Source organism: Nocardioides marinquilinus (genome assembly GCF_039543705.1).
In the GTDB taxonomy this organism is placed as follows: Bacteria; Actinomycetota; Actinomycetes; order Propionibacteriales; family Nocardioidaceae; genus Nocardioides; species Nocardioides marinquilinus.
In genome coordinates this window covers 394,140-507,786 of record NZ_BAABKG010000004.1, presented here as the reverse complement: position 1 = coordinate 507,786, position 113,647 = coordinate 394,140, and the positions used below count along the sequence as shown (strand labels likewise).

Annotated in this window: 106 protein-coding genes and 1 riboswitch (2 of these 107 only partly in view); of the genes, 18 read left to right on the top strand and 88 right to left on the bottom strand. The window is 74.1% G+C overall.

The window, feature by feature from the left end; genetic code table 11:
- The 4 genes from ABEA04_RS17770 to ABEA04_RS17755 form a co-directional block, all read right to left on the bottom strand.
- Window positions 1-83, bottom strand: partial view of a large ribosomal subunit protein bL35 gene (locus ABEA04_RS17770; protein ID WP_345461705.1) — the 5' portion only. It extends 130 nt beyond the left edge of the window; the window shows 83 of its 213 coding nt (coding positions 1-83); its start codon is at window positions 81-83; the stop codon falls past the left edge of the window.
- Window positions 84-164: 81 nt separating this feature from the next.
- The gene (infC, locus tag ABEA04_RS17765) at window positions 165-848 is read right to left on the bottom strand and encodes a translation initiation factor IF-3 (RefSeq protein ID WP_345461815.1); all 684 of its coding nucleotides are present in this window, start codon (window positions 846-848) and stop codon (window positions 165-167) included.
- Window positions 849-1,144: 296 nt separating this feature from the next.
- Window positions 1,145-3,010, bottom strand: coding sequence for a hypothetical protein (locus ABEA04_RS17760; RefSeq protein WP_345461702.1), 1,866 nt, complete (start codon window positions 3,008-3,010; stop codon window positions 1,145-1,147).
- A gap of 12 nt (window positions 3,011-3,022) precedes the next feature.
- Window positions 3,023-3,559, bottom strand: a complete 537-nt coding sequence (locus ABEA04_RS17755) for an SseB family protein (protein WP_345461699.1) — start codon at window positions 3,557-3,559, stop codon at window positions 3,023-3,025.
- Between the two features lie 77 nt (window positions 3,560-3,636).
- On the opposite strand from ABEA04_RS17755, the gene ABEA04_RS17750 reads away from it, so the two are divergent.
- Genes ABEA04_RS17750 through ABEA04_RS17740 form a run of 3 tightly spaced genes read left to right on the top strand, consistent with a single transcriptional unit; the run spans window position 3,637 to window position 6,101 of the window.
- Window positions 3,637-4,110: a hypothetical protein gene (locus tag ABEA04_RS17750; RefSeq protein WP_345461696.1), complete on the top strand. Its 474-nt coding sequence runs from the start codon at window positions 3,637-3,639 to the stop codon at window positions 4,108-4,110.
- Between the two features lie 17 nt (window positions 4,111-4,127).
- Window positions 4,128-4,703 (top strand): uridine kinase family protein, encoded by a 576-nt coding sequence (locus ABEA04_RS17745; protein ID WP_345461693.1) that lies wholly within the window; start codon window positions 4,128-4,130, stop codon window positions 4,701-4,703.
- 39 nt (window positions 4,704-4,742) lie between these two features.
- Entirely contained in the window at window positions 4,743-6,101 is a 1,359-nt protein-coding gene (locus tag ABEA04_RS17740) for a peptidase C39 family protein (protein WP_345461690.1), read from the top strand.
- A gap of 616 nt (window positions 6,102-6,717) precedes the next feature.
- Here the strand turns inward: ABEA04_RS17740 and ABEA04_RS17735 are convergent.
- The 11 genes from ABEA04_RS17735 to ABEA04_RS17685 form a co-directional block, all read right to left on the bottom strand.
- Window positions 6,718-7,179, bottom strand: coding sequence for a PH domain-containing protein (locus ABEA04_RS17735; RefSeq protein ID WP_345461687.1), 462 nt, complete (start codon window positions 7,177-7,179; stop codon window positions 6,718-6,720).
- A complete protein-coding gene (hisG, locus tag ABEA04_RS17730; protein WP_345461684.1) occupies window positions 7,163-8,011 on the bottom strand; it encodes an ATP phosphoribosyltransferase in 849 nt (282 codons plus the stop codon). The genes ABEA04_RS17735 and hisG overlap by 17 nt, the downstream gene beginning before the upstream one ends.
- Before the next feature lie 19 nt (window positions 8,012-8,030).
- The gene (locus tag ABEA04_RS17725) at window positions 8,031-8,294 is read right to left on the bottom strand and encodes a phosphoribosyl-ATP diphosphatase (RefSeq protein ID WP_345461681.1); all 264 of its coding nucleotides are present in this window, start codon (window positions 8,292-8,294) and stop codon (window positions 8,031-8,033) included.
- A 163-nt stretch (window positions 8,295-8,457) separates the two neighbouring features.
- A complete protein-coding gene (gene ribH, locus ABEA04_RS17720) occupies window positions 8,458-8,940 on the bottom strand; it encodes a 6,7-dimethyl-8-ribityllumazine synthase (RefSeq protein ID WP_345461678.1) in 483 nt (160 codons plus the stop codon).
- Window positions 8,937-10,226 (bottom strand): bifunctional 3,4-dihydroxy-2-butanone-4-phosphate synthase/GTP cyclohydrolase II, encoded by a 1,290-nt coding sequence (locus tag ABEA04_RS17715; RefSeq protein WP_345461675.1) that lies wholly within the window; start codon window positions 10,224-10,226, stop codon window positions 8,937-8,939. Before ABEA04_RS17715 ends, ribH begins: the two co-directional genes overlap by 4 nt.
- A complete protein-coding gene (locus tag ABEA04_RS17710) occupies window positions 10,223-10,909 on the bottom strand; it encodes a riboflavin synthase (protein WP_345461672.1) in 687 nt (228 codons plus the stop codon). Before ABEA04_RS17710 ends, ABEA04_RS17715 begins: the two co-directional genes overlap by 4 nt.
- A complete protein-coding gene (gene ribD, locus ABEA04_RS17705) occupies window positions 10,909-12,006 on the bottom strand; it encodes a bifunctional diaminohydroxyphosphoribosylaminopyrimidine deaminase/5-amino-6-(5-phosphoribosylamino)uracil reductase RibD (protein ID WP_345461669.1) in 1,098 nt (365 codons plus the stop codon). Before ribD ends, ABEA04_RS17710 begins: the two co-directional genes overlap by 1 nt.
- A 94-nt stretch (window positions 12,007-12,100) precedes the next feature.
- Window positions 12,101-12,231, bottom strand: a riboswitch (FMN riboswitch).
- A gap of 7 nt (window positions 12,232-12,238) precedes the next feature.
- Complete coding sequence (locus ABEA04_RS17700; RefSeq protein WP_345461666.1) at window positions 12,239-12,460, bottom strand: hypothetical protein; 222 nt, start codon at window positions 12,458-12,460, stop codon at window positions 12,239-12,241.
- A 75-nt stretch (window positions 12,461-12,535) separates the two neighbouring features.
- Complete coding sequence (locus tag ABEA04_RS17695; protein ID WP_345461664.1) at window positions 12,536-13,285, bottom strand: DUF2510 domain-containing protein; 750 nt, start codon at window positions 13,283-13,285, stop codon at window positions 12,536-12,538.
- Between the two features lie 85 nt (window positions 13,286-13,370).
- Complete coding sequence (locus ABEA04_RS17690; protein ID WP_345461661.1) at window positions 13,371-15,905, bottom strand: polynucleotide kinase-phosphatase; 2,535 nt, start codon at window positions 15,903-15,905, stop codon at window positions 13,371-13,373.
- The gene (locus ABEA04_RS17685; RefSeq protein ID WP_345461658.1) at window positions 15,898-17,337 is read right to left on the bottom strand and encodes a 3' terminal RNA ribose 2'-O-methyltransferase Hen1; all 1,440 of its coding nucleotides are present in this window, start codon (window positions 17,335-17,337) and stop codon (window positions 15,898-15,900) included. Before ABEA04_RS17685 ends, ABEA04_RS17690 begins: the two co-directional genes overlap by 8 nt.
- 112 nt (window positions 17,338-17,449) lie before the next feature.
- On the opposite strand from ABEA04_RS17685, the gene ABEA04_RS17680 reads away from it, so the two are divergent.
- Window positions 17,450-19,003 (top strand): sulfatase-like hydrolase/transferase, encoded by a 1,554-nt coding sequence (locus tag ABEA04_RS17680; protein ID WP_345461655.1) that lies wholly within the window; start codon window positions 17,450-17,452, stop codon window positions 19,001-19,003.
- A 716-nt stretch (window positions 19,004-19,719) separates the two neighbouring features.
- Here the strand turns inward: ABEA04_RS17680 and rpe are convergent.
- Together rpe and ABEA04_RS17670 are read right to left on the bottom strand one after the other, a co-directional pair.
- The gene (gene rpe / locus ABEA04_RS17675; protein ID WP_345461652.1) at window positions 19,720-20,382 is read right to left on the bottom strand and encodes a ribulose-phosphate 3-epimerase; all 663 of its coding nucleotides are present in this window, start codon (window positions 20,380-20,382) and stop codon (window positions 19,720-19,722) included.
- 33 nt (window positions 20,383-20,415) lie between these two features.
- Window positions 20,416-21,405, bottom strand: a complete 990-nt coding sequence (locus ABEA04_RS17670; RefSeq protein ID WP_345461649.1) for an AAA family ATPase — start codon at window positions 21,403-21,405, stop codon at window positions 20,416-20,418.
- A gap of 66 nt (window positions 21,406-21,471) precedes the next feature.
- Between ABEA04_RS17670 and ABEA04_RS17665 the strand changes: the two genes are divergently transcribed.
- Window positions 21,472-22,866, top strand: coding sequence for an outer membrane protein assembly factor BamB family protein (locus ABEA04_RS17665; RefSeq protein WP_345461646.1), 1,395 nt, complete (start codon window positions 21,472-21,474; stop codon window positions 22,864-22,866).
- Between the two features lie 20 nt (window positions 22,867-22,886).
- On the opposite strand, the gene ligD is transcribed toward ABEA04_RS17665, so the two are convergent.
- The gene (ligD, locus tag ABEA04_RS17660; protein ID WP_345461643.1) at window positions 22,887-23,861 is read right to left on the bottom strand and encodes a non-homologous end-joining DNA ligase; all 975 of its coding nucleotides are present in this window, start codon (window positions 23,859-23,861) and stop codon (window positions 22,887-22,889) included.
- A gap of 40 nt (window positions 23,862-23,901) precedes the next feature.
- Here ligD and ABEA04_RS17655 point away from each other — a divergent pair, with 40 nt between their 5' ends.
- The 3 genes from ABEA04_RS17655 to ABEA04_RS17645 all read left to right on the top strand — a co-directional run bounded on the left by ABEA04_RS17655 (window position 23,902) and on the right by ABEA04_RS17645 (window position 26,302).
- Window positions 23,902-24,633 (top strand): AAA family ATPase, encoded by a 732-nt coding sequence (locus ABEA04_RS17655; RefSeq protein ID WP_345461640.1) that lies wholly within the window; start codon window positions 23,902-23,904, stop codon window positions 24,631-24,633.
- A 65-nt stretch (window positions 24,634-24,698) separates the two neighbouring features.
- A complete protein-coding gene (locus ABEA04_RS17650; RefSeq protein ID WP_345461637.1) occupies window positions 24,699-25,196 on the top strand; it encodes a SigE family RNA polymerase sigma factor in 498 nt (165 codons plus the stop codon).
- Window positions 25,193-26,302 carry a hypothetical protein gene (locus ABEA04_RS17645; protein ID WP_345461634.1) on the top strand — a complete coding sequence of 370 codons (1,110 nt, stop codon included), beginning with the start codon at window positions 25,193-25,195 and terminating at the stop codon, window positions 26,300-26,302. The genes ABEA04_RS17650 and ABEA04_RS17645 overlap by 4 nt, the downstream gene beginning before the upstream one ends.
- Window positions 26,303-26,309: 7 nt before the next feature.
- On the opposite strand, the gene ABEA04_RS17640 is transcribed toward ABEA04_RS17645, so the two are convergent.
- From ABEA04_RS17640 to pyrF, 12 genes are all read right to left on the bottom strand, one after another.
- Window positions 26,310-27,752 carry an RsmB/NOP family class I SAM-dependent RNA methyltransferase gene (locus ABEA04_RS17640; protein ID WP_345461631.1) on the bottom strand — a complete coding sequence of 481 codons (1,443 nt, stop codon included), beginning with the start codon at window positions 27,750-27,752 and terminating at the stop codon, window positions 26,310-26,312.
- Window positions 27,745-28,176, bottom strand: coding sequence for an MmcQ/YjbR family DNA-binding protein (locus tag ABEA04_RS17635; protein ID WP_345461628.1), 432 nt, complete (start codon window positions 28,174-28,176; stop codon window positions 27,745-27,747). The genes ABEA04_RS17640 and ABEA04_RS17635 overlap by 8 nt, the downstream gene beginning before the upstream one ends.
- A complete protein-coding gene (gene fmt, locus ABEA04_RS17630; protein WP_345461625.1) occupies window positions 28,173-29,120 on the bottom strand; it encodes a methionyl-tRNA formyltransferase in 948 nt (315 codons plus the stop codon). The genes ABEA04_RS17635 and fmt overlap by 4 nt, the downstream gene beginning before the upstream one ends.
- Before the next feature lie 95 nt (window positions 29,121-29,215).
- Window positions 29,216-30,115 carry a hypothetical protein gene (locus ABEA04_RS17625; RefSeq protein WP_345461622.1) on the bottom strand — a complete coding sequence of 300 codons (900 nt, stop codon included), beginning with the start codon at window positions 30,113-30,115 and terminating at the stop codon, window positions 29,216-29,218.
- Window positions 30,116-30,153: 38 nt separating this feature from the next.
- A complete protein-coding gene (locus tag ABEA04_RS17620; protein ID WP_345461619.1) occupies window positions 30,154-32,226 on the bottom strand; it encodes a primosomal protein N' in 2,073 nt (690 codons plus the stop codon).
- A 340-nt stretch (window positions 32,227-32,566) separates the two neighbouring features.
- On the bottom strand, window positions 32,567-33,754 hold the full coding sequence (gene metK, locus ABEA04_RS17615) for a methionine adenosyltransferase (protein WP_345461615.1): 1,188 nt from the start codon (window positions 33,752-33,754) through the stop codon (window positions 32,567-32,569).
- Between the two features lie 3 nt (window positions 33,755-33,757).
- Complete coding sequence (coaBC, locus tag ABEA04_RS17610) at window positions 33,758-35,038, bottom strand: bifunctional phosphopantothenoylcysteine decarboxylase/phosphopantothenate--cysteine ligase CoaBC (RefSeq protein WP_345461813.1); 1,281 nt, start codon at window positions 35,036-35,038, stop codon at window positions 33,758-33,760.
- 10 nt (window positions 35,039-35,048) lie between these two features.
- A complete protein-coding gene (gene rpoZ, locus ABEA04_RS17605; protein WP_345461612.1) occupies window positions 35,049-35,402 on the bottom strand; it encodes a DNA-directed RNA polymerase subunit omega in 354 nt (117 codons plus the stop codon).
- Window positions 35,403-35,475: 73 nt separating this feature from the next.
- Window positions 35,476-36,054: a guanylate kinase gene (gene gmk / locus ABEA04_RS17600; protein ID WP_345461609.1), complete on the bottom strand. Its 579-nt coding sequence runs from the start codon at window positions 36,052-36,054 to the stop codon at window positions 35,476-35,478.
- Window positions 36,051-36,368, bottom strand: a complete 318-nt coding sequence (gene mihF, locus ABEA04_RS17595) for an integration host factor, actinobacterial type (protein WP_345461606.1) — start codon at window positions 36,366-36,368, stop codon at window positions 36,051-36,053. The genes gmk and mihF overlap by 4 nt, the downstream gene beginning before the upstream one ends.
- Window positions 36,369-36,543: 175 nt before the next feature.
- Window positions 36,544-36,999 carry a hypothetical protein gene (locus ABEA04_RS17590; protein ID WP_345461603.1) on the bottom strand — a complete coding sequence of 152 codons (456 nt, stop codon included), beginning with the start codon at window positions 36,997-36,999 and terminating at the stop codon, window positions 36,544-36,546.
- A complete protein-coding gene (gene pyrF / locus ABEA04_RS17585; protein ID WP_345461600.1) occupies window positions 36,996-37,841 on the bottom strand; it encodes an orotidine-5'-phosphate decarboxylase in 846 nt (281 codons plus the stop codon). The genes ABEA04_RS17590 and pyrF overlap by 4 nt, the downstream gene beginning before the upstream one ends.
- A gap of 77 nt (window positions 37,842-37,918) precedes the next feature.
- Between pyrF and ABEA04_RS17580 the strand changes: the two genes are divergently transcribed.
- Entirely contained in the window at window positions 37,919-39,052 is a 1,134-nt protein-coding gene (locus tag ABEA04_RS17580) for a M48 family metallopeptidase (protein WP_345461597.1), read from the top strand.
- A 16-nt stretch (window positions 39,053-39,068) separates the two neighbouring features.
- On the opposite strand, the gene ABEA04_RS17575 is transcribed toward ABEA04_RS17580, so the two are convergent.
- The 7 genes from ABEA04_RS17575 to pyrR form a co-directional block, all read right to left on the bottom strand.
- Complete coding sequence (locus ABEA04_RS17575; RefSeq protein WP_345461594.1) at window positions 39,069-40,112, bottom strand: quinone-dependent dihydroorotate dehydrogenase; 1,044 nt, start codon at window positions 40,110-40,112, stop codon at window positions 39,069-39,071.
- The gene (gene carB, locus ABEA04_RS17570) at window positions 40,109-43,465 is read right to left on the bottom strand and encodes a carbamoyl-phosphate synthase large subunit (RefSeq protein WP_345461591.1); all 3,357 of its coding nucleotides are present in this window, start codon (window positions 43,463-43,465) and stop codon (window positions 40,109-40,111) included. Before carB ends, ABEA04_RS17575 begins: the two co-directional genes overlap by 4 nt.
- Window positions 43,465-44,625: a glutamine-hydrolyzing carbamoyl-phosphate synthase small subunit gene (gene carA / locus ABEA04_RS17565; RefSeq protein WP_345461587.1), complete on the bottom strand. Its 1,161-nt coding sequence runs from the start codon at window positions 44,623-44,625 to the stop codon at window positions 43,465-43,467. The genes carB and carA overlap by 1 nt, the downstream gene beginning before the upstream one ends.
- Window positions 44,626-45,014: 389 nt before the next feature.
- A complete protein-coding gene (gene hrpB, locus ABEA04_RS17560; protein WP_345461584.1) occupies window positions 45,015-47,483 on the bottom strand; it encodes an ATP-dependent helicase HrpB in 2,469 nt (822 codons plus the stop codon).
- Window positions 47,480-48,784, bottom strand: coding sequence for a dihydroorotase (locus ABEA04_RS17555; RefSeq protein ID WP_345461581.1), 1,305 nt, complete (start codon window positions 48,782-48,784; stop codon window positions 47,480-47,482). The genes hrpB and ABEA04_RS17555 overlap by 4 nt, the downstream gene beginning before the upstream one ends.
- Complete coding sequence (locus ABEA04_RS17550) at window positions 48,781-49,713, bottom strand: aspartate carbamoyltransferase catalytic subunit (RefSeq protein WP_345461578.1); 933 nt, start codon at window positions 49,711-49,713, stop codon at window positions 48,781-48,783. The genes ABEA04_RS17555 and ABEA04_RS17550 overlap by 4 nt, the downstream gene beginning before the upstream one ends.
- Window positions 49,710-50,294: a bifunctional pyr operon transcriptional regulator/uracil phosphoribosyltransferase PyrR gene (gene pyrR, locus ABEA04_RS17545; RefSeq protein WP_345461575.1), complete on the bottom strand. Its 585-nt coding sequence runs from the start codon at window positions 50,292-50,294 to the stop codon at window positions 49,710-49,712. Before pyrR ends, ABEA04_RS17550 begins: the two co-directional genes overlap by 4 nt.
- Before the next feature lie 1,357 nt (window positions 50,295-51,651).
- Between pyrR and ABEA04_RS17540 the strand changes: the two genes are divergently transcribed.
- Entirely contained in the window at window positions 51,652-52,218 is a 567-nt protein-coding gene (locus ABEA04_RS17540) for a manganese efflux pump MntP (protein WP_345461572.1), read from the top strand.
- A gap of 12 nt (window positions 52,219-52,230) precedes the next feature.
- A complete protein-coding gene (locus ABEA04_RS17535; RefSeq protein ID WP_345461569.1) occupies window positions 52,231-52,638 on the top strand; it encodes a PPOX class F420-dependent oxidoreductase in 408 nt (135 codons plus the stop codon).
- Between the two features lie 21 nt (window positions 52,639-52,659).
- Here the strand turns inward: ABEA04_RS17535 and ABEA04_RS17530 are convergent, their stop codons facing one another.
- From ABEA04_RS17530 to ABEA04_RS17515, 4 genes are all read right to left on the bottom strand, one after another.
- Window positions 52,660-53,682: an NADPH:quinone reductase gene (locus tag ABEA04_RS17530; RefSeq protein WP_345461566.1), complete on the bottom strand. Its 1,023-nt coding sequence runs from the start codon at window positions 53,680-53,682 to the stop codon at window positions 52,660-52,662.
- A gap of 637 nt (window positions 53,683-54,319) precedes the next feature.
- Window positions 54,320-55,816 carry a MinD/ParA family ATP-binding protein gene (locus ABEA04_RS17525; protein WP_345461563.1) on the bottom strand — a complete coding sequence of 499 codons (1,497 nt, stop codon included), beginning with the start codon at window positions 55,814-55,816 and terminating at the stop codon, window positions 54,320-54,322.
- A 175-nt stretch (window positions 55,817-55,991) separates the two neighbouring features.
- Window positions 55,992-56,858 (bottom strand): DUF1206 domain-containing protein, encoded by an 867-nt coding sequence (locus ABEA04_RS17520; protein ID WP_345461560.1) that lies wholly within the window; start codon window positions 56,856-56,858, stop codon window positions 55,992-55,994.
- A complete protein-coding gene (locus tag ABEA04_RS17515) occupies window positions 56,855-58,234 on the bottom strand; it encodes a dihydrolipoyl dehydrogenase family protein (RefSeq protein ID WP_345461557.1) in 1,380 nt (459 codons plus the stop codon). The genes ABEA04_RS17520 and ABEA04_RS17515 overlap by 4 nt, the downstream gene beginning before the upstream one ends.
- Before the next feature lie 111 nt (window positions 58,235-58,345).
- On the opposite strand from ABEA04_RS17515, the gene ABEA04_RS17510 reads away from it, so the two are divergent.
- Window positions 58,346-58,714: a glyoxalase superfamily protein gene (locus ABEA04_RS17510; RefSeq protein ID WP_345461554.1), complete on the top strand. Its 369-nt coding sequence runs from the start codon at window positions 58,346-58,348 to the stop codon at window positions 58,712-58,714.
- A 15-nt stretch (window positions 58,715-58,729) separates the two neighbouring features.
- On the opposite strand, the gene nusB is transcribed toward ABEA04_RS17510, so the two are convergent.
- From nusB to ABEA04_RS17435, 15 genes are all read right to left on the bottom strand, one after another.
- Window positions 58,730-59,137: a transcription antitermination factor NusB gene (gene nusB / locus ABEA04_RS17505; protein WP_345461551.1), complete on the bottom strand. Its 408-nt coding sequence runs from the start codon at window positions 59,135-59,137 to the stop codon at window positions 58,730-58,732.
- Window positions 59,138-59,168: 31 nt separating this feature from the next.
- Complete coding sequence (efp, locus tag ABEA04_RS17500) at window positions 59,169-59,732, bottom strand: elongation factor P (RefSeq protein WP_345461548.1); 564 nt, start codon at window positions 59,730-59,732, stop codon at window positions 59,169-59,171.
- Between the two features lie 88 nt (window positions 59,733-59,820).
- Complete coding sequence (locus tag ABEA04_RS17495) at window positions 59,821-60,642, bottom strand: hypothetical protein (RefSeq protein ID WP_345461545.1); 822 nt, start codon at window positions 60,640-60,642, stop codon at window positions 59,821-59,823.
- Window positions 60,643-60,681: 39 nt separating this feature from the next.
- The gene (locus tag ABEA04_RS17490; protein ID WP_345461542.1) at window positions 60,682-60,936 is read right to left on the bottom strand and encodes a hypothetical protein; all 255 of its coding nucleotides are present in this window, start codon (window positions 60,934-60,936) and stop codon (window positions 60,682-60,684) included.
- A gap of 180 nt (window positions 60,937-61,116) precedes the next feature.
- On the bottom strand, window positions 61,117-61,560 hold the full coding sequence (locus tag ABEA04_RS17485; RefSeq protein ID WP_345461539.1) for a type II 3-dehydroquinate dehydratase: 444 nt from the start codon (window positions 61,558-61,560) through the stop codon (window positions 61,117-61,119).
- The gene (aroB, locus tag ABEA04_RS17480; RefSeq protein ID WP_345461536.1) at window positions 61,557-62,702 is read right to left on the bottom strand and encodes a 3-dehydroquinate synthase; all 1,146 of its coding nucleotides are present in this window, start codon (window positions 62,700-62,702) and stop codon (window positions 61,557-61,559) included. Before aroB ends, ABEA04_RS17485 begins: the two co-directional genes overlap by 4 nt.
- Entirely contained in the window at window positions 62,699-63,199 is a 501-nt protein-coding gene (locus ABEA04_RS17475; RefSeq protein WP_345461533.1) for a shikimate kinase, read from the bottom strand. Before ABEA04_RS17475 ends, aroB begins: the two co-directional genes overlap by 4 nt.
- Complete coding sequence (gene aroC / locus ABEA04_RS17470; protein WP_345461530.1) at window positions 63,196-64,395, bottom strand: chorismate synthase; 1,200 nt, start codon at window positions 64,393-64,395, stop codon at window positions 63,196-63,198. Before aroC ends, ABEA04_RS17475 begins: the two co-directional genes overlap by 4 nt.
- A gap of 40 nt (window positions 64,396-64,435) precedes the next feature.
- The gene (locus ABEA04_RS17465; RefSeq protein WP_345461527.1) at window positions 64,436-65,221 is read right to left on the bottom strand and encodes a prepilin peptidase; all 786 of its coding nucleotides are present in this window, start codon (window positions 65,219-65,221) and stop codon (window positions 64,436-64,438) included.
- A complete protein-coding gene (locus ABEA04_RS17460; protein WP_345461524.1) occupies window positions 65,218-66,036 on the bottom strand; it encodes a shikimate dehydrogenase in 819 nt (272 codons plus the stop codon). The genes ABEA04_RS17465 and ABEA04_RS17460 overlap by 4 nt, the downstream gene beginning before the upstream one ends.
- Window positions 66,037-66,075: 39 nt before the next feature.
- Window positions 66,076-67,293: an endolytic transglycosylase MltG gene (gene mltG / locus ABEA04_RS17455; RefSeq protein ID WP_345461521.1), complete on the bottom strand. Its 1,218-nt coding sequence runs from the start codon at window positions 67,291-67,293 to the stop codon at window positions 66,076-66,078.
- Entirely contained in the window at window positions 67,286-67,780 is a 495-nt protein-coding gene (ruvX, locus tag ABEA04_RS17450) for a Holliday junction resolvase RuvX (protein WP_345461518.1), read from the bottom strand. The genes mltG and ruvX overlap by 8 nt, the downstream gene beginning before the upstream one ends.
- Window positions 67,781-67,808: 28 nt before the next feature.
- On the bottom strand, window positions 67,809-70,505 hold the full coding sequence (alaS, locus tag ABEA04_RS17445; RefSeq protein ID WP_345461515.1) for an alanine--tRNA ligase: 2,697 nt from the start codon (window positions 70,503-70,505) through the stop codon (window positions 67,809-67,811).
- Complete coding sequence (locus ABEA04_RS17440) at window positions 70,505-70,816, bottom strand: DUF6167 family protein (protein ID WP_345461512.1); 312 nt, start codon at window positions 70,814-70,816, stop codon at window positions 70,505-70,507. Before ABEA04_RS17440 ends, alaS begins: the two co-directional genes overlap by 1 nt.
- Before the next feature lie 22 nt (window positions 70,817-70,838).
- A complete protein-coding gene (locus ABEA04_RS17435; protein WP_345461508.1) occupies window positions 70,839-71,348 on the bottom strand; it encodes a hypothetical protein in 510 nt (169 codons plus the stop codon).
- A gap of 274 nt (window positions 71,349-71,622) precedes the next feature.
- On the opposite strand from ABEA04_RS17435, the gene ABEA04_RS17430 reads away from it, so the two are divergent.
- Window positions 71,623-72,393, top strand: coding sequence for a class I SAM-dependent methyltransferase (locus tag ABEA04_RS17430; RefSeq protein ID WP_345461505.1), 771 nt, complete (start codon window positions 71,623-71,625; stop codon window positions 72,391-72,393).
- Window positions 72,394-72,797: 404 nt separating this feature from the next.
- Here the strand turns inward: ABEA04_RS17430 and ABEA04_RS17425 are convergent, their stop codons facing one another.
- Both ABEA04_RS17425 and ABEA04_RS17420 read right to left on the bottom strand, forming a co-directional pair.
- Window positions 72,798-73,229: a hypothetical protein gene (locus tag ABEA04_RS17425; RefSeq protein WP_345461502.1), complete on the bottom strand. Its 432-nt coding sequence runs from the start codon at window positions 73,227-73,229 to the stop codon at window positions 72,798-72,800.
- Window positions 73,230-73,379: 150 nt separating this feature from the next.
- On the bottom strand, window positions 73,380-74,243 hold the full coding sequence (locus tag ABEA04_RS17420) for a histidine phosphatase family protein (protein WP_345461810.1): 864 nt from the start codon (window positions 74,241-74,243) through the stop codon (window positions 73,380-73,382).
- A gap of 41 nt (window positions 74,244-74,284) precedes the next feature.
- Between ABEA04_RS17420 and ABEA04_RS17415 the strand changes: the two genes are divergently transcribed.
- Both ABEA04_RS17415 and ABEA04_RS17410 read left to right on the top strand, forming a co-directional pair.
- Window positions 74,285-75,142, top strand: coding sequence for a hypothetical protein (locus ABEA04_RS17415; RefSeq protein ID WP_345461499.1), 858 nt, complete (start codon window positions 74,285-74,287; stop codon window positions 75,140-75,142).
- Between the two features lie 31 nt (window positions 75,143-75,173).
- A complete protein-coding gene (locus ABEA04_RS17410) occupies window positions 75,174-75,794 on the top strand; it encodes a hypothetical protein (protein ID WP_345461496.1) in 621 nt (206 codons plus the stop codon).
- Window positions 75,795-76,725: 931 nt separating this feature from the next.
- Here the strand turns inward: ABEA04_RS17410 and ABEA04_RS17405 are convergent.
- The 9 genes from ABEA04_RS17405 to ABEA04_RS17365 all read right to left on the bottom strand — a co-directional run bounded on the left by ABEA04_RS17405 (window position 76,726) and on the right by ABEA04_RS17365 (window position 88,758).
- Entirely contained in the window at window positions 76,726-78,123 is a 1,398-nt protein-coding gene (locus ABEA04_RS17405) for a replication-associated recombination protein A (RefSeq protein WP_425577046.1), read from the bottom strand.
- Entirely contained in the window at window positions 78,110-79,291 is a 1,182-nt protein-coding gene (locus ABEA04_RS17400) for an ABC transporter ATP-binding protein (protein ID WP_345461804.1), read from the bottom strand. The genes ABEA04_RS17405 and ABEA04_RS17400 overlap by 14 nt, the downstream gene beginning before the upstream one ends.
- Window positions 79,292-79,491: 200 nt before the next feature.
- Complete coding sequence (locus ABEA04_RS17395) at window positions 79,492-80,595, bottom strand: ABC transporter ATP-binding protein (protein ID WP_345461493.1); 1,104 nt, start codon at window positions 80,593-80,595, stop codon at window positions 79,492-79,494.
- Window positions 80,592-81,581 carry an ABC transporter permease gene (locus ABEA04_RS17390; RefSeq protein ID WP_345461490.1) on the bottom strand — a complete coding sequence of 330 codons (990 nt, stop codon included), beginning with the start codon at window positions 81,579-81,581 and terminating at the stop codon, window positions 80,592-80,594. The genes ABEA04_RS17395 and ABEA04_RS17390 overlap by 4 nt, the downstream gene beginning before the upstream one ends.
- A 229-nt stretch (window positions 81,582-81,810) precedes the next feature.
- Entirely contained in the window at window positions 81,811-83,622 is a 1,812-nt protein-coding gene (locus ABEA04_RS17385; protein WP_345461488.1) for an ABC transporter substrate-binding protein, read from the bottom strand.
- 52 nt (window positions 83,623-83,674) lie between these two features.
- Window positions 83,675-84,718 carry an ABC transporter permease gene (locus ABEA04_RS17380; protein ID WP_345461485.1) on the bottom strand — a complete coding sequence of 348 codons (1,044 nt, stop codon included), beginning with the start codon at window positions 84,716-84,718 and terminating at the stop codon, window positions 83,675-83,677.
- 173 nt (window positions 84,719-84,891) lie between these two features.
- Window positions 84,892-86,706 carry an aspartate--tRNA ligase gene (aspS, locus tag ABEA04_RS17375; protein WP_345461482.1) on the bottom strand — a complete coding sequence of 605 codons (1,815 nt, stop codon included), beginning with the start codon at window positions 86,704-86,706 and terminating at the stop codon, window positions 84,892-84,894.
- Window positions 86,703-88,049: a histidine--tRNA ligase gene (hisS, locus tag ABEA04_RS17370; RefSeq protein WP_345461479.1), complete on the bottom strand. Its 1,347-nt coding sequence runs from the start codon at window positions 88,047-88,049 to the stop codon at window positions 86,703-86,705. The genes aspS and hisS overlap by 4 nt, the downstream gene beginning before the upstream one ends.
- Window positions 88,050-88,077: 28 nt before the next feature.
- Window positions 88,078-88,758: an MBL fold metallo-hydrolase gene (locus tag ABEA04_RS17365; RefSeq protein WP_345461476.1), complete on the bottom strand. Its 681-nt coding sequence runs from the start codon at window positions 88,756-88,758 to the stop codon at window positions 88,078-88,080.
- 130 nt (window positions 88,759-88,888) lie between these two features.
- Here ABEA04_RS17365 and ABEA04_RS17360 point away from each other — a divergent pair, with 130 nt between their 5' ends.
- Entirely contained in the window at window positions 88,889-90,148 is a 1,260-nt protein-coding gene (locus ABEA04_RS17360) for a DUF349 domain-containing protein (RefSeq protein ID WP_345461473.1), read from the top strand.
- Window positions 90,149-90,495: 347 nt separating this feature from the next.
- On the opposite strand, the gene ABEA04_RS17355 is transcribed toward ABEA04_RS17360, so the two are convergent.
- From ABEA04_RS17355 to ABEA04_RS17260, 20 genes are all read right to left on the bottom strand, one after another.
- A complete protein-coding gene (locus tag ABEA04_RS17355; protein ID WP_345461801.1) occupies window positions 90,496-92,736 on the bottom strand; it encodes a RelA/SpoT family protein in 2,241 nt (746 codons plus the stop codon).
- 468 nt (window positions 92,737-93,204) lie between these two features.
- Window positions 93,205-93,741 carry an adenine phosphoribosyltransferase gene (locus tag ABEA04_RS17350; RefSeq protein ID WP_345461470.1) on the bottom strand — a complete coding sequence of 179 codons (537 nt, stop codon included), beginning with the start codon at window positions 93,739-93,741 and terminating at the stop codon, window positions 93,205-93,207.
- 10 nt (window positions 93,742-93,751) lie between these two features.
- Entirely contained in the window at window positions 93,752-94,990 is a 1,239-nt protein-coding gene (secF, locus tag ABEA04_RS17345; RefSeq protein ID WP_345461467.1) for a protein translocase subunit SecF, read from the bottom strand.
- The gene (gene secD, locus ABEA04_RS17340) at window positions 94,990-96,963 is read right to left on the bottom strand and encodes a protein translocase subunit SecD (RefSeq protein ID WP_345461464.1); all 1,974 of its coding nucleotides are present in this window, start codon (window positions 96,961-96,963) and stop codon (window positions 94,990-94,992) included. Before secD ends, secF begins: the two co-directional genes overlap by 1 nt.
- 1 nt (window position 96,964) lies before the next feature.
- Window positions 96,965-97,384, bottom strand: coding sequence for a preprotein translocase subunit YajC (gene yajC / locus ABEA04_RS17335; RefSeq protein WP_345461461.1), 420 nt, complete (start codon window positions 97,382-97,384; stop codon window positions 96,965-96,967).
- 146 nt (window positions 97,385-97,530) lie between these two features.
- Window positions 97,531-98,568: a Holliday junction branch migration DNA helicase RuvB gene (ruvB, locus tag ABEA04_RS17330; RefSeq protein ID WP_345461798.1), complete on the bottom strand. Its 1,038-nt coding sequence runs from the start codon at window positions 98,566-98,568 to the stop codon at window positions 97,531-97,533.
- A gap of 67 nt (window positions 98,569-98,635) precedes the next feature.
- Window positions 98,636-99,241: a Holliday junction branch migration protein RuvA gene (gene ruvA, locus ABEA04_RS17325; protein ID WP_345461458.1), complete on the bottom strand. Its 606-nt coding sequence runs from the start codon at window positions 99,239-99,241 to the stop codon at window positions 98,636-98,638.
- Window positions 99,238-99,756 (bottom strand): crossover junction endodeoxyribonuclease RuvC, encoded by a 519-nt coding sequence (gene ruvC, locus ABEA04_RS17320; protein WP_345461795.1) that lies wholly within the window; start codon window positions 99,754-99,756, stop codon window positions 99,238-99,240. The genes ruvA and ruvC overlap by 4 nt, the downstream gene beginning before the upstream one ends.
- A 244-nt stretch (window positions 99,757-100,000) precedes the next feature.
- The gene (locus ABEA04_RS17315) at window positions 100,001-100,774 is read right to left on the bottom strand and encodes a YebC/PmpR family DNA-binding transcriptional regulator (RefSeq protein WP_345461455.1); all 774 of its coding nucleotides are present in this window, start codon (window positions 100,772-100,774) and stop codon (window positions 100,001-100,003) included.
- A 41-nt stretch (window positions 100,775-100,815) separates the two neighbouring features.
- Window positions 100,816-101,430: a pyridoxal 5'-phosphate synthase glutaminase subunit PdxT gene (gene pdxT, locus ABEA04_RS17310; protein ID WP_345461452.1), complete on the bottom strand. Its 615-nt coding sequence runs from the start codon at window positions 101,428-101,430 to the stop codon at window positions 100,816-100,818.
- Between the two features lie 22 nt (window positions 101,431-101,452).
- Window positions 101,453-101,920 (bottom strand): hypothetical protein, encoded by a 468-nt coding sequence (locus ABEA04_RS17305; RefSeq protein WP_345461449.1) that lies wholly within the window; start codon window positions 101,918-101,920, stop codon window positions 101,453-101,455.
- Window positions 101,917-102,567, bottom strand: coding sequence for a hypothetical protein (locus tag ABEA04_RS17300; RefSeq protein WP_345461446.1), 651 nt, complete (start codon window positions 102,565-102,567; stop codon window positions 101,917-101,919). The genes ABEA04_RS17305 and ABEA04_RS17300 overlap by 4 nt, the downstream gene beginning before the upstream one ends.
- Entirely contained in the window at window positions 102,564-103,118 is a 555-nt protein-coding gene (locus tag ABEA04_RS17295; RefSeq protein WP_345461444.1) for a signal peptidase I, read from the bottom strand. The genes ABEA04_RS17300 and ABEA04_RS17295 overlap by 4 nt, the downstream gene beginning before the upstream one ends.
- A 53-nt stretch (window positions 103,119-103,171) precedes the next feature.
- Complete coding sequence (locus tag ABEA04_RS17290) at window positions 103,172-103,738, bottom strand: alternate-type signal peptide domain-containing protein (protein WP_345461441.1); 567 nt, start codon at window positions 103,736-103,738, stop codon at window positions 103,172-103,174.
- A gap of 212 nt (window positions 103,739-103,950) precedes the next feature.
- Window positions 103,951-104,877 carry a pyridoxal 5'-phosphate synthase lyase subunit PdxS gene (pdxS, locus tag ABEA04_RS17285; protein WP_345461438.1) on the bottom strand — a complete coding sequence of 309 codons (927 nt, stop codon included), beginning with the start codon at window positions 104,875-104,877 and terminating at the stop codon, window positions 103,951-103,953.
- Between the two features lie 10 nt (window positions 104,878-104,887).
- Window positions 104,888-105,535, bottom strand: coding sequence for a phosphatidylinositol phosphate synthase (gene pgsA / locus ABEA04_RS17280; protein WP_345461435.1), 648 nt, complete (start codon window positions 105,533-105,535; stop codon window positions 104,888-104,890).
- 73 nt (window positions 105,536-105,608) lie between these two features.
- Window positions 105,609-106,814, bottom strand: coding sequence for an ROK family protein (locus ABEA04_RS17275; RefSeq protein ID WP_345461431.1), 1,206 nt, complete (start codon window positions 106,812-106,814; stop codon window positions 105,609-105,611).
- A gap of 4 nt (window positions 106,815-106,818) precedes the next feature.
- Window positions 106,819-108,102 (bottom strand): sugar ABC transporter permease, encoded by a 1,284-nt coding sequence (locus tag ABEA04_RS17270; protein ID WP_345461428.1) that lies wholly within the window; start codon window positions 108,100-108,102, stop codon window positions 106,819-106,821.
- Entirely contained in the window at window positions 108,099-108,887 is a 789-nt protein-coding gene (locus ABEA04_RS17265) for an ATP-binding cassette domain-containing protein (RefSeq protein ID WP_345461425.1), read from the bottom strand. Before ABEA04_RS17265 ends, ABEA04_RS17270 begins: the two co-directional genes overlap by 4 nt.
- Window positions 108,888-109,079: 192 nt before the next feature.
- On the bottom strand, window positions 109,080-110,228 hold the full coding sequence (locus ABEA04_RS17260) for a sugar ABC transporter substrate-binding protein (RefSeq protein ID WP_345461422.1): 1,149 nt from the start codon (window positions 110,226-110,228) through the stop codon (window positions 109,080-109,082).
- Window positions 110,229-110,399: 171 nt separating this feature from the next.
- Here ABEA04_RS17260 and xylA point away from each other — a divergent pair, with 171 nt between their 5' ends.
- Both xylA and xylB read left to right on the top strand, forming a co-directional pair.
- Complete coding sequence (xylA, locus tag ABEA04_RS17255; protein WP_345461420.1) at window positions 110,400-111,557, top strand: xylose isomerase; 1,158 nt, start codon at window positions 110,400-110,402, stop codon at window positions 111,555-111,557.
- Window positions 111,558-111,559: 2 nt separating this feature from the next.
- Window positions 111,560-112,987 (top strand): xylulokinase, encoded by a 1,428-nt coding sequence (gene xylB, locus ABEA04_RS17250; RefSeq protein ID WP_345461418.1) that lies wholly within the window; start codon window positions 111,560-111,562, stop codon window positions 112,985-112,987.
- A 252-nt stretch (window positions 112,988-113,239) separates the two neighbouring features.
- Here xylB and ABEA04_RS17245 read toward each other — a convergent pair whose 3' ends face one another.
- Window positions 113,240-113,647 carry the 3' portion of an HIT family protein gene (locus tag ABEA04_RS17245; protein WP_345461416.1) on the bottom strand. Its footprint extends 138 nt past the window's final position, so 408 of the gene's 546 nt are visible here — the last part of the coding sequence; its start codon lies beyond the right edge, outside the window — the gene reads right to left on this strand; it ends in the stop codon at window positions 113,240-113,242.

The window sequence follows — 113,647 nt, the reverse complement described above, 5'->3', positions numbered from 1 at the left end:
CCGGCCTGGAGCCGGCGGATCTTGCCGGAGCCGGTCACCTTGAAGCGCTTGCTAGCGCCCGAGTGGGTCTTCATCTTGGGCATCGTGGTTCTCCTCCGTGTGGTGCTGCGGGCGGTGCGTGGCGGCCTGGTCCGGACGGACGCGGGGCCGGGGTGGAGCGGCGCTCAGGCCTCGATCTCGGGGTCGAGGTTCTCGGAGCGGCCGCGCTCCTTCTTCTTCGCGACGGGACCGGCCGCGTGGGCGGCGTCGCGCTCGGCGTCCCGCTCGGCCTTGGTGGCCGCGCGGGCGGCCTCCTTCTCGGCCTGGACGACGGCGTGGTCGGCCTTGGCCTCGGCCTTCTTCTTGTGCGGGCCGAGCACCATCACCATGTTGCGGCCGTCCTGCTTGGGGTTGGACTCGACGAAGCCGAGCTCGTCGACGTCACCGGCCAGGCGCTGCAGCAGCCGGAACCCGAGCTCGGGGCGGTGCTGCTCGCGGCCGCGGAACATGATGGTGATCTTGACCTTGTCGCCGGCCTTGAGGAACCGGACGACGTGGCCCTTCTTGGTCTCGTAGTCGTGGGCGTCGATCTTGGGACGAAGCTTCATCTCCTTGATGACGACGTTCGTCTGGTTGCGACGCGCCTCACGGGCCTTCTGGGCGTTCTCGTACTTGAACTTCCCGTAGTCCATGAGCTTGCAGACGGGCGGACGGGCGGTCGGGGCCACCTCGACGAGGTCGAGGTCTGCCTCCTGCGCCAGCTTGAGGGCCTGGTCGGTCGGCACGATGCCGACCGTCTCTCCGTTGGGTCCGACGAGGCGGACCTCGGGAACCCGGATCCGCTCGTTGATACGCAGCTCGGTGCTGATGTGTCCTCCAGTGGGATGGCTTGCGGTGGGCTCACCGGGTGGAGGACGAACAAAAGGCCCCCGCCTGGTGCAAGCGGAGGCCAGTCACGACCGCCTCCCGGAAAATGCGTGCGGGAGGGGCCTGTCGGACCGGACCCGACGACCTGGTGGTGCTGCGGTCGGTGCGGGTGGGAGACGGTGGTGCGTGGTCTCCGCTTGTGGATCGGCGACCACCCGGGAGTGGTCACTGATCGGTCAACGCGCAAGCCTACGGCAGGATTCCCCGCGCACCCAATCGCCTGCCGACGCTGCGCCCGTCAGTACAGCCGGGTGCCGTCGGCGGCGAAGCGGTCGAGGTAGTCGCGGATGCGGCTGCGGGCGGCGTCCACGTCGGTGACCCCGAGGTTGAGGTTGAGCAGGTCGATGTACCAGGGCGCCTTGACCGGCTCGAGCACGTAGGCCTCGACGATCTCGCGGGCCACGGGCAGCGTCGTGGCCTTGGAGTCGTCGTGCACGTCGTTGCCGTCGGCGTGCTGCAGCTTGTCGTACTCCTCGGCCAGCAGCCGCTCGAACAGCTCCCGGGTGAGGACGTCGCCCGCCGCGACGCCGGTCTCGGCGTCGTCCGCGGTGAAGGCGCCGCCCTTGTGCAGCCACTCCCACAGCACCGAGAGGCGGATCTCGCCGGTGGCGGCGTCCTCCATGAGGTAGAGCACCTCGTCGTCGGCGAAGAAGTCGGCGGGCTTGAGCGCGGCGGCGGAGAAGCCGCGGCCGAAGGCGTTGCCGTACTGCAGGCCGACGCTGATCAGGTCGCGGGCGCCCCGCACGGTGCGCTTGCCGCCGTCGAGCGCGACGAGGGCGGCGGCGTCGTCGGCGGTGTGGGTCAGCGGCGGGAGGTCCTTGCCGAGCTGGTTGTCGTCGCCGACGCGCTCCCAGACCGGTCGGACGACGTGGACCATCTTCCAGTGGGCGACCCACTTGCCCGAGGCGCCCTCGCGCTGCTCGCGCTCGCCGCCGGCGACGGCCTTGGCCATCGCCGCGTCGACGGCCGCGGGCGCACCGACGGGGATGTTGGGCTCCATGCCGCCCTGCCACAGCGCGTGGTTGCCGTCGGCGTCGGGCGTGTTCACCGCCCGGCGCACGCGGTCCTCGTAGGCGGCCATGTAGCCGTAGGTCATGGTGATGACGTCGATGTCGGGGTTGACGAACGACTCGTCCCACGCGAGCGCGTCGGACAGGGAGTTGATGTAGTCCCACCGGCCGGTGTTGAAGCCGACGAAGTGCCGGCCGAGCGCGGCGCGGATCTCCATGAGCTGGAAGGACGCCTCGAGCTGCTCGACGAGCACGTAGCCGACCACCGTGCCCCGGTCGAGGCCGAGGTGGTCCTCGAGCGCGTCGAGCACGGCGCCCCAGAAGGCGGCCTCGGCGGCGGTCTGGATCTTGGGCATGTAGACGACGACCGAGCGGCCCTGCTCGCGCAGCGCGGCGTGGTTGCCCACCACGTAGAGCGCGAGGTCGGCGATGGTGGCCGAGAGGGCGCGGCCGTCGTCGTGGCGCAGGTGCCGGTCGACGAGGTGCAGGCCGCGGGCGCGGAAGATGCGGGTGGTGCAGCCGAGCTGCTCGCGCCAGTCGGCGATCGACTCGCGGCCGTGGAACTCGCGGGCCCAGGCGTTGATCTCGCCGGCCACCTGCTCGGCGACCTCGAGGAACTGCGGGTCGCCGGCGATCATCAGCCGCAGGTTGCGCTGGTTGTCGAGCGACATGGTGTCGACCTGGCCGAGCGCGTCCTCACCGTCGAACATCCAGCCGTCGGCGCCCGAGAGCATGGCGTGGGCGACGTTGCGCAGCCCGGAGGCCACCGAGGCGCGCGGCTTGGTGCCCGGTCCGGTGCCCTGGATCCACTGCCGGCGCAGGTCGGGCGGCACGACGGCACCGACGAAGCGGCCGGCGCGGGCGTCGGCGACGGTGAGCTCGGTGCCGTCCGGGCCGGGGAGGACGGCGTCCTCGGGCAGGAAGCCGGGCGGACGGCGGTCGCGCGCCCGCTGCGCCCGGCGCTCGATCCGCTCGGCCATCAGCCGCTCGCGCTGCGCGTCGAGCGGGGCGAGCGCGTCGAGGGCGGCGACGACCTCGTCGGTCAGGACGTCGGGGTAGGCGGAGCGGACCTCATCGGCGATGACCACGGGCATGGCGCCAGCGTCTCACTCCCCCGGCCGCGACTGCTCCCCCTCCTGCGACTCCCCGGCGACCCAGGCCAGGCCCTCGGCGGTCGCGACCGGACGACGTCCGTCGGCGAGACCGAGCAGGTGCGGGCCGGTGACGACGAACCGGGCCGGGCCGGCGAGGTCGACGACGAGCGCGGCGGCGTCCTCCTGCACGGCGGCGAGCGCGGCCGTCGGGGCGGTGACGGGCACCGGCCGGGCCGCGGGGTCCCAGGCGGCGAGGCTCGCGGTCGAGGTGAAGGCGAGCAGGCCGCGCTGGCCGCCGGCGCTCTCGACGAGCACCGCCGCCATGTCGCTGGTCTTGTCGGCACCGGTGACCGCGTCGACCTCGCCCGCGACCGCGACGACCGGCACCAGCACCCGGGCGTCGCGCAGCGCGGCAAGCACGGCGGCCAGGGTGGCGGCGGTGGCACCGGCGGCGTGCGCGGCCAGCGCGGCGCCCAGCGCGGCGTCGGCGTCACCGGTGTCGTCGGGGAAGGCGGGCGCCATCAGCTCGCGGCGGGGCTCGTCGGGCACCTCCGCATCCTCGCAAGGGTCGACCCCTCCCCGCGCCGACGGGGTTGGGGTTCGGGCCCACGTGGGAGTCTGGAGGCATGGAGAGCACGACGTACGGCGTCCTGGCCATCGCGCTCACGGTGGCCTTCGGCATCGGCACCTGGGTGGCCTACACCAAGCGGGGCCTCGGAGCCGGCTTGATGGGGGCCGGCATCACGGTGCTGCCGGTCGCGGCCTGGCTGACCGGCACGCTGCGGATGTTCTCCGAGGTCGGCTCGGCCGTCGGGCGGTGGGGCAGCAACCTCGTCCTCAGCCCGCGGGTGTGGGTCGGCATCGTGCTCGCCGTCGTCGGCGTGCTGGTCTTCGTCGCCGGCCGCGCCGTGCACGCCCGCTCGGGCGGCGCGGCACCCGCGCCCCGCGAGCGTCGTCCCGCCGACCCCGCCGCGCCGCCGGCGTCGCTGCCGGCCTCCCAGCCCGAGCCGGCGGGCCGCCGAGGCAAGGCCGCCCCCGCTCCCGTCGACGACGACCTGGCCGACATCGAGGCCATCCTCAAGAGCCGGGGCATCACCTGAGCCCTGGGCCCGCCCCGGTGCCTGACCTGCCTGACCTGCCCGACGTGCCCGACCTGCTCGACCTGCTCGCCGCGCGCACCCCGACGCTCGGCCCCGCGCGGCTGCTCTGCGTCGACGGGCCGGCCGGGTCGGGCAAGACCACGCTCGCGGACGCCGTCGCGGCGGCCACGGGGGCGGTCGTCGTCCACCTCGACGACCTGTACGACGGCTGGGACGGGCTGGACGACGTCCACCTCCAGCTGACGACGCTGCTGCGGCCGCTGGCGACCAGTCTGCCGGGCCGCTTCCGGCGCTACGACTGGCACGCCGGGCGGTTCGCCGAGACCGTGACGGTGGCGCCGGCCGACCTGGCGGCGGCCGGGCTGCTGGTGGTGGAGGGCGTGGGCGCGGGCGCGCGGCAGACAGCCGACCTGGCCACCGTCCTGGTGTGGGTGGAGGCGCCGTCGGAGGAGCGGCTGCGCCGTGGGCTCGAGCGCGACGGCGAGGCGCTGCGCGGGCACTGGCTCGCCTGGCGCGAGGCCGAGGACGCCCACCACGCCGCCCACGGCACCCGGGCGCGCGCCGACCTGGTGGTCGACGGCACCCGCCGCTGAGGACTAGGTTGCCGAGCAGTCGACTTCTCGGGAGACCTCATGCGATCCACCCTGCGTCATGGCGCGCGCCGAGCCGCCGCCGTCCTCGCCACCCTCGCCACCGCCGCCCTGCTGGCCCCCGTGCTGCCCGGCTCGCCGGCCACGGCGTCGCCGCCCGGTGACGGTGGGGCGCCGCCGTCCACCGACGGCTTCGACGCCACGCTGACCCGCTGGGACGACGTGCGCGACTGGCGCCACGGCGACCTCGACGGGCTGCGGGCGACCGGCCGGGGGCTCACGCTCGCCCGCGGCGACCTCGACCGCGAGCGCTACACCGACCCGCACGCCGGCGAGGGTGCGACCGCCCGGCTCTACGACGTCGGCACCTGGACCTCGCCCGTCGTCGACCTCGGCTACGACCTCGACGAGGCCGTCACGTCGTGGAACGCCGACACCCCGACCGGCACCTGGGTCGAGACGCTCTTCCGCGGCCGGCACGACGACGGCAGCTGGACCAAGTGGTTCGTGCTGGGCCGCTGGACCTCGGGCATGGACTTCGCCGGCGGCGACATCCACCGCACCTCGCTCGACGGGCAGGGCGACACCGACGGCACCGTCTACACCGACACCTTCAGCGCCCGCACCGGCCGCGAGCCGGTGGCGTTCCAGACGCAGGTCAGGCTCTACCGGCCGGTCTCGCGGCGCGACGACCGCGGCCCGCGCGTGCGCCAGGTGACCACGATGAGCAGCGAGCTCGTGCCGGACGACGCGCAGCCGACGTCGGCGTTCACCCTCGGCCGGGCCGTCGAGCTCGACGTGCCCCGCTACTCCCAGAACATCCACAAGGGCGAGTACCCCGACTACGGCGGCGGCGGGCAGGTCTGGTGCTCCCCCACGTCGTCCTCGATGGTGCTGCGCTGGTGGGGACGCCGCTACGCCCCCTCGGCCCGCGAGACCGCCGACATCGACGTCCCGCAGGACCCGCAGGTGCCCTACGCGGCCATGCACACCTGGGACTTCACCTACGAGGGCGCCGGCAACTGGCCGTTCAACGCCGCCTACGCCGGCAGCCGCGGCCTCGATGCCTTCGTGACCCGCTTGCGCTCGCTGGCCGAGGTGGAGCGGTTCGTGGCCCTCGGCATCCCGGTGGTCGTCTCTCTATCGTGGGACCTCGAGGAGATGCCCGAGGCCGGCTACGACACCGACGGCCACCTGATGGTCGTCGTCGGGTTCACCGCCGACGGCGACCCCGTGCTCAACGACCCCGCCTCGAGCAGCAACGACGCCGTGCGCAACGTCTACACCCGCGAGAACTTCGAGAAGGTCTGGCAGGAGTCGACCGGCGGCATCTCCTACGTCTACACCCGCCCCGGTACCCGGCTCCCCGCCCACGTGCCCGGGACGACGCCCAACTGGTAATCGGACGCTGACCCGTCAGACATGTCTGACGGGTCAGCGTCGACCGGACCACCGACCCGTCACCACGCGGGATCCGGACCGAGCGCCAGCGAGACCGACCGCAGCGGAGCAGGGACTGACGGCGGAGCGTTCACGGGTCCGGTGCACACGGACCCTGAGCGCAGTCGTTGGGCCCTGACAGGTCAACGGTGCTGGCGCTCCGGGACATCTCGACCGCTGTGTCTGATTGCGCCTCCGCTCCTTCGTCGCTTCGGCGCGTGTTCGCGGCGCCATCGGCGACCGTGCGCCCTCCTGCGCGCGCAAGGGCTCGCTCCTTCGTCGCATCGCCCTTCCGTGCTCGTCGGTTACACGGTCGCGCGCCGCGAACGGGGTTCTTCGCTGCCTTGAACCCAGCACCGCCGCAGCGGCCTGCCATAACATTGCGCCGCTGTGCGACTGACCGCGCTCCGGCTGCGGTTGGGTCCGCTGGCGCTCGGTCCGGAGCCTGCGTGTTCGGGTCGGTGGTTGCGTTCAGGCCCTTCGACAAGCTCAGGGTCCGTTGGGGGCGTTCCCGTGGACCTTGCGAGGTCTCGAGGCTCGTCGCCAGGGCTCCTCGCACCTCGACCATCGTCGGGGCTCAGGCCGGCGGGTCGTCGACCAGGGCGCGCAGCTGGCGGACGGCCTGGCGGGCGCGGGCGCCGTCGGAGCCCTGGATGCCCATGGCGGGGGCCGACGTCCCGTCGGCGAGGTCGAGGGTGACCCAGGGGGCGCCGCGGCCGAGGTGGACGGCGACGACCTGGGCCCAGGCGTACTCGCGGCGGCGGTAGCCGTTGACCACGACGAGGCCCTCGCGGCGGGCGACGACGCGGGAGCGGGCGAGGGCGTAGAGCAGCGAGAAGCCGAGCAGGTACATCGCGATCACGGTGCCGCGCTGGAACGGCGTGACGGACGCGCGGGTCTCGTCGTCGAAGCCGATCCAGAGCATGGCGGTGATGACGAGCAGCGCCCCGCCGGCGACGGCGCCGGCGATGCGCGGCCCGAGCGGCCGCCAGGTGCGCGGCAGCGCGGGCTGCCCCGTGGCATCAGAGCCGGCAGGCATGGATGTCGGTGAGAAGGATGCCGCGGGCGCCGAGGTCGTAGAGCTCGTCCATCAGCCGCTGCGAGCCGTCGCGGGGCACCATCGCGCGGACGGCGACCCAGCCCTCGCGGTCGAGCGGCGCGATGGTCGGGCTCTCGATGCCGGGGGTGAGCCGGGTGGCGGTGGGCAGGTGCTCCTCGGCGATGTCGTAGTCCATCATCACGTAGCCGCGGGCGACCAGCACGCCCTGCAGCCGCCGCAGGAAGACGCCGAACGCGTCGGGCACGTCGGCGCCGGCGCGGGTGATGAGCACCGCCTCGGAGCGCAGCAACGGCTCGCCGAAGACCTCGAGCCCGGCCTGGCGCAGCGTCGTCCCGGTCTCGACGACGTCGGCGATGGCGTCGGCGACCCCGAGCTGGATGCTGGTCTCGACGGCGCCGTCGAGGCGGGTGACGCTCGCCTCGATGCCGCGCTCCTCGAGGAAGGACCGCACGATGCCGGTGTAGGACGTCGCGATGCGCGCGCCGGCGAGGTCGGCGACCTCGGTGTAGCGGCCGCGCGGGCCGGCGAAGCGGAACGTGCTGGCGCCGAAGCCGAGGGTGAGCACCTCGTCGGCCTTGGCGCCGGAGTCGCGCAGCAGGTCGCGGCCGGTGACGCCGGCGTCGAGGGTGCCCTCGCCGACGTAGAGCGCGATGTCACGCGGGCGCAGGTAGAAGAACTCGACGTCGTTCTCGACGTCGGCGACGGTGAGCTGCTTGGCGTCGTCGCGCTGGCGGTAGCCCGACTCGCGCAGCATCTCGGTGGCCGACTGCGACAGCGAGCCCTTGTTGGGCAGGGCGATCTTGAGGGTCATCGGTCGTCTCTCGGTGCGGTCACAGGTGCGCGTAGACGTCGTCGAGCTCGAGTCCGCTCGCCAGCATCAGCACCTGCGCGTGGTACAGCAGCTGGCTGATCTCCTCGGCGGTGCGGTCGCGGCCCTCGTGCTCGGCGGCCATCCACGACTCGGCGGCCTCCTCGAGCAGCTTCTTGCCGATCGCGTGGACGCCGGCGTCGAGGGCGGCCACGGTGCCCGAGCCCTCGGGGCGGGTGCGGGCCTTGTCGCTGAGCTCGGTCCACAGCTCCTCGAACGTCTTCACGGCCCTCAGCGTACGGTCCGCGTCCGGCCGGCTCGCCGGGTGATCGTGGCTGGTGCTCGGGAGGGGGGCGGAGTGGGGTCGTGTGCCCACACCGGGCCCTGGACCGGTCTCGGGCACACGACCCGGCGTCCGGCTCGTCGTCCGGGCGCGTGCCCGTGGGTGGTCAGCCGCGCTGGGCGATCTCGCGGAGGGTGCGGGCGGTGTGGAGGGCGGCGGTGGTGGCCTCGTGCCCCTTGTCCTCGCTCGAGCCGTCGAGGCCGGCGCGGTCGAGGGCCTGCTGCTCGGTGTCGCAGGTCAGGACGCCGAAGCCGACGGCGACGGTGTGGTCGAGGCCGACGCGGGTCAGGCCCGCGGTGGCGGCGTCGCACACGTAGTCGAAGTGCGGGGTGCCGCCGCGGATGACGACGCCGAGCGCGACGACGGCGTCGTAGCCCGCCGCGGCCAGGGCCGAGCAGACGACGGGCAGCTCGAAGGTGCCCGGCACCCGCACCACCTCGGCGTCCGCGACGCCGTACTCCTCCAGCGCGCGCCGGGCGCCGGCGACCAGCCCGTCCATGACGACGGTGTGCCAGCTGGCTGCCACGACCCCGACCCGCAGGCCGGAGGCGTCGAACGGCTCGACGACGGCGGCACCGTGCCCGCTCACGCCTGGCTCCTCTCGGGCTCGACCTCGTGGGGCGGGAGCGTCAGCCCCTCAAGTCCCGGCAGGTCGTGGCCCATGCGGTCGCGCTTGGTGAGCAGGTAGGCCAGGTTGTGGTCGTTGGGGCGCGGGGTCAGCGGCACCCGCTCGGCCACCGGGACGCCGTACCGCTCGAGGTTGGCGACCTTGTCGGGGTTGTTGGTCAGCAGCCGCACGCTTTCGACCTTCAGGTCCTTGAGCACCTGCGTGGCGGTGCCGTAGTGCCGCGCGTCGGCGGGCAGGCCGAGGTCGAGGTTGGCGTCGACGGTGTCGCGGCCGCCGTCCTGGAGCTGGTAGGCCTGCAGCTTCGCGACCAGGCCGATGCCGCGGCCCTCGTGCCCGCGCAGGTAGACCACGACGCCACGACCCTCGGCCACGATGCGCTCGAGGGCCTCGTCGAGCTGGGGTCCGCAGTCGCAGCGGTGGCTGCCGAAGACGTCGCCAGTGAGGCACTCGGAGTGCACGCGCGTGAGCACCGGCTCGGGGCCGGAGACGTCGCCGTGCACGAGCGCGACGTGCTCGGAGCCGTCGACGGTGATGCGGTAGCCGTAGGCGGTGAACTCGCCGGCGCGGGTGGGCAGCCGGGTCTCGGCGACCCGCTCGACCAGGTTCTCGGTGCGGCGGCGGTACTGCACGAGGTCCTCGATCGAGATCATCGCCAGGCCGTGCTCGTCGGCGAAGGCGCGCAGCTGCTCGGCGCGCTGCATGGTGCCGTCGTCGTTGACCAGCTCGACCAGCACGCCGGCGGGCGTCAGCCCGGCCAGCGTGGCGAGGTCGACCGCCGCCTCGGTGTGGCCGCGGCGGGCCAGCACGCCGCCGTCGCGGTAGCGCAGCGGGAAGACGTGTCCGGGCCGGGTGATCTCCCACGGCTCGGTGGCGCTGTCGGCCAGCACCCGCGCGGTGTGGGCGCGGTCGGCGGCGCTGATGCCGGTGGTGACGCCGTCGCGCGCGTCGACGGTGATCGTGTAGGCGGTGCGCATCTTGTCGCGGTTGTGCGGCGTCATCAGCGGGATCTCGAGCCGGTCGAGCATGTAGCCCGGCATCGGCACGCAGATCACGCCGCTGGAGTGCCGGATGGTGAACGCCATCAGCTCGGGCGTGGCCTTGCTGGCGGCGAAGATGAGGTCGCCCTCGTTCTCGCGGCCCTCGTCGTCGACCACCACGACGGCCCGGCCGGCGGCGATCTCCTCGATCGCGCGCTCGACGGGGTCGAGGCGGACGCCGCCGTGCTGCGGCTCTCGCTGGACGGTCATCGGGTCGCTCCGTTCTGCTGCTGGTCCTGCCGGGTCTGCGGGTCGTGCGGGGTCTGCTGGTCGTGCTGGGTCTGCTGGGGCTCGAGCCGGCCGAGCCGGGCCTCGAGCAGTCGCTCGACGTGCTTGGCGAGGACGTCGACCTCGAGGTTCACGCGCTCACCGGGCTGCCGGCGTCCGAGCGTGGTGCGGGCCAGCGTCTCGGGGATCAGGCTCACCGTGAACGAGGTCTGCCCGGCGTCGACGACGGTCAGGCTGACGCCGTCGACGGTGATGGAGCCCTTCTCGACCAGGTAGCGGGACAGGCCGTCGGGCAGCGAGACCTCGACGACCTCCCAGTGCTCGCTCGGCGCGCGGCGCACGACCTCGCCGACGCCGTCGACGTGGCCCTGCACGATGTGGCCGCCGAGGCGCTTGTCGGCGGTGACGGCGCGCTCGAGGTTGACGCTGTCGCCGGGCTCGACGCCGGCGAGGCTGGTGCGGTCGAGGGTCTCCTGCATGACGTCGGCGGTCCAGCGCTCGCCGTCGTGCTCGACGACGGTCAGGCAGCAGCCGTTGACGGCGATGGAGTCGCCCGGCGAGGCGTCGGCGAGCACCAGCGGCGAGGCCACGGTGAGCCGGACGGCGTCGCCAAGCGGCTCGACGGCGGCGACGGTGCCGAGCTCCTCCACGATCCCGGTGAACATCAGACGGCTCCTTCGGTCGGGCTGGGGGTGGGGCTGGGGGTGGGGCTGGCGGTGGGGCTGGCGGTGGGGGTCATCGTGAAGCGGACGTTGTGCTCGGGGTCGTCGGGCAGCACGGTGACGTCGGTGACCGTGGGCCGCAACGCCGCGGCGATCGTGCCGATTCCGAGGTCGGCGACGGCGGCGAGGCCCGCGCCCAGGAAGGCGGGCGCGACGTAGGCGACCAGCTCGTCGACCAGGCCGGCGCGCAGGAAGGCGGCGGCCAGCGTGGGACCGCCCTCGAGGAAGACGTGCTGGCGCTCGCGGCCGTAGAGCTCGGCGAGCGCGACGTGCGGGTCGCGGGTGCGCAGGCGCACGGTGGGGGCGGCGTCGTCGAAGACGCGCCGGTCGGCCGGCAGGTCGCGCTCGCCCATCACCGCGCGCAGCGGCTGGCGGCCCAGCGGCCGGCCGTCGGCGCCGCGCACGGTGAGCCACGGGTCGTCGACCGCCACGGTGCCGGTGCCCACCAGCATCGTGTCGGCCAGGGCGCGCAGCCGGTGGGTGTCGCGGCGGGCGGCCTCGCTGCTGACCCAGCGCGAGGTGCCGTCGGCGGCGGCGCTGCGGCCGTCGAGGGTGGCGGCCAGCTTCCAGGTGACGAACGGGCGCGCGTGCTCGACCGCGAAGGTCCAGACCCGGTTGAGGGCGCGGGCCTCGTCGGCGCGCAGGCCGACCTCGACCTCGACGCCGGCGGCGCGCAGGGTCTGGGCGCCGCCGGCCGCGATCGCGTGCGGGTCGGGCATGGCCACCACGACGCGACGGACGCCGGCGCCGACGAGCGCGGCCGCGCACGGCGGCGTGCGTCCGGTGTGGTTGCAGGGCTCGAGGGTGACGACCGCCGTGGTGCCACGGGCCCGCTCCCCCGCCCGCGCCAGCGCGTCGGCCTCGGCGTGCGGGGTGCCGGCGCCGCGGTGGTGGCCCTCGGCGACCACGCCGCCGTCGTCGGCCAGCAGCACGCAGCCCACCCGCGGGTTGGGCCCGAGCGGCACGCCGGGCGTGGCCGCCAGCTCGAGGGCGCGACGCATCGCGTCGTCCTCGGCCGCTCGTGCGTCAGCGGTGAGCATGTGCTGTCTGTGCCCCTCGTCCGGATCGGGCTCGACGGACTCCGGGGGCGACGGGACGGCGCACGCCACGGCAGCACCGTGGCGGTGTCGTCACCTGCGTGCACTTCCCATCCGGACTCTCACCGTCGGTCCAGGAATTGCACCTGGTCAACCGGTCACTGGTTCGTGACCGGGTCGCGGACTGTCACCGCCGGCTCGGAATTTCACCGACCCCAGAGCACGCGAGCGAGCTTCACTCGTCGTCTCGAGTCTGCCACAGGGGCTGGGACGCCGGGCTGTGGCGCTGCCCACCCCCGCCGCCCGGCACGTCGGCCGCGCAGACGAGGAGCAGGTAGGCCCAGCCCAGCCACAGCGCCCACGGCAGTGGCTCGAAGACCGACAGGGCGACCAGCAGCGCGCCGACCAGCAGGCACCAGCGCACCCACCCGTCGTCCGCGACCGCCGTCCACCGCATGACGCGCAGTCTGGCGACCAACGCACCAAAACACAATAATGTCAGTCGGCTTATGCTTCTTACCCAGCGCTTTGCTCAGGGGCACGACTCCGAGACCCGGACGACAAAGAACGTGATGTCGTCCTCGACCGAAACCATCGTTCCCGCCGCGGGTTGCTGGGAGCACACCTGCCAGCCGGAATCGAGGATCTGTGCTCGTCCCTCGCCCGAGGCATCTTCGGAGAAGGTCACGAAGAACGGAATGCCGCTTACCGCCTGAACGTCGTCTTGCGCCGCTTGCAAGTTCTTGCCCGTCTCATCGGGAAGTGCGAACGAGTCACCGCCGGCATTCGACTGCCCACCCACCTGACCGCGCCCGACAGGCCCGCCCGGCTTGGCCGACTTGGCCGGTTCGGCAGCCTCTACGTCAACCGGTGCCACCCCGTCCGACTCCGACGTCGTCGCCTTCAGCGTGTTGGGCGAGCCCTGGCGCTGCTCCGTCGCGGCGGCCTGCTCGGTTTTGCCTGGTTCCTTGGTGTCCTGCTCGTCAGAACCGTTTCCGATCGCAGCACCAATGCTGAGGAGGCCGACGACGACGGCAGCCGCGACGAAGGGCTTGCGCAGATACCACGGCGACGGCGTCTGCTGACCCGGACCGACGGGCACGGGTGACGTGCGGACGTCGGAGTAGCCAGCCTTGTCTGGACCCGGGAAGGGCGGGTAGGGCGCCGCGGATCCGGCCTCTTGGGCCGGCACCCGCGACAGAGTCCACGTCACGCCATCCCAGTAGCGCAGGAACCCGTGCGCCTCGGGGTCGGGGTACCAGCCGGGTTCGAGGGTCGCCATGGCAGCGGACCGTACGTCGAATCTCCCATCCACGAGGGGGAACGCGAAAGGTTCGTTCGATCGGCCCCGTACGAGCACACACCGATCACAGGCGGGGGTCGACCGGCTCCGACTCCAGCGCGAGCACCGCGAAGACCAGCTGGTGCGCCCGCCACAGCGGCTCACCTCGGCAGAACCCGTCGAGCGCGTCGAGGCCCAGGCCGTGCTCGCGCAGCGCGAGGTGCTGCTTGCGGCCGAGGTGGCGCTCGCGCAGGACGTCGAGCGAGCGGGTGTAGTCGGGGCCGTAGACGATGCGCAGGTAGTCGCGACCGCGCACCTTCAGGCCCGGCTGCACGCCGCGCCGTCCCGGCTCGGGCACGGCCGCGGGCTTGACCACCATGCCCTCGCCGCCCGCCTCGGTGAGGTCGAGCCACCACCGCGTGGCGGCCTCGCGGTCGGCCTCGGAGCCGAGGTCGACCGCCACGTGGCGCGTCGGGGTCAGGAAGGGGTCGTCGAGACCGCCGAGCACGTCGAGGTGCCACGGGTGCGGCTCGGTCTCGGCCAGCAGCCGGTCGCCCGCGGCCAGCACCTGGAACGGCGCGAGCCGGACGCCGTCGAGCGGGTCGCCGGGCGGGGTGGGCTCGCAGTAGCGGGCGTAGGCGTCGCGGAAGGCGGTGGCGTCGTCGAGCCGGTGCCGGGTGCGCGCGACCAGGTCGGCCACGTCGAGGCCGCGCGCGGCCGCGGCGTCCAGGACGTCGACCGCCACCGGCAGCGCCGCCCGCGCGGCGGCCCCGACCGAGGCGTACTGCTCGCGGATCAGCCCGCCCGCCTTCGCCGACCACGGCAGCAGCTCGGCGTCGACGGCCAGCCAGTCGGCATCGAGGCGGTCGAACAGCGGCGCCACCGCCCGGCGCACCCGGCCGACGAGCCGCTCGTGCTGGTCGCGGTCGGCGAAGAACGGCCGCCCGGTGCGGGTGTGGACGACGCCCGTGGTGCCGTCGTCGACCCCGAAGCGCCCGGCGGCGACGTCGGCGTCGCGGCACACGACCGCGACGGCGCGCGAGCCCATGTGCTTCTCCTCGCACACCACGCGCTCGACGCCGGCGGCCGCGTAGGCGTCGAAGGCCTCGGCGGGGTGCTCGAGGTAGCCCTCGCGGCGCGAGGTGGGCGCCGGCGCCATGGTGGGCGGCAGGTACACCAGCCAGCGCGGGTCGACCGCGAACCGGCTCATCACCTCGAGCGCGGCGGCGGCGTTCTCCTCCGGCACCTTGACCCGGCCCGCGCGGTCGGACTCGAGCCAGCGGGTGCCCAGCACGTCGTCGGCCCGCAGCGTCGTGGGCTCGCGGGCACCCGCCGGCGACCCGGCCAGCGGGCGCACCGGCTCGTAGTGCTGCCGCTCGGCCTCGACGTCCACGACCTCGCGCTCGGGGTAGCGCAGCGCGGTGAGCCGACCGCCGAAGACGACGCCGGTGTCGAGGCAGATCGTGCCGTTGACCCACTCGGCGCGCGGCACCGGCGTGTGGCCGTAGACCACCGTGGCGGCGCCGCGGTACTCCTGCGCCCACGGGTAGCGCACGGGCAGGCCGTACTCGTCGGTCTCGCCGGTGGTGTCGCCGTAGAGCGCGAAGCTGCGCACCCGGCTCGACGAGCGGCCGTGATAGGCCTCCTTGAGCCCGGCGTGGGCGACGACGAGGCGGCCGTCGTCGAGCACGTAGTGGCTGACGAGACGGTCCATGAACCCCAGGGCGGCGTCGCGGAACTCGTCGGGCTCGGCGGCCAGCTGCTCGAGCGACTCGGCCAGGCCGTGGCTGACCTGCACGTTCGCGCCCTTCAGCGCGCGCACCAGCTTGGCCTCGTGGTTGCCGCTGACGCACAGCGCGTCGCCGTCCGCGACCATGCCCATGACCAGGCGCAGCACGCCGGGGGTGTCGGGGCCGCGGTCGACGAGGTCGCCGACGAAGACCGCGGTGCGGCCGTCGGGGTGGTGGGCGCCGCCGCCGCGGACGTCGTAGCCGAGCCGGGTCAGCAGGGTGCGCAGCTCGGCGGCGCAGCCGTGCACGTCGCCGACGACGTCGAACGGCCCGGTGAGGTCGCGCCGGTCGTTCCAGGAGCGCTCACGCCCCACGACCACCGACTCGACCTGCTCGACCCCGTCGAGCACGTGCACCCGCCGGAACCCCTCCTTGCGCAGCCCGCGCAGCGAGCGGCGCAGGTCGCGGTGCTGGCGGGTGACCACCTGCGCGCCGAAGGTGCGGTCGGGCCGGGCGGCGTTGCGCTCGACCGCCGTCCGCTCGGGCACGTCGAGCACCACGGCGTCGACGAGGACGTCGTGGTCCTTGGCCAGCCGCACCAGCGAGGCGCGGGCGGCGCGCTGCACGTTGGTGGCGTCGACGACGGTCAGCAGGCCGCGGCGCAGCCGGGTGCCGACGATGTAGTGCAGCACGTCGAAGGCGTCGGGCGTGGCCGACTGGTCGTTCTCGTCGTCGGCGACCAGGCCGCGGCAGGTGTCGCTGGAGATGACCTGGGTGGGCAGGAAGTGGCGGGCCGCGAAGGTCGACTTGCCGCTGCCGGAGACGCCGACGAGCACCACCAGCCCCATCGCGGGCACGGCGATCTCGCGCGGGCGGGTGCGCTCAGCCACGGCGGAACACCGCCAGCTGCGTGGGAGCACCGAGCTCGTCGTCCGCCTCGCCGACGCCGCGCAGCTCGACGGCGTAGCCGTGCGCGGCGCCCACGCGCTCGCACCACGCGGCGAACTCGGCACGCGTCCACTCGAAGCGGTGGTCGTGGTGGCGGTGCGCGCCCGGCCGCTCGGCCAGGCCCTCGTAGAGCGCGTTGTACTCGACGTTCGGGGTCGTCACGATCACGGCGGCGGGCGCCGCGACGCCGAAGACGACCCGCTCGAGCGCGGGCAGGCGCGGCGGGTCGAGGTGCTCGACGACCTCCATCAGCACCGCGGCGTCGTAGCCGGCGAACCGCTCGTCGTCGTAGGTCAGGGCGCCCTGGAACAGGCTCAGCCGCTCGGCCTGCCGCTCCGACATCCGCTCGAGCCGGACGGCGCGCGCGGCCAGCTGCAGGGCCCGCGCCGAGACGTCGACGCCGGTCACCCGGCGGTAGCGGCCGTCGTCCAGCAGCGCCTTGAGCAGCTGCCCGCCGCCGCAGCCGAGGTCGATGACCGAGGCGGCCCCGAGCTCGGCCAGCGCGGCCAGCACGGCCTCGCGGCGCTGGGTGTTGAGGGGTGCGCGGCGCTCGGCCGGCAGCGCGGCGGTCTCGTCGGCGGCGGCGGCCGCGTCGTCGTCCAGGCTCTCGTCGGCCTCGCCGTCGAGCTCGGCCAGCCGGGCCAGCGCGAGCCGGATCAGGGCGCCGCGGCGGCCGAGGTAGCGCCGCACGACGAGCTCGCGCTCGGGGTGGCCGGTGAGCCAGTCGCCACCGGAGCGCAGCAGCTTGTCGACCTCGTCGGGGCCCTGCCAGTAGTGCTTCGACTCGTCGAGCACCGGCAGCAGCACGTGCAGCTGGTTGAGGGCGTCGGCGAGGCGCACGGTGCCGGTGAGCGTGAGGTCGAGGTAGCGGGACTCGCCCCACTCGGCGAAGTCGGGGTCGAGGGGCACGGGCGTCGCCGCGACGGTCCAGCCGAGCGGCTCGAAGAGGCGGCGGGCGACGTCGAGGCCGCCGCGGCAGGGCAGCGCGGGCAGCCGCAGCTCGAGCGGGATGGCGCTGTCGGCCAGCGCCTGCCGCGAGCGGCAGACCCCGGAGCGGGCGGTGCTGAGCACGTCGGCCACCGCCACCCCGAGCAGGGACGACGCCGCGTAGGCCCGGTCGTTGACGTAGTGGCCCAGCGTGACGTCGGGCCCGCCGCGCCGGCGCCGGGCCAGGCGGACGGCGTCCACCTCGAGCAGCAGGGCGGCCGTGCAGCGCTCCTCGCCGGCCTCGGGGTAGAGCACGGTGAGGGTGCCGAAGGACTGCGGGAAGGCCTGCACCCGGTCGGGGTGCTTGTGCAGCAGGTAGCCGAGGTCGGTGGCGGGCACGCGCTCGCCCGCGACCTCGGTCGCCGTGGTGGTGATGGTCAGCAGCACCGGCACAGTGTGCCGAGCGGCCGGTCGGGGCGCGACGGGATACCCGCGTTCGCCCTCGCGGGACGGCGCACGGCTGTTAGCGTCGCGCGTCGCCGCACCCGAGGACTCCCCCATGCCCGCCGCCCGTCGTCGCCTGCTGCCCACGCTGCTGGCCGCCGTCGTCGCGCTCGCGTGCTGCGCCGCCGCGCTCGGCGCGCCGCCGTCCGACCGGGCCACCGCGGGTGCCGTCGGCGCACCGGGTGCCGTCGGGGGTGTCGGGGGTGTCGAGCCCGTCGTCGGGGGTGTCGGGGACGTCGAGCCCGTCGAGCCCGGCGTCGACAACGTGGTGCTGCTGGTGGTCGACGACATGTCGGACGTGGCGTGCCGCGACACCGCGACGGTGCTGCCGCGCTCGGCGCTGTGGCTGCGCGACCTCGGCACCTGCTACGAGAACGCCACCACGGCGACGCCGGTGTGCTGCCCCGCGCGCTCGCAGATCCTCACCGGGCAGCTCTCGCACAACAACGGCGTGCGACGCCAGGTCGACGCGTGGTCGCTCGACCCCGGCGACACCGTGCCCGACGACCTCGACGCCGCCGGGTGGCGCACCTACGCCGCGGGCAAGTACCTCAACGGCGTCAAGGCGGCCGACTTCGCCGCCGGCCGGTGGAGCGGGTTCGACGAGTTCGACCTGTGGGACCGCTACACCTACGCTCCCGGCACCTACCGCACCTACGCCGAGGACGGCACCTCGGCGCGACCGGCGGTGCCCGCCACCCAGGCCGTGGGCGACGGGCTCGTCGGGAGCCTGGAGGACTACGCGGACGCCGGTGAGCCGTTCTTCCTCTACGGCGCCTTCTACGCGCCCCACGCGATCGTGGGCGCGAAGGGGTGGGAGGCGCTGCCGCAGCCGTCCGAGGCGCACGCGGACGCCGTCGTGCCCGGGTTCCGCTACGCCCCCGAGGTCGACGCGCGGGACAAGCTGCCGCTGTTCCAGCGGAGCAAGCCGTGGTGGAGCCGGGAGTACTTCCGGGCGCTCTACGAGCAGCGGCGCCGGGCGATGCTCGACGTCGACGACCAGGTGGCGCGGGTCTTCGAGTCGCTGCTGGAGCGGGACCTGCTCGACCGCACCGCCGTCGTCCTGGTGAGCGACAACGGCCTCGCCGACCGCAACCAGAGCAACTGGGAGGCCAAGGCGGTGCCCTACCCGGCCGCCACCGACGTGCCCCTGCTCGCGTGGTGGCCGGGCCGCGCGCCCGCGACCGACCGGCGTCCGGTGGGGCTGATCGACCTCGCCCCGACGGTCTACGAGCTGCTGGGTGTCACGCCGGAGCACGTGATGGACGGGCACTCGCTGCTCGGCCCCCACCGGCGGTCGGTGCAGTACCTCGAGTTCTTCACCGAGAGCAGCCGCCTGGTGGCCGAGGAGTCGGGTGAGGAGACCACCCACGTGCCGTCGTGGAAGATGCTGCGCCTGGCCGACGGCGACGCCTACGTCGAGTGGTACCGCGGCGACGGCCGCCTGCGTGCCCGCGAGTACTACGCCGACCCCGGCATGACCCGCAACCTGCTCCACTACGGCCAGGGCCCCCGCCGCGCCCGCCTCGACGCGCTGCGCGCCGAGCTGCGGCGCCTGGCGGGCTGCCGGGGCACCGTCGAGTCCGGCAGCCGCCGCCCCTGCACCTGAGCGGACGTCGTCCGCGCGGGTTCGCGCGCCCGGCCGGTGGTCTCGAGGCTCGTCGCCAGGGCTCCTCGCACCTCGACCGTCGTTGATGCGGCCCCGCACGGTGGTCGAGGTGCGAGGCCGGCCACGGCCGAGCCTCGAGACCCCGCACGGTCAACGTGATGTTCGACCCCACGGACCCTGAGCCTGTCGAAGGGACGCCGTCCGGGAACGTCCGCGTGCACGGCCGGTGGTCTCGAGGCTCGTCGCCAGGGCTCCTCGCACCTCGACCATCGTCACGGCAGGCGCTCCACGACGGCCGAGCGTCGAGACCCTGAGAGGTCGACGCAGAACCGACCCCACGGACCCTGAGCCTGTCGAAGGGACGCCGTCCGGGAACCTGCTCGCCGAGGGCTCGCTGCTCGACCACCGGTGGTCGAGGTGCGAGGCCGGCCACGGCCGAGCCTCGAGACCCCGCAGGGTCGACGCGGAACCGACCCCACGGACCCTGAGCCTGTCGAAGGGACGCCGTCCGGGAACCTTCGCGTGCACGGCCGGCGGTCTCGAGGCTCGTCGCCAGGGCTCCTCGCACCTCGACCATCGTCCTGGCGGGCCCTCCACGACGGCCGCTCGTCGACCCCGCACGGCCGACGCGGAACCGACCCCACGGACCCCGAGCCTGTCGAAGGGACGCCGTCCGGGAACCTGCTCGCCGAGGGCTCGCTGCTCGACCGGCAGCGCTAGGCCTGCGCGGCCTCGGCGGCGGCGCGGAGGTCGGCGACCATGCGGTCGGGGTCGTCGGCGGAGTAGACGGCGCTGCCGGCGACGAAGACGTCGGCGCCGGCCTCGGCGCACTGCGCGATGGTGTCGAGCGAGACGCCGCCGTCGACCTGCAGCCAGGTCTGCAGGCCGTGGCGCTCGACCATCGCCCGGGCCCGGCGCAGCTTGGGCAGCACCAGCTCGAGGAAGCCCTGGCCGCCGAAGCCGGGCTCGACGGTCATCAGCAGCAGCATGTCGAGCTCGCCGAGCAGGTCCTCGTAGGGCTCGACCGGGGTGGCCGGGCGCAGCGCCATGCTGGCCCGGGCGCCGGCCGACCGGATCTCGCGCGCCAGCCGCACCGGCGCCCGCGCCGCCTCGACGTGGAAGGTGACCGACCCGGCGCCGGCCTCGACGAACCCGGCGGCATGGCGGTCGACGTCCTCGATCATGAGGTGCACGTCGAGCGGCAGGTCGGTGCTGCGCGCCAGGGCCTCGACCATGGTGGCGCCGAAGGTCAGGTTGGGCACGAAGTGGTTGTCCATGACGTCGACGTGCACCCAGTCGGCGCCCGGGATGCGGGCCACCTCGGCGCCGAGCGCCGCGAAGTCGGCGTTGAGGATGCTCGGGGTGATCTGGACGCCCATGCGGGCGAGGCTACGGGCCTCGCTCGGGCGCGCTCAGGCGGGGACGTCGGGCTCGAGCAGCGCCAGCAGGTCGGCGTAGGTGGCGTCGAGGTCGTCGTGGTGGATCGCGAGGCGATGGGCGTCGGGTCGCCCGGCGACCACGTCGGCGAGCCCGGAGGCGTAGTCGACGAGGTGCTCGAGTGCCTCGTCGGGCACCCGCGCCTCGACGACGTGGCCGTGCAGCACCACCTCGACCAGCTCGGCGCCGACGTCGTGGGCGACGGCCTCGAAGCGCTCGACCTGGTCGAGTCGCGCGACCAGCTGCGGGACGACGACATCGTGGCCGTCGGCCAGGTGCGCGGCCGCCAGCGCGAGCGAGAGCCGGCGGGCCGCCTCGGCGTGGTCGGCGGGGTCGCCGCCGATCCAGCCGCGCAGCTGGTCGGCCTCGACGCACAGCACCCCGGGGTGGTCGGCCAGGTAGCGCCGCGCCAGCGTCGACTTGCCGGCGCCCGGCATGCCGTTGAGCAGGACCAGCCGGGCGCCGGTGGCCGGCACCCCCACCTCGCGCAGCGCGCCGGCCGCGGCCGCCTCGAGGACGGCGTGGGCGGCGTCCAGCTCGGCCTGGTCGACCAGGCCCTGCTCGCCCAGCCAGGCCAGCGCCCGCTGCTGCGACCGGGCGGTGGCGTAGGCGTTCCACGCCCGGCTCACGATGCCGTCGGCGTCGCGGTAGACCGTGTCGCGGAAGCGGCGGAAGGCGCCCTTGCCGTCGAGCGCCTGCTCGAGGCGCTCGGCCAGTCGCCGGTCGGCGAGCCGGGCGGTGAAGGTCTCCATGTCGACGTACGCCGGCCGGCTCGACCCGCCGCCGAGCTCGAGCCAGTCGTGGTCGTCCGGGTCGGTGGGCTCGCCGGCGTCGTCGAGCACCTCGCCGTCGAAGGCCGGGTAGACCTGGCCGTTGGTGGGGTCGAAGTAGGCCGCGCCCCACATCTGGTGGTCGACGAACTCGGCGAGCGTCTCGACGTCGACCTTCTCGAGCGACAGCGCCATGCGGCTGAGACTACGACCCACGCGCCGTCCCGGTTTGCCCCCGCCCGGGCCGGAGACACTTCGCCCATGCCGTCGCGACGCCGTCTCCCCGCCACGCCCATGGCCGTCGTGGCGGTCGTCGTCGGCGCCCTGCTGGCGAGTGGTTGCTCCGCGGTCGGGGACGACGCCGACGCCCGGTCCACCCCGTCGGCCGAGGCCGACGCGGCCGACGACTCCTACCTGCCCCCGACGCCGGTACCGGTGACGCCGTCGCCGACGACGCAGCCGGACCCCGGACCCGACCCGCTGCTGCGGGCCGCCTACCCCGAGCTCGGCTACCAGTCGTTCATCACCCGCTTCGGGCCGCGCACCGTGATCGCGAGCGACGCCGTCGTCGGGCTCGACCGGGACGGCGAGGAGGTCTGGCAGGTGCCCGTCCCGGCCGGCAAGCGCGACGATGCCGAGGTCGCCCGGGTCGGCCGCGTGGTGACCCTGACCTACGACATCGAGGGCCAGGCGTGGCCCGGGCTGGAGCGGCTGACGGTGATCGACGGCCGCTCGGGCGAGGTGCTGTGGCGCGACGAGACGGCCTCGTTCGTCTCCTCGACCGACGAGGCCCTCTTCACCTCGGTGTGCACCGGCGAGCAGGAGTCCACGCTGGGCGACTGCACGCTCTCCTCCCGGGACCCGCGCACCGGCGACGTGCTCTGGTCGCAGCCGACCTACGCGTCGTCCTCGGTCGAGGACGACGAGGACGGGTTGGTCCTGGTGCACTCGTACCCCGAGGGCAACCCCGGGGTGGTGCAGGTGCACGACCTCGCCACCGGCGAGCCGGTCAGCACCACGGTCGACGCCCGCGGCTACGTCGCGCTGGCGGGCCGCGCCCTCGTCTCGAGCGGCCCGGGCGACGACGTCGACCGCGACGGGTGCCGGCAGGCCGCCTTCGCCGTCGACTTCGCCGGCGACCGGCTGTGGCGGCGGGTGCTCCGGGTGGGCCGCGACACGCTCGACCCCGGCGAGTGCTTCGAGATGTACGTCGAGGCAGGAGACGACGGCCTGGTCACGCTGAGCTGGTACGAGGGCGTGCCGACGGTGGTCGACGCCGCGACGGGCGAGACCGTGTGGCGCGGCGAGCGGGGCGAGAGGACCCCGGTGGTCTCGCGCCGCACGATCGTCGCCGTCCAGGCCCAGGGCGGGTTCGCGCAGGGTGTGCGGGTCGTGACGCCGCGCGGCGGCGACGTCCGCTGGACCGCCCCCGAGGGCACCGGTGACCTCTGGCTCGTGGACGACGACCGGCTGATCGCCGCCGACGTCAACTGCTACGACCCCTGCAAGACGGTGGTCTTCGCCGCGGACGACGGCCGGCGCGTCGCCGTGTACGACGGCTACTACGCGGGTCACGGACCCGGGTGGCTGGCGACGGTCGCCGAACCGGGCTTCCAGGAGGTCGACTACGCGGTCTACCCGACCCGGAGCCGCTAGCGGCCCGTCCGGGCCGGCACTCAGCCGTCGTCGTCGGGCACCTCGGGCGTCTCGCGCCCCTCGGCCTCGTCGCGGTCGGCCCACTGCAGCAGCGGCGCGAGGTCGTAGGTGCTCGCGTCGTCGTCGATGGTGGCGTGCAGGTCGCCGAGGCGGGCGAACCGCTCCGGCATCGTGAAGATCGTGAAGTCCTCGGGCTCGCAGTCGTCGACCTCGTCCCACGCCACCGGCGCGCTGACCCGTGCGTCGGGCAGCCCGCGCACGGAGTAGGCGGCCGCGATGGTGTGGTCGCGGGCGTTCTGGTTGTAGTCGACGAACAGGTGGTGGGGGTCGCGGTCCTTGCGCCACCAGGTGGTCGTGACGTCGTCCGGCGCCCGCCGCTCGACCTCGCGGGCGAAGGCCAGCGCCGCGCGGCGCACCTCCTTGTGCCCGTGGTCGGGGCGGATGCGCACGTAGACGTGCAGCCCCGAGCCGCCGCTGGTCTTCGGGAACCCGACGACGCCGAGCTCGTCGAGCACCTCGTGGACGACGCCGGCCACCCGCCGCACCTGGGCGTAGTCCGACAGCGGGCCGGGGTCGAGGTCGATGCGCCACTCGTCGGGTTTCTCGGGGTCGGCGCGACGGCTGTTCCAGGGGTGGAACTCGACGGTCGACATCTGCACCGCCCAGATCACCGAGGCCAGCTCGGTGACGCACAGCTCGTCGGCGGTGCGGTTCCACCGCGGGAAGTGCAGCCGCACCGTCTCGACCCAGCCGGGGGCGCCCGGCGGCAGCCGCTTCTGGTGCACCTTCTCGCCGGCCAGGCCCTTGGGGAAGCGGTGCAGCATGCACGGCCGCTCGAACAGGGCGTTGACGATGCCGGGTCCGACGGCGCGGTAGTACTCGACGAGGTCGAGCTTGGTGGCGCCGCTCTGCGGGAAGTACACGCGGTCGGGGTTGGTGACCTTGACCGTGCGGTCGTCGACCTCGAGCTCGACGAACGGGGACTTCGACGCCATCGGGCCACCGTAGTCAGTGCCGCCGACTAGATTCCGCGCGGTGGACTTCGACCAGCCGCCCGTCGTCCGGGTGACCGTCGACCCCGACACGCCCGTCCAGCTGCACCCGTGGCCGATGTCGATCCCGGCCGTCGCGCAGCTGGCGGCCGAGGGCCTCGACCTCGACCCCGGTGTGACGTTCCTGGTCGGTGAGAACGGGTCGGGCAAGTCGACCATCGTCGAGGCGGTCGCCACGCGCTACGGCCTCTCGCCCGAGGGCGGGACGCCGTTCGGCCGGCACAGCACGCGTCCGACGGAGTCGCCACTCGGCGCCGCGCTACGGCTCCGGCGCGGCGTGGGCACCGGCCGGTGGGGCTTCTTCCTGCGGGCCGAGACGATGCACGGCTGGTACACCTTCACCGAGGAGCACGCCGGCCCGCGCGACCCGGCCTTCCACGAGATGAGCCACGGCGAGTCGTTCCTGGCGGTGCTGCGCACCCGCTTCGACTCCCCCGGGCTCTACTGCCTCGACGAGCCGGAGGCGGCGCTGTCGTTCAGCTCGACGCTCGGGCTGATCGCGACGCTCGACGACGTCGTCCGGGGCGGTGGGCAGGTGCTGTGCGCGACGCACTCGCCCGTGTTGGCCGCGATGCCTGGCGCCACGATCCTCGAGGTGGGCGAGTGGGGGCTGCGGCGCACGACGTGGAGCGAGCTCGAGCTGGTGCAGCACTGGCGCGCCTACCTCGACGCGCCCGAGCGCTACCTGCGGCACGTGCTCGACCAGGATTCCTGAGACCGGCTGTCGTCCGGACGCGGCCGCCACCGCGTCAGAGGGGTCGAGGAGGTGGGGAGGCACCGATGTCGGCGTTCACCGAGTTCGTGCAGACGCGTGGCGAGGCGCTGTGGCGCGCCGCCTGGCTGCTGACCGGTGACCGCGCCACCGCGGAGGACCTGCTGCAGACCGCGCTGGTCAAGGCGTGGCCGCACTTCGAGCGGGTCAGCCGCGACGGGTCGTTCGAGGCCTACGTGCGCACCGCGCTCGTCACGACCTACGTGGGGTGGCGGCGCCGGCGGTGGTGGGGCGAGGTGCCCACCGAGACGCTGCCCGACGGTCCGGCGCCGGCGCGGGCCGTGGACGCCGACGACGGGCTCGACGTCCGGCGGGCGATCGCGACGCTGTCGCCGCGGCAGCGGGCCGTGCTGGTGCTGCGCTACTACGGCGACCACACCGAGGCCGAGACCGCCCGCCTGCTCGGCTGCTCGGTGGCCTCGGTCAAGACCCACCACGCCCGCGCGCTCGAGCGCCTGCGGGCCGGCGACCTCCTCACCGCACCCGACACCGAGGAGACCCCGTGAACGACCCCGACAGCACCGACCACCTGCGCGACCGGCTCGACCGGGCCGCTCCCCCGCCGCCCGACCTCGCCGCGCTCGGCGCCGGCGCCGAGACGTCCGGACGACGCCGCCGTGCCCGCCGACGCGGCGCGGTCGTCGCCGCCGCGGCGCTCGCGGTGGCCGCGGCGGTCGTCGTCCCGGTGGTGGTCGGCGGGGACGACGCCCCCGGCCGCACCGCCGACGCCGACCCGACGCCGTCGGTGTCGGCCTCGCCGTCACCCACGGTCTCGGAGCCGACGGGCGGGGACACCGCTCCGCCCGCCTGCCTGCCGGCCGCCGAGGTCGGCCGCACCGAGCTGGGCGGTGACGCGGTGTGGGCGCGGTTCTGCCCCGGTCGGGAGGGGTTCACCATCCCGGCCGAGGTGCCTGCCGACGCGCTGACCAGCCACCTCGACGCGCTCGACGACCTCCTCCTCGTGGCCGACCGCAGCCAGCCTCGCGACTGCTACCCGCTCTCCAGCCGCACCTACCGGCTGCAGGTCGGCTACGCCGACGGCACCGTCGCGCAGATCAGCGGACCCACTGACCCCACCTGCCTCGGCAGGCTCGACGGAGCCGAAGGCCGGGTGTCCGGACGCCCCGGGCTCGGCGTCTTCGGCACCGTCATGGCCGCCTTCGGCGAGCAGGTCGCCGAGATGCTGCCCGCTCTGCCGGCCGTCGACCGGCCGGCACTCGCCTGCCCGGCCGACCCTCGCAATCCGGCGTCCGTCGACTCCGAGAACCCTGCCGTCCGGGTCCCCGCCTGGAACCTCGGCACCCGGGCCGTCATGAACGCGCCGGCCACGGCCGTGACCGGCATCCTGTGCCGCTGGCCGGTGGGCGAGGAGGCGGTGCAACCGACCGTCACCCGCCTCACCCCGGGCCAGGCCGAGCGGGTGCGTATCGGGCTGCACGCCGTCGCGGGGGGCATGGCCGATTGCGCAGGTTCACCCCGCCCGACCTATACCGCCGTCGTCGAGGACGCCTCCGGTACCCGGCGCGCAGTGACGATGATCGACTCCGAGTGCGGCACGGTGGTCGGCGGCAGCAACGGCTACGGCCTCGGCTTTCCCTGGCTCGACCGCTGAGGACTGGTCAGGCGGTGCGACGCAGCAGGGCCAGGAACATCGCGTCGGTGCCGTGGCGGTGCGGCCACAGCTGGGCGGTGCCGGGCAACGGTCCGGCGCAGTCGGTCACGCCGTAGCGCGAGGCGAGCAGGCCGGCGACGTCGAGCAGCTCGGTGTCGCGGCGGCTCTCGACGGCCGAGCCGACGACGCCCGAGGTCTCGGCCAGCACCGGCGAGCAGGTGGCGTAGAGGACGACGCCGCCGGGCCGCACCAGGTCGAGCGCGCGGCCGAGCAGGGCGCGCTGCAGCAGCACGAGGTCGAGCAGGTCGTCGGGACGGCGCCGCCACCGCGCCTCGGGACGGCGTCGCAGCGCCCCCAGCCCCGTGCACGGCGCGTCGACCAGCAGCCGGTCGACGGTGCCGGGCCGAAGCGGCGGACGGGTGCCGTCGGCGGTGACCACGCCCCACGAGCCGGCCGGGTCGGCGCCGAGCGCGGACCGCACCAGGCCGGCGCGGTGGTGCGCCCGCTCGACGGCGAGCACCCGGGCGTCGCGGCCGGCCGCCAGCGCGGCCAGCAGCGACGTCTTGCCGCCCGGACCGGCGCAGAGGTCGACCCACAGCCGGTCGTCGCCCTCGACGTCGGCGGCGGCCAGGGCGAGGGCGACCAGCTGGGAGCCCTCGTCCTGCACGGCGGCGCGGCCCTCGGCGACCGCGGGCACGGACGCCGGCCGGCCACCGTCGAGCACCACGCCGAAGGGCGAGTACGTCGTGGGCGTGCCGGGCAGCTCGTCGCGCTCGGCGCGGCCGGGGCGGGCCACGAGCGTGACGGCGGGCGGCACGTTGTCGGCGGCCAGCAGCGCCGCCAGCTCGTCGCCCGCGGCCGCCGTCCCGAGGGCCTTGGCCAGCTCGTCGACGACCCAGGCGGGATGGCTCCAGGCGACCTCGGCGTGCTTGAACAGGTCGCGCTCGGCGGGCGGGGCGACCTGCGCGACCCAGGCGTCGCGGTCACGGGCGGCGACCTTGCGCAGCACGGCGTTGGCGAACCCGGCGGCGGCGTCGGCGCGACCGCCACCCCGGCCACCGCCGACCGCGCGCACCAGGTCGACGGTCGTGCTGATCGCGGCGTGGGTGGGCACCCGCATGGCCAGCAGCTGGTGGGTGCCGAGCCGCAGCGCGTCGAGCACGGGCGCGTCGACCCGCGAGAGCGACCGGTCGACGCACGCGGCGAGCACGGCGTCGTACAGACCGCGCCAGCGCAGCGTGCCCGAGGCGAGCTCGGTGGTGAAGGCGGCGTCGCGCGCGGAGAGCGAGAAGTGAACGACGACCGCGGGCAGCACCAGGTTGGCGTAGGCGTCGTCGGCCCGCACCGACTTCAGCACCTCCCACGCGGCCCGGCGCGCGGGGTCGGCGGCCGTCGGGCGCGAGGTCCGGGAGCCGCGCGAGGGCCGGCCGCCGCCCCGGTGCTCAGGCATCGGGCGACCCGAGGTGCTCGCGCACCAGCCGCTTCGGCGCCCGGGTGGCCCAGGCGTCGGTGAGGATCTCGGCCAGCTCGTCACGACCGACCTCGCCGAGGCGCGAGAGCTGCACGAGGACGGCGTTCGACCGGCGGAAGTGGTCGGTGGTGAAGAACGGCAGGTCGGCGTCGGCGACCAGCGCCTGCTTCTCGACGTCGGTGGGCGTCGTGATCACGACGAGGTCGTCGAACGGCTCGCCGGTGGCGGGGTCGATCGCGTCGGGCCGCGGCGAGCGGTAGACCACGAACCCCTTGCCCTTCGGGCCGCGCGGCACCTTCCAGGTGGGCCGGTCGCCCCACGAGGTGCCGAGCTCGGTCTCGGGCAGCGCGGCGCAGATCGCGTCGACGTCGTCGGGGGTGGCGGGGCGGTCGGCGCCGCTCACCGGTCCCCCGACCGCTCGACCCGCTCGAAGCGCGCCCCCTCGCCGAGCCGGACGCCGCGGGCCCAGTCGGCGGCCGGCATCGGCCGCTTGCCGACGGCCTGCACGTCGCCGAGGCGCACGGCGGTGGTGGCGGTGCCGACCACCACCTCCCGCTTGCCGGCCATGATCTCGCCGGGCGCGACGGAGGTGAGGTCGGTGGGATCGACCGGGCCGAGTTTCACGCGCTCGCCGGCGAGCGTCGTCCACGCGCCGGGGGCGGGGGTGCAGGCGCGCACCCGCCGGTCGACGGCGAGGGCCGGCTCGTCCCAGTCGACCTCGGCGTCGGCGACGGTGAGCTTCGGGGCGAGGCTGACGCCGTCGGTGGGCTGCTCGCGGGCCTCGATGCTGCCGTCGGCCAAGCCGTCGAGCGTGGCGACGAGCAGGCCGGCGCCGCCCTCGGCCAGCCGCGCGAGCAGGTCGCCGGCGGTGTCGCGGGGGCGCACCCGCTCGGTCATGACGCCGAAGGTGGGGCCGGCGTCCATGGCCTCGACGAGCCGGAACGTGGTGGCGCCGGTGACCTGCTCACCGGCCCACAGCGCGTGCTGCACCGGGGCCGCGCCGCGCCACGCGGGCAGGCACGAGAAGTGCAGGTTGACCCAGCCGAGCGGCGGGATGTCGAGGGCCGAGCGCGGCACGAGCGCGCCGTAGGCCACCACGGGGCAGCAGTCGGGCGCGAGGTCGCGCAGCGCCGCCTGGAACTCCGGCTCGCGCGGGTGGCCGGGCTTCAGCACCGGCACGCCGAGCTCGACCGCCCGCTGCGCGACCGGGCTCTCGACGAGGCGGCGTCCACGACCGGCGGGAGCGTCGGGACGGGTGACGACGCCGACCAGCTCGTGGGCGGAGTCGGCGACGGCATCGAGCGAGGGGACGGCGACCTCGGGGGTGCCCGCGAAGACGACCCGCATCACGCCGTCCCGCGGGTGGGGCTCGGCCCCGGCCTGACCACCAACGTGACTCCTCCCCCGGGCACCCCTGTCGGACCCGGGTGCGCGAGGTCAGTCTAGAAGGAGGCCCACGGATCGCAGGGCCGACCGTCGCCGGGCAGCACGGTGGAGGCGGTGACCAGGTAGGAACGGTCGCCGTCGGTGAAGGTGGTGCCCGGCTCGGCCGACTCGAGGGCCTCGACGATCGCGGGCACCTCGGGTCCGTCGACCACGCGGCAACCGGGGTCGCCGGCCAGGCGAGGGGCGCCGGCGGGCCAGGTGGCGGCGTCGGTGAGCGTGGGCCGACCGCGGCCGGCGTCCTCGACGAGCAGGCGCAGGGTCTGCGGTGCGTAGGGCTCGTCGGCGGCGCGGGTGGCGAGTGCGACGGCGTCGTCCACGAACGCGCGCAGCTCGGCGCGGGCCGGGGTGTCGCCCTCGTCGTCGGCGAAGGACAGTCCGTAGGCGCCGTGGGTGTGGGGGGCATCGGCGACGAGCCGCACCACGGTGGTCGGCAGGTCGGAGACCATCACGCCACCGGCCATCTCGTAGTCGCGGTCGGGTCCGAGCAGGCCCGCCTCGTCGGCCGCGGCGAGCAGGCCCTGCAGGTCGTCCTCGCTCAGGGTGCCGGTCAGCTGGGGGACGAACGTCTCGTCGAGGTCGTCGGGGGCGGCCGGCACCACGACGGTGCCGTCGCCGTAGACGCGCACGTCGGGCTGGATCGTGAACTGGTACTGCGCGCTGGTGTAGCCGCCGGCGGTCGTGACGTCGAGGACGACGTCGTCGGCGCCGGTGGGGTGGTCGTAGGCGGCCGCGTCGTCGGGGTCCCCGCTCGGGTCGTCGGTCGTGGGCGCCGAGGTGGTCGACCCCGGATCGGTGGCGCCGTCGTCGTCCGGGCTCTCGGTGCCGCACGCCGTGAGCGCGAGCCCGGCGAGCACCGCGGCGGTGGGGGCGAGCAGGCGGACGGCGCGCGTGGTCATGCCGGTGGGACGAGGTGGCGACGGGACGGGTTCCACCGCTAGACCGTCGCCGGGTCGACCTGCACCCGGACGGCGTCCAGCTTGCGACTGGCGCGCAGCCGCTGCAGCTCGCCGAGCGCGTGCGAGAGGGCGGCGCCGCGGGCGCGCGGGGTGCGCAGGACGACGCGCTCCTCACCGTCGCCGAGCGCCACCGGGCCGAGCACGTCGACGTCGGCGGGCGGGGCGAGCAGCACGAGCGCGTCGTCGACGGCGCCCGGCTCGCCGGTGACGGTGGCGAGGCGGGTGGCGGGCGGCAGCCGGGCGGCGGCCCGCTCGTGGGCCTCGCGCTCGGCGTGGCCGGGCTGGTCCCAGCGCACGAGCGCCTGCAGGGCGGGGTGCGCGGGGTCGCCGACGGCGAGCGCCCGGCCCCCGGGCCGCACCAGCCCGACCGCGTTGCTCCAGCGGCGCAGCGCCTCCTCGGTGGCGCGCAGGTCGTCGCGGCCGAGCAGCAGGTGGGTGTCGAGCAGGACGACGGCGGCGTACCCGCCCTCGGCCACCGGCTCGGCACCCGGCGTCGCCACCACCACCTGTGGCGTCGCGTCGACGGTGGCGGCCACGTGGTCGCCGGCCGAGGTGCGCACCCGCACGCCGGGGAGCGCGCGGCCCAGCTCTTCCCCCGTGCGGGCCTCGCCGAGCACCGGCGCCCGCAGGCCGCGTCCGCCGCAGTGCGGGCAGGCCCACGGCGAGGCGGGCGTGCCGCACCACCGGCAGGCGGGCGGCGTGGTGGGCGAGGTGACCGCGAGCGGGCCGGCGCAGGTGCCGCAGCGGGCCGGCTCGCGGCAGCGGTCGCAGGCCAGGGCCAGCGCGTAGCCGGCGCGCGGCGTCTGCACCAGCACGGGACCGTCGGCTAGCGCCGCGCGCAGCAGCTCGTGCACCTGCCGCGGGACGCGGGCGGCGTGGGCGTGCGGGTCGCGCGCCAGGTCGTGCTCGGTGGCGCCGGCGACGGCGGTGGTGACGGCGGCGCGCAGCCGTTCGCGCGGGGCGGCGATCTCGCGCGCCCAGCCGGTGCGCAGCAGCCCGGCCGCCTCGACGGTGCGCGCGAACCCGCCGACCAGGGCCGCGCAGCCCTCGCGCTCGGCCCGCAGCAGCAGCACCTCGCGGGTGTGCGGGTAGGGCGCGCGCGGCTCGGCGAACAGGTCGTCGCCGTCGTCCCAGATCGCCACCAGGCCGAGGTCGGCGACCGGCGCGAAGGCGGCGGCGCGGGTGCCGACCACGACGCGGACGGCGCCGCGCGAGACGGCCAGGAAGTCGCGGTAGCGCGCGGCCGGGCCGGACTCGGCGGTGAGGGCGACGTGACGGCCGGGCCCGAGCGCGGCGGTGAGTGCGGCGTCGACGCGGACGACGTCCTTGCCGTCGGGCACGCACAGCACGGCCCCGCGCCCACCGGCCAGCGTGGCGGCGGCCGCGCCGGCGAGCAGCGCGGGCCAGTCGTCGCCCGGCGCGGCGGCCCAGACGGCGCGGGGACGGTGGCCCTCCCCGAGGTGGCGCAGGAACGCGGGGCCCTGGGGGTAGCCGTCCCAGCCGGCCGGGTCGGGCGGCGGCACCGGCTCGGACGGCGGCTCGGGGCTGGGCCGCTTCTCGGTGGCGGCGTGCCGGGGCGGCACGGCCAGGCGCAGCACGTCGGAGCGGACGCCGGCGTAGCGCTCGGCCACGTCACCGACCAGTGCCGCGACGGCCGGGGTGAGCACCGGCTCGGGGCTGACGACCCGGCGCAGCGGCGTCAGCCGACCGGTGTGGTCGGTCTCGGTGCCGCGCGCGAGCACGAACCCGTCGGCGTCGTGACCGGCGAAGCGCACCTTGACCCGGGCACCCGGCACCGCGTCGTCGGCCATCGCGGCCGGGACGGCGTAGTCGAAGGTGCGGTCGAGGTGGGCCAGCGCGACGTCGACGAGCACCCGCGCGACCGGGTCGACCTCGCTGATCGGGGCGTCGGCCGCCTTGCGGGCCCGCGTGGCGCGCGCCTTGGCCGCGGCCTCCTCGCGCGCCTGCCGCACCGTGGCGCGCACCATCCCCGGCACCAGCTCGGGCTGGGCCTCGGGGTGCGGGTCGGCCTCCGGCCGGCGCTGGGTCACGCCTCGTTGTCTAGCAGCCGCGGGTGACACCCGCCGCGACGACGGTCGAGGTGCGAGGCCCGGACACCGCCCACCCGGACCCACGAGACCCTTGAGGTCTCGAGGCTCGTCGCCAGGGCTCCTCGCACCTCGACCATCGTCAGACCACGCCCCGAACGATGGTCGAGGTGCCAGGCCGGCCACGGCCGAGCCTCGAGACCCCGCACCGTCCACGCCACCGTTCGCGCGGAGGCCGGTGGTTTCGACGACGCTCGCCCAAGGGCTCGCTGCTCAACCACCGCAGTCGGCCGTCGCCCGATGGTCGAGGCTCGTCAGCCCGGCCGGGGGACGGGAGCGTCGATCAGGAGACGGCGGCCTTGAGCGCCTCGGCGCGGTCGGTGCGCTCCCAGGTGAAGTCGGGCAGCTCGCGGCCGAAGTGGCCGTAGGCGGCGGTCTGCGCGTAGATCGGGCGCAGCAGGTCGAGGTCGCGGATGATCGCGGCGGGCCGCAGGTCGAAGACCTCGAGCACCGCCTGCTGGATCTGCTCGTCGGCGACGGTGCCGGTGCCGAAGGTCTCGACGAAGACGCCGACGGGCTGGGCCTTGCCGATGGCGTAGGCGACCTGCACCTCGCAGCGGCGGGCCAGGCCCGCGGCGACGACGTTCTTGGCTACCCAGCGCATGGCGTAGGCGGCCGAGCGGTCGACCTTGGAGGGGTCCTTGCCGGAGAAGGCGCCGCCGCCGTGGCGGGCCATGCCGCCGTAGGTGTCGACGATGATCTTGCGGCCGGTGAGGCCGGCGTCGCCCATGGGGCCGCCGACGACGAAGCGGCCGGTGGGGTTGACCAGCAGCCGGTAGCCCTCGGAGGGGATGTCGAAGGTCTCGAGCACCGGGTCGATGACGTGCTTGGCGATGTCGCCCTCGAGCGCGTCGAGCTCGACGTCCTCGGCGTGCTGGGTCGACAGCACGACGGTGTCGATGCGCACGGCGCGGTCGTCCTCGTCGTACTCGATGGTGACCTGGGTCTTGCCGTCGGGGCGCAGGTAGGCGAGCGTGCCGTCCTTGCGGACGGCGGTGAGCCGCTCGGCCAGGCGCTGGGCGATGACCACCGGCAGCGGCATGAGGACGTCGGTGTCGTCGCAGGCGTAGCCGAACATCAGGCCCTGGTCGCCGGCGCCCTGCTTCTCCATCGCGTCGACGGAGCCGGTGCGGCTCTCGTGGGCGGTGTCGACGCCCTGGGCGATGTCGCCCGACTGGCCGCCGATGGCGACCATGACGCCGCACGAGCTGCCGTCGAAGCCCTTGTCGGAGTGGTCGTAGCCGATGGCGAGCACGCGGTCGCGCACGACCTGCTTGACGTCGACGTAGCCCGTGGTGGTGACCTCGCCGGCGACGACGACGAGTCCGGTGGTCAGCAGCGTCTCGACCGCGACCCGGCTGTGGGGGTCCTGGGCGAGCATGGCGTCGAGGACCGAGTCGCTGATCTGGTCGGCGATCTTGTCGGGGTGACCCTCGGTCACCGACTCGGAGGTGAACAGACGTCCGGGCACGGGCTATGTCTCCTGCTTCGGCTGAGCAACTGGTGAACCGGCCCCATCATGGAGCCTCGGGACGACTTGGTCCCAAATGGCATGGGCGAGGCGGGTCTTCGACCCGTGGGGCACCTCGACGGCGCTGCCGTCGGCACCGAGGACGACGGCCTCGTTGTCGTCGCGCCCGAAGACCGCTCCCCCGCTGACGTCGTTGACGACGAGCAGGTCGCAGCCCTTGCGGGCCAGCTTGGCGCGGGCGTGCTCGAGCACGGTGCCGTCGGCGTCGCCGGTCTCGGCGGCGAACCCGACGACGACGGCACCGGGACGCGGCCGGGCGGCGGCCAGCTCGGCGAGGACGTCGGGGTTCTGGGCGAGCTCGATGGTCGGCGCCGAGCCGTCGTCCGCCTTCTTGATCTTGGCCTCGCTGACCGCGACCGGCCGGAAGTCGGCGGGCGCGGCGGCCATGACCACGGCGTCGGCGTCACCAGCGGCAGCGAGCACGGCCTCGCGCAGCTCGGCGGTGGTGCCCACCCGGACGACGTGCGCCCCGGCCGGGTCAGCCAGCTCGGTGTGGGCCGCGACGAGGGTCACCCGGGCGCCGCGGGCGACCGCGGCGCGGGCCAGCGCGTAGCCCTGGCGTCCCGAGGAGCGGTTGCCGAGGAAGCGCACCGGGTCGAGCGGCTCGCGGGTGCCGCCGGCCGAGACGACGACGTGGCGCCCGGCCAGGTCGAGCCCGGGGCCGGCGTCCGCGCCGCGGGCCAGCACGTCGGCGCAGACCTCGAACAGCGCGTCGGGCTCGGGCAGGCGGCCCGGGCCGGAGTCGGCGCCGGTGAGGCGGCCCTCGGCGGGCTCGACGACGAGCACGCCGCGCTCACGCAGCGTGGCGACGTTGGCACGGGTGGCGGGGTGCTCCCACATCTCGGTGTGCATGGCCGGGGCCATCACCACCGGGCAGCGGGCGGTGAGCAGGGTGTTGGTGAGCAGGTCGTCGGCCAGGCCGTGGGCGGCCTTGGCCAGCAGGTCGGCGGTGGCGGGGGCCACGACGACGAGGTCGGCGTGACGGCCGAGCCGCACGTGCGGCACCTCGTGCACCGCCGTCCAGACGTCGGCGGCCACGGGACGGCCCGACAGCGCGGCCCAGGTGGGCGCACCGACGAACTCGAGCGCGGCGGCAGTGGGCACGACGGTGACGTCGTGCCCCGACTCGGTGAGCCGACGCAGCAGCGTGGCGACCTTGTAGGCGGCGATGCCGCCGCCGACGCCGAGGACGACGGCGGGCCGCTCGCCGGGCGCGCTGCTCAGGGCGCGGGTCCTACTCGGCGGACTCGGTGCCGGACGTGCCGGACGAGGTGCCGGCGTCGGCGGCGGCCTGCGCGGCCGCGGCCTCCTCGGCGGCGAGCTCGGCGGGGTCGATGTCCTCGCAGGTGAGCTTGTCGTCGGCGATCTCACGCAGCGCGATCGAGAGCGGCTTCTCCTGCACGTGGGTGTCGACCAGCGGGCCGACGTACTCGAGCAGGCCCTCGCCGAGCTGGCTGTAGTAGGCGTTGATCTGGCGGGCGCGCTTGGCGCTGTAGAGCACCAGCTTGTACTTGCTGTCGGTCTTGGTCAGCAGGTCGTCGATCGAGGGGTTGGTGACGCCGACGGCATCGATGTTGGGCGCAGACACGCGTGAGCCTCTCGCAGGTGGATCGTGGCAGATGCATCGTGAACCGGGGGCGGACCCGATGACGGGGACGCACTCAGCCGGGCTGGGACTCCAGCCGTATCAAGGCTACCAACTCATCGGCTGCGGCCTGTACTTCCCGGTTGACGATGGTGACGTCGAACTCGGTCTCGGCGGCCAGCTCGTCCTCGGCGGTGGCCAGGCGGCGTTCGCGCTCGGCCTCGGTCTCGGTGCCGCGCCCGACGAGCCGGCGCACCAGCTCGTCCCACGAGGGCGGCTTGAGGAAGACGAAGACCGCCTGCGGCATGGTGGCGCGCACCTGCCGGGCGCCCTGCAGATCGATCTCGAGCAGCGAGGGGCGGCCGGCGGCCAGCGCCTCCTCGACCGGACGCCGCGGCGTGCCGTAGCGGGCCGCCTTGTGCACCACGGCCCACTCGAGCAGCGCCTCCTCGGCCACGAGCCGGTCGAAGGTGGCGTCGTCGACGAAGTGGTAGTGGACGCCGTCGACCTCGCCGGGCCGGGGCGCGCGGGTGGTGGCCGAGACCGAGAGCCAGACGTCGGGGTGGCGCTCGCGGACGGCGGCGGCCACCGTGCCCTTGCCGACCGCGGTGGGGCCGGCGAGCACGACGAGCCGGCTCCTGTGGGAGCCGGTCACTCGGCCGCGAACTCCTTCTGGAGGGCGGCGATCTGCTTGGAGCCGAGACCGCGCACGCGGCGCGACTCGGCGATGCCGAGACGCTCCATGACCTGCCGGGCGCGCACCTTGCCGAGGCCGGGGACCGACTGCAGCAGCTCGACGACGCGCATCTTGCCGATGACCTCGTTGGTCTGACCCTGCTCGACGATGTCGATCAGCGAGGCGCCCGAGTTCTTCAGCCGGTTCTTCACCTCGGCCCGCTCGCGTCGGGAGGCGGCGGCCTTGACGAGCGCCGCCTGGCGCTGTTCGGGGGTCAGCGGGGGCAAGGCCACGGGTGAGGGTCCTCCGAGAGGTCGGGCAGGAGCGGGTGGCCAGCGGCCATGAGAGAGCCAATCTAGTCAGAGGCCCGCGCGCGCGGCAACGCCGGGCTCCCCCGGCGTGCAGACCGGTCCGGACCGGTCCAGCCCGGTCCGTGGCCGGTGGGGTCGATGGGGTCTCGGCGGGCGGTCAGCCGAGCGTCAGCGACGTCCCGCAGACGTCGCGGGCCTGCTGCTGCACGCCGTCGAGCGCCTCGCGCACCTGCTCGGTGTTGACGCTGCTGGCACCGGCCGCGATCGCCTCCTGCTGCTCGTCCGTGACGCCCTCCGGCGGGTCGACGGGGTCGTAGGACGCCGGGTCGACGCCGGCGTCCTCGAGGGCGTCGCGCAGCACGTCGATGCGGGTGACCACGATGGTCCACTCGTCCTCGATGTCGCGGGGGGCGGCCTCGAGCAGCCGCTCGAAGCTGGGCAGGGCGGCCAGCAGGCCGGGCGCGCCGCCCAGCGACAGCGCGTCGGTGAGCGCCGACTGCTCGTCGGCGACGGCCTCGCAGTAGGCCCCGAAGCGGTCGGGGTCCTCGCCGCAGCCGGCGAGCGCCGTCCCGCACGTGACCGCGAGGGCCAGGCCCGCGGCGAGGCGTCTCACGCCGGCGTCCGCAGCTCGTCGTTGGCGCGGCGGACGGCGTCGCGCATCGCCTCGGGGTCGGGCCCGGCCCGCAGCACCTGGCGCGACGAGCTGGGCGTCACGTGGGCGGCCGCCGGTCCGAAGATGCGGCGGACGTCGGCGGCCGTGCCGCCCTGCGCGCCGTAGCCGGGCGCGAGGATCGGCCCGTTGAAGGCGTAGCGCTCGGGGCCGACGCCGGCGATCTCGGCGGCCACGGTGGCCCCGACGACGGCGCCGAACGAGCCGAGCGGCTCGGCGCCGTCGTTGAGGCGGCGCAGGTGGGCCAGCACCCGGTCGCCGACCGGCTCGCCGGTGTCGGTGACGGCGTGCTGCACCTCGGGACCCTCCTTGTTGGAGGTGTGGGCCAGCACGAACAGGCCGCCGCCGTGGCGGCGGGCGGCGTCGACGAACGGGTCGAGCGAGCCGACGCCGAGGTAGGGGCTGACGGTCACGGCGTCGGCGGCGAGGGGGCTGGCGGGGTCGAGGTAGGCCTCGGCGTAGGCCTGCGAGGTGGAGCCGATGTCGCCGCGCTTGACGTCGAGCAGCACCAGCGCGCCGGCCGCCCGCGACTGCTCGATCACCCGCTCGAGCACCGCCACGCCGCGTGAGCCGAACCGCTCGTAGAACGCCGACTGCGGCTTGACGACCGCGCACAGCGGCGCGACGGCGTCCACGACCGCGAGTGCGAACCGCTCGAGCCCGGCGACGTCGTCGTCGAGCCCCCAGTCGTGCAGCAGTGCGGCGTGGGGGTCGATGCCGACGCAGAACGGCCCGCGCTCGGCCAGCGCGGCGACGAAGCGGGCTCCGAACGGGGCGAGGGTCATGGGAGGGGCACGACTTCCTGGGCGGGGCTGGGGACGAGGGGCGACGCGAGGACGGCGCCGAGCCTAGGCTGCCGCGCGTGACTGTCCCGGGCGACGGCCGCAGCCGACGCGACGCCTTCCACGACTACGCCGGCGCGGCGCTCGACCGGCGCCTGGTCGACGAGGTGGTCGGCACGCGGCGCGAGCGACCGCGCCTGGGTGCGAGCACCGTCGTCCTGGTGCTCATGGCGACGGCGGTGCACCTGGTGCTGCTGGCGCTGGTGGTCACCGGCGTGGGCCTGCTCGCGGCCGGCTCGACCTGGGTGCTGCGGGTGCTGGGCGTGGTGGCGCTGCTCGCCGCGGTGGCGATGGTGGCGGCCCCCGGCGTGCGGGTGCCGCGCGGCAGCGGGCTGCTCGGCGAGAGCCCCGCCCTCGCCGGGCTCGTCGAGGAGGTGGCCGGCTGCGTGGGCGGCCCCACCCCGCACCGGGTCGAGCTGAGCCCCGAGTTCACCGCGTTCGTCACCAGCACCCGCACCGGACGACGTGTGCTCACCATCGGCGCGCCGCTCTGGGTGGCGCTCGGCCCCCAGGCGAGGGTCGCCCTGCTCGGCCACGAGCTGGGCCACTTCGCCCACCGCGACGTGCTCAGCGGGCGCTACGTCGGCGCCGCGATGGTCGAGGTGCGGGCCTGGCTCGACGTCCTCGCCGGCAACGGCGACCCCGACGACGCCGCCCAGCGCGCGATGGCCGCGGTGACGTGGCCGGTGCGGGCCGTGCTGACGGGCTACCTGCGGCTGATGACGCTGCTCGACGGACCCTCGCGCCGCCGTCAGGAGGTCTTCGCCGACCTCGCCAGCGTCAGGGTCGCGGGCACCGCCGGCGCGGTCGACCTGCTCGAGACCGTCCTCGCCGAGGACGGCGTCGTGGTCGCGTGCAACCGCACGGCCGTCACCGCGGGCCGGCCGCCCCTGCGACCGGCCATCGAGGCGGTGGCCGCCGGGCTGGACGACGCCCGCCGGGCCGGGCTGCGGCGCGCCGGGGCGTCGCGGCGCAGTCGCATCGACGACAGCCACCCGGCCACCGTCGAGCGGCTGCGGCTGGTCGAGGGCGTCGAGCGGCGCGAGCCCGCCGTCGTCCTCGACGCCGCGCGGGAGCGGGAGGTCGAGGCGCAGCTGGCTCCACACGTCGACGACGCGCTGCGGTGGCTGGCCGCGTCGTTCCTCTCGCGCTGAGGGGCGCGGGAGGGGCTCAGCCATGGGCGAGCTCCCTGACGAGCCGCCGCGGCCAGGCGGGGCCCTCGTAGATGAACGCGGTGTAGGCCTGCAGCAGGTCGGCGCCGGCCTCGAGGCGGGCGCGGGCGTCGTCGGCGGTGGCGATGCCGCCGACGCCGACGAGGGTGAGCCGGTCGCCGACGTGCTCGCGCAGCAGCCGCATCACGGCCAGGGCGCGGGGCGCGAGCGGGCGTCCGGACAGGCCACCGGCCCCCACCTCGTCGAGCTGGGCCGGGTGGCTGCGCACGTAGTCGCGGGCGATCGTGGTGTTGGTGGCCACGATGCCGGCGAGGCCGAGCTCGAGGGCGAGGTCGGCCACGGCGCGCACGTCGTCGTCGGCGAGGTCGGGGGCGATCTTGACCAGCAGCGGTACCTCACCGGCACGGCCGGCGTCGCGGGTGTGCTCCTGCACGCGGGTGAGGAGCGGCCCGAGGCGCTCGACGGCCTGCAGGCTGCGCAGGCCGGGGGTGTTGGGCGAGCTGACGTTGACCACGAGGTAGTCGGCGTGCGGCGCGAGCAGCCGGGCGCTGGTGCCGTAGTCGTCGAGCACGGCCGGCTCGTCGTCGTCCGGCACGACCTTGGTCTTGCCGATGTTGACGCCGAGCACCGGGCCCTCGCCGACCGGACGACGTCCGCGCGCCGCGAGCCGGGCGGCCACCGCCTCGGCGCCGTCGTTGTTGAAGCCCATGCGGTTGACCACGGCCCGGTCGGCGACCAGCCGGAACAGCCGTGGCCGGGGGTTGCCGGGCTGCGGGCGGGCCGTGACGGTGCCGACCTCGACGTGCCCGAACCCGAGCCCGCCGAGCGCGTCGATTCCCTCGGCGCTCTTGTCGAACCCGGCGGCCAGGCCGAGCGGGTGCGCGAACCGCAGCCCCATGGCCTCCACCGGCCGTCCCGTCGGGGCGGGCAGCCGGGCGAGCACCGGCGCCGCGGCCCGGATGCCGCGGAAGCCCAGGCGGTGGGCGTCCTCGGCGTCCAGGCGCCGGAAGCCGTGCTCGAAGAGCCGCTGGTAGGCCGTCACGAACCGTCCCGACGTGCCCGGGCCCAGTCCTGCAGGCTGCGCACCGTGATGTCGCCGCGCCGGCGCGCCTCGATGCCCTGCACGGCGGCGCCGAGGCCCGGCACGGTGGTGATGCACGGGACGTTGGCCATGACCGCCGCCGTGCGGATCTCGTAGCCGTCGAGACGCACGTTGCCGCCGGTGCCGGCGCCGTAGGGCGTGTTCACGATCAGCTGCACCTCGCCGTCCAGGATCAGCTGCACGGTGGTCTTCTCGCCGTTCGGGCCGGGCCCCTCGTGCTGCTTGCGGACGACGGTGCACGTCACCCCGTTGCGGCGCAGCACGTCGGCGGTGCCCTGGGTGGCGAGGATCTCGAAGCCGAGGTCGGCGAGCGCCTTGACCGGGAAGATCATCGAGCGCTTGTCGCGGTTGGCCATCGAGACGAAGACCCGCCCGCTGGTGGGCAGCGGGCCGAAGGCGGCGGCCTGCGACTTGCTGAACGCCGTCCCGAAGTCGCGGTCGAGGCCCATCACCTCGCCGGTCGACTTCATCTCGGGGCCGAGCACGGTGTCGACCTGCTGGCCGTCGGGGGTGCGGAACCGGTTGAACGGCATCACCGCCTCCTTGACCGCGATCGGCTGGTCGGCCGGCAGCGAGCCGCCGTCGCCGGTGGCCGGCAGCACGCCGGCGGCGCGCAGGTCGGCGACCGACTCGCCCAGCATCACCCGGGCCGCGGCCTTGGCCAGCGGCGTCGCGGTGGCCTTGCTGACGAACGGCACGGTGCGCGAGGCGCGCGGGTTGGCCTCGAGCACGTAGAGGATGTCGGAGCCCAGCGCGAACTGGATGTTGATCAGACCGCGGACGCCGACGCCGCGCGCGATGGCCTCGGTGGCCTCGCGGATGCGCCCGACCTCCCGCTCGCCCAGCGTGATCGGCGGCAGGGCGCAGCTGGAGTCGCCGGAGTGGATGCCGGCCTCCTCGATGTGCTCCATCACCCCGCCGAGGAACAGCTCGTCGCCGTCGAAGAGGGCGTCGACGTCGACCTCGACGGCGTCGTCGACGAACCGGTCGACCAGCACCGGCGCGGCCCGGCTGATGAGCCCGGCGGCGACGTACTTGTCGAGGTAGGTGCGCAGCGTGTCCTCGCCGTAGACGATGACCATGCCGCGCCCGCCGAGCACGTAGGAGGGCCGCACCAGCACCGGGTAGCCGATGTCGGTGGCGATGCGGCGGGCCTCCTCGAACGACGTCGCGCTGCCGTGCTGCGGGGCCACCAGGCCCGCCTCGGCGAGCACCCGGCCGAACGCGCCGCGGTCCTCGGCGAGGTCGATGGCGTCGGGGCTGGTGCCGACGATCGGGACGCCGGCGGCGGCCAGCCCCTGGGCGAGGCCGAGCGGGGTCTGCCCGCCGAGCTGGCAGATGACGCCGGCCACGGGGCCGGCCTGCCGCTCGGCGTGCACGACCTCGAGCACGTCCTCCAGCGTGAGCGGCTCGAAGTAGAGCCGGTCGGAGGTGTCGTAGTCGGTGCTGACGGTCTCGGGGTTGCAGTTGACCATCACGGTCTCGTAGGCGCCGCCGGGCAGGCCGGGGTCGGAGAGCGCGAGGGCGGCGTGCACGCACGAGTAGTCGAACTCGATGCCCTGACCGATGCGGTTGGGGCCCGAGCCGAGGATGATCACCGCCGGCCGCTCACGCGGCGCCACCTCGCTCTCCTCGTCGTACGAGGAGTAGTGGTACGGCGTCGCGGCGGCGAACTCGGCCGCGCACGTGTCGACGGTCTTGTAGACCGGCCGGATGCCGAGCGCGTGCCGGACGCCGCGCACGACGTCCGCCGTCATGCCGCGGATCTTGCCGACCTGGGCGTCGGAGAAGCCGTGCCGCTTGGCGCGGCGCAGCAGCCCGGGGGTCAGCTCGGGGGCGGCGGTGACCTCGGCGGCGACCTCGTTGATCAGCAGCAGCTGGTCGACGAACCACGGGTCGATGCCGGTGGCCTCGTGCACCTGCTCGGGCGTCGCGCCGGCCCGCAGGGCGTCCATGACCAGCTTGAGGCGGCCGTCGTGCGGGGTGCGGATCGCCTCGAGCAGCGCGTCGCGGTCGAGGTCGACCCACTCCTGGTGCCAGTCGAAGACGGCGTCCGCGCTCTCGAGACTGCGCAGCGCCTTCTGCAGCGCCTCGGTGAAGTTGCGGCCGATGGCCATGGCCTCGCCGACGCTCTTCATGTGGGTGGTGAGCGTCGGGTCGGCGCCGGGGAACTTCTCGAATGCGAACCGCGGCACCTTGACCACGACGTAGTCGAGCGTGGGCTCGAAGGCGGCCGGGGTGCTCTTGCCGTCGGGGCGCACGGTGATGTCGTTGGCGACCTCGTCGAGGGTGTAGCCCACCGCCACCTTGGCCGCGATCTTCGCGATCGGGAACCCGGTGGCCTTGCTGGCGAGCGCGCTGGAGCGGCTGACGCGCGGGTTCATCTCGATGACCACGATGCGGCCTGTGCGCGGGTCGACGGCGAACTGGATGTTGCAGCCGCCGGTGTCGACGCCGACCTCGCGGATGACGCCGACCGAGATGTCGCGCAGGCGCTGGTACTCGCGGTCGGTGAGCGTCATGGCCGGCGCGACGGTGATCGAGTCGCCGGTGTGCACGCCGACGGGGTCGACGTTCTCGATGGAGCAGACGATGACCACGTTGTCGGCGCGGTCGCGCATCACCTCGAGCTCGTACTCCTTCCAGCCGAGGATCGACTCCTCGAGGAGCACCTCGGTGGTCGGGGACGCCGCCAGCCCGGCCCCGGCGATGCGGTGCAGGTCGTGCTCGTCGTAGGCCAGGCCCGACCCGGCGCCGCCCATGGTGAACGACGGACGCACCACCATCGGGTAGCCGAGCTCGTCGGCGGCCGCGAGGCACTCCGCCATCGTGTGGCAGATCGCGCTGCGGGCGACCTCGGCGCCCCACTCGGGCGGCAGGCCCTCGACGATCCGCTTGAACGACTCGCGGTTCTCGCCCTTCTCGATGGCCTCGACCGAGGCGCCGATCAGCTCGACGTCGTACTTCTCGAGCGTCCCGTCGGCGGCCAGGGCCATCGCGGTGTTGAGCGCGGTCTGCCCGCCGAGGGTGGCCAGCAGCGCGTCGGGCCGCTCCTGGGCGATCACGCGCTCGACGTACTCGGGCGTGATCGGCTCGACGTAGGTGGCGTCGGCGAACTCGGGGTCGGTCATGATCGTGGCCGGGTTGGAGTTCACCAGCACCACGCGCAGGCCCTCCTCGCGCAGCACGCGGCACGCCTGGGTGCCGGAGTAGTCGAACTCGCAGGCCTGCCCGATGACGATCGGCCCCGAGCCGATGACCAGGACGGACGTGATGTCGGTGCGCTTGGGCATCAGGCCTCCCCTCCGGTCGTGCGGACCGAGAGCAGGTCCGCGAAGCGGTCGAACAGGTAGCCGGCGTCGTGCGGGCCGGCCGCGGCCTCGGGGTGGTACTGCACCGAGAAGGCCGTGAGGCGGCCGGCGTCGTCGCGCAGCTCGAGGCCCTCGACGACGTCGTCGTTGAGGCACACGTGGCTGACGGTGGCCTCGCCGTACGGCGTGGTGGTGGGCGCGTCGAGCGGCGCCCGGACGGCGAAGCCGTGGTTGTGCGCGGTGACCTCGACCTTGCCGGTGGTGCGGTCCATCACCGGCTGGTTGATGCCGCGGTGGCCGTAGGTGAGCTTGTAGGTCTCGAAGCCCAGCGCCCGGCCGAAGAGCTGGTTGCCGAAGCAGATGCCGAAGTAGGGCAGGCCCCGCTCGAGCGCGGCGGCCAGCAGCTCGACCTGGTGGGTCGTCGCGGCCGGGTCGCCGGGGCCGTTGGAGAAGAACAGCCCGTCGGGGCCGTGCTCGCCGACGCCCAGGACGTCGTCCAGGGTGGCGGTGGCGGGCAGCACGTGCGTCTCGACGCCGCGCTGGGCCAGCCGGTAGGGCGTCATCGACTTGATGCCGAGGTCGACGGCGGCGATGGTGTGCCGCCGCTCGCCGTGCGCCTCGACGACGTAGGCCTCGGCGGTCGAGACGGCGCTGGCGAGCTCGGAGCCGGCCATCGCGTCGCTGGCGCGCACCTTCTCGAGCAGGGCGGCGGGATCGGTGTCGACGCTGCTGATGCCGGCGCGCATGGCGCCGCGCTCGCGCAGGTGGCGGGTCAGCGCGCGGGTGTCGACGCCGCTGATGCCGACCACGCCCTGCGCGCGCAGCTCGTCGTCGAGGCTGCGGCGGCTGCGCCAGCTGGACGGCGTCCGCGCGGGGTCGCGCACGACGTAGCCCGCGACCCAGATGCGGGACGACTCGGGGTCGTCGTCGTTGACCCCGGTGTTGCCGATGTGCGGCGCGGTCATCACCACCACCTGGCGGTGGTAGCTGGGGTCGGTGAGCGTCTCCTGGTAACCGGTCATGCCGGTGTTGAAGACCGCCTCGCCGAAAGTCTCGCCCTCGGCGCCGTAGGCCTCACCACGGAACGTGCGACCGTCTTCGAGGACCAGGATGGCCGGGCTGGGCGGGGCATGCGGTGGCACGCCTACCTCCTTCTCCGCCTCACGGGACGGACCTTAAAGGACGTCGGGGACTCGCGGGGTCACGCTATCAGCGCCCGCCCGCCCCTCCCCCGCGCCGGGCCGGTGGGCGGACGCCTCGTCGACGCGAACGCCCCCACGGACCCTGAGCCTGTCGACGGGCACCCCCGCGCGAACGTCCGCACAGACGGCCGAGCCCTTCGACGAGCTCGGGGTCCGTGCAGACGCGTCGGCGGCGGCGGGCCGGTGGTCTCGAGGCTCGTCGCCAGGGCTCCTCGCACCTCGACCATCGTGGGACCGACCCTGCCGGCCCTGACGATGGTCGAGGTGCGAGGCCGGCCACGGCCGAGCCTCGAGACCTCGCACGCGTCACGCGGACCCGACCCCGCGGCTCAGCGGCCGGAGCGGGTGGTGCCGCGGCGGGGCGGGGCGGTGGTGGGGTCGTCGGGCCAGGGGTGCTTGGGGTAGCGGCCGCGCAGCTCGGCGCGGACGGCGGCGTAGCCCGACGCCCAGAACGAGGCGAGGTCGGCGGTGACGGCGGCGGGGCGGCCGGCGGGCGAGAGCAGGTGCAGCAGCAGCGGCACCCGGCCGCCGGCGAGGCGGGGCGTCCCGGTCCAGCCGAAGCACTCCTGCAGCTTGACCGCGAGCACGGGCTGGCCGCCGGCGTCGACGGCCTCGTAGTCGACCGCGACCGACCGCCCGCTCGGCACCGTGATCCGCTCGGGCGCCAGCTCGTCGAGGTGCGCCGCCTCGGGCCACGGCAGCAGCCCGCGCAGGCCGGCAAGGACGTCGTCCGGGCGCGGGCCGCGGGACCCGACGACCAGCCACCGCTCGACGTCGGCCAGCGCCACGTCCGAGACGTCGGGCCAGGGGTCGCCGATCGCCTCGTGCAGGAACGCGAGCCGGGTGCGCAGCGCCCGCGCGGCCGGCGGCCACGGCAGCACCCCGACGCCGTCGGCGGCCACGGCGTCGCGCACCGCCGCCGCCACGAGGGCCGGGGCGGGGTCGGAGACCGGCGTCGACGCCAGCTCGACGGCGCCGAGCCGCCGCACCCGGCGGGCCCGCACCCGGCCGTCGCGCCAGCGGACGTCGTCGGTCTCGATCAGGCGCGCGGACGCGGCGTCGAGGGCCAGCTCGGCGGTCAGCGGGGCGGCGACGCGCACCCGGGCCTCGGCGTCACCGGGACGGCGGTCGACGTCGGCCACCGCCAGCCACTCCACCTCGGCCAGCGGGTCGCCGGCGGGCAGCACCGCGCCGGTGCCGCCGACCATCACGAACCGGCCCCCGCCGCGCGACCGCGCCACCCGCTCGGGGTGGGCGAGCGCGACGACGGCCCCGGCGGCGAGGTCGTCGGGCAGGTCGTGCGCGCCGCCGCGCTCGACGAGCGCCTCGAGCCGCCGCACCTCCCGCCGCCACGCGCCGCCGTCCCGGCGCGCCGCCCGCAGTGCGGCGGTCAGGTCGGTCTCGCGCGGACGCCGGTCGTCGGCCAGCAGCGCCACCACCTCGGCGGCCCGCCGCGCGCCCACCAGTGGGGCGCCGTCGAGCAGCGCGCGCGCCAGCCGCGGGTCGGTGGGGACGGCGGCCAGCGCCCGGCCGCGCGTGGTGACGCGGCCGTCGTCGTCGACCGCGCCGAGGTCGTGCAGCACCCCGCGGGCAGCCGCGAACGCCGCGCCGGGCGGCGGGTCGGGCAGCGCGAGGCCCGACCCGTCGGGGTCGCCCCAGGCAGCGAGCTCGAGCGCGAGGCCGGTGAGGTCGGCGGCGGCGATCTCGGGGGTCGGGTGGGCCGGGCGGTGGGCGTGCTCGGCCTCGCCCCAGCAGCGGTAGGCGGCGCCCGGCGCCTCGCGGCCGGCACGCCCGGCGCGCTGGTCGGCCGCCGCCCGGCTCGCCGTCACGGTGACGAGGCCGCCGAGCCCGCGGCGGTGGTCGTGCCGCGGCTCGCGGCTCAGCCCGGCGTCGACGACGGCCCGCACGCCGGGCACCGTCAGCGAGGTCTCGGCGACCGCGGTGCTGACGACGACGCGCGGCGCGCCGTCGGCGGCCGGGCGCAGGGCGGCGTCCTGCTCGGCCGCGGGCAGCCGGCCGTGCAGCCGCACCGCCGCGACACCGGACCCACTGAGCCGCCGCGCGACCTCGTCGACCTCGCGCGCCCCGGGCACGAAGACCAGCACGTCGCCGTGCGCGGCGAGCGCCTGCCGCGCGGTCGCGGACACGTGATCGAGCAGCGCGCGGGTGACGCCCCGCTCGTCGAGCGCCCGCGCGCCGGGCGGCAGCGGCGCGTACCGCACCTTGACCAGGTGCAGCGCACCGGGCACGTCGACCACCGGGCCGCCCAGCAGCGCGCCGAACCGCTCCGCCTCGACGGTCGCCGACATCGCCACCACCCGCAGGTCGTCGCGCAGCGCACCGCGCACGTCGAGGGTCAGGGCCAGTGCGAGGTCGGCGTCGAGCGAGCGCTCGTGCACCTCGTCGAGGACGACGGCCGCGACGCCGGGCAGGTCGGGCGAGGACTGCAGCCGACGCACCAGCAGCCCGGCGGTCACGAACTCGACGCGCGTGCGGTCGGACACCCGCCGCTCCCCGCGGACGGCGTACCCCACCGTCGCGCCGACCGGCTCGCCGAGCAGGTGGGCCAGCCGGGCCGCGGCGGCCCGGGCGGCGATCCGTCGCGGCTGGGTGACGACCACCCGGCCGCCGTCGGCGACGCCGTCCGCCACCGCCGGCGGCACCAGCGTCGTCTTGCCGCTGCCGGGCGGCGCCTGCACCACGGCGGTGCCGCCGGCGTCCAGCGCGGCCGCGAGCCGGGCGAGCCCGCCGGCGACGGGGAGGTCGCCGGCGCGCCGGAGGCGGTCGAGCAGCGTCACCCGCCGTGCGTGCGGACGCCCCGCAGGTAGGTCGCCACGACGCGGCCGGTCAGCTCGCGGCCGTGCCACGGGTTGTTGCGCGAGAGCGAGGCGGACTCGTCGCGGTCGACGGTCCAGGTGGCGGCGGGGTCGACGAGCACGAGGTTGGCCGGCTCGCCCGCCGCGAGCGGGCGGCCCTGCTGCGCCAGGCCGGCGATGGCGGCCGGCGTCGTCGACATCGCGCGGGCGACGTCGGCCCACGTCATCCGGCCGGTCGCGACCATGACGGTGGCGACCACCGGCAGCGCCGTCTCGAGGCCGAGCATGCCGAACGCGGCGTCGGCGAAGGCGTGCTCCTTGTCGTGGCGGGCGTGGGGCGCGTGGTCGGTGGCGACGGCGTCGATGGTGCCGTCGGCGAGTGCCTCGCGCAGCGCCTCGACGTCGTCGGAGGGACGCAGCGGCGGGTTGACCTTGAACGTCGGGTCGTAGCCGGCGAGCAGGTCGGTGGTCAGCAGCAGGTGGTGGGGCGTCACCTCGGCGGTGACCGACCACGTGCCGTCGCGCTCGGCCTGCGCCTTGGCCCAGCGGAGCACCTCGACGGTGCCGCCGGTGGAGGCGTGGGCGACGTGCACGCGCGAGCGGGTGTGCCGCGCCAGCATCACGTCACGCGCCACGACGACCTCCTCGGCGACGCCGGGCCAGCCGGGCAGGCCGAGCCGGCCCGAGACCTCGCCCTCGTGGCAGCAGGCGCCGGGCCCGGCCAGCGCGGGGTCCTGCGCGTGCTGGCTGACGACGCCGCCGAACGCCCGCACGTACTCCAGCGCGCGGCGCATCACGCGGGCGTCGGCGACGCAGTGGCCGTCGTCGCTGAAGACCGTCACGCCGGCCCGCGAGCGGTGCATGAGGCCGAGCTCGGCGAGCTCCTCACCAGCCAGGCCGCGGGTGACGGCACCGACCGGCTGGACGTCGACCAGCCCGGCCGCGCGGCCGAGGTCGTGCACGTGCTCGGCGGCCTCGGCGGTGTCGGTGACGGGCGAGGTGTTGGCCATGGCGAGCACGGCGGTGAAGCCGCCGGCGGCCGCGGCCCGCGACCCGGTGAGCACCGTCTCGGCGTCCTCGCGGCCGGGCTGGCGCAGGTGGGTGTGCAGGTCGACCAGCCCGGGCAGCGCGACCAGGCCGTCGGCGTCCAAGACCTCGGCGCCGTCGGCGGACAGGCCGGTGCCGACCTCGGCCACCACGCCGTCGGCGAGCAGCAGGTCGACGGGGTCGCCGCCGAGCACGCGGGCGCCCCGGATCAGGGTCGGCACAGGACGGTCGCTCATCGGGTCTCCTCCCCGGCCAGCAGGTGGTAGAGCACGGCCATGCGCACCGCCACGCCGGCCGAGACCTGTTCGAGCACCAGCGACTGGGCGGCGTCGGCGGCGTCGGCGGCGATCTCGAGGCCGCGGTTCATCGGGCCCGGGTGGCAGATCGGGACGTCGGGCCCGAGCGTCGCGAGCCGGTCGCGCGTCAGCCCGTAGCCGACGGTGTACTCGCGCGCGCTCGGGAAGAACCCACCGCTCATCCGCTCGCGCTGGACGCGGAGCATCATCACGGCGTCCGCGGTGGGCAGCACCTCGTCGAGGTCGTGCGCGGTGGCGAACCCGGCCTCGGCGCTCCAGGCGACCACGCCGCTGGGCATGAGCGTCGGCGGGGCGACCACGGTGACCCGCGCCCCGAGCGTGGCGAGACAGATGACGTTGCTGCGGAAGACCCGGCTGTGGGTGAGGTCGCCGACGATGACGACGTGGCGGCCCTCGAGCGGGCCGAGCCGCCGCTGCAGGGTGTAGGCGTCGAGCAGCGCCTGGGTGGGGTGCTCGTGCGTGCCGTCGCCGGCGTTGAGCACCACGGCGTCGACCCACCGCGAGACCAGGTGGGCCGCGCCGCTGGCCGGGTGGCGCATCACGAGCGCGTCGACGCCCATCGCGTCGATGGTGCGCACGGTGTCGCGCAGGCTCTCGCCCTTGCTGGCCGAGCTGCCCTTCGCGGCGATGTTGATCGTGTCGGCCGAGAGCCACTTGCCGGCGATCTCGAAGCTGGAGCGGGTGCGGGTGGAGTCCTCGAAGAACAGGTTGATCACCGTGCGGCCGCGCAGCGCCGGCAGCTTCTTGACCTCGCGCCGCTGCACGTCGTGCATCTCGGCGGCGGTGGCGAACAGCGTGGCGATGTCGTCGGCGGTCAGGTCGGCCGCCGAGAGCAGGTGCCGCCTCACGCGATCCACACCCCCTCGACGCCGTCGGGCCCGTCGGGGCCGGCCAGCCGCACCATGACCCGCTCGACGGTGGCGCTGGGCAGGTTCTTGCCGACGTGGTCGGCCCGGATCGGCAGCTCGCGGTGGCCGCGGTCGACCAGCACCGCGAGCCGCACGACGGCGGGCCGGCCGAGGTCGTTGAGCGCGTCGAGCGCGGCGCGCACCGTGCGGCCGGAGTAGAGGACGTCGTCGACCAGCACCACCGTGCGGCCGTCGACGCCGCCGGGCGGCACCTCCGTCGGGTGCGGTGCGCGGGCCGGGTGACGGCGCAGGTCGTCGCGGTACATCGTGACGTCGAGCGCCCCGACCGGGACGGCGACGTCCTCGACGGCGCGGATGCGGTCGGCGATGCGGTGGGCCAGCGGCACGCCACGGCTCGGGATGCCCAGCAGCACGAGGTCGCCGGCCCCCTTGTTGCGCTCGAGGATCTCGTGCGCGATGCGGGTCAGCGCCCGGGCGACGTCGCCGGGGTCGAGGACCTCGCGGCCGTCGGGCGGCGGGGCCGAGAACGGGGATGCAGCGGGTGGGGCGGCGTCGGTCACGCCTGACCTCCTTCTCCGCCTCACGGGACGGCTCGTTAAAGGACGTCGATCGCGCCGACCCTATCGCGCAGACCGAGCGCCAGCGGGACCGACCGCAGCCGAGGGAGAGCCAGCCCGCGGACGGGTCTGACGTCCCAGCAGGCCGCGGTGGCGGTGCTGGGCATCGAGGCAGCGGAGAACCCGTTCGCGGCGCGCGACCTGGAGATCCCAGGTGCCGTGGCCGTTGACCGTCGGGGCCCAACGACCAGGCTCAGGGTCCGTGGGAGACGTTCCAATCGACCTTGCGAGGTCTCGAGGGTCGTCGCCAGGGCCTCACACCTCGACCACCGTCCGCGCGGGCCGACCACCAGCCCGTTCGCGGCGCGCGACCTGGTGAGTGACGAGCACGGAGGGCGCAGCGAGGAACGAGCGAGCCCTCCGCGCGCAGGAGCGAACCAGGTCGCGTGAAGGCGCCGCGAACACGCGCCGAAGCGACGAAGGAGCGGAGGCGCCAAACAACACAGGGGGCTGGTCGCCCCGCCCGCCGCGGCCGTTGACCGACCGAGCTCTCCGACAAGCTCAGGGTCCGTGATGCGACGTGGGCGCCGAGGGCCAGCGGTCTCGAGGCTCGTCGCCAGGGCTCCTCACACCTCGACCACCGTGGGGGCGGGTCGACCACGGACCCGTTCGCGGCGCGCGACCGTGTAACCGACGAGCACGCAAGGGCGCAGCGAGGTACGAGCGAGCCCTTGCGCGCGCAGGAGGGCACACGGTCGCCGATGGCGCCGCGAACACGCGCCGAAGCGAGGAACGAGCGGAGGCGCAATCAGACACAGGGGCTGGTCATGCCGCCCGCCGCGGCCGTTGACCAACCGTGCCCTTCGACAAGCTCAGGGTCCGTGGGAGACGTTCACATCGACCGTGCGAGGTCTCGAGGCTCGTCGCCAGGGCTCCTCACACCTCGACCATCGTTGGGCAGCGACCCACTCGCGGCCGCGGCCGTTGACCCAACGAGGGCCCGACGACCAAGGTCAGGGTCCGTGTGGTCCCGACTCCGGGGACGCTCCGTCGCCTGAGGGTGAGTGCAACCCGAACGGCTGAGCCGGCGGGCGCGTGACCTCGGCCTCGTCAGGTGGCCCCTCGCGGGTGGGGTCTGGCAGGATCGTCTCCGCGAAGGGGAGTAGCTCCCGTCGTCCGTGAGGACGACGGAGGTGCGTCGACACACCGGTGGCCGAACGATGAAGACCACCCGGCGTACCGCCCGGCCGATCACAGCACGGCCCGGTGAGCGAGACCTTCGGCACGTCCGTGCCGAGGCCTCCCCTCCCCCGGGGTCGCGCGGCAGCCGCACCAGAGAAGCCGTAGAGGTACCCCCGCCATGTCGACCTGGACGCTCCTGCTCATCGCGCTCGCCGTCTCCGCCGACGCCTTCGCCGTCGCGCTCGGCAAGGGCCTGGCCATGCGACGCCTGCGGATGGGCGACGCCGTCGCGCTCGCCCTGACCTTCGGGCTGTTCCAGGCGCTGATGCCGGTGCTGGGCTGGTGGCTGGGCAGCCGGCTGCGCGACGTCGTCACCGAGGTCGACCACTGGCTGGCCTTCGGCCTGCTGTCGGTGATCGGCGTCCGGATGATCTGGGAGGCCTACCACGCCGAGGCCGACCCCGAGCCCGGCGACGAGCGAATCCCGCTGCGCGAGCTGCTGCTGCTCGGTGTCGCCACCAGCATCGACGCGCTCGCCGTCGGCATCGGCTTCGCCTTCCTCGACGTCTCGATCGCGCTGGCGGCGCTGCTGATCGGCGCGATCACGTTCTCGCTGTCGCTGGGCGCGGTGGTCATCGGGCACAAGGTCGGCAACAAGCTGCGCGGGCCTGCCGAGATCATCGGCGGCGTCGTGCTGATCCTGGTCGGTCTGCGCATCCTGCTCGACCACCTGGGCGTGTGGTGAGAGGTTGGGCCCATGCCGAACCTGCCCTTCCGCGACGACGTCCGCGAGATGCTGCTCAAGCCCAACCCGGCCGTGGTGGCCACGCTGCGCTCGGACGGCGCACCGGTCTCCGTGGCCACCTGGTACCTGCTCGAGGACGACGACCGCGTGCTGCTGAACATGGACGACACGCGGGTGCGCCTCGGTCACCTGCAGCGTGACCCGCGGGTCTCGCTGACGGTGCTCGACAGCGACAGCTGGTACACCCACGTCTCGCTCGTCGGCCGGGTCGTGGAGATCAAGCCCGACGAGGGCCTCGTCGACATCGACCGCCTCAGCACCCACTACGGCGGCCAGCCCTACCCCGACCGCGAGAGCCCGCGCACCAGCGCCTGGTTCGAGGTCGAGCGCTGGCACGGCTGGGGCGAGATGAAGGACTGACGCCCGGACGGCGCCCGCCGCTCAGGCGTCGGTGACGTCGACCAGCACCTTGCCGACGGCGCCGCCCTCGACGGCGTCGTGGGCGGCCGCGAGCTCGTCGAGCGGGTAGTGGTGCAGCGGCAGGCCGGCGTCCTCGCCGACGCGGAGGGCTCCGGCGGCGACGGCGGCGGTGACGTCGTCCGCGGCGGCGCGCAGCAGGTCGGGCCGCACCGAGTAGAGCAGGACGCCGACGAGGGCGACGTTCTTGGCGAAGGCGCCCCGCACCGGCAGGGTCATCTCGTCGCCGCCGTTGTTGGCGTAGAAGCCGATGGTGGCGTGCTGGGCGACCACCTCGAGGTCCAGGGCGAGGTTCTGGGCGGGCGCCACCTCGACGACCTGGTGGACGCCGTCGGGGGCGATCGCGCGCACTCGGGCGACGACGTCCTCGCGGCGGTAGTCGACGACGTGGTGGGCGCCGGCCGCCTCGGCCAGCGCGGCCTTCTCGGGGCTGCTGACAGTGGTGATCACGGTGGCTCCGGCCCAGCGGGCCAGCTGCACGGCGGCGTTGCCGACCGCGCCCGCTCCCCCGGCCACCAGGACGACGCGACCGTCGAGGGCCCCGGGCGCGAGCCGCGGGACGTCGCCCACGGTGAGCGCGCGGTGGGCGGTGATCGCGGGGACGCCGAGGTTGGCGCCGAGGTCGAAGCCGGCTCCCTCGGGCAGCCGGGTCACGCGCTCGACGGGCTGCACGCTCAGCTCGGCCGCGGTGCCGACCGGCCGCCCGGACTGGGCCATGAACAGCCACACCGGGTCGCCGACAGCGAGGTCGCTCACGCCCTCGCCGACCGCCTCGACCCGCCCCGCGCCGTCCTGCCCGGGCGCGACCTGGTCGAACCCGCCCGGCATCCCACCCATCGCCCCGGCGCGGAACTTCCAGTCGGTGGGATTGATGCCCGACCGCACGACCCGCACCACCACCTCCCCCGCCCCCGGCGTCGGGTCGTCGAGCTCGACGGCCTGCAGGACGGACGACGGACCGGTCTCGCGGTACACCACAGCACGCATGCTCAATTCCTACTCCGCCGCCGCGAACGCCACCACGCCCCCCTGGCCTGGCGAGTTCGACCGCGGGGATGCGGGGTCAGCCCGCGCCGCGGTGCGATGTCCCATCCGCCCGCGGTGTCTATGCTGGGCTGAAGGCACCGCGCACACGCGCCGAAGCGAGGAACGAGCGGAGGCGCCAAACAACACCGTGGGCTGGTCAGCCCGCTCGCCGCGGCCGTTGACCGACCGTGCCCTTCGACAAGCTCAGGGTCCGTGTGGGGACCTGGGCGTGGAGGGCCAGAGGTCTCGAGGCTCGTCGCCAGGGCTCCTCACACCTCGACCACCGTCAGGTCGGGCCGACCACAGCCCCGTTCGCGGCGCGCGACCTGGTGAGTGACGAGCACGGCGGGCGCAGCGAGGAACGAGCGAGCCCTCCGCGCGCAGGAGCGAACCGGGTCGCATGAAGGCGCCGCGAACACGCGCCGAAGCGAGGAACGAGCGGAGGCGCCAAATAACACCGGCGGCCGGTCTGACCATTACGCCCCAAGCGTTGACCGACTGTGCCCTTCGACAAGCTCAGGGTCCGTGTGGGGACGTTCGCATCGACCGTGCGGGGTCTCGAGGCCCGTCGCCAGGGCTCCTCACACCTCGACCGCCGTCAAAGGGCGGCGGCCATCCCGGCGCACGCCTTGAGCCACGACATCCTGGTGGCCTCGGAGAGCTGGTTGTAGGGGACGACCGAGCCGGCGACGAGGGCCGGGTCGTAGGGGACGCGGTAGACCGCGCGGGTGCGCTGCTCGTAGACCTGGACGAGGTCGGCGGCGAGCTTGTCGTCGACCTTGGCGGAGGGGTCGGAGACGACGGTGACGCACTTGTACTTCAGGTTCGACATGCCGGCGTCCTGGAGGGCGTCGAGCATCCAGAGGCCGCTGTAGCCGGTGTCCTCGCGCACGGTGCTGGTGACCACGAGCAGGTCGGCGGCGTCGGCGGCGGCGAGCCAGTTCTCGGCGCGCATGTTGTTGCCGGTGTCGACCAGGATGATCTTGTAGAACCGCTCGAGCAGGGCGTGCACCTCGTTGAAGTCCGAGGCCTTGATGGTGCCGGTGACGTCGGGGCGCTCGTCGGAGGCGAGCACGTCGAAGTGGGCGTCGCCCTGCGAGCGCACGAACGAGCTGAGGTCGCCGATGCGCGACTGGTAGACGTCGTTGAAGCGGCCGAGGTCCTCGAGCAGTTCGCGGGTGGTGTTGCGGTGCGAGCTGCGGGCGCCGCGGATGCCGAGCGTGCCGCGGGTCTCGTTGTTGTCCCAGGCGACGACGCCACCGCCGCGCACGGTGCCGAAGGTGAACCCGGCGGCGAGGACGCCGGTGGTCTTGGCCGCGCCGCCCTTGGGGTTGATGAAGGCGATGGTGCGGGGACCGTCGAAGTCGCGCTGGATGGCGTGGCGGTCGTTCTCGTACTCCTGCTCGCGCGGGCCCATCTTCGGCGAGATCAGGCCACCCGACCAGCGCCGCATCTTGCCGCGCCAGCCCCAGGTGGCGGGGCCCATCGTCTTCTCGTTCTCGCGGCGGTCGAGGAAGTCGGTGGCGGTCATGAACCGGCGGGGCTCGCCGCGGGCGGGGTCCTGCGGGGGCAGCTGCAGGCCGGGCTCGGCGGGCGGGACCGCCTGCATGGGCGGGGCGGCCGGCGGAACCACCGGCGGGACGGCGGCGGGCGGGGCGGCGACCGGGGGTGCGGCCGGCGGGGCCGCCGGGGGCGGGCCCGACGGCATGGCGGCGGGCGGCGGGCTGGACGGCGGCGGGCAGGCGGGCGGCGCGGACGGCGGCGGGGTGGACGGCGGCGGGCCGGCCGGCGGCTGCACCTGCGGCCAGCAGGCGCTGGCGGCGTCCTCGGGCTCGGGGGCCTCGACGGGCGGCTGGTAGGTCTCGAACGCCGGGTCGTCGGAGGCAGCAGCCGCGTCGGCCGCGTCCGCGGGAGCGTCGGTCCGGGGCGCGGGTGTGCGCCGCGTCGGCGGGTCGACGTCGGGGAGCGGGTCGTTGAGCGGGTCGGGCGCGGCGGTCCCGCTGTGCTGGCTCTGGTAGGCCTCCAGCTCGTCGGGCGTGAAGAGCCGGTCGCTGGTGTCGGAGACCGGCTCGGGCGACTGCGGGGTCTCGGTCATGGCGCTCCTGTCGGATGGGGGGATCGCGCGAGACGCACGTGACTCGGAGGTGTTCGTGGTGCTGCAGTGTGCTGGTGGTGCGGTGGGACCCTAGCGTCATCTCGCGTGACGGCAACGCGTCCGTGGGGTTGTGCCCCGAACCGGACCCGTCTACCCGTCCTCGCGCGCGGGTGGGTCACCGAGCGTGGTGGCGGGCCCGAGCGAGGCAGAACACGCCGTAGCCGACGTAGCCGACGGCGATGACGCCGAGCAGCACCGGCCCGTAGGGCTGCTCGAGCACGGTGCGCAGGGCCTGGTCGAGGCCGCCCGACTTGTCGGCCTCGTGGGTGAACGCGGCGTAGAGGAACAGCCCGCCGACGATGCCCAGCGAGACCCCCTTGGCCACGTGGCCCAGCCGACCGAGCCACCGGATGACGGTGCCGGAGCGGCCGCTGCGGGCGGCGCCGTCCATCTTCTCCAGGTAGGACTCCTTGTAGGCGATCACGAGCAGGCCGATGCCGACCGCGACGATGCCGAGGCCGATCAGGCCGACGAGCACCTGGCCGCCGGGCATGTCCATGATCTTCGCGGTGGTCGAGTCGCTGCCGCCGCCCGAGCCGCCGCTGCTGGAGCCGGTGGCGACGCGCACCGCGCTGATCGCGATGACCAGGTACACGACTGCCTTGCCCGCCGAGAGGAGGCGGTGGCGCGTGCGCTCGCTGACCGGGCCGTCGCCGTCGTCGTCGTCGCCGCGGTGGCCGACGGCGGCCTCGAGCGCCTGCCAGCCGGCGAGCAGGACCATGCCGACGGCGAGCAGCCAGACCAACACCTTGCCGAACGGCTGCTCGGCCAGCTGCGCGAAGGCCCCGGTCGAGGACGCCGAGCCCTCGCGGTCACCGAGAGCGAGGCTGAGGGCGAGCCAGCCGATGATCAGGTGGACGACGCCGAACGCGACGAACCCGGCCGCAGCGGCGCGGTCGGTCCAGTCGCTGCTCTGGGCGCGGTCGGCGGCGGCCTTGCCGCGGCGTGCGGCCTGGCCGGCCTGTCCGGAGGTGGGGGTCACGACAGGTCTCCGATGGCGGTCTCGATGGCGCGGTGGAAGGTCGGGTAGGCGTAGATCATCGAGCGCAGCACCTCGACCGGGACGCCGGCGTGGACGGCGACGGCGAGGGCCCCGATGATCTCGCCGCCGGCGGGGCCGACGACGGTGGCGCCGACGAGCACGCCGCGGTCGGCGTCCTCGACGACCTTGACCAGGCCCCGGGCGCCGGGCCCGTGGGTGAAGCCCCGCGAGGACTGCTCGAGCGGGGTCGAGCCGACCCGCACGGCGAGCCCGGCGTCGCGGGCCTGCTGCTCGGTGAGGCCCACGGCGGCGACCTCGGGGTCGGTGAACGTGACGTGCGGCAGCGCGTGGTAGCTCGCCGGCGGGCCGTCGTCACCGAGCAGGTCGCGCTGCGCGATGCCCGACTGGTACATCGAGACGTGGGTGAAGGCGCCCTTGCCGGTGACGTCGCCGATGGCCCAGAGACCGTCCTGCACGCGCATGCGGTCGTCGACGTCGAGGGTGCGGGCGGTGGGGTCGAGGCCGACGGTCTCGAGGCCCAGGTCGTCGAGGTTGGGGGTGCGGCCGGCCGCGACGAGCAGCCGGTCGGCGGTGAGCGTCTCGCCGCTGCCGAGGCCGATCGTGAAGGTGCCGTCGGCGTAGGAGACCGACGTCGCCTCGGCGCCGGTCATGACGCGCAGCCCCTCGCCGACCAGCACGTCGGCCAGGAGCGCGGACGCCTCGGGCTCGTCGGCCGGCACGAGGCGGTCGCCGTGCTGCACGATCGTGACCCGCACGCCGAACCGGGCGAAGACCTGCGCCAATTCGCAGCCGATCGGTCCGCCGCCGAGGACGACGAGCGAGCCGGGCAGCTCGGTGGCCTGCAGCGCGTCGCGGTTGGTCCAGTACGGCGTGCCGGCGAGCCCGTCGACCGGCGGCGCGGCCGGCCGGGTGCCGGGGTTGAGCACGACTCCGCGCGCGGCGGCGGCGCGCAGGGTGCCGCCGTCCGGTCGCTCGACCTCGACGCGGCCCGGTCCGGCCAGGCGGCCGATGCCGTGCACCACGGTGGCGCCGGCGCTCTCGAGGCGCTCGACGGCGACGGTGTCGTCCCAGCCGGCGGTGGCCTGCTCGGAGACGCGGCGTGCGACCGGCGTCCAGCTCGGGACGACGCTGACCTCGCCCGCCAGCTCGGCCGCGCGGCCCGCCTCGGCGAGCGTGTCGGCGGCGCGCACCATCATCTTGGAGGGGATGCAGCCGTAGTAGGGGCACTCGCCGCCCACCAGGTGGCGGTCGACCGCGAGCACCCGCAGCCCCGCCTTCGCGGTCGCCGTCGCCAGCGCCTCGCCTCCGGGGCCGAGCCCCACCACCACGACGTCGTACTGCTCGTCCTCGGTCACGGCCTGCATCATCCTCGCTCGGGGCGGGCGGCGTCCTCCCCCGTGCGGACCGAACGGATCCGGCCCCATTGAGGACAGGAACTGACCGCTTGGAGCGGCAGAATGCTCGTCATGGACATCAGGATCGAGCTCGTCAGCATCCCCGTCACCGACATCGACCGCGCCATCGCGTTCTACACCGAGCAGGTCGGCTTCACCCTCGACCACGACCACCGCGTCAGCGACGAGGTGCGGTTCGTGCAGATCACCCCGCCCGGGTCGGCGTGCTCGATCCTGGTCGGTCACCTCAGCGGCATGGCACCGGGCTCGCAGCAGCAGCTGCAGTGCGTCGTCCCGGACGCCGACGCGGCGCTGGCCGAGCTGCGCGAGCGTGGCGTCGAGGCGCAGGGCGTCGACGAGCAGCCGTGGGGCCGGTTCGTCTACTTCGCCGACCCCGACGGCAACACCTGGAGCTACCAGCAGGTCGTGCCGCAGGGCTGAGGCCCCACGCCGGCGTCAGGCCGGCGCGGTCTTGTGACGCTGGATGGCGCCGAGCACGCCGTTGACGAAGACCGGCGACTCGTCGGTCGACAGCTCGCGCACCAGGGCCATGGCCTCGGTGACCGCGACGGTGTCGGGCACGTCGTCGGCGTGCAGCAGCTCCCACGCGCCGAGGCGCAGGACGTTGCGGTCGACGGCCGGCATCCGCTCGAGGGTCCAGCCCTCGGCGTAGCGGCGCAGCAGGTCGTCGAGCTCGTCGCGGTGCTCGCTCACCCCGCGCACCAGCGTCTCGGTGTAGGGGTTGGTCGGCCCGTCGCCGGCGGCCTTCGAGCGCTCCAGCGCCTCGACCGGCGACTCGCCACGCAGGTCGCTGGCGAACAGGACGTCGAGCGCGCGGCGTCGCGCCTTGGACCGGGCGCTCACCGGGCGCCCGTCGTCCGGGCGGCCCGGGGCGTCACGACTTGACGCGACCCAGGTAGGAGGAGTCGCGGGTGTCGACCTTGACCCGCTCGCCCTGGTTGATGAACAGCGGGACCTGGATCTCGTGCCCGGTCTCGAGGGTCGCGGGCTTGGTGCGACCGGTGGCGCTGTCGCCGGCCAGGCCCGGCTCGGTGAAGGTGATCTCGAGCTCGACCGAGGCGGGCATCTCGATGAACAGCACGCGGCCGTCGTTGGTGGCCACGACCGCCTCCTGGTTCTCGAGGAGGAAGTTGGCGGCGTTGCCGACGATCTCGGGAGCGATCTCGAGCTGGTCGTAGGTGCCGGTGTCCATGAAGACGTAGGACGTGCCGTCGTTGTAGAGGTACTGCATCGTGCGCTTGTCGACCGTCGCGGTCTCGACCTTGGTGCCGGCGTTGAAGGTCTTGTCGACGGTCTTGTTGGACTCGACGTTCTTCAGCTTGGTGCGCACGAAGGCGGGACCCTTGCCGGGCTTGACGTGCTGGAACTCGATGACAGCCCACAGCTGCCCGTCGATGTTGAGCACCATGCCGTTCTTCAGGTCGTTCGTCGAAGCCATGGCCGCGAGTCTAGGAGGGGCGTCGTGCGCGCCCGAATCGTCGGCGTGGGCAGCCCCTCACCCCCGGTACATGGATCCCAGGTCGACCTCACCGACCCTCAGGAGGTCGACCTGGGATCCATGTATCCGCGCCGGAGAGCGGGGCCCCCTCGCAGGCGCGGATGGCGGCCGCCTGGCCCGTCCGATCGAAGTAGTCGTCCAGCGTCTCGGGGGCCGGGTCCCAGGCGGGCCGGTCCAGGGTCCAGGCCCGACGCTCCGGCGACAGGAACGGTGCCCGCTTGCGAGCGCCGAGGAGGCGCCCCGCCGCCGCCGAGCGCGAGTCACCGGCCACGATCTCGGCGTACTCGAGGCCGTGGTCGCGGAACCGCTCCTCGCGGACGCGGTCGCGCCGGTGCCGGCTGCGCGAGCGGTGGATGGCCCCTGCGTACTCGCCGACCAGTCCTGCGGCTGGGTCGAAGAGGTCGGGGACGCCGATCAGCCGACCGCCGAGGTCGTAGACCGGGGCGTTGACCAGCGGGTCCGGGAGCCCGGCGACGAGCTGCCACACCAGCCTGAGCCAGCTCTCGCGGGGGGAGCGGCTCTCGTCGACCGCGAGCGAGGCCGCGTGGCGCGCCAGACCGACTCCCGTGCGCGCGTGACACCACCAGAGGAACTCGGCGAACAGCCACACCGACAGCAGTCGAGCAGCGGCCGTCATGTCGATCGCCTGGACGGCGGGCCACAACCGGCCGCGCGTACGGATCTCGTCGAGCAGCGCGCGCGCCGGTGTCGCGACCGGTACCCCCGCCACCGTAGTCCGTTCGCGCGGCCCCACCTCGGCCCGCCGGACCAGCGTGCCCGGCCACGGGCCGAGGCTCGTGTGCTGGTGGATGGCGAGCTCGACGGGCGCCGGGACGCCGTCGACTCCCATGCCGTCGAAGTAGGTCGCGCCGTGCCACCGCAGGGCCGCCTACCCGGTCACGAACCCCCGGGACCCGTCCACCGGCAGGCGACAGGCGGCGTCCACGACGCGCTGCTCGACGACGCCCGGGCGGTCGCGGGGCACGTAGAGGCCTTTGCCGACCCGCTCGTAGTGCGGACCGTTGGCGACGCGCCACGTGAGCCCGTCAAATGCCGAACGACCGGCGCGCACCGCGTGCACGAGCCCGGCCGGTCGGCGGCAGACCGGGTCGAAGGCACCGTCGTCCTCGCTCGCGATCGCCATGCCCCGTGATGTGCCGCGCGCGGTGCGGGTGCACTCGGGTGATCTCGCGAGCTGTGGACAACCCCCGCGCGAGCCGCCCCTGTGGACGGTTCGTGGTCATCTCGCCCGGATGCGTCAGCTGGGGTAGATGGACAGCTGGTCGACGTCCACCGGGGTCCCCGAGGTCGACCAACGATCCATCTATCCCGAGATCAGGCGGGCGACGGTCTCGAGGGCGACGCGGTAGCCGTCGACGCCGAGGCCGGCGACGACGTCGGCGGCGTGGGGGGTGACGACGGAGGTGTGGCGGAAGACCTCGGGGCGCTGGGAGGGGTCGGAGAGGTGCACCTCGACCAGCGGCGCGGTCAGCTGGGCGCAGGCGTCGTAGACCGCCCACGAGTAGTGCGTCCAGGCGGCGGCGTTGAGGACGACGGGGGTGGCGGCGTCGGCGGCGTCGTTGAGCCAGTCGAGCAGCACGCCCTCGTGGTTGGTCTGGCGCACCTCGACGTCGAGGCCGAGGTCGGCGCCCCACGCCCGGCACCGCTCGGCGAGCTCGTCGTGGGTGGTGGTGCCGTAGATCTCGGGCTGGCGTCGTCCGAGGCGGCCGAGGTTGGGCCCGTTCAGCACGAGCACCGGCACGCTCACACGAACCCGCCGATCGCCAGGTAGGCCTCGCGCAGGTGCTCCTCGCTCGGCCCGGCCAGCACCCGCGGCGCGCCGACGTCGTCGAGGACCACGAAGCGCAGCGTCGCGCCGCGCGCCTTCTTGTCGACCCGCATCGTGGCGAGCAGGACGTCGAACGGCGCGCCGTCGTAGGTGACCGGCAGGCCGACGCGCCGGAAGGCGGCGCGGTGCCGCTCGACGACCTCGGCCGACAGGCTGCCTGCCCGGTGGGCGAGCTCGGCGACGTAGACGCAGCCGATGGCCACCGCCTCGCCGTGGCGCACCTCGTACTCCTCGGCCCGCTCGATCGCGTGGGCCAGCGTGTGGCCGTAGTTCAGCGCCTCGCGGCCCGGGTGGCCGCCCTCGCCGCCGGTCTCCCTCAGGTCGGCCACCACCACGTCGATCTTCACGCGGATGGCCCGCTCGACCAGCTCGCGCAGCACGGGCGAGCCCGGCACCAGCTCGTCGGGGTGGGTCTCCTCGACCAGCCGCAGGATCTCGGGGTCGGCGATGAAGCCGCACTTGACGACCTCGCCGAGGCCCGCGACCAGCTCGGCGCGCGGCAGGGTCTTGAGCAGCGCGAGGTCGCAGAGCACGCCCGACGGCTCGTGGAACGCACCGACGAGGTTCTTGCCCGAGGAGGTGTTGATGCCGGTCTTGCCCCCCACCGCCGCGTCGACCATCGCCAGCAGCGTGGTGGGCACGTGCACCACCCGCACCCCGCGCAGCCACGACGCCGCGACGAACCCGCCGAGGTCGGTGGTGGCGCCGCCGCCGAGGGTGACCACGACGTCGGAGCGGGTGAACCCCTCCTCGCCCAGGCCCTCCCAGCAGGCCACGAGCACCTCGGCGGTCTTCGCCTCCTCGCCGTCGGGGACGGCGAGGACGGTGACGTCGCGCTCGTCCATGCCGTCGGGCAGCGGGTCGAGCAGCGGCCCGACGAGGTCGTCGACGAGGTGGGTGAGCGCCTCGGGGCAGATCACCGCGACGCGCAGCGCGTCGCCCACCAGGTCGGCCAGCCGGCCGGCGAGGTGGTGGCCGACGACGACGTCGTACGGCGAGGCGCCGCCGACGTGCAGCACGGTCGGCTCGGGGTGGGCGGGGTCGCCGGGGGCGGCGCTCATGCGAGGGCCGCCTCGACCCGGTCGGCCACCTCGGCCGGCGTCGCGTCGTCGGTGTCGACCACCGCGGTGGCCACCGACTCGTAGATCGGCGCCCGCTCGTCGAGCAGCGCCTTGACCCGCGCCCGCACGTTGCCGAGCAGCAGCGGCCGGCCGGCGCCGAGCCCGACCCGCTTCACCGCCTCGCTCAGCCCCACGCGCAGGAAGACGACGGGGTGGCCGGCGAGCAGCGAGCGGGTGCGCTCGTCGAGCACCGCGCCGCCGCCGAGGGCGAGGACGCCGTCGTGCGAGGCCAGCGCGGCGGCGACGGCGTCCCGCTCGAGCTCGCGGAACCGCGCCTCGCCGGAGTCGACGAAGATGTCGCTGACCGAGCGGCCCTCGGCCGCCTCGACGTCGGCGTCGGTGTCGCGGGCGGTGACGCCGAGGCGCTCGGCCAGCAGCGCCGCGACCGTCGACTTGCCCGCGCCCATGGGGCCGACCAGCACCACCCGCGGGCTCACCGGTACCTCAGCGACGCCAGGTAGGACTCGGCGTTGCGGCGGGTCTCGCCCACTGAGTCGCCGCCGAACTTCTCCAGCACGGCGTCGGCCAGCACCAGCGCCACCATGGCCTCGGCCACGATGCCGGCGGCGGGGACGGCGCACACGTCGGAGCGCTGGTGGTGGGCCACGGTGGCCTCGCCGCTGGCGACGTCGACGGTGCGCAGTGCACGGGGCACGGTGGCGATCGGCTTCATCGCCGCCCGCACGCGCAGCCACTCCCCCGTCGTCATGCCGCCCTCGGTGCCGCCCGACCGGCCGGTGGCCCGGCGCAGCCGCGACCCCTCGGGGCCCTCGGTGGTGACGATCTCGTCGTGGGCCTGCGAGCCCGGCGTGGCGGCCAGCTCGAAGCCGTCGCCGACCTCGACGCCCTTGATCGCCTGGATGCCCATGAGCGCGCCGGCCAGCCGCGAGTCGAGGCGGCGGTCCCAGTGCACGTGCGAGCCGAGGCCCGGCGGCAGACCGCTGACGACCACCTCGACGACGCCGCCGAGCGTGTCGCCCTCGCCGTGGGCCTGGTCGACGCGGGCCACCATCGCGGCCGAGGCGTCGGGGTCGAGGCAGCGCACGGGGTCGGCGTCCAGGCGCTCGACGATGCCGGGCTCGGCCGGGTCGGGGACGACGCCCGCGGGCGCCCGCACGCCGCCGAGCTCGACGACGTGCGAGACCAGGCGGGCGCCGACGCTCTGCTCGAGCAGCGCCGAGGCGACGCGGCCGAGCGCCACGCGGGCGGCGGTCTCGCGCGCGGAGGCCCGCTCGAGCACCGGGCGGGCCTCGTCGAAGTCGTACTTCTGCATGCCGGCGAGGTCGGCGTGGCCGGGCCGGGGCCGGGTGAGCGGCGCGTTGCGGGCCTGGGCGTCGAGCACCTCGGCGTCGACCGGGTCGGCCGACATCACGGTCTCCCACTTGGGCCACTCGGTGTTGCCGATGGTGATCGAGACCGGGCCGCCCTGGGTGCGGCCGTGGCGCACGCCGCCGGTGAGGGTGACGGCGTCCTGCTCGAACTTCATGCGGGCGCCGCGGCCGTAGCCGAGGCGGCGCCGAGCGAGCGCGTCGACGAGGTCGTCGGTGGTCAGCGCGACGTGCGCCGGCACGCCCTCGAGGATCGCGGTGAGGGAGGGACCGTGGGACTCACCTGCGGTCAGCCATCGGAGCATGCCCCGAGTCTCCCATCGGCCTGTGACGGCCGGACGCCGGTCACCCGCCGACGAGACGCGCCACCGGCTCGCCGACCAGCAGGCCGGCCAGCACGCCGAGCAGCAGGAACGGCCCGAACGGCTGGTGGCGGGCCAGCTCGCGCCGGTCGCGCCGCACCAGCGCGACGCCGACCGCCGGCAGCGCGAAGAGCACGAGCGCGGCGTAGACGCCGACGACCACCTCGGCCCAGCCCTGCTGGGCGAGCACGAGTCCGATTAGCGCCGCGAGCCGCACGTCGCCGTAGCCGAGCCCGCCGGGACGCACCCACCACAGCGCGTAGAAGATCGCGAAGACCACGGCGAGGCCGGCCAGCGGGCGCGCCAGCAGCCCGGCGTCGCCGTCGAGCAGCGCGACCACGGCCACGTAGCCCAGCGCCCAGACCACCCCGGCGCGCACGACGAGCCGCGGCAGCGTGCGGGTGTGCAGGTCGACGGCGGCGAGCAGGACGCCGAGCGGCACCAGCGGCACGAACAGCACGAGGTCGCGCTCGACCCCGAGCGCCGCCACCAGCACCACGGCGACGGCCGCGGCCACCAGCGAGCACACCGGACCCAGCGCGGGTGCCGAGGCGACGTCGGCGTAGAGCCGCTTCGGGCCCTCGTCGAGCCGCATCTGCTCGCTGGTGGTCAGTGCCCGCTCCTCGACGGCGGCGGCGAGGTCGGCCAGCTCGGGGTCGGCCGGCGGCTCGGGCAGCCGCGCCACGACGGCGGGCACCAGCAGCCCGGCGACGCCGCAGCCGACCGCCGCGAGCGCCCCGACCAGCACCGGGTCGACCGCGTCGGTCACGACGCCCGCGCCTCGAGCACCGCCGCTCCGGCGTCGCGCATCGCGTCCAGGGGTGCCGCGTGCCCGGTGAACAGCTCGAGCTGGCGGGCCGCCTGGTGCACGAGCAGGTCGAGCCCGCCGACGAGCACCTGCCCGCGCGCGGTGGCCGCGGCCGCAAGCGGGGTCGGCCATGGGTCGTAGAGCACCTCGAAGATCACCGGGACGTCGGCGCACCGGGCCACGAGGCCGTCGTCCTGCGCGGCGGCGGGGACGGTCGAGACGACGACGTCGCCGACCACCGCGGCGTCGAGCGGCGCGACGACGACCTCGGGCGACGACGGGTGGGCGCGCAGGGCCGCCAGGGTGGACGCCGCGCGCTCGGGCGAGCGGGCGAGCACCCGCAGCGAGCGGGCGCCGAGGTCGGCCAGGGCCAGACCGACCGAGGCCGCGGTGGCCCCGGCGCCGAGGATCGTGGCGGCCGCGACCGGGCCGTCGTGCCGCTCGCGCACCGCCGCCGCGGCGCCCGGCAGGTCGGTGTTGTCGAGGCGGCGCGCGCCGTCGTCGTCGACCACCAGCGTGTTGGCCGCCCCGGCCAGCGCCACCGCGTCGGTGCGCGGCCCGACGAGCGCCAGCACCTCGCGCTTGAGCGGCATGGTGAGCGACAGCCCGCGCCACTCCCCCGGCTCGAGCGTCGCGAGGAACGCCGCCAGCCCGCCCGAGGGCACCCGGACGGCGTCGTAGCGCCACCCGTCGAGCCCGAGCGCGGCGTAGGCGGCGCGGTGCAGGACCGGTGAGAGCGAGTGGGCGATGGGGTCCCCGAGGACGGCGCAGCGCACGGTCAGCCGCTCAGCCGGTCGGACGCCGGGTCGGGACGCTCAGTCGCACAGGTCCGACCGGTCGCAGAAGGCGTCGAGCTCGGCCCTGAGCTGCGCGAACTCGTCGGGGCTCTCGGCGAACTTGGTCTCGCCGGTGCGGAGGTTGACGGTGGCGTAGTAGTACCAATCGCCCTCGGCGGGCTGGGAGGCCGCGCGGAGGGCCTCGGCGCCCGGGGCGGCGATCGGGCCCGGCGGCAGACCCGTCTGCGTGTAGGTGTTGTAGGGGTCGTCGGCGACCGCCTGGATCTCGGGTTCCGTCCGCCGCGCCTTCTTGTCGCCGTAGATGAAGTCGACGGTGGCGTCGATCTGCAGCAGCCCCACCGTGCCCTGGGTGCCGGGGTTGTCGAGGCGGTTGTAGATCACCCGCGCGATGCGGGCCTTGCCCTCCTCGTCGAGGAGGCTGCCCTCGGCCTGCACCATGCTGGCGACGGTCATGACGTCGTGCACGCTGTAGCCGAGCTGCTTGGCCCGGCGGGCCAGGCCGACCTCGTCGGTCTCGGTGCGCCACCGGTCGACCATCTGCTTGAGGACGTCGGCCGCGCTGGTGTCGGAGAAGAACACGTACTGGCCGGGGTAGAGGTAGCCCTCCGCGTTGCCGCCGGCCGCCGGGGGCAGCCCGAGCGCCTTCGGCTGGTCGAGCGCCTCCTCGAACTCGCGGGCCGAGAGGTCGGTGTCCTCGACCAGCAGGTCGACGAGCTCGGCGACGGTCTTGCCGGGCAGGATGTTGAACTGCGAGCCGCGGGTCGTGCCGGCGACGAGCAGGTCGAGCGCCTCGGCGGCCGGCAGCCGCGTGGGCACGCGGTAGACGCCGGGCTGGATGGTGGGGTCGCCGTCGTCCTGGGAGGCCTCGACGAACGCCTCGGTTGAGGCGACGACGCCCTGGTCGAGCAGCGTCTTGGCGATGCCGGAGACCGAGGCGCCGTCGATGACCTCGACGGTGACGGGCGCCCCCTGGTCGTCGCGGGCGTAGTCGTCGGCGTCGCCGCCGAACTGGTCGGCGATGGCGTCGATGCCGCGTGTGACCACGAACCAGCCGCCGACGGCGACCACGACGAGCGCCACCAGGATCGGCAGGCACCCCGACAGGCGGCGCCGGGCGCGACGTCGTCCGCCCGGCACGATCGGCTGGCTCGAGGTGTCGTCGCCGTGGAAGGCCAGGCCGTCGTCCGAGTCGACCGGTCCCGCGTCGGCGTGCGGGGCGTCGTCGTGCTCAGGCATTCGGGTCCTCGTGGTCGGCGGCTTGGACGGCGACCAGCTCGCCGGGGGGTCGTCCGGCGGTGCGCTCGCTGTCGAGGGCGTGCTGCAGGATCAGCACCGCCGCCGCCTGGTCGACGACGGCGCGGCGCGCAGCGCCCTTCACACCCTGGTCGCGCAGCATAGCCTCCGCCGAGACGGTGGTGAGGCGTTCGTCGACCAACCGCACCGGCACCGGCGCCACGGCGCGGGCCAGCCGCTGGGCGAACCCGCGGGCGGTGCGGGCCGCCGGCCCCTCGCCGCCGGAGAGCGAGCGGGGCAGCCCGACGACCACCTCGACCACCGGCGAGAGCTCGCCGGCGTCGCGCACCAGCCGCTTGAGCCGGCGCAGGTCGCCCGCGCCGCGGCGCACCGTCTCGACCGGTGTCGCGAGCATCCCGGACGGGTCGCTGCGGGCGACCCCGATGCGGGCCTGCCCGGGGTCGACGCCGACGCGGACGCCCGGCCTCACGCGGCTCCCGGGCGCTCGCCGAGCCGGCTCACCGGCCGGTGACCGTCTCGGCGACCATGGTGCCCACCAGCGCCAGGGCCTCGTCGACGCGGGCGACGTCGCTGCCGCCGCCCTGCGCCACGTCGTCCTTGCCGCCGCCGCGACCGCCGAGCAGCGGACCGAGGGCGCGCACGAGGTCGTTGGCGCTCAGCCCGCGCGCGCGTGCGGGGTCGTTGACGGCCGCCACGACCGAGACCTTGCCGTCGGCCGCGCCGACCACCACGACGACGGCGGGCTCGTCACCGGGCAGCCGGCCGCGCACGTCGAGCGCCAGGGTGCGGACGTCGCCCGCCCCGGCGCCGTCGACGCGGTGGGCCACGACCTTGACGCCGTGGACGTCGTCCGCGCCGGCCGCCACCTGCGCACCGCCGGCCAGCAGCTGGCCGAGGCGCAGCCGCTCGAGCTCCTTCTCGCTCTGGCGCAGACGCTCGACGAGGTCGCCCACGCGGCCGACGAGGTCGTCGGGCTGGGTCTTGAGCAGACCGGTGAGCCGGTTGACGACGTCGCGCTCGCGGGCGAGGTAGGCGAAGCCCTCGACGCCGGTGAACGCCTCGATGCGGCGGTTGCCGGAGCCGACCGACGACTCGCCGGTGACCACGACCGTGCCGATCTGCGAGGCGTGGTCGACGTGGGTGCCGCCGCACAGCTCGCGCGACCACGGGCCGCCGATCTCGACGACGCGCACCTTGGTGTTGTCGTAGGTCTCGCCGAACAGCGCGAGCGCGCCCCAGTCGCGGGCCTCCTCGAGCGTCATGTACTGCCAGCCGACGGGCAGGTCGGCGCGCAGCGCCTCGTTCGAGACCTGCTCGATGTCGCGCACCTGCTCGGGCGCGAGCGCCGTCGTCCAGCCGAAGTCGAGACGCAGGTAGCCGGGCCGGTTGTAGGAGCCCGACTGCAGCGCGCTCGGGCCGAGCACCTGCCGCAGGGCGGCGTGGACGACGTGCGTGCCCGAGTGCGCCTGCCGCGCGCCGGTGCGCCACTCGGGGTCGACCCGCGCGTGGAGCACCGCCGCGTCGCCGCCGCTGCCCAGCTCGCCGTCGACGACCCGCACCTGGTGCACCACCAGGCCGCGCACCGGCCGCTGCACGTCGAGCACCTCGAGGCGGCCGCCGTCGAACTCGATGATGCCGGCGTCGGCGGCCTGGCCGCCCGACTCGGCGTAGAACGGGGTGCGGTCGAGCACGATCTCGCCGACCTCGCCGTGGCCGAGCGAGGCGGTGGGCGCGCCGCCCTGGAGCAGCGCGAGCGGACGCGACTCGGTCTCGAGGGTCTCGTAGGCCAGCCACGCGGTGGGGCCGTGCTCGTCGAGGATGCTGCGGTAGACGCCGGTGTCGGCGTGCTGCCCGCGCTTGGCGCGCGCGTCGGCCTTGGCCCGCTCGCGCTGCTCGGCCATGAGCGAGCGGAAGCCGTCCTCGTCGACGCCGAGACCCGCCTCGGACGCCATCTCGAGCGTGAGGTCGATCGGGAAGCCGTAGGTGTCGTGCAGTGCGAACGCGCTCTCGCCCGACAGGCGCGACTCACCGGCGTCGCGCACCCGGGTGGCGGCGAGGTCGAAGATCTGGGTGCCCGACTGCAGCGTCTTGCGGAACGCCTCCTCCTCGGCGAACGCGACGCGCGAGATGCGGTCCCAGCCGGTGTGGAGGTCGGCGTAGGTCTCGCCCATCCGGTCGCGGCTGACCGGCATCAGCTCGGGCAGCGCGGGGTCCTCGTAGCCCAGCAGCCGCATCGAGCGGACGGCGCGGCGCAGCAGCCGGCGCAGCACGTAGCCGCGCGCCTCGTTGCCCGGGGTGACGCCGTCGGCGATGAGCATCATCGAGCTGCGCACGTGGTCGGCGACCACGCGCAGCCGGACGTCGTCGACCGGGTCGGCGCCGTAGCGGCGTCCGGTGAGCTGCATCGCCTTCTCGATCACCGGGAACATCACGTCGATCTCGTACATGTTCTCGACGCCCTGGGTGAGGAACGCGACGCGCTCGAGGCCCATGCCGGTGTCGATGTTGCGCTTGGGCAGCGAGCCGGAGATGTCGAAGTCCTCCTTCGACCGCACCGCGCTCAGCTCGTCCTGCATGAAGACGAGGTTCCAGAACTCCAGGTAGCGGTCCTCGGCGGAGAAGTCGCCGTCGGGACCGTAGGCCGGGCCGCGGTCGTAGAGGATCTCCGAGCACGGGCCGCCGGGGCCGGGCACGCCCATCGACCAGTAGTTCTCCTTGGGGCCGAGCCGGATGATGCGGTCGTCGGGCAGCCCGGTGACCTTCTTCCACAGCGCGAGCGCCTCGTCGTCCCCGTCGAGGATCGAGGGGTAGAGCCGGCCCTCCTCGAAGCCCCACCCGCCGTCGGACTGCGGCTTGGTCACCAGCTCCCAGGCGAGCTCGATGGCGCCCTGCTTGAAGTAGTCGCCGAAGCTGAAGTTGCCGCACATCTCGAAGAACGTGCCGTGGCGGGTGGTCTTGCCGACGTCCTCGATGTCGGGGGTGCGCACGCACTTCTGCACGCTGACGGCGCGGTCGTAGGCCGGGGTCTCCTGGCCGAGGAAGTAGGGCTTGAACGGCACCATGCCGGCGTTGACGAACAGCAGGTTGGGGTCGTCGAGCAGCAGCGACGCGGAGGGGACGGGCGTGTGGGCGCCGACGGTCTCGTTGCGCTCGAAGTGCGCGACGAAGCGCCGCCTGATCTCCGAGGTGTCCATCAGCTGGTGCCTGCTTCCTTCTCGCTCGTGCTGGGGTGCCGGGTCGGGTTCGTGGTGGGCAGCGGGGCGGGGCGGTCGTCGTCCGCGGGGCTGCCTGCAGTGAGCGCCGCGCCCATGCGCTCGCGCAACCGCGTTTCGGCGTCGGCCTTGCCCTGGGCCACCTCGTCGCGGAACATCCGCAGCCCGACGACGGTGGCGCCGATGCGGTCCTGCAGGCCCTCGACGCTCAGCGCCTCCGCGGCGCGGCGGGCGCGCAGCGTGGCGTAGAGCCCCGCACCGGCGCCGGCGGCGAACCAGAGGGCGCGGCTCATCGCGGCCGCCTCGTCGGTGGGCTCACGCGGCGTCCCGGACGCGGGCGCGCTGGCGCGCCTCGACCTCGCGACGGGCCTGGCGGACGTCGGCGCGACGCTGCTTGCGCGCGCGCTTGACCTCGCGCCGCATCTCGAACCGGATGCGGTGGCGGGTCTCGGGGGCCAGCGCGCGGCGCAGACCGGCGGCCAGCGAGGCCGCCTGGACGACGCCCTCGCGCAGCACGAGGTCGGCGAACATCGGTGCGGGCACGGTCGGGACCGGGGTGGCGTCGGCGTCGGCCTCGGCGTCCGGCCGGGCCAGGGTGGTGACGACGTACTCCCGCTCGTCGCGGCGCACCGGCGCGGGCTCGGGCCGCTCGGCGGCGGCGAGCCGCTGCTCGATCGCCTCGACCTGCTGCTGCAGCGCGCCGAGGGCCGCCGCGGCGCGGGCCCGGCTGCGCCTGACCAGCCACGCCACGAGCAGGCCGGTGACGACCAGGGCCGCCAGGACGACGAGCAGCACCCAGGCGGGCACGCTCAGGTCCTGGTCCATGGCACGCGAGCCTACCGAGCGGGGTCGGTCGTGAGGCGACCACCGGTGGTCGAGCAGGCCGATCGTCTGCGCGAGTCCGTCGTCGAGACCCCGCACGGACCACGGGGACCTTCGCGTGGCCGGCCGGTGGTCTCGACGACGCTCGTTCCTCGCTGCTCGACGACCGGAGACCTCACGGTCGTCGGGGGGCGAGGCCGGCCCCGGCCGAGCCTCGAGACCCCGCGGCGTCGACGAACAGCTTCGTGTGCCGGCGGCGTGCGCGGAGAATGCGGGCATGGACGAGCCGTTCTACGCCGACGCGGCGCTCTACGACCGACTGTTCCCCGGCCGGGAGGAGTCGATCGGCTTCTACCGGGCCGAGGCCGACCGGCAGGGTGGCAGCGTGCTCGAGCTGGGCGCGGGCACCGGCCAGAAGCTGGTGCCCATCGCCGCCGACGGCCACGCCGCCACGGGCCTCGAGCTCTCCCCCGCGATGCTGGCCGGGGCGCGACGGCGGGCCGCCGACGCCGGCGTCGAGGTCACGTGGGTCGAGGGCGACATGCGCGCCGTCGACCTCGGCCGCACCTTTGACCTCGTCGTCATCGCGGCCAACTCGCTGCTGCACCTGCACGAGGTCGACGACCTCGTGCGCTGCCTGCGGTCGGTGCGCCGCCACCTCGCGCCCGGCGGGCGGCTGGCGCTCGACGTGTTCAACCCGAGCGTGCACCTGCTGGCCCGGGCGGACGGCGTCCGCCGCCGGCGCGACGCGCTCACCTTCACCGACCCCGACCGCGGGGTCGTGCACGTCGACGTCGCCGAGACCTACGACGCCGCCGCGCAGGTCACCCGCGGCACGTGGTTCCTCTCCACCGACGTCGAGCCGGACTTCCTCGTCGTCCCGCTCGAGCTGCGCAGCGTCTTCCCGCAGGAGCTGCCGGTGCTGCTCGCGCTCGCCGGGCTGCGGCTCGTCGACCGGTTCGGCGACTGGTCGCGCGGCCCCTTCACGGCCGCCTCGCCGATCCAGTTGTGCGTGTGCGAGACCGACCGGGCGGCGGCCGGTGGGTGAGACTGGCCGCATGACGTCGACGGGCAGGGTTCGGGTCTGGCACGAGGACGACGGCTGGGGCGTGATCGACTCGGGCGAGACCCCCGGCGGGTGCTGGGCCCACGCGAGCGCCGTCCTCGTCGCCGGGGCGGCGGGCCTGCGCGCCGGCCAGGAGGTGCGGTTCACCTTCGAGGCCGCACCCCAGACCCCTACGCGTTCTGCGCCGTCGAGGTGTGGCCGGCCGACCGCGAGCCGGACCGCTCGGCCGTGGTGGAGGTCGAGGGCCTGTCGTCCGTCCTCTCCTCGACCCTGACCCTCACCTTCGACGACGACGACTCAGAAGACTGACGGCCCGTCGCGCCGTCCGGGCCGACCGGCTCGACCGGCTCGCGGCTCGTGGACGGACCGAACCGGACGGCCGCGTGTCAGCCGCAGGTGGCGAAGCTGAGCGGCCCGAGGCTGCCGCTGCTGCCGCTGCCCGAGGTGAGGGTCACCCGCGACCGCAGGCCGGGGCGGTCGGCCACCACGAACGACGTCACGGGTCCCCTCGCGCGCTCGGCGACGGTCTCGAGCCGCTGCCGGCGCACGACCTCGCCCTCACGGACGATGGCGATGGTGGCGGTGGCGCTCGCGCGTGACTTCCGGTTGTCGATGCGCGCGAAGATGCGGATGTTGCCCGACGTCGGGTTGCGCCGCTGGCAGGCGAGGAGCGTCACCTTGCCGGTGTCGCTCGTCCCCGAGATGTACGTCGAGAGCCTCGGCGGGTTGGACGACGCGCCGGCCGTCGGCGTCACCAGCCCCACCAGGGCGAGGCAGAGCGCGAGGGCGAGACCCGCCCGGGGCAGCAGCAGGGGCACTCGGGTGGACCGTTCGTTCGTCAACACACTCTCCGTCGCGTCGGGGGCAGGAAGGCGCAGGTTACGCGGCGGCCGCGGCGCTGTCCGCGGTTCGCCGCGGTGGTCACCCGCGGGTGGTCGTGGGTGGTCGCGGGTGATCGTGGGTGGCAATCACCACGTCATCCGCCACGTGTCACCCTCGCCCTCCGGCTCGTCGTCCGGGGCCCCGACCGTCTCGACCCGCAGCAGGTCGGCCACCGGCACCTCCCGCACCACCGTGGCCAGCAGTCCCGCGCCGGGATCGCCGGACGCCAGCAGCAGGCGGCCGTCGCGCCAGCCGTGCACATGGACGCCGTCGACGAGCTCCTTGGAGCCGTCGCGCCGCACGAGGAGCACCGCGGTCGGCCCGGCGGGCGGCTCCTCGGCGTCGAGCTGCTCGGCCGGACGGTCCCGGCCGACGAGGCGCCAGGTGCCGGCGTCCCGCTCGAGCACGTAGGCGTCGCACCCCGGCAGGTCGCGGGCGTCGGTCGGGAGCAGTGGACCTCCGGGCGCCACGGTGCCGAGCACCGAGGCGATCGCGCCGCCGTGGCTCACCGCGACCATCGTGCCGCCCTCGTGCCGGTCGGCGACGTCGTCGAGCACGGCGAGCACGCGCCGGGCGACGGCGTGGCCGTCCTCGCCGCCCGGGATGCCGACCGACAGGTCACCCGCGAGCCAGCCCAGCAGCAACGGCTCGAAGAGTCCGGGGTCGTAGGGGCGCCCGCGCTCGGCGCCGACGTCGTGCTCGTGCAGACCGACGCGGACGTCGACCGGCAGCCCGAGGCCGGCGGCGGCGATCTCGGCGGTCTGCACCGCGCGCGACAGCTCGGAGCAGACCACGGCCACCGGCGCGGACGCGCGCAGCCGCTCCCCCAGGCGCCGGGCCTGGAGGCGGCCCCCGGCGGTGAGGCTGCCGCCGCTGTCGCCGTTGCCGTCGGACTCGTAGGCCGCCTCGCCGTGGCGGGCGAGCACCACCCGGGTCACCGCCGTCCGCATCACCGGAGCACCGTAGCCAGGCCGTCGGATTCAATGACGGCATGAGCCGCCTCGTGCCGACGAGCGACCTCGCGCCGGCGAGGTGGCTGGTCGAGGCGACCCCGCTGTTCGGAGGCCGGGTCGCCGAGATGCTCCCGGGCGGCTACGAGACCTACGTGCGGGTATTCCACCGGCCCGACCAGGGCCGGCCCGAGGAGGGGTCGGCGACCACGTGGGCCGAGGTCGCCGAGCGTCACGACACCATGCTGCACCCCGAGGCCCAGTGGTGGTCGCTCACCGGTGGACGGCTCGACTCGCCGCACTCCACGGACGAGGACGGTCCGGCCGACGGACCGGCTTCCGGCTCGCTCGACCCGTTGACGCTCCCCCGGCTGGCTCGTCACCTCGGTCAGCACACCGACACCCCGGGACGCTGTCACGTCGCCCTGTGGGACGGCACCGGAGCGAGCCCGCGCTCGTGGGAGGCGTGCCCGCGATTCATGTTGCCCGGCCGCGCCCACTGGCTGTTCCCGCCCGTGCCCGTCGCGGACGTCGTCCGGGTCGCGGTCGCGTTCGAGCTGCAGGGGCGCGAGGAGCAGCTCGCCGAGACGGGGCGCCTGCGCAACCTGTTCACGTTCGGGCACGACCGGCCCCTCACCCCGAGCGAGGTGACGGAGGTCTGCACGCGGTTCCTCCGCCGACTGCGCGCGGACGGCGACCTGCAGTCGCCCTCGTGGTGGTGGCCCGACGACCGGGCCTGGATCGTCCATTCCGAGGTCGACCTCGACAGCACCCTCGTCGCCGGACCGCGTGCGCTCCTGGCCGCCCTTCTCGACGACCCCGGGATCGAGTGCCTCGAGGTCACCCGCGCGACGTCGCTGCTCGCGAACGCCGACCGGGTCAATGTCGCCCACCTCTGACGGCGACCCGGCCGTGGCACCATCCGGACCCGTGCCGCCCGTGACCTACGACGTCGTCCGCGCCCGGGTCGAGCGGCTGGCGGCCACGCTCGACCGGCCGCCCGTCGTGGGCGTCTCGGGGCACGGCGGGGCCGGCAAGTCGACGCTCGCCGCCCGTCTGGTCGGCGACCTCGGCGGCCGGCCCGACCAGGTCGTCGGCACCGACCGGTTCTACGCCGTGGGCGCGGGGCCCGGCTCGGGCCTGCTCGACCTCCACGACTGGCCGCGGCTGCTCGAGCTGCTGCGGCGGGTGCGGGCCACGCCCACCCCGGCCCGACTGGGCTACCCCGTGCGCACCTACGAGGGCGCCGAGCGGGTCGTCGACGTGGCGATGCCTCCCGTGGTCGTCCTCGAGGGCATCCGGCTATTCCGCCCCGAGACCCGACCGCTGCTCGACCTCGCGGTCTGGATCGACCTGTCACCCGAGGTCGCCGGACGCCGCGCGGTCGAGCGCAACCGCGGCCAGGGCGACGACGACGCCGAGCTCGACCTCTGGCGCACGAAGTGGGTCCCCGAGGGGTGGGCGTACGAGCGCGCGGTGCGTCCACGGCTGCTGGCGGACGTCGTCGTCCCCGCCGAGGAGGTCGGTGCGTCGGACTCGGCGGGCCGGTAGCGGACCGTGACAACGGTGGTCGAGGTGCGAGGCCGGCCACGGCCGAGCCCCGAGACCTCGTGGGGAGCACGCCAACGTTCGCCTGCAGCGGCCCTTCGACAGGCTCAGGGTCCGTGGGGCCGGGTCGACGTCGGAGAGCCGGAGGTCCCTCGCACCTCGACCACCGCGGGATGACGGTGGTCGAGGTGCGAGGCCGGCCACGGCCGAGCCTCGAGACCTCGTGGGGAGCACGCCAACGTTCGCGTGCAGCGGCCCTTCGACAGGCTCAGGGTCCGCGGGGCCGGGTCGACGTCGGAGGGCCGGAGGTCCCCCGCACTCGACCACCGTGGCATGACGATGGTCGAGGTGCGAGGCCGGCCACGGCCGAGCCCCGAGACCTCGTGAGGGGCACGCCAACGTTCGCCTGCAGCGGCCCTTCGACAGGCTCAGGGTCCGTGGGGCCGGGTCGACGTCGGAGAGCCGGAGGTCCCTCGCACCTCGACCACCGCGGGATGACGGTGGTCGAGGTGCGAGGCCGGCCACGGCCGAGCCTCGAGACCTCGTGGGGAGCACGCCAACGTTCGCGTGCAGCGGCCCTTCGACAGGCTCAGGGTCCGCGGGGCCGGGTCGACGTCGGAGGGCCGGAGGTCCCCCGCACTCGACCACCGTGGCATGACGATGGTCGAGGTGCGAGGCCGGCCACGGCCGAGCCCCGAGACCTCGTGAGGGGCACGCGAACGTTCGCGTGGAGCGGCCCTTCGACAGGCTCAGGGTCCGTGCAGGCGCGTCGAACTCGGCGGGCCGGTAGCGGACCGTGACAACGGTGGTCGAGGTGCGAGGCCGGCCACGGCCGAGCCTCGAGACCTCGTGAGGAGCACGCGAACGTTCGCATGGAGCGGCCCTTCGACAGGCTCAGGGTCCGCGCACGTGGGTTGGCGTCGAAGCACCGTGGTCAACGACCGCGGATGATGCGGCGCACGCGCTCCCAGCGCTCCTTCACGGCGGCCTCGGCGCCGATCTCGGTGGGGCGGTAGTAGGTCGCGTCGGCGACGACGTCGGGGGCGTACTGCTGCTCGGCGATGCCGAAAGGGGCGTCGTGGCTGTAGACGTAGGGCGTCGGAGCGCCGGAGTTGTGGCCGAGCTGGCGGGCGCCGGCGTAGTGGCCGTCGCGCAGGTGGGCCGGCACGGTGCCGATCTTGCCGTCGCGCACGTCGGCGGTGGCCGCGGCGATCGCGGTGGTGACGGCGTTCGACTTCGGTGCCACCGCCAGCGCGATCACGGCGTGGGCGAGGTTGAGGCCGGCCTCCGGCATCCCGATCAGCTGCACGGCCTGCGCCGCGGCGACGGCGGTGGTGAGCGCGGTGGGGTCGGCCAGGCCGATGTCCTCGCTCGCGAGGATGACGAGCCGGCGAGCGATGAACCGCGGGTCCTCGCCGGCCTCGACCATGCGGGCCAGGTAGTGCAGGGCGGCGTCGGCGTCGGAGCCGCGGATCGACTTGATGAAGGCGCTGATGACGTCGTAGTGCTGGTCGCCCTGCCGGTCGTAGCGCACGGCGGCACGGTCGACGGCGGTCTCGGCGGCGGCCAGGTCGATGCGGGTGGTGCCCTGGGACGCCGCGGCGCCAGCGGCCGCCTCGAGATAGGTCAGCGACCGGCGGGCGTCACCCCCGGCCAACCGCACCAGGTGGTCGAGCGCGTCGTCGTCGGCCTCGTAGGCACCGGCGAGCCCGCGCTCGTCGTCCAGCGCCGCCACCATCACGCCCCGCACGTCGTCGTCGGTCAGCGACTCCAGCCGCAGCAGCAGGCTGCGCGAGAGCAGCGGCGAGATGACCGAGAAGAACGGGTTCTCGGTGGTCGCCGCGACCAGGGTGACCCACCGGTTCTCGACGCCGGGCAGCAGCGCGTCCTGCTGGGCCTTGCTGAACCGGTGCACCTCGTCGACGAACAGCACCGTCTCGGCGCCGCCGCCGCGCACCAGCTCGACGCGGGCGGCGTCGATGGCGGCCCGCACCTCCTTGACCCCGGCCGAGACGGCCGAGACCTCGACGAAGCGGCGCCCCGTCTGACGCGACAGGATCGAGGCGATCGTGGTCTTGCCGGTGCCCGGCGGGCCCCACAGCAGCAGCGACATCGACGCGTCGCCCTCGATCAGCTGTCGCAGCGGCGAGCCCGGGGCGCGCAGCTGCTCCTGGCCGGCCAGCTCGTCGAGCGTGCGCGGACGCATGCGGACGGCGAGCGGCGCGTTGGCGTGCACCGCCGCGCTCAGCGACCCGCCGCCGCCCTCCCCCGCCCGACCGGCGCGTCCTGCACCGGCCGGGTCGACGGCGAAGAGAGCGTCAGGCTCGTCCAAACGACCGCTTGTCCAGGTCGAACCAGGTGTCGTCGTACCCGGGCTTGGTCACGAGGTCCTTGCTCGGCGAGGCCCCGGGGTCGGGGCTGCCGGCGTTGTCGACGCCGAGCAGGCGCGCGGTGAGCGGCTCGGAGGGGTTCTTGCCCAGCTCGCCCGGGAAGTGGCAGGCGACCTTGTGGCGCTTGCCGATCTGCAGCAGCGGCGGCTCGTGCTTGGCGCAGATCTCCTGCGCGATCGGGCAGCGGGTGCGGAACCGGCAGCCGGACGGCGGGTTGATCGGGCTGGGCACGTCGCCCTCGAGCCGGATGCGCTCGCGGCGGCCACCGGTGGCGGCCTGCTTGATGTCGGGAACCGCCGAGAGCAGCGCCTGGGTGTAGGGGTGGTGCGCCCGGCCGTAGATGCTCTCGCGGTCGCCGATCTCGACGATCTTGCCGAGGTACATCACCGCGACCTCGGGGCAGAAGTGCCGCACCACGGCGAGGTCGTGGGCGATGAAGAGGAAGGCGACGTTGAACTCGTGCTGGATGTCCTGCAGGAGGTTGATCACCTGGGCCTGGATCGAGACGTCGAGCGCCGAGACCGGCTCGTCGGCCACCATCACCTTCGGCTGCAGCGCGAGCGCCCGGGCGATGCCGATGCGTTGGCGCTGACCGCCGGAGAACTCGTTGGGGTAGCGGTTGTAGTGCTCGGGGTTGAGCCCGACGACCTCGAGCAGCTCCTGCACCCGCGAGAGCACCTGCTTCTTCGGCACCATGTTGTGCACGAGGAGCGGGGTGCCGACGATCGTGCCGACGGTGTGACGGGGGTTCAGCGAGCTGTAGGGGTCCTGGAAGATCATCTGCACCTCGCGGCGCAGCGGCAGCATCTCCTTCTGGCTCAGCGTGGCCAGGTCCTTGCCCTGGAACATCATCGAGCCGCCGGTGGGCTCGTAGAGCCGGGTGATGAGCCGGCCGGTGGTCGACTTGCCGCAGCCCGACTCACCCACCAGGCCGAGCGAGCCGCCCTCGGGCACCTCGAACGAGACGCCGTCGACGGCCTGCACGTCGCCGACCTTGCGGCGGACCAGGCCACCGGACTTGACCGGGAAGTACATCTTCAGGTTCGAGACGGTCAGCACCGGCTCGGCGGTCGGGTCGAGGACGGCGGCCTTGTGGGTCTGGCCGACCAGCTCGGTGAACGACTCGGGCGCCTGGTCCTCGTGGTCGCGCTTGTCGAGCAGGGACGAGGACGCCGCGACGTCGCCGGCACCACCGTCGTCACGCGCGGCCGAGCCGCGGTGACCCTTGGTGTCGGCCGGGTTGTCGGTCGGCGCGCCGGCGTGACGCGGCTCGGACGCCGACAGCTCGGCGTCCTCGGAGCGGGAGTGGGTCATCGGGGCTCCTCCACGAGCTGGGGCGCGATCTCGGGCAGGACCTCCTGCTTGTACACCGCGTCGGGGTCGGCCAGGTGGCAGCGCTTGAGGTGACCCTCGCCGCGTCCACCCGGTCGCATGTCGGGCAGCTTGGTGGCGCACAGGTCACCGGCCACCTTGTCCTTGTGGGCGCACCGCGGCTCGAAGGCGCACCCCGGGGGCGGGTTGAGCAGGCTGGGCGGCGTGCCCGGGATCGGGATCATGCGGGCGTCGGTGTCGGAGTGCACGTCGGGCACGCTCGAGAGCAGGCCCCACGTGTAGGGCATCTCGGGGTGGCCGAGGATCTCGCGGCACGCGCCGTACTCGACCGCGCGGCCGGAGTACATCACCAGCACGTCGTCGGCCATCTCGGCGATGACGCCGAGGTCGTGGGTGATCATGATGATCGCGGAGTTGAACTCGCGCTGCAGGTCCTGCAGCAGGTCGAGGATCTGGGCCTGCACCGTCACGTCGAGGGCGGTGGTGGGCTCGTCGGCGATCAGCAGCGACGGGTCGTTGATCAGGCCCATCGCGATCATCACGCGCTGGCGCATGCCGCCGGAGAACTGGTGCGGGAAGTCGTCGACGCGGCTCTGCGGCTCGGGGATGCCGACCCGGTCGAGCATCTCGATGGCCCGGCGCCGGGCGTCGCGCTTGGACGCCGAGGGGTGGTGCACCTTGTAGGCCTCGGCCAGCTGCGCGCCGACACGGTAGAAGGGGTGGAGCGCCGCCAGCGCGTCCTGGAAGATCATCGCGACGGTGTTGCCGCGCATCGAGCGCATCTTCTCGTCGCGCAGCCCGACGACCTCCGTGCCGCCGACGGTGATCGAGCCGGTGATGCGGGCCGTGCGGGCGTCGTGCAGGCCGAGCACGGCCATGCTCGAGACCGACTTGCCCGAGCCCGACTCGCCCACGATGCCGAGGGTCTGGCCGAGGGCGACGGAGTAGCTGAGGTTGCTCACCGCCTGCACGAGGCCGTCGGCGGTGGGGAACTTGACCGTCAGGTCGTCGACGACGAGGTAGGGCTCGGTGTCGGCCGCGGCGCGGGCCGCGCCGCCGGGAGTCGAGTCGATCTGCGTCATCCGATCCTCACTCTCGGGTCGAGGAAGCCGTAGGCGATGTCGACCAACAGGTTGCTGACCACGATGAACAAGGCTCCCACCATGACGGTAGCGGTGATGATCGGGAGGTCCTGCGGGGCCTGGATCGCCCGGAGGCCCCAGAAGCCCATGCCGTCGATCTCGAAGATGAACTCGGTGAAGATCGTGCCGGCGAGCAGGGCGCCGAAGTCGAGTCCGAAGATGGTCACGATGGGCACGATGGCGGCTCTCAGGCCGTGCTTGAGCAGCACCTTGCGGCCGGTGAGGCCCTTGGCCTTGGCCGTGCGGATGTAGTCGTCACCGAGCGTCTCGACCATCTGGCCGCGGGTGTACCTCGCGTAGGCCGGCGCCGTGGCGATGCCGAGCACCAGCCAGGGCAGCAACAGGCCGCCGAAGGTCTTCAAGGGGTTGTCGGTGATCGGGAAGTACCCGGTGTCGGGGAAGGCGTTGGTCCTCACCGTGAGGAAGATCCACGCCATCAGGCAGACCAGGTAGTACGGGATCGAGGAGATGATCAGCGTGCCGCTGACCATGATGCGGTCGGCCGCGGTGCCACGTCTGGCTGCGGCCAGCAGGCCGATGAGGACGCCGATGGTCAGGTAGACGATCGAGCCGCCGATGGCGATCAGGATCGTCGGCACGAGTCTCTTGCCGAGCTCTTTGGTCACCTCCTGCTTGGTCGCGAAGGTGATGCCGAGGCAGGGGGCGTCGCACTCGTAGCTGGTGGAGCCGACGACGACGTCGCGGCCGGTGACGACCCCGCCCATGAACTCGCCGTAGGCCTTCAGGACGGGCTTGTCCAGGCCCATGTTCTCCTGGATCCGCTCCAGCTTCTCCTGGGTGCAGCGACCGCCCGCGCCCTCGCACACCGGGCGCGCCGGGTCGCTCGGCCCGAGGTAGAAGATCGCGAAGACCGCGAACGAGGCGAGCAGGATCACGATGAACGACGACAGGAGCCGTCGGACCACGAAGCCGAACATGGGTGTCCTTCCCGGAGTCGGGACCCTCGGGGCTCTGTCGAGCCGGGGTTCCCTGGGGAGAGTGTGGAGCGATCTAGCCGCGGCGTACAGACCTCGGCGGGGTCGGTGGACGCCGACCCCGCCGGGCTGCTCGTGCGGGTTGGTGCCCGCCGGCCGACGCGGGTGTGCCGCGTCGGCCGACGGTCGTGCTCAGTGCACTAACGCATCGAGGACGACGTCACTGGACGACGTGGATGTCCTTCCACGTCGGCATGCCGATCGTGTTGTCGATGCTGTGACCCTCGATCTTCGAGCCGTGAGCCTGCGCGACACCGCCGTAGCGGGTGACGAACAGCGGGAAGTAGGTCGTCATGACCTCCTCGTCGAGCGCACCCCAGGCGTCGGGCTGCTCCTCGATCGGGGACTCCAGGATCTCCTGGATCTTGTCGTCGACGGCCTGCTCGGAGAACACCGAGTAGTTCGAGCCGACACCCTCGGCCTTGAGGTTGGTGCTCTGCAGCAGCGGCGGGAACCAGGTGGCACCCGACGGCCAGTCGGCGATCCAGCCGGCCGGACGCACGTTGATGTCGGCGTCGGGGTCGGCGCGGACCGTGGAGACGTCGGCGACGGTGCTCGGGACGGGGCTGGCCTTGAAGCCGGCCTTCTCGAGCGAGGCCACGATGGTGTCCTTGGTCGCGACGGCCTGCTGGTCGTCCTTGGCGTAGGGCCACTTGATCTCGTAGCCGACGGCGCCGGCCTCCTCGAGCAGCGCACGCGCCTTGTCGGTGTCGGTGGTGCCGGTCTCGTAGCCCTCGATGGCCTCGAAGTCGACACGGCCCGGCGTGCCCGGGGGCAGCAGACCCTGACCCGGGATGGCCGTGACGCCCTTGATCAGACCGGCGGCGAGGTACGCGTCGTCGTAGGGGTAGGCGTAAGCCAGCGCCTGACGGACCTTGAGGTCGGTGATCTTGCGGTAGTCGGGCGCCCAGTACGAGGTCAGCGGGAAGCCGCCGATCTCGAGACGGCCGGAGTCGTTGAACGCCTTGAAGTTGTTCGCCAGGACGTCGTCGTAGGTCATCGTCGTCTGGGCGTCACCGTTGTCGGAGAGCAGCAGCTCGTCGATCTTCTCCGAGGCGGTCTGGAAGTTGAACTCGTAGCCGTCGGGGTACTGCGTGCGAGCGGCGTCGGAGTTCGGGTCCCACTGGTCGTTGCGGACCAGGGTGAGGGACTTCTCCGGGGTGTACTCGTCGAACTTGTACGGGCCGGAGGCGAGGGGCTTGAGCGCGTAGGCGGCCGGGTCGGAGGCCTTGGCCTCGGGGATCGGGCCCATCGCCGCGAACGACAGCCAGTACGGCAGGTCGGGGAACGGCGTGCGCATCTTGTAGGTGATGACGTTGCCCTTGACCGTCACGGCGCTGAAGCCGTCGAGGCCGTTGCCGGTGTAGGGGCCCTCGTAGGTGTCGCCACCGACGAAGTAGTCGTTCGAGAACGCCGGGCCCTCGGGGAACTGGGTGCGGTCCATCGAGCGGGCGGCGGAGTAGATGAAGTCCTCGGCCTTGATCGGCGAGCCGTCCTCGTACTTCAGGCCCTCCTGCAGCTCGAAGGTCCAGGTCTTGAAGTCCTCGCTGGGCGTGCCGAGGTCGGTCGCGAGGTCGGGCACGAGGATCATCGTGTCCTCCTCGGCGTCGTACTTGTACTGCGTCAGCGAACGCGTGACGAGACCGGTGAGGATCGAGGTGGTGTTCTGGTAGTACGCCTCGCTCGGGTCCATCGTGTTCAGGCCGGCGGCCGAGATGACCTTGACGGTGCCACCCTCGGTGGCGCCCTCGAGCTCGACGGGGCCCTTGGCGGTCGGGTCCTGACCGTTGCCGGTGTTACCGCCCTCGTTCGCCCTGTCGACCTTCTGGCTGGTCTCGTCGCTCGGCTCCGCGCTGCTCCCGCTGCCGCCGTCGCCGCCGTCGTCGTTGCCGTCGCCGTCGCCTCCGCCACACGCAGCCAGCGCGAACGCGCTGATCACGGTGACCGCGATGATCGGTTTCCTCAACCGCATCGTGTGCCCACCCTTCTCTTGTTCATTGTGTTCTCCCGAGGCCGGGGCTGGCTCATCGGCGAGTCTTGGGGTCGAAGGCGTCTCGGACCGAGTCGCCCAACAGGTTCAGCGCGATCACGAGGATCATGATCGTGATGACCGGGGTCCACAGGTACAGGCCGTACTCGCGGTAGTACTGACGCGCGACGTCGACCGTCTTGCCCAGCGAGGTGGCCTCGGACAGGCCGATGCCGAGGAACGACAGGCCGGCCTCGGCGGCCACGTAGCCGGGCAGCGCGAGCGAGATGGCCACCACGATGGGGGCCACCAGGTTCGGCAGCAGCTCCTTGAACAGGATCTGGCGCGTCGGGACGCCGATGACGCGGGCGGCCTGGATGAACTCGCGCTCGCGCAGCGAGAGCACCTGGCCGCGGATCAGTCGCGCCATGCCCATCCAGCCGAACAGCACCAGCACGCCGATCAGGGCGATGAACTCGGCGTTGCGCAGCGTGGTCTGCGTGTCGCCGAAGTTGGAGGTGATGATCGGGGCCAGCGCGAGGGCGCCCAGCACGAACGGGAAGGAGAGGAAGAAGTCGATGATGAACGACAGCAGGCCGTCGACGACGCCCTTGGCGTAGCCGGCGATCAGGCCGAGGGTGACGCCCACGGCCACCGCGATGATCGTGGCGAGCGTGGCGACGACCAGCGAGGTGCGCAGGCCGTAGAGCAGCACGGCGAGGTTGTCGTAGCCGGTCTTGGGCGCGAGGCCGAGCGGGTGGTCCCACGTGAAGCCGTGGTAGGGCGGGCCGACCAGCGGGTAGCCCGGGTTGCCGAACAGCACGTCCTGGTCGAGGACCTCCGACGGCGTCGGGGCGTCGGGGCTGTCCTGGTTGGGGAAGATGTTCAGCCAGTCGCAGATCCACGGCGCGAAGATCGCCAGGGCGATCAGGATCACGATGATCGCGCTGCAGAAGATGGCCAGCTTGTCGTGCGCCAGGCGGCTCAGCGCGATGCGCGTCGGCGACTTGCCGGTGACCGCCTTCTTCGCCTTGCCGTCAGCGGCCGCGACCGGCTCCGGCTCCTCGTGGAAGTCACCGAGGCTCTCGCCGCCACCCACACCAGACATGCTCACCCCGGAGGGGCCGAGACGGCCCCGCATCTAGCCCGGCCGGTGGCTGTGGAGCCCCGGCGCGCCTCAGCGCCGTGGGGGACTCTATGTGACCTGCACCGCGACGCCGAGTACGGACGGGTAACGATCTGGTCTCGACGTCGCGACCGGCACAACCACCCTTACGGCGAGGTTCCTGCGCCGTTTCCGTCGTGTGACGCGACGTCGTCCGGCGCGACCGCGTCGACACCGGCCTCCTTGCGCTGCTGCTCGGTGATGGGCGCGGGCGCGGCCGTCAGCGGGTCGTAGCCGCCGCCCGACTTCGGGAAGGCGATGACCTCGCGGATGGAGTCGGCGCCGGCGAGCAGGGCGACGATGCGGTCCCACCCGAAGGCGATGCCGCCGTGCGGCGGGGCGCCGTACTTGAAGGCGTCGAGCAGGAAGCCGAACTTCTCCTGCGCCTCGTCCTCCTCCAGGCCCATGATCGCGAAGACCCGGCGCTGGACGTCGTCGCGGTGGATACGGATCGACCCGCCGCCGATCTCGTTGCCGTTGCAGACGATGTCGTAGGCCCACGCCAGGGCGTTGCCGGGGTCGGCGTCGAAGCCGTCGACGTCCTGCGGCGAGGTGAAGGCGTGGTGCACGGCGGTCCACGCACCGCTGCCGACCGCGACGTCGCCGGCGGCCGTGGCGTCGTCGGCCGGCTCGAAGAGCGGGGCGTCGACGACCCAGAGGAAGCTCCACGCGCTCTCGTCGACCAGCCCGCCGCGGCGGGCGATCTCGAGACGGGCGGCGCCCAGCAGCGCCCGGCTGGGCTTGGGCAGGCCGGCGGCGAAGAAGACGCAGTCGCCCGGGTTCGCGCCGACCTGCGCGGCCAGACCGGCGCGCTCGGCCTCGGAGAGGTTCTTGGCCACCGGGCCGCCGAGCTCGCCGTCGTCCTGCACCAGCACGTAGGCCAGGCCGCGGGCGCCGCGCTGCTTGGCCCACTCCTGCCAGGCGTCGAGCTGCTTGCGGGGCTGGCTCGCGCCGCCCGGCATGACCACGGCGCCGACGTAGGGCGCCTGGAAGACCCGGAACGGGGTGTCGGCGAAGTAGTCGGTGCACTCGACCAGCTCGAGGGCGGGGTCGAGGCGCAGGTCGGGCTTGTCGGTGCCGTAGCGGGCCATCGCCTCGGCGTAGGTCATGCGGGGCAGGGGCGTGGGCACCTCGTGGCCGACCAGGGCCCACAGCGCGCTCAGCACCTCCTCGGCGACGGCGAGGACGTCGTCCTGGTCGACGAAGCTCATCTCGATGTCGAGCTGGGTGAACTCCGGCTGCCGGTCGGCGCGAAAGTCCTCGTCGCGGTAGCAGCGCGCGATCTGGTAGTAGCGCTCCATGCCGGCGACCATCAGCAGCTGCTTGAACAGCTGCGGGCTCTGCGGCAGCGCGTACCAGCTGCCCGGGCGCAGCCGCGCCGGCACCAGGAAGTCGCGGGCGCCCTCGGGCGTGCTGCGGGTCAGCGTGGGGGTCTCGATCTCGACGAAGCCGTGCCCGTCGAGGACGTCGCGTGCCGCCTTGTTGGCCCGGCTGCGCAGCCGCAGCGCCTCGCTGGGGCCGGAGCGGCGCAGGTCGAGGTAGCGGTGCTTGAGGCGTGCCTCCTCCCCCACCCCGCCGGCCTCGTGGCCGGTCTCGTCGATGGGGAACGGCAGCGGCGCGGCGGCGCTGAGCACCTCGAGCTCGCTGGTGATGACCTCGACCTCGCCGGTGGGCAGGGCGGCGTTGGCGTTGCCGTCGGGGCGCAGCGCGACCTCGCCGACGACCTTGACGCAGTACTCGCTGCGCAGGGCGCTGGCGACCTCCTCGTCGCGCACCACCACCTGGACGACGCCGCTGGCCTCGCGCAGGTCGAGGAAGGCGACGCCGCCGTGGTCGCGGCGGCGGGCCACCCACCCGGCGAGGGTGACGGTCTGGCCGACGTGCTCGGCGCGCAGGCTGCCGGCGTCGTGGGTGCGGATCACGGGGTGTCCTCCGGGGTGGGCTGGTCGGTGGGCTGGTCGGTGGGGGTCCAGGTGTCGGGGTCGGCGGCGACCTGGTCGCCGCTGCGGATGTCCTTGACCTCGTGCTGGTCGTTCGCGAACCACACGAACGGGATGTCGCGCCGCTCGGCGTAGCGGATCTGCTTGCCGAACTTCTGGGGGCTCGCCGCGACCTCGGCGGCGATGCCGCGGGCGCGCAGCCGCTGGGCGACCGCGTCGGCGGCGGGCCGGGAGTCGTCGTCGGCGAGGGCGACCAGCACGACGCTCGGCACCTTGCGGCCGGGGGCGAGGACGCCGTCGGCGAAGAGCGGGATCAGGGTGCGTGAGACGCCGAAGCTGACGCCGACGCCCGGGTACGTCGTCCGGCCGTCGCTGGCGAGGGCGTCGTAGCGGCCGCCGCCGCCGACCGACTTCAGCCGCTCGTAGCCGGCCATGAAGACCTCGAGCACGGTGCCGGTGTAGTAGTCGAGCCCGCGGGCGATGCGCAGGTTGGCCTCGAGGGTCACGTGCTCCCCCACCGCGCCCGCACAGCCGTCGACCACGGCGGCCAGCTCGGTCAGGCCCTCCTCGAGCAGCTCGTCGTCGACGCCGAGCGCACGCACCCGCTCGACGAACGAGGTGTCGGCGACACGGATGGTGGCGAGGTCGAGGCAGCGCTGCGCCTGCTCGTCGGTGGCGCCGGCCTCGCTGACCAGCAGGGCCGCGACGGCGTCCGCGGGCTGCTTGTCGAGCTTGTCGATCTGCCGGATCGCCGCGGTGACGTCGGGGATGCCGAGACCGCGGTAGAAGCCCTGGATGAGCTTGCGGTTGTTCACCTGGAACGACAGGTCGGGCAGCCCGACGGTGCGCACGAGGCCGTCGAGCGCCTCGACCATCACCCGCACCACCTCGACGTCGTGGTGGAAGCCGAGGGTGTCGCGGCCCACGATGTCGATGTCGGCCTGGGTGAACTGCCGGTAGCGGCCCTCCTGGGGCCGCTCGCCGCGCCAGGCCGGCTGGATCTGGTAGCGCCGGAACGGGAACTCCAGCTTGCCGGCGTGCTCGAGCACGTAGCGCGCGAACGGCACCGTCAGGTCGAAGTGCAGGGCGAGACCGGAGTCGGACGCCGACTCCTCGGCCTGCAGCCGCCGCAGGACGTAGATCTCCTTGTCGATCTCGCCGCCCTTCGACAGCCGCTCGAGCGGCTCGACGACGCGGGTCTCGATGTTGGCGAAGCCGTGCAGCTCGAAGGTGTGGGCCAGCGAGGCGATCACCGCGCGCTCGACGGCGCGGTGCTCGGGCAGCAGCTCGGGGAACCCGCTCAGCGGGGTGGGCTTGTCACTCATCAGTCACTCGTGTCGGCACTCGCGTGCGTCAGGGGGTGGGCAGGTCCTGCAGGAACGGGTTGGTGGCCCGCTCGCGGCCGATGCTGGTCTGCTCGCCGTGTCCGGGCAGCACCGCGACGTCGTCGCGCAGCGGCAGCACCTTGGCGGCCAGGGTGCGCAGCATCGTGGCGTGATCGCCGCCGGGCAGGTCGGTGCGGCCGATCGAGCCCGCGAAGAGCAGGTCGCCGGCGAACATGACCTCGCTGACGCCGTCGGCGTCGTAGGGCGAGCGGAAGGTGACCGAGCCCTCGGTGTGGCCGGGGGTGTGGTCGACGGTGACCTCGAGGCCGGCCAGCTCGAGCCGCATGCCGTCGTCCAGCTCGCGGACGTCGTCGGGCTCGGCGAAGGTGTGGTTGCCTCCGAGCAGCATCGCAGTGGTCTCGCGCGACATGCCCTGCATCGGGTCGCTGAGCAGGTGCCGGTCGCGCGGGTGGATCCACGCGGTGGCGTCGTAGGTGCCCGCGACCGGCGCGACGCACCACATGTGGTCGACGTGGCCGTGGGTGACGAGCACCGCGACCGGCTTGAGCCGGTGCTCGCGGACCACCTCGGCGACGCCGGGAGCGGCGTCCTTGCCGGGGTCGATCACGATGCACTCGGTGCCCGGACCGGTGGCCGCGACGTAGCAGTTGGTGCCCCACGGTCCCGCGGGGAATCCGGCGATGAGCACCGCGTCAGGGTAGCGAGCGGCGGGCGGCGCCGACCGCCCGGTGTGCTCCTGGTTGTGCGGAGGTGTCGTGGGTCTCGTTATCGTGGGCCGCGCCCCGCCGGGGCAGGTGCGCCGACGAAGAGGGAACGCAGTGACGAGCAGCGAGTGGGGCCGGGTCGACGACGACGGCACCGTCTACGTCAAGACGACCGAGAACGAGCAGGGTGAGCGGGCCGTGGGCTCCTACCCCGCCGGCACCGCCGAGGAGGCGTTGGCCTTCTTCACCGAGCGCTTCGACGCGCTCGAGTTCGAGGTGGGCCTGCTGGAGCAGCGGGTCAACGGCGCCAAGCTCACGCCCGAGGAGGCCACCTCCTCGGTGAAGAACCTGCGCACGCAGGTCTCCGAGGCCAACGCCGTCGGCGACCTCGCGAGCCTGGTGGGCCGCCTCGACGCGCTCGGGCCCGTGCTCGCCGTCCAGCGGGAGGCACGCAAGGCCGAGCGCGAGCAGAAGGTCGCCGAGACCAAGCAGGCCAAGGAGGAGCTCGTCGCCCAGGCCGAGGCCGTGGCCGCCGGCTCCGACTGGCGCGGCGGCTCGAACAAGCTGCGCGACCTGCTCGAGCAGTGGAAGGCGCTCCCCCGCCTCGACCGCGCCGCCGACGACGCGCTGTGGAAGCGCTTCTCGGCCGCCCGCACCTCCTTCACCAAGGCCCGCAAGGCGCACTTCGCCGAGCAGGACGAGAAGCGCGAGGGCGCCCGCGCCGTCAAGGAGCGCCTCGCCAAGGAGGCCGAGTCGCTCGCCGGCTCCACCGACTGGGGTCCCACCGCCGGCCGCTACCGCGACCTGATGCGCGACTGGAAGGCCGCCGGCCCCGCGCCCAAGGACGTCGACGACGCGCTCTGGAAGCGGTTCCGCGGCGCCCAGGACCAGTTCTTCGGCGCCCGTGACGCCGCCAACGCCGCCATCGACGCCGAGTACGCCGCCAACGCGGTGGTCAAGGACGAGCTGATCGTCGAGGCCGAGGCGCTGGCCGCCGCGCTCGCCGACGGCGCCGACGGCGCCGACATCGACACCACCAAGCGCTCCTTCCGCGACCTCGCCGACAAGTGGGAGGCCGCCGGCAAGGTGCCGCGCGACCGCGTCAAGGAGCTCGAGGGCCGCATGCGCGCGGTCGAGAAGGCCATCCGCGGCGCCGAGGACGAGCAGTGGCGCCGCTCCGACCCCGAGAAGTCGGCCCGCGCCGACGACATGGTCACCAAGCTTGAGACCGCCATCGCCAAGGTCGAGGCCGACCTCGAGAAGGCCCGCGCCGCCGGCAACGACAAGAAGGTGCGCGAGCTCGAGGACAACCTCGCCTCCCGCCAGTCCTTCCTCGCCATGGCCAAGCAGGCCTCCGCCGAGTTCTCCTCCTGATCGGTCACTGCGGGGCGGCGGGTGCCGCCGCCTCGCGTCATCCTCGAGGGCTGCCGCGATCTGGGCCTGCGAGGCGTCCGGCACCTGCTCCTTCCCCTCCGCTCCGTGCGCCCTGTGGTGGGCTCGGGTCGGGGCGCCTGCGGGTGGTCGTTGTCGTGTGGTCGCGGGGCGTCATACGTCCTGGCGGCTCGCGCTACCGGCTCGTATGACGCCCACTCCGACCGGCCGGCGCGTCATACGTCCTGGCGGCTCTGGCAACCACCTCGTATGACGCCCCGCTTCACCGGAAGCGCCGGGACCGCTCGCCGGCGCCTTGAGCCGCGCCGGAGCGACCCAGGAGCGCGCGACTACGACGTGACGCGGTAGGCGTCGAAGACGCCGGGGACGCCGCGGACGGCCTTGAGGACGGTGTCGAGGTGCTTGGCCTCGGCCATCTCGAAGGTGAAGCGGCTCTTGGCGACGCGGTCGCGCGACGTCGTCAGGTTGGCCGAGAGGATGTTCACGTGGGCGTCGGAGAGCACCATCGTGATGTCGGAGAGCAGCCGCGCACGGTCGAGCGCCTCGACCTGGATGTTGACCAGGAAGGTCGACTGGCCCGTGGGGGCCCACTCGACGTCGAGCACCTTCTCGGGCTGACGCTGCAGGTCGGTGGCGTTGGTGCAGTCGCGCCGGTGCACCGAGACGCCGCCGCCCTTGGTGACGAAGCCGAGGATGGCGTCGGGCGGCACGGGCGTGCAGCACTTGGCCAGCTTCACCCACACGTCGGGCGAGCCCTTGACGATGACGCCGGCGTCGGAGCCGCCGCCGACGCGCGAGCGGCCGCGTGAGCGGCGTCCGGTGATGGTGACCGCCTCGGCGAGGTCCTCCTGCACGCCCTCGTCGCCGCCGTGCAGCTCGATGACGCGGCGCACCACCGACTGCGCGCCGAGGTTGCCCTCCCCCACCGCCGCGTAGAGGGCGGTGACATCGGCGAGCTTGAAGTGCTCGGCGACGAGCGTCAGCGACTCGTGGGTGAGCAGCCGCTTGATCGGCAGCCCCTCCTTGCGCATCAGCTTGGCGATCTGGTCCTTGCCGCGCTCGATGGCCTCCTCGCGCCGCTCCTTGGTGAACCAGTGGCGGATCTTCGAGCGGGCCCGCGGCGAGCGCACGAAGCCGAGCCAGTCGCGCGAGGGCGCGGCGGTGGCCGACTTGGAGGTGAAGATCTCGACGACGTCGCCGTTCTCGAGCGTCGACTCCAGCGGCACCAGCCGGCCGTTGACCCGCGCGCCGATCGTGCGGTGGCCGACCTCGGTGTGCACCGCGTAGGCGAAGTCGACCGGCGTCGAGCCCGACGGCAGTGCGATGACGTCGCCACGTGGGGTGAAGACGTAGGTCTCGGTGCGGTTGATCTCGAAGCGCAGCGACTCCAGGAACTCGCCCGGGTCCTCGACCTCGCTCTGCCAGTCGAGCAGCTGGCGCACCCAGTTCATGTCGTCGAGGTCGCCGAGCCGCTCGGTGTCGACGCCGGCGCGGCCGTCCTCCTTGTACTTCCAGTGCGCGGCCACACCGTACTCGGCGCGACGGTGCATCGCGAAGGTGCGGATCTGCATCTCGACCGGCTTGCCCTGCGGGCCCATCACCGTCGTGTGCAGCGACTGGTACATGTTGAACTTCGGCATCGCGACGTAGTCCTTGAACCGGCCCAGCACCGGGTTCCAGCGCGAGTGCAGCACGCCGAGCACCGAGTAGCAGTCGCGGTCGGCCTCGACGAGGATGCGGATGCCGACGAGGTCGTTGATGTCGGAGAACTCGCGGCCGCCGACGATCATCTTCTGGTAGATCGAGTAGTAGTGCTTGGGCCGGCCGGTGACGGTGGCCTTGATCTTGCTGTCGCGCAGGTCCTTCTCCACCTGGCTGATCACCTCGGCCAGGAACGAGTCGCGCGAGGGCGCCCGTTCGGCCACGAGCCGCACGATCTCGTCGTAGATCTTGGGGTGCAGGGTCGCGAACGCGAGGTCCTCCAGCTCCCACTTGATGGTGTTCATGCCCAGCCGGTGGGCCAACGGGGCGTAGATGTCGAGGGTCTCGCGGGCCGTGCGCTCCTGGCTGCGCAGCGGCACGTAGCGCAGCGTGCGCATGTTGTGCAGCCGGTCGGCGAGCTTGATGACGAGCACGCGGATGTCGCGCGACATCGCCACGATCATCTTGCGGATCGTCTCGGCCTGCGCCGAGTCGCCGTACTGCACCTTGTCGAGCTTGGTGACGCCGTCGACCATCTGGGCGACCTCGTCGCCGAAGTCGGCACGGCACTGCTCGAGCGTGTAGGGGGTGTCCTCGACGGTGTCGTGCAGCAGCGCGGCGACCAGCGTCGGCTCGGTCATGCCGATGCCGGCGAGGATCGTGGTGACCGCCAGCGGGTGGGTGATGTAGGGGTCACCGCTCTTGCGGGTCTGGGTGCCGTGCAGCCGCTCGGCCGTCGTGTAGGCCCGCTCGAGCAGCGCCAGGTCGGCCTTGGGGTGGTTGGCGCGGACGGCGCGGAACAGCGGCTCGAGCACCGGGTTGGTGGCGGTGGTGCCGCGGGTGCCGATGCGGGCGAGCTTGGCGCGCATGCCGCGGCCGGGGGTGCCGCTGGACGGCGCCGGGCTCGCGGCCGGGGGCTCGGCCGGGGCGGCCGTGTCATGACGCGAGGCGCGCGGCGCCGGGGCCGGGGCCGTGCGCTCCTCCGTCATGCACCGAGTCTAGGGCGGGATCGCCGCGGCACGGTCGGCGAGGCGCGTTCGGGCCGGCTCAGGGCCCTTCGACAGGCTCAGGGTCCGTGGTCGGGTCGGCGTCCCGGTCCGGAGGTCTCGAGGCTCGTCGCCAGGGCTCCTCGCACCTCGACCATCGTCAGGTGCATACGGTGGTCGAGGTGCGAGGCCGGCCACGGCCGAGCCTCGAGACCCCGCGAGGACGCCGCGAACGCTGGCATGGATGGCCGGCGGTCTCGAGGCTCGTGGTCGGGGCTCCTCGCACCTCGACCGTCGTCAGCAGCAGTCCTCCACCCCGTTCGACGGGAGTCAGGCGCGACTGCGGGGGCGTCAGAGGGTCAGGAGGGCGGTGAGGGGGAGGTCGCCGAGCCGGGCGCGGCCGTGGAGGAACGACAGCTCCATCAGCACCGCGACGCCGACGGCCTCGGCCCCGCACGCGGTGACGAGCTCGCGGGTGGCCTCGACCGTGCCGCCGGTGGCGAGGACGTCGTCCACCAGCAGCACCCGCGCGCCGGGGGCCAGCGCGTCGCGGTGGATCTGCAGGGTCGCCTCGCCGTACTCCAGCGCGTAGCTGCGGCTGTGCGTCTCGCGCGGCAGCTTGCCGGCCTTGCGCACCGGCACGAAGCCGACGCCCAGCTCGAGCGCGACCGGGGTGCCGAACAGGAAGCCACGGGCCTCCATGCCGACGACGGCGTCGACCACGACCTCGCCGTCGCGGCGGCCGGCGTCAGCCAGCGCCGCGACGACCGCCCGCAGGCCCGCGGGGTCGGCGAGCAGCGGGGTGACGTCCTTGAAGACCACCCCCGGCTCGGGGTAGTCGGGGACGTCGACGACCAGGCGCGCCAGCGCCTCGGCCCCACTCGTCACGGTGGCCCGGCTACTTGCGCTTGGACTTCGGCTGCCGCGTCGGCTGCACCCGTCCGGAGCTGTTGCTCTGCCGGACCGGGCCGCGCGCCGGCGGCGGCGTGCGGCCGAGGCCGGGCTCGGTGGGCGAGGACGCCGTGCGCGACTTCGACAGGCTCGGCGCGGCGCGCTCGAGGTCGTCGTCCTCGTCGGTCAGCTCGTCGGGGTCGTCGTCGGACTCGCTCACCGGCAGGTCGTCGGTGAAGACCGGGACGGCGGCGTAGCGGTCGGCCAGGGCACGCTGACGCGCCTTGGCCCGGCGCTCGGCGAGCTTGACCTCGCTCTCGTTCGACTTCAGGTGCACCAGCACGCGCGGCGCCAGCACCACCGAGGAGTAGACGCCGACGGCCATGCCGACGAACTGCGAGAGCGCGAGGTCCTGCAGCGAGCTCGCACCGAGCTGCGCCGCGCTGACCCACAGGATCGCGCCGATGGGGATCAGCGCCACGATGCCGGTGTTGATCGAGCGCACCAGCGTCTGGTTGACGGCGAGGTTGGCCGCCTCGGCGTAGGTCTGGCGGTTGCGCCGCATGTCGCGGGTGTTCTCGCGCACCTTGTCGAAGACGACCACGGTGTCGTAGAGCGAGAAGCCGAGGATCGCGAGCAGACCGGTGACCGCGGACGGCGTCACCTGGAAGCCCGAGAGCGCGTAGACGCCCATCGTGATGACGACGTCGTGGATGAGCGCCACGAGCGCCGCGATCGACATCTTCCACTCGCGGAAGTAGAAGCCGATGAAGATCAGCACCAGGACGAGGAAGACGATGACGCCGATGATCGCCCGCTGGGCGATCTCGGCACCCCAGGAGGCGCCGATCTCGCTCGGGTTGAGGTCGTCGGCGGGCACGTCGACCACGGATTGGATGGCCGCGATCACCTCGTCGCTCTCGGCGGGCGTGAGCTCCTGCACCTGCACCAGGATGAAGTCGCCCGCCGTGGTGGCGCTGGGTGCCTCGGCGCCCTCGACGTCGCTGGCCGCGACCGCGTCGCGCAGCTCCTCGGCCACCTCCTGCGAGGCGTTGGTCACCGGCACGCGGTACTCCGTGCCGCCGGTGAACTCGATGCCGAAGTCGAGGCCCCGGAAGATCAGGGCCGCGAACGCCAGCAGCACGACGCTGCCGGTGATGGCGTACCAGAGAGGCCGGCGGTGGACGAAGTCGAGCGACTTCTCGCCGGTGTAGAGCGCGTTTCCGAGCCGTGACGCCTTGCCCATCAGGCCTTCCTCCGCTCCGCCGGAGCGGCGACGGTCGTGCCGCCGCCTCTCGGTCGGTCGATTCCCAGGGTCTCGGGGCTGAGGCCGGAGAGGCGCCCGCCGCCGTTGAAGAAGTGGAACCTCGCCAGCCAGGACACCATCGGCTTGGTGAACCAGAACAGGATCGCGAGGTCGACGATCGTGGTGAGGCCGAGGGCGAAGCCGAAGCCCTTCACCGCACCGGTCGCGAAGATGTAGAGCACCGCGGCCGAGAGCAGCGAGACCACCTGCGCGGCGAGGCGGGTGACCTTCGCGCGCTTCCAGCCCTGCTCGACCGCGACCCGCATCGAGCGTCCTTCGCGCATCTCGTCTCGGATGCGCTCGAAGAAGATGATGAAGGAGTCGGCGGTGACACCGACGGCGATGATGAAGCCGGCGATGCCGGGCAGCGTGAGCACGAAGCCCGCGGTCTCGCTCAGCAGCAGCACCAGCGCGTAGTTGACCGCACCGGCCGCCAGCAGCGAGGCCACGACGACGCCGCCGAGGCCGCGGTAGTAGAGCAGGCAGTAGATCAGCACCAGGCCGAGACCGAAGGCGCCGGCCAGCAGGCCCGCGCTCAGCTGGTCACCGGCGAGCGACGGGCCGATGGTCTGCACCGAGGGCTGGTCGAAGCTGATCGGCAGCGAGCCGTACTTGAGGCTGGTCGAGAGGCTGCGGGCCTCGGACTCGGTGAAGTTGCCGGAGATCTGCGCCGAGCCGTCGGGGATGACGGAGCTGAAGTAGGGCGCGGAGAGCACCTCGCCGTCGAGGACGATGGCGAAGTTGTCGCCGTTCTCGCCCTTGACCAGCTTGGAGGAGGCGTCGGCGAAGACGTCCTGGCCCTCACCGCCGATGTCGAGGGTGACCGCGTAGTTGACCTCGTTCTGCGGGATGCCGTAGCTGGCGCCCTCGAGGTCGGTGCCGGCGATGACCGACGGCGAGAGCAGGTACTTCACGGCCGGGGCCGGGTTGTCGCCGCTGTCCTCCTGGGCCGAGCACGAGACCAGCGGAGCGGTCGGGTCGTCGACCGGCTGCGGCGGCAGTGCCTCGAACTCCTCGGGCGAGATGCCCGGCGGCGCGGTCTCGACCTTGGTGATCCCACCGTCGGGGCTGCACTGGTAGGAGGAGAAGGCGTTGTAGTCGGCGAGCGAGTAGCCGCCGTTCATGAAGGCGATCGCGTCGTCGAGCGGCACCACGGCGGTCTCGTCGAACGACTCGGGCAGGTCGCTGTCGGCCGTCGGGCTCTCGGTGGGCGTGCCCGGCTCGGTCGACGCGCCGTCGCTCGGGACGTCGGTGGCCCCGTCCGTGGCGCCGTCGGTCGCCCCGTCGGTGGTGGCGCCGTCGGTGGGCTCGTCGGTGGCCGCGGCCTGGGCCGGCTGGTCGGCGGACCCGAAGCCCGGGGCGACGCGGTTGGCGGTGCCCGACTGCTCCTCGGCCGGCGCGCTCTGGTCGGCACTGGGGGCGTCGGCACTGGGGGCGTCGGCACTGGGCGCGTCGGCGCTGGGCGCGTCGGTGGACTGCGGGTCGGGCTCGGCCGTCTGCGGGATGCCGCTCGGCGGGACGCCCTGGTCGGGGGCCGGCGGCTGGCACGGACGGAAGTCGGAGCAGGCCACGAGCCGGAACCGCAGCTGGGCCTGGCGCTGCACGGTCTCGACGAGGTCGCGGCGCTGGCTGCCGGGGATCTCGACGACGATGATGTTGCCGCCCTGCGTGACCACCTCGGCCTCGGCGACGCCCGAGCCGTTGACGCGCTGGTCGATGATGCCGCGGGCCTCGTCGAGGTTGTCGCCGCTCGGGTCGCCCTTGGCCACCAGCGTGATGCGGGTGCCGCCCTGCAGGTCGAGGCCCAGCTCGGGCTTCCAGGACCCCGCGAGGGCCACGAGGCCGTAGAGCAGCGCGGTGCCGAGCAGGAAGACGATCAGCGTGCGGCCCGGCGCCTGCTTGCGCTTCGCCATCTCAGTTCTCCTCCGGGCCGGACGTCGGCCGCTTGCGCAGCAGCGACGACTCCTCGGCCGGGTCGGTGTGGTGGGTGTGGTCGGTCTGATCGAGCTGGTCGAGCTGCTCGAGCCCGTCGGTCTGCTCGGACTGGTCGGTCGGGTCGATCGCCCCGGGCTCGTCGTCGCGCAGGACGCGGCCGATCGCCGCGCGCAGCACGCCGACGACCACGCCGGTGGCGATCTCGATGTCCACCCGGTCCTCGTGGAGGGCCACGACGCGGCCGAACAGGCCGGAGGCCAGCATCACCTCGTCACCGACCTCGACCGAGGACTGCAGCCGCTGCTGCTCACGCGCTCGCCGGGCCTGCGGCCGGATGAGCAGGAGCCAGAAGAGGAGCAGGATGGCCAAGATGGGCAGCAGCCCGACAAGCCCTTCCACGAACACAGACCCTTCGATGTCGAGGTGGAGGAGATGGTCCGGTGGGGGGTGACGGCGCACGTGCAGCGCCGGGACCGGACAACCGGGGCAGTCTAGCCAGGGGTGTGGTCTCGCCCACGAATCCGGACTACCTCCCCGACCAACGCTCAGGCCTCGAACAGGGTTCCCCCGGGCTCGGATCGGGGCGCGGCGAGACCGAGGTGGGCCCAGGCGGCCGGGGTCGCCACGCGACCCCGCGGCGTCCGGGCCAGGAAGCCGGTGCGCACCAGGAACGGCTCGGCGACCTCCTCGACGGTCTCGCGCTCCTCGCCGACGGCGACCGCCAGCGTGGCCGCGCCGACGGGACCGCCGCCGAAGCGGCGGCAGAGCGCGTCGAGGACGGCGCGGTCGAGGCGGTCGAGGCCCAGCACGTCGACCTCGTAGAGGTCGAGGGTGGCGTGGGCGACGTCGAGGGTGACGACGCCGTCGGCGCGCACCTGGGCGAAGTCGCGGACCCGGCGCAGCAGCCGGTTGGCGATGCGCGGGGTTCCGCGTGAGCGCCCGGCGATCTCGGCGGCGCCGTCGTCGGTGATGCGGACGCCGAGCAGCCCGGCCGAGCGGCGCACGATCAGCTCGAGCTCGGTCGGCTCGTAGAACTCGAGGTGGGCGGTGAAGCCGAAGCGGTCGCGCAGCGGCCCCGGCAGCAGGCCGGCACGGGTGGTGGCGCCGACGAGGGTGAACGGCGGGATCTCGAGCGGGATGGCGGTGGCGCCGGGGCCCTTGCCGATGACCACGTCGACCCGGAAGTCCTCCATCGCCAGGTAGAGCATCTCCTCGGCCGGTCGCGACATGCGGTGGATCTCGTCGACGAAGAGCACGTCGTCCTCGTTGAGCCCGGAGAGGATGGCGGCGAGGTCGCCGGCGTGGGTGATGGCCGGGCCGCTGGTCAGGCGCAGCGGCGCGCTCAGCTCGGCGGCGATGATCATGGCCAGCGTGGTCTTGCCCAGGCCGGGCGGGCCGGAGAGCAGCACGTGGTCGGGCGCGCGGCCCCTCCCCCGGGCGGCCTCGAGCACCAGGCCGAGCTGCTCGCGCACCCGCGCCTGCCCGACGACCTCGTCGAGGGTGCGTGGGCGCAGCGCGGCCTCGATGGCGCGCTCGTCGCCCTCGGCCTCGGCGGTGACCGCGGACGCCGAGAGCTCGCGCAGGTGCGCCTCCTCGGCGGCGTCGAGCTGGTCGGGCTGGGCGGGGTGGTCGTGCTCGCTCACGCCTGGCTCACGCCTTGCTCAGCCGCTGCAGCGCGGCGCGCAGCAGGGCACCGACGTCGGGCGCGGCGCCGTCGGCCTCGGGCATGCCCGCGACGGCGTCGACCGCGCGGTCGGCGTCCTTGGCGCCCCAGCCGAGCCCGGTGAGGGCCTGGTGCACCTGGTCGCGCCACGGCGCGACCGCGGGCGGCGCGGCGGCCAGGCGACCACCGACGGGCGCGCCGATGCGGTCCTTGAGCTCGAGGATGATGCGCTGGGCGCCCTTCTGGCCGATGCCCGGCACCCGCGTGAGCGCCTTGACGTCGTCGGAGGCGATGGCACGGCGCAGGTCGTCGGGGGCGAGCACCGCGACGATGGCCTGCGCCACCTTCGGGCCGACGCCGGACGCCGTCTGCACCAGCTCGAAGATCGCCTTCTCGTCGTCGTCGACGAAGCCGAACAGGGTGAGGGAGTCCTCGCGCACCACCATGCTGGTGGGCAGCGTGGCGGTCTGGCCCGTGCGGAGCGTGGCGAGCGTGCCGGGGGTGCACATCAGCTCGAGGCCCACGCCGCCGACGACGAGCGTGGCGCTGGTGACGCCGACGGCCGCGACCTCGCCGCGCACGAAGGCGATCACCGGCGGCCCCCCGCGCGGGAGGCGGCCAGGGCGGCGTCGATGCGGGCCTGCGCCCCGCCGCGCCAGATGTGGGTGATGGCGAGCGCCAGCGCGTCGGCGGCGTCCGCCGGCTTGGGCGGTGCGTCGAGCCGCAGGATGCGCGTGATCATCGCGCCCACCTGTGCCTTGGCCGCGCGGCCGCTGCCGGAGACGGCGGCCTTGACCTCGCTGGGGGTGTGCAGCGCGACCGGCAGGCCGCGGCGGGCGGCGCACACGAGCGCGATGCCGCTGGCCTGGGCGGTGCCCATGATGGTGCTGGAGTCGGAGCGTGCGAAGACCCGCTCGACCGCGACGGCGTCGGGCCGGTGCTCGTCGAGCCAGGCGTCGATGCCGCGCTCGATGGTGACCAGCCGCTGGGCCGTGGGGACGTCGGCGGAGGTGCGCAGCACGTTGACGTCGACCAGCCGCAGCGGCCGGCCGACGTCACCCTCGACCACCCCCATGCCGCACCGCGTCAGCCCGGGGTCGATGCCCAGCACCCGCACGTCGTCGCTCCTTCGCCCCGGCCAGTCGGTCGAACGTCTGTTCGGGAGACACGCTAGAGGCTGCGTGCCGGCGGGACGGGGTGCGACACGCGCGTGGTGGCCCTTCGACGAGCTCAGGGTCCGTGTGGATGGCTGGCTCTGCGTGCGAGGGCCGGTGGTCTCGAGGCCCGTCGCCGCGGCGCCTCGCACCTCGACCATCGTCCACCCCACGCGGCCACGGCCGGGCCCCGGGACGTCAGGCGTCGGCGCCTTCGAGCTCGGCCATGATCTCGTCGGTGACGTCGTAGTTGGCGTAGACGTTCTGCACGTCGTCGAGGTCCTCGAGGGCGTCGACGAGGCGGAACAGCTTGGCGGCGCCGTCCTTGTCGAGGGCGATCTTGTTGTCGGGGACGAACGAGGCCTCGGCGGAGTCGTAGTCGATGCCGGCGGCCTGCAGCGCGGTGCGTACGGCGACGAGGTCGGTGGCCTCGGAGACCACCTCGAACGCACCGCCCACGTCGGCGACGTCGTCGGCGCCGGCCTCGAGCGTGGCCTCGAGGACGTCGTCCTCGCCGACGGTGCGGCCCTCCTGCTCGGACGGCACGAGCACGACGCCCTTGCGGTTGAACAGGAACGAGACCGAGCCCGGGTCGGCGAGCGAGCCGCCGTTGCGGGTCATGGCGGTGCGCACCTCCATGGCGGCACGGTTCTTGTTGTCGGTGAGGCACTCGATGAGCAGCGCGACGCCGGCCGGGCCGTAGCCCTCGTACATGATCGTCTGGTAGTCGGCGCCGCCGGTCTCGGCGCCGGAGCCGCGCTTGACCGCGCGGTCGATGTTGTCGTTGGGCACCGAGCTCTTCTTCGCCTTCTGGATGGCGTCGTAGAGCGTCGGGTTGCCACCGGGGTCGCCGCCGCCCATGCGGGCCGCGACCTCGACGTTCTTGATCAGCTTGGCGAACATCTTGCCGCGCTTGGCGTCGATGAGCGCCTTCTTGTGCTTGGTGGTCGCCCATTTGGAGTGGCCGGACATGGGTTCCTCTTCCAACTCGTCTCGCGTCGGCGCCTGCCGCGTCACGCGTGGTGGGTCACCAGCTCGCGGAACAGCGCGTGGATCCGGGGGTCGTCACCGACCTCGGGGTGGAAGGACGTCGCCATCAGCGCGCCCTGCCGCACCATGACGATCCTATCGGTGCGCTCGTCGCGGGCCAGCACCTCGACGTCCGGGCCGGCCTCCTCGACCCACGGGGCGCGGATGAAGACGCCGTGCACGGGCCGGTCGAGGCCGGCCACGCGCACCGGCCCCTCGAAGGAGTCGACCTGGCGGCCGAAGGCGTTGCGGCGCACGGTGACGTCGAGCCCGCCGATGGTCTCCTGGCCCGCGGCGGCGTCGAGCAGCCGGTCGGCGAGCAGGATCATCCCGGCGCAGGTGCCGAGCGCGGGCAGTCCCCCGGCGACGGCGGCGCGCAGCGGCTCGAGCAGCTCGAAGGTGCGGGCGAGCCGCACGATGGTCGTCGACTCGCCGCCGGGCAGCACGAGACCGTCGACGGCGTCCAGCTCGGCCGGACGCCGCACGGTGACGGCTCGGACGCCGAGCCCCTCGAGCGCGGTGACGTGCTCGCGGACGTCGCCCTGCAGCGCCAGGACGCCGATGGTCGGGCTCGACGTGGCGGGGCGGGGCGGTGGCACCGCGCGATCGTAGGGCCGCGGCTCAGACGTGACCACAGCGCACGGCCAGGCCGACGACCAGCACGCCCGCGTGGCGCACCGGCGTGACCGTCGCCGTGGCCGCGACCCAGGTGGGGCGCAGCGCGAGCCGCGCCCGCACCTCGACGTCGTACTGCTGGCCGCCGGAGAGCAGCCCCGGCGCCACGTCGAGGGTGACCATGCCGCCGGCCGGGGTGGCGGTGCCGGCCGTGCCGGTGGCGACGACGACCCCGGTGGCGGTGTGCCGCACGGCGTAGGCGTAGTCGTAGCGGACGTCGGTCTTGACCCACTGGATGCGCGCCACGGTGAGGACGTCGGTGCAGGTCGGCTGCGCCTGGGAGACCACCGTGTGGGCGCCCAGCGCTCCCCCGGTGGCTGCGGTCTCGTCGGTGAAGGCCGCCGAGGTGCCGGGGACGGCACCGAGCAGGGCCAGCAGACCCGCCGCCACGCCGGACGCGAGCACCGCTCTCACGAGGTCGCCTGCGCGCCCGTCAGGTCGAGCACGACGGCGCCGCGCTTGCCCTGGTTGGCGTTGGTCGCGTCGGTCGCCAGCCCGACGACCGCGCACACCCGGTCGAGCGCGCCGGGCGCGACCCGCCGGGCGGCGGTGACCAGCGCGGCGGCCGAGGTGCCGACCGCGCGCACCGGGCCGAGCGCCGTCCCGGTGCAGGACTCCTCGACCGGGTAGGTCGTGTCGACGGCGGTGCGGGTGCCCTCGAACAGCTGCACGGTGACGGGGTCGCCGGTGAAGGTCCAGGCGGGGGTCGCGCCCTGGCGGGCCGTGGCGCTCCAGCTCATCGGCGGGGAGCCCACGTTGCGCACGGTGAGCTCGAAGGCCCGGCGCTCGCCGGGGCTCAGCCCGCTCCAGGTGATCGCCGCGGCGTCGAACGCGGTGCCGAGCCCGACGGCGCCGGTGGCGCCGCCCTCGGCCGCGAGCTGCAGGTCCATCGAGCCGGCGGTGAGCGTCCCGGTCGTGGCGGCCGAGCCGTCGCTCCACGCCGCGAGCGTGCCGGGCAGCTGCACGCAGGCGAGCACGGCCAGCACCAGCGCGGCGAGGCCGAGCCCGGTGCGGTGCCCGCGCCCGGTCCCGGACGACGCGCGGTGGCGCCCGGCGGTCATGGCCGCCCCGCCGTCGCACGGCGCCGCGGCTCCGCGGCCCGGTGCCCGCCGTCCCGCCGGTCGCGCCGGTCGCGCGCGGCGCCGGCGAACATCGTCACCGCGTAGCCCGACAGCATCACCACGGCCAGCAGGGTGAGCGCCGCCCGGCTCTGCGCCCCGAGCAGGTCGTGCAGCCGGCCGACGTGCGGCACGGAGTACCAGACCTCGCCGCGCAGCTGCTCGGGCCGCACCGGCTCGGCGTCGGCCACCGGGTTGGCGTCGCCCTGCGTGACGAACCACAGGGTGCCGTTGACGCGGTGCTGCACCTCGACGACGCGGTGGGTGACGACGTCGGCCTCGCCCGACTCGAGCTGGTAGGTGACGACGTCGCCGACCGCGACCGTGCCGGGATCGACCGGCCGGACGACGACCAGCGTGCCCGGGCCGAGGTCGGGCCGCATCGACCCGGTGAGCACGGTGTACGGGGTCGCGCCGGCCAGCCGCGGCACGACCACGACGGTGGCGAGCAGCGCCAGCCCGGCGAGCAGCACGAGCACGGCGGAGGTCCGCACCAGGACCGTGAGAGTGGAACGCACGTCGGGTCTCCCGCTCCGGCGCCCCCCGCTCAGTGGGCGAGCTGGCGCACCGACACGGTGAGCGTGTCGAGCAGTGCGGTCCAGCCCTGGGTGTCGTTGCCGTTGACCACCGGCACGCCGTTCTGGTCGGTGCCGTAGGGCATCGTCACGGTGAAGGTCGCCGTGAGCGTCTTGCCGTCGTCGGCGTCGGTGAGCACCGCCCCGTCGGCCAGGGCCACGCCGCCGAGCGCGTAGGCCACCTCGACGTCGAGGCGGTCGGTGGTCGCGGTCGTGCCGGGCTCGGAGTAGCCGAGCGAGGACGGCGCGGTCAGCTCGGCCCGCAGGTGGTCGCCCTCGGCGGCGAGCTCGAAGGCGCAGCTCTTGGTGACGACGTCGCCCGGCACGAGCCGGACGGCGGGGTCGCCCGCGTCGAGGTGGCCCGCGGGATAGGTCCAGGCGGCGTCGCAGGTGGCGTCGCCGAGGGCGAGCTCACCGGTGCCGACCTCACCGGCCTCGGCGTCGCCGGAGTCGGTCCAGAAGGCGAGGGTGCCGGCGGTGCCGGCGAGCAGGGTGGCGGCGGCTGCGGACGCGAGGGCGCCCTTGTACGTCTTGCGCATGGTGGGGGGATTCCGTTGTCTGTCGTGGGGGGTCACCGACCCGAGTCCGGGCCGGTGTGCCCCCATCAGACGTGATCGCCGCGTGCGGCGTCCCCGATTCGGCCCCGGACCCTCCGGTGGTCGGGTGCGAACCACCCAGGTGGACCAGTCCGGCCCGGCCCGTCCGGGCCAGTCACGGCCGGCCGGGGCCAGTCAGTTGCCCCCCGGTGTGACTACCAGCCGCGCTCGGCGAGCCGGTGCGGCTGCGGGATCTCGTCGACGTTGATGCCGACCATGGCCTCGCCGAGGCCGCGCGAGACCTTGGCGACCATGTCGGGGTCGTCGTGGAAGGTGGTGGCCTTGACGATCGCGGCGGCGCGCTCGGCGGGGTTGCCCGACTTGAAGATGCCCGAGCCGACGAAGACGCCCTCGGCGCCGAGCTGCATCATCATCGCGGCGTCGGCGGGGGTGGCGATGCCGCCGGCGGTGAACAGGACGACGGGCAGCGAGCCGCGGCGGGCGACCTCGGCGACGAGGTCGTAGGGCGCCTGCAGGTTCTTCGCGGCGACGTACAGCTCGTCGGGCTCGAGGGCGGCGAGCCTGCGCAGCTCGCCGAGGATGGTGCGCATGTGGGTGACGGCGTTGGACACGTCGCCGGTGCCGGCCTCGCCCTTCGAGCGGATCATCGCCGCGCCCTCGGTGATGCGCCGCAGCGCCTCGCCGAGGTTCGTGGCGCCGCAGACGAACGGCACGGTGAAGGCCCACTTGTCGATGTGGTGCTCGTAGTCGGCCGGGGTCAGCACCTCGGACTCGTCGACGTAGTCGACGCCGAGGCTCTGCAGCACCTGCGCCTCGGCGAAGTGGCCGATGCGGGCCTTGGCCATCACCGGGATCGAGACAGCCTCGACGATGCCGTCGATCATGTCGGGGTCGCTCATGCGGGCCACGCCGCCCTGGGCCCGGATGTCGGCCGGCACCCGCTCGAGCGCCATGACGGCGACGGCGCCGGCGTCCTCGGCGATCCGGGCCTGCTCGGGCGTGACGACGTCCATGATGACGCCGCCCTTGAGCATGTCGGCCATGCCGCGCTTGACGCGCGTGGTGCCGGTGCCCGCCTGGTCGCTCGATCCGGTCGCCGCCTCGGTGCCTGCCTCGCTCATGCCAGCGATGCTAGGGCGCGGCGGGGGCCGCGGCTGCATCGCGGGCGGCGTCGGCGGCGACCGCCTGACGGCGCACCTTCAGCACCCGGAAGACCACCGTGTAGGTGTTGGCGAGCGCCAGCGCCCACAGCGTGACCAGCATCAGGATCGGCAGCCCGAAGATGGCGCCGAGCCCGGTCATGACCAGGATCGAGACCAGCCGGTCGGCGCGCTCGGCGAGGCCGCCGCGGGCGTCGAGGCCGAGCGACTCGGCCTTGGCCCGGGCGTAGGAGGTGACCGAGCCCATCACCAGGCAGTAGACCGACAGGCACAGGTAGAGCGTGCTGTCGCCGGGGCCGGCGAAGTACAGGGCGAGGCCGCCGAAGATCGCGCCGTCGCCGATGCGGTCGAGGGTGGAGTCCCAGAACGCGCCGAAGGTCGAGCTGCGGCCCAGCTCGCGGGCCATCTTGCCGTCGACGAGGTCGCTGAAGACGAACGCGGTGACGAACAGGACGCCGGCCAGCAGCTCGCCGCGCGGGAAGAAGACCAGCGCTCCGGTGCTGACGCCGACGGTGCCGACGAAGGTGACCGTGTCGGGGCTGATCCCGTGGCGGATGAAGAACCTCACGAAGGGCATCAGGACGACGCCCTGCCAGAAGCCGCGGAACCGTTCGAGCATGGTGCGTCAGGCTAGGGCATGGACGCCGCCGGCCGGGCCTCGAGCCCGGTGTGAGCCCGGTGTGATCCCGGCGTCAGCCCAGGGCGACCTGGGGCGAGCCGACGTCCTGGGGGTCCTCGAGGACCGGCGCGAAGGCCAGCTCGGCCGCCCCCACGAGCGGCGAGTCGCCACCCAGGCGCGCGGAGGCGATCTCGACCTCGTCGCGCAGCGCGGGCAGCGCGGTGCGCTTGACGGTGGCGCGGACGACGTCGGCCTGCACGTCCCACACCTGCGCCAGGCTGCCGCCGAGCACGATGATGTCGGGGTTGAAGACGTTGACGACGGCGCGCAGCCCGGCGCCGACCCACTCGGCGGTCTCGGCGAGGGCGTCGCGGGCGCGGGCCTCGCCGCCGCGGGCGGCGTCGATGACCTCGGCGACGGCGTCCGGACCGCCGCCGGGCAGCCGGCCGGCCAGCTGCAGCAGCCGGTTCTCCCCCGCCTTCATCTCCCAGCAGCCGGTGGCGCCGCAGCGGCAGACCGGTCCGGCGCTGTCGACCTGCAGGTGGCCGACCTCGCCGGCGTAGCCGCTCGAGCCCCCGAGCAGCGTGCCGCCGACGAGGAAGCCCCCGCCGATGCCGACGGAGCCGGCGAGGTAGGCGGCGTGGTCGAAGCCGACCGCGGCGCCGCGCATGTGCTCGGCCAGCACACCGAGGTTGGCGTCGTTGCCGGTGCACACCGGCAGCCCCAGCCGCTCGGACAGCCGGGCCGTGAAGGGCTCGCCGACCCAGCCGAGGTTGGGGGCGAACTGCACCAGCCCGTCGTCGGTGCGGATGGCGCCCGGCACGGCCACGCCGACGCCGAGGCACCGCGCGCCGGGCTTGGTGGCGAGCAGGTCGCCGACCAGCTGCGCCACGACGTCGACCACGTGGTCGACGTCGTGCTCGCCGCGGGCGTGGAGCCGCCGGCGCCGCTCGGTGACCCGGCCGCCCAGCGCGACGAGCGCGGCGCTGATGCGGTCGACCCCGAGGTCGACGGCGACCACCACGTTGTCGTCGCGCGGGACGACGAGGTGCGAGGGCCGACCCGAACGGCCGGCCACCGAGGCGGTGCCCTCGATGACCAGGCCGAGCTCGAGCAGCTCGGCGGTGAGGCCGCCGATGGTGCTGCGGTTGAGGCCGAGCTGCCGGGTCAGCTCGGCCCGGGTGGTGGGTCCTCGACGGTGGACCGTCTGCAGGATCGTGCTCAGGTTGGCCCGGCGCACCACGTCGGTGCCCACCCCGGTGGGGCGAGCCCGAGCCACGGGACTAGCCCCGTCCGGTCGCGGCGCTGCGTCGTCGGCTCACCGCATCGACGGTCGCTGCGAGCAGGAGGACGCCGCCGGTGACCATCTGGAAGATGTTCGCCGGCTGGTCGAGGATGAGCAGGCCGTTCTGGATGACCGCGATCAGCAGGCCGCCGATGATGGCGTCGACCATGCGGCCCTTGCCGCCGAACAGGCTCGTGCCACCGATGACGGCCGCGCCGACGGCGAGCAGCAGCGTGTTGGCGCCGCCCGTCTCGCCGGTGACGCCGTTGTTGCGGCTGGCGAGGGTCAGGCCGGCCACCGCGGCGAGCGCGCCGGTGAGCATGAAGCAGCTGACCTTGACCCAGACGACGTTGATGCCGGCCCGGCGCGCGGCCTCGGCGTTGCCGCCGACGGCGTAGACGTGGCGGCCCCAGCGGGTGCGGTTGAGCAGCAGGGTGAGCAGGACGAGCAGTCCGACCACCACCAGCACGATGGCCGGCACGCCCTTGAGGGAGCGGAACGCCGGGTTGATGGCCCGCTCCTGGGAGAGGTAGGCCACCGCGGCCAGCACCAGGACGGCGAGGACGACGCTCTTCAGGCCCCACAGCAGGAGCGGCTCGGCGGCCAGCTCGAGCCGGCGCCGGCGCAGGTTGCCGAGCAGCCGCGAGCCCGCGTAGACGGCGAGGCCGACGATCGCCGCGGCCCACCCCAGCCAGACCGGCAGGGTGGCGTTGTTGATGTCGATCAGGAAGCCCTCGGGATAGGAGATGGTCTTGCCGTTGCCGACGATGCGCAGCAGCAGACCCGCCAGGCCGAGGAAGAAGGCCAGCGTGACCACGAACGAGGGGATGCCGAGGTAGGCCACCAGGCTGCCCATGACGGCGCCGATGACCACACCGGCCACCAGCCCGAGCAGGAGCGCGACCGGCACGGGCCAGCCCTGGTTGGTCGCGGCCCAGCCGATGACGCCGGCGCAGGTGCCGGCGGTGTAGCCGGCCGCGAGGTCGATCTCGCCGAGCAGGAGGACGAAGACCAGGCCCATCGAGAGGATGACGACGGCGGCCGACTGGTTGATCAGGTTGGCGACGTTCAGCGAGGTCAGGAAGCTGTCGGGCCGCAGGATCGAGAAGAGGATGATGAGGGTCAGCAGGCCGAGCACGGCCGGCAGCGAGCCGATGTCGCCGCCGCGGACCTTGACCAGGTAGTCGTGGACGATCTCGCGCGGGCCGACCTGCTTGATGTCGGCGGAGCCGGAGCCGCCGCCCGCGGGTCCGGAGGTCTGGGGGGTGTCGACGGCGGTCATCGCGCGTCCTCCTCGTAGCGGCCGGCGGTGATGAGCTGGACGACCTGGCCGTGCTTGACCTCGCTGGTCTCGACCTGGGCCACCATCGTGCCGAGGTAGAGCACCGCGATGTCGTCGGCGACCTGGAAGACGTCGTTGAGGTTGTGCGAGATCAGCACGACGCCCAGGCCCTGGTCGGCCAGGCGGCGCACCAGCAGCAGCACCTGCTCGGTCTGCGCCACGCCGAGCGCGGCGGTGGGCTCGTCGAGGATGACGATGCGGGAGTTCCAGAGCACGGCCCGGGCGATGGCCACGGTCTGCCGCTGACCGCCGGAGAGCGAGGCGACCCTGGTGCGCACCGACGCGAGGGTGCGCACCGACAGCCCGTCGAGCGTCTCGCGGGCGCGGCGCTCCATGGTGGTGTCGTCGAGCACCGGGCCGTGGGCCAGCTCGCGACCGAGGAACATGTTGTCGACGACGTCGAGGTTGTCGCACAGCGCGAGGTCCTGGTAGACGACCTCGATGCCGAGCTCGTTGGAGTCCTTGGGGCTCGAGACACTGACCTCGTTGCCCTCGAAGGTGTAGCTGCCCTCGTCGAAGGTGTGGATGCCGGCGATGCCCTTGATCAGGGTGCTCTTGCCCGCGCCGTTGTCGCCGACCAGCGCGGTGACGCGGCCCGGGCGGACGTCGAGGTCGACGCCCTTGAGCACGTGCACGGCACCGAAGCTCTTCTGGACCCCCCGCAGGGAGAGGAGAGGTGGCGACGCCTTGCTCGGGGGGTTCTTCTCGAGGGCGGCGGAAGTCATGGTGGTCCTCCCGGGACGGGGTCTGGCTGGCTGGCTGGCTGTCGGACGGTGTGGGGCTGCGGAGCGGGCGCGGGCGCGCGGAGGCACGGCGCGGGCGCGCCGTACGACCGGGGCCGCCGCGGGTGGGGCGGCGACCCCGGTCGGGGTGCCGGGGAGGTGTGCCGCTCTCGCGGCACACCCGGCGTGGCGGGGTCAGCCGCCGACGCCGGCCTCCTCGCACAGCTGGGCGACGTCGCCGGAGCAGACCTCGGCCGGGTCGGCGCTGCCGTCGTCGAAGACCTGCTGCATGTTCTCGACGGTGACCGAGACGGGCTCGGCCAGGATCGAGGGAACGTCCTCACCGGTCTCGCTGTCGGGCACGGTGCCGGTCACGAGCGCGTCGGCGTCGTCGGTCGAGCCGGTGATGAGCGCGATCGCCACCTTGGCGGCGGTCTCGGCCTCGAGGTTGGTGTTCTTGTAGACCGTCATGCACTGGTCGCCCTTGAGGATGTTCTGCAGACCCTCGACCGAGGCGTCCTGGCCGGTGACCGGGATCTGGCCGTTGAGGTTCTGCGCGCGCAGACGGGCGATGATGCCGCCGGCCATCGTGTCGTTGGCCGAGACGACGCCGTCGATCTTGCCCTGGTTGGCGGTGAGCAGCTGCTCGAACGCGTTGCCCGCGACGGTGGCGTCCCAGTCGCCGGCCTGGTCGCCGACGAGCGAGTAGTCGCCGCTGTCGATCTTGTCGGCCAGCGCGTTCTCGTAGCCCTCCTTGAACAGCGAGGCGTTGTTGTCGGCCGCGAGACCGTTGATGTAGACGATGTTCGCCTGCGTCTTGCTCTCGTCGTCCAGGCAGGTGATCAGGCCCTCGCCCATGAGCTCGCCGACGCGGACGTTGTCGAAGGAGACGTAGTACGACGCGCCGCCGCCGAGGGTCAGCCGGTCGTAGTCGATGCTCGGGATGCCGGCGTCGGCGGCCTTGCTCAGGCACGCCTTGCCGGAGTCGGAGTCGAGGTTGGTGATCATGATGACGTTGACCTGGTCGTTGATCATGCCGTCGCAGATGCGGCCGAACTGCTCGACGTCGCCCTGCGCGTTCTGGATGTCGGCGTCGATGCCGGCCTCGTCGAACGCCGCCTGCAGGCTCGGGCGGTCCTGGGTCTCCCACCGGGGCGAGGTGGTGGCGTCGGGCAGGATCACGCCGACCTTGCCGCCGCTCGCGTCGCTGCTGCCGCCGTCGCCGCCGCCGTCGCCGCCGCCGTCACTGCCGCCGTCGTCGTCGCCGCACGCGGCCAGGCCGCCCAGGGCGAGGACGCCCACGGCCACGAGGGACGCGGTGCGCGTCCCGTTCCTCCATCGCATCGAGCGACTCATGGTGGACCCTCCATCGATCGTTCCCCGGACATGGGGTTGCCGTGTGACTGCCGTCACGATATATGTTGCGGCGCACAACTTAGTCACGGCCAGGAGCCGTGCGCAAGCACTTGAGCAGAACTTTTGTTGTCACAGAAAACGAACCCAGGAGACGCCTTCGTGACCATCCCGACCCCCTCCCGCGACGACCGCTTCTCGTTCGGCCTCTGGACCGTCGGCTGGCAGGGCGTCGACGTCTTCGGCGGCGCGGTGCGCCCGCCGCTCGACCCGGGCGAGGCCATCCGCAAGCTGAGCGAGCTGGGCGCCTACGGCATCACCTTCCACGACGACGACGTCGTCCCCTTCGGCTCCAGCGCCGCCGAGCGCGACCGGCTGCTCGGCGTGGTGCGCGACGCCCTGGCCGAGACCGGCCTCGTCGTGCCGATGCTCACCACCAACCTGTTCAGCCACCCGGTCTTCCGCGACGGCGGCTTCACCAACAACGACCGCGACGTGCGCCGCTTCGCGCTGCGCAAGACCGCCGAGCAGATCGACCTCGCCGCCGAGCTCGGCGCCACGACCTTCGTCGCCTGGGGCGGCCGCGAGGGCGCCGAGTCCGGCGCCAGCAAGGACGTGCGCTCCGCGCTCGACCGCTACCGCGAGGCCTTCGACGTCCTCGGCGCCTACGTCGTCGAGCAGGGCTACGACATGCGCTTCGCGCTCGAGCCCAAGCCCAACGAGCCGCGCGGCGACATCCTGCTGCCGACCATCGGCCACGCGCTCGCCTTCATCGCCGAGCTCGAGCGCCCCGAGCTGGTGGGCGTCAACCCCGAGGTCGGCCACGAGGAGATGGCCGGGCTCAACTTCGCCCACGGCATCGCCCAGGCGCTGTGGGCCGGCAAGCTCTACCACGTCGACCTCAACGGCCAGACCGGTCCGCGCTTCGACCAGGACCTCCGCTTCGGCGCCGGCAACGTGCGCGGCGCCTTCTGGACCGTCGACGTGCTCGAGACCTACGGCTACGACGGCCCGCGTCACTTCGACTTCAAGCCGCCGCGCACCGAGGACATGGACGGCGTGTGGGCCTCGGCCGCCGGCTGCATGACCAACTACCTGGTGCTGCGCGAGAAGACCCAGGCCTTCCGCGCCGACCCCGAGGTGCAGGAGGCGCTGGCCGCCGCCCGTCTCGACCAGCTCGCGCAGCCCACGCTGGCCGAGGGCGAGACGCTGGCCCAGCTGCGCCAGGAGTCCTTCGACCCCGACGAGGCCGGCCGCCGCGGCATGGCCTTCGAGCGGCTCGACCAGCTCGCCCTCGAGTACCTCTACGGCGTCCGCTGAGCATGGCCGACTCCCCCACGGGCCGGCTGGTCGCCGGCGTCGACTCCTCCACCCAGTCGTGCAAGGTGCTGGTGGTCGACGCCGCGACCGGGGCCGTCGTGCGTCAGGGACGCGCCTCGCACCCCGACGGCACCGAGGTCGACCCGGCCGCCTGGGACGCCGCGCTGACCGAGGCGATCGACCAGGCCGGCGGCCTGGACGACGTCGCCGCGGTCGCCGTGGGCGGCCAGCAGCACGGCATGGTCTGCCTCGACGAGGCCGGCGACGTCGTCCGGCCGGCGCTGCTGTGGAACGACACGCGCTCCGCGCCGGCGGCGACCGCGCTCATCGACGAGCTGGGCGGTCCGCAGGCCTGGACCGAGGCGGTCGGCTCGGTGCCGGTGGCCTCGTTCACGGTGACCAAGCTGCGGTGGCTGGCCGAGCACGAGCCCGAGGCCGCGGCCCGGGTGGCGGCGGTGTGCCTGCCGCACGACTGGCTGACCTGGCGGCTGGCCGGCGCGATGGACGGCCCGGGCCTCGACGGCCTGGCCACCGACCGCGGCGACGCCAGCGGCACCGGCTACTGGTCACCGGGCGACGGCGACTACCGGCGCGACCTGCTCGAGCGGGCCCTCGGCCACGACGCGCGGCTGCCGCGCGTGCTGGGGCCGACCGACTCGCCGGGCACGGTGAGCGGCGGGGGCGCCGTCCTCGGGGCCGGCACGGGCGACAACGCCGCCGCGGCGCTCGGCCTCTCGGCCGGGCCGGGCGACGTCGTGGTCTCGATCGGCACGTCGGGGGTGGCCTGCGCCGTCAGCGACGTGGCGGCCGCCGACGGGAGCGGGCTCGTGGCCTCGTTCGCCGACGCCACCGGACGGTTCCTGCCGCTGGTGGCCACGCTCAACGCGGCCCGCGTGCTCGACCGCACGGCCGCGCTGCTCGGCGTCGACCACGACCGCCTCTCCGAGCTGGCACTCTCGGCGCCCGCCGGGGCCGGCGGCGCCGTCCTGGTGCCGTGGCTGGAGGGCGAGCGCACGCCCGACCGTCCCACCGCGAGCGGCTCGCTGCACGGCCTCACGCTCACCTCGCTCACCCCCGCCTACGTGGCGCGGGCCGCGGTCGAGGGGCTGCTGTGCGGCCTGGCCGACGGCATCGAGGCGCTGGTCGAGCAGGGTGCCGTCGTCGAGCGGGTGCTGCTCGTCGGCGGCGGGGCCGCGTCGGCCGCGGTGCGCGAGATCGCGCCGACGGTCTTCGGGCACCCGGTGCACGTGCCGCCGGCCGGCGAGTACGTCGCCCTCGGCGCGGCCCGTCAGGCCGCCTGGGTGCTCGCCGGTGGCGACGAGCCGCCGGCGTGGCAGCTGTCGGGCACCACGGTCCACGAGGCCGACCCGGTGCCCGCCGTCCGCGCTCGCTACGCCGAGGCCCGCGAGGCGGTCCTCGAGCGTCTCTGAGCTGCGACGGGCCGCGACGGGCCGCGACGGGCCGCGAGACCGCTGGGGGGTCTCGCGGCCCGTCCGCGTGTCCGCGCGAGGTCTCGAGGCTCGGCCGTGGCCGGCCTCGCACCTCGACCACCGTGGGGGCCGGCGCTCACGATGGTCGAGGTGCGAGGAGCCCTGGCGACGAGCCTCGAGACCCCCGGACCCTCCACGCCACGGCACCCACACGGACCCTGAGCCTGTCGAAGGGCCACCCGCGGCCGACCTTCAGCCGGCCACCCACGCGTCGGCGACGATCTGCCGGGTGTCGGTGAGCAGCTCGGGCAGCGTGCGGGTGCGCCCGATGATCGGCATGAAGTTCTGGTCGCCCGGCCACCGCGGGACGACGTGCTGGTGCAGGTGGGCGGCGATGCCGGCGCCGGCGGTGTAGCCCTGGTTCATGCCGACGTTGAACCCGCCGGCCTGCGAGACCGACCGCAGCGTGCGCATCGCCTCACGCGTCAGGTCGGCCAGCTCGGCCGCTTCCTCGTCGGTGGTCTCGGTGTAGTCCGCGATGTGCCGGTAGGGGCACACCATGAGGTGCCCCGGCGAGTACGGGTAGAGGTTGAGCACGGCGAAGACCAGCCGGCCGCGGCGCACGACGAGCCCGGCGACGTCGTCCAGCGTCGGGATGCG

Bases quoted from the DNA above. Each gene is read 5' to 3' on its own strand.
- efp (WP_345461548.1), bottom strand. From the start codon at position 59,732: ATGGCTTCGACGAACGACCTGAAGAACGGCATGGTGCTCAACATCGAC.
- pgsA (WP_345461435.1), bottom strand. From the start codon at position 105,535: ATGCTCGAACGGTTCCGCGGCTTCTGGCAGGGCGTCGTCCTGATGCCC.
- ABEA04_RS17670 (WP_345461649.1), bottom strand. From the start codon at position 21,405: ATGGCGCTGTCGCTCGAGAAGGTCGACGTCGAGACGCTCGCCGAGTTC.
- aroB (WP_345461536.1), bottom strand. From the start codon at position 62,702: ATGAGCGCCGCCCCCGGCGACCCCGCCCACCCCGAGCCGACCGTGCTG.
- ABEA04_RS17530 (WP_345461566.1), bottom strand. From the start codon at position 53,682: ATGCGTGCTGTGGTGTACCGCGAGACCGGTCCGTCGTCCGTCCTGCAG.
- ABEA04_RS17700 (WP_345461666.1), bottom strand. From the start codon at position 12,460: ATGCGGTGGACGGCGGTCGCGGACGACGGGTGGGTGCGCTGGTGCCTG.
- ABEA04_RS17650 (WP_345461637.1), top strand. From the start codon at position 24,699: ATGTCGGCGTTCACCGAGTTCGTGCAGACGCGTGGCGAGGCGCTGTGG.
- ABEA04_RS17735 (WP_345461687.1), bottom strand. From the start codon at position 7,179: ATGCCTGCCGGCTCTGATGCCACGGGGCAGCCCGCGCTGCCGCGCACC.
- ABEA04_RS17680 (WP_345461655.1), top strand. From the start codon at position 17,450: ATGCCCGCCGCCCGTCGTCGCCTGCTGCCCACGCTGCTGGCCGCCGTC.
- ABEA04_RS17300 (WP_345461446.1), bottom strand. From the start codon at position 102,567: ATGACCGCCGGGCGCCACCGCGCGTCGTCCGGGACCGGGCGCGGGCAC.
- ABEA04_RS17420 (WP_345461810.1), bottom strand. From the start codon at position 74,243: ATGCGGACGGCGGTGACCCGGGTGGTGCTCGCCCGCCACGGCGAGGCG.
- pyrF (WP_345461600.1), bottom strand. From the start codon at position 37,841: ATGACCCTCGCCCCGTTCGGAGCCCGCTTCGTCGCCGCGCTGGCCGAG.
- ABEA04_RS17665 (WP_345461646.1), top strand. From the start codon at position 21,472: ATGCCGTCGCGACGCCGTCTCCCCGCCACGCCCATGGCCGTCGTGGCG.
- xylB (WP_345461418.1), top strand. From the start codon at position 111,560: ATGGCCGACTCCCCCACGGGCCGGCTGGTCGCCGGCGTCGACTCCTCC.
- ABEA04_RS17625 (WP_345461622.1), bottom strand. From the start codon at position 30,115: ATGACCACGCGCGCCGTCCGCCTGCTCGCCCCCACCGCCGCGGTGCTC.
- rpe (WP_345461652.1), bottom strand. From the start codon at position 20,382: ATGGGCGTCCAGATCACCCCGAGCATCCTCAACGCCGACTTCGCGGCG.
- secD (WP_345461464.1), bottom strand. From the start codon at position 96,963: ATGGCGAAGCGCAAGCAGGCGCCGGGCCGCACGCTGATCGTCTTCCTG.
- ABEA04_RS17695 (WP_345461664.1), bottom strand. From the start codon at position 13,285: ATGGCGACCCTCGAACCCGGCTGGTACCCCGACCCCGAGGCGCACGGG.
- mltG (WP_345461521.1), bottom strand. From the start codon at position 67,293: ATGCCTGAGCACGACGACGCCCCGCACGCCGACGCGGGACCGGTCGAC.
- hisS (WP_345461479.1), bottom strand. From the start codon at position 88,049: ATGAGTGACAAGCCCACCCCGCTGAGCGGGTTCCCCGAGCTGCTGCCC.
- ABEA04_RS17555 (WP_345461581.1), bottom strand. From the start codon at position 48,784: ATGAGCGACCGTCCTGTGCCGACCCTGATCCGGGGCGCCCGCGTGCTC.
- ABEA04_RS17495 (WP_345461545.1), bottom strand. From the start codon at position 60,642: ATGGGAGTCGACGGCGTCCCGGCGCCCGTCGAGCTCGCCATCCACCAG.
- ABEA04_RS17265 (WP_345461425.1), bottom strand. From the start codon at position 108,887: ATGACTTCCGCCGCCCTCGAGAAGAACCCCCCGAGCAAGGCGTCGCCA.
- ligD (WP_345461643.1), bottom strand. From the start codon at position 23,861: ATGGCGTCGAAGTCCCCGTTCGTCGAGCTCGAGGTCGACGACCGCACG.
- aroC (WP_345461530.1), bottom strand. From the start codon at position 64,395: ATGCTCCGATGGCTGACCGCAGGTGAGTCCCACGGTCCCTCCCTCACC.
- carB (WP_345461591.1), bottom strand. From the start codon at position 43,465: ATGCCCAAGCGCACCGACATCACGTCCGTCCTGGTCATCGGCTCGGGG.
- ABEA04_RS17715 (WP_345461675.1), bottom strand. From the start codon at position 10,226: ATGACCGTCCAGCGAGAGCCGCAGCACGGCGGCGTCCGCCTCGACCCC.
- ABEA04_RS17440 (WP_345461512.1), bottom strand. From the start codon at position 70,816: ATGAGCCGCGCCCTCTGGTTCGCCGCCGGCGCCGGTGCGGGGCTCTAC.
- ABEA04_RS17760 (WP_345461702.1), bottom strand. From the start codon at position 3,010: ATGCCCGTGGTCATCGCCGATGAGGTCCGCTCCGCCTACCCCGACGTC.
- ABEA04_RS17385 (WP_345461488.1), bottom strand. From the start codon at position 83,622: ATGCGGTTGAGGAAACCGATCATCGCGGTCACCGTGATCAGCGCGTTC.
- ABEA04_RS17395 (WP_345461493.1), bottom strand. From the start codon at position 80,595: ATGACGCAGATCGACTCGACTCCCGGCGGCGCGGCCCGCGCCGCGGCC.
- ABEA04_RS17535 (WP_345461569.1), top strand. From the start codon at position 52,231: ATGCCGAACCTGCCCTTCCGCGACGACGTCCGCGAGATGCTGCTCAAG.
- ABEA04_RS17415 (WP_345461499.1), top strand. From the start codon at position 74,285: ATGAGCCGCCTCGTGCCGACGAGCGACCTCGCGCCGGCGAGGTGGCTG.
- ribD (WP_345461669.1), bottom strand. From the start codon at position 12,006: ATGCTCACCGCTGACGCACGAGCGGCCGAGGACGACGCGATGCGTCGC.
- ABEA04_RS17525 (WP_345461563.1), bottom strand. From the start codon at position 55,816: ATGACCGAGACCCCGCAGTCGCCCGAGCCGGTCTCCGACACCAGCGAC.
- ABEA04_RS17710 (WP_345461672.1), bottom strand. From the start codon at position 10,909: ATGTTCACCGGGATCGTGGAGGAGCTCGGCACCGTCGCCGCCGTCGAG.
- ABEA04_RS17355 (WP_345461801.1), bottom strand. From the start codon at position 92,736: ATGCGCGCCAAGCTCGCCCGCATCGGCACCCGCGGCACCACCGCCACC.
- hisG (WP_345461684.1), bottom strand. From the start codon at position 8,011: ATGACCCTCAAGATCGCCCTGCCCAACAAGGGCTCGCTGTCGCAGTCG.
- ABEA04_RS17260 (WP_345461422.1), bottom strand. From the start codon at position 110,228: ATGCGATGGAGGAACGGGACGCGCACCGCGTCCCTCGTGGCCGTGGGC.
- fmt (WP_345461625.1), bottom strand. From the start codon at position 29,120: ATGCGGGTCGTCTTCGCGGGCACCCCCGAGGTCGCCGTCCCCTCGCTC.
- ABEA04_RS17435 (WP_345461508.1), bottom strand. From the start codon at position 71,348: ATGGACCAGGACCTGAGCGTGCCCGCCTGGGTGCTGCTCGTCGTCCTG.
- ABEA04_RS17640 (WP_345461631.1), bottom strand. From the start codon at position 27,752: ATGCCTGAGCACCGGGGCGGCGGCCGGCCCTCGCGCGGCTCCCGGACC.
- pdxS (WP_345461438.1), bottom strand. From the start codon at position 104,877: ATGAGCGAGGCAGGCACCGAGGCGGCGACCGGATCGAGCGACCAGGCG.
- ABEA04_RS17270 (WP_345461428.1), bottom strand. From the start codon at position 108,102: ATGACCGCCGTCGACACCCCCCAGACCTCCGGACCCGCGGGCGGCGGC.
- alaS (WP_345461515.1), bottom strand. From the start codon at position 70,505: ATGGACACCTCGGAGATCAGGCGGCGCTTCGTCGCGCACTTCGAGCGC.
- secF (WP_345461467.1), bottom strand. From the start codon at position 94,990: ATGGGCAAGGCGTCACGGCTCGGAAACGCGCTCTACACCGGCGAGAAG.
- ABEA04_RS17510 (WP_345461554.1), top strand. From the start codon at position 58,346: ATGGACATCAGGATCGAGCTCGTCAGCATCCCCGTCACCGACATCGAC.
- ABEA04_RS17430 (WP_345461505.1), top strand. From the start codon at position 71,623: ATGGACGAGCCGTTCTACGCCGACGCGGCGCTCTACGACCGACTGTTC.
- ABEA04_RS17290 (WP_345461441.1), bottom strand. From the start codon at position 103,738: ATGCGCAAGACGTACAAGGGCGCCCTCGCGTCCGCAGCCGCCGCCACC.
- ABEA04_RS17750 (WP_345461696.1), top strand. From the start codon at position 3,637: ATGGAGAGCACGACGTACGGCGTCCTGGCCATCGCGCTCACGGTGGCC.
- ABEA04_RS17740 (WP_345461690.1), top strand. From the start codon at position 4,743: ATGCGATCCACCCTGCGTCATGGCGCGCGCCGAGCCGCCGCCGTCCTC.
- ABEA04_RS17540 (WP_345461572.1), top strand. From the start codon at position 51,652: ATGTCGACCTGGACGCTCCTGCTCATCGCGCTCGCCGTCTCCGCCGAC.
- ABEA04_RS17490 (WP_345461542.1), bottom strand. From the start codon at position 60,936: ATGGCGATCGCGAGCGAGGACGACGGTGCCTTCGACCCGGTCTGCCGC.
- ABEA04_RS17315 (WP_345461455.1), bottom strand. From the start codon at position 100,774: ATGTCCGGCCACTCCAAATGGGCGACCACCAAGCACAAGAAGGCGCTC.